106 protein-coding genes and 2 tRNA genes (1 of these 108 running past the window's edge) are annotated in these 112,118 nt (G+C 42.6%); 33 read left to right on the top strand and 75 right to left on the bottom strand.

Annotated elements, in window-relative coordinates:
• Positions 1-900, top strand: the 3' portion of a protein-coding gene (locus C4K46_RS09660; RefSeq protein ID WP_209628967.1) for a G5 domain-containing protein. The gene continues 4,269 nt to the left of window position 1, outside the view; the window shows 900 of its 5,169 coding nt (coding positions 4,270-5,169); the start codon falls outside the window, past its left edge; it ends in the stop codon at positions 898-900.
• A gap of 707 nt (positions 901-1,607) precedes the next feature.
• Here the strand turns inward: C4K46_RS09660 and C4K46_RS09655 are convergent.
• The 3 genes from C4K46_RS09655 to ruvB form a co-directional block, all read right to left on the bottom strand.
• The gene (locus C4K46_RS09655) at positions 1,608-3,041 is read right to left on the bottom strand and encodes an ATP-binding protein (RefSeq protein ID WP_209628965.1); all 1,434 of its coding nucleotides are present in this window, start codon (positions 3,039-3,041) and stop codon (positions 1,608-1,610) included.
• 167 nt (positions 3,042-3,208) lie between these two features.
• Entirely contained in the window at positions 3,209-3,790 is a 582-nt protein-coding gene (locus C4K46_RS09650) for a nucleotidyltransferase family protein (RefSeq protein WP_209628963.1), read from the bottom strand.
• Complete coding sequence (gene ruvB / locus C4K46_RS09645) at positions 3,790-4,788, bottom strand: Holliday junction branch migration DNA helicase RuvB (RefSeq protein ID WP_209628961.1); 999 nt, start codon at positions 4,786-4,788, stop codon at positions 3,790-3,792. The genes C4K46_RS09650 and ruvB overlap by 1 nt, the downstream gene beginning before the upstream one ends.
• Positions 4,789-5,189: 401 nt before the next feature.
• Between ruvB and C4K46_RS09640 the strand changes: the two genes are divergently transcribed.
• Entirely contained in the window at positions 5,190-6,362 is a 1,173-nt protein-coding gene (locus tag C4K46_RS09640; RefSeq protein ID WP_209628959.1) for a CynX/NimT family MFS transporter, read from the top strand.
• A gap of 134 nt (positions 6,363-6,496) precedes the next feature.
• On the opposite strand, the gene C4K46_RS09635 is transcribed toward C4K46_RS09640, so the two are convergent.
• The 19 genes from C4K46_RS09635 to C4K46_RS09545 form a co-directional block, all read right to left on the bottom strand.
• Positions 6,497-7,549 (bottom strand): SepM family pheromone-processing serine protease, encoded by a 1,053-nt coding sequence (locus C4K46_RS09635; RefSeq protein WP_245335193.1) that lies wholly within the window; start codon positions 7,547-7,549, stop codon positions 6,497-6,499.
• An 872-nt stretch (positions 7,550-8,421) separates the two neighbouring features.
• The gene (locus C4K46_RS09630) at positions 8,422-9,342 is read right to left on the bottom strand and encodes a DUF975 family protein (RefSeq protein WP_209628958.1); all 921 of its coding nucleotides are present in this window, start codon (positions 9,340-9,342) and stop codon (positions 8,422-8,424) included.
• Positions 9,343-9,362: 20 nt separating this feature from the next.
• On the bottom strand, positions 9,363-10,223 hold the full coding sequence (locus tag C4K46_RS09625; protein WP_209628956.1) for a hypothetical protein: 861 nt from the start codon (positions 10,221-10,223) through the stop codon (positions 9,363-9,365).
• A 232-nt stretch (positions 10,224-10,455) separates the two neighbouring features.
• Positions 10,456-11,235, bottom strand: a complete 780-nt coding sequence (locus C4K46_RS09620; RefSeq protein ID WP_209628954.1) for a prepilin peptidase — start codon at positions 11,233-11,235, stop codon at positions 10,456-10,458.
• A gap of 14 nt (positions 11,236-11,249) precedes the next feature.
• Positions 11,250-12,293: a VanW family protein gene (locus tag C4K46_RS09615; RefSeq protein ID WP_209628953.1), complete on the bottom strand. Its 1,044-nt coding sequence runs from the start codon at positions 12,291-12,293 to the stop codon at positions 11,250-11,252.
• Position 12,294: 1 nt separating this feature from the next.
• Entirely contained in the window at positions 12,295-13,740 is a 1,446-nt protein-coding gene (locus tag C4K46_RS09610) for a PRC-barrel domain-containing protein (RefSeq protein WP_209628951.1), read from the bottom strand.
• 18 nt (positions 13,741-13,758) lie between these two features.
• Complete coding sequence (locus C4K46_RS09605; RefSeq protein ID WP_420853784.1) at positions 13,759-14,847, bottom strand: SSA_2305 family type IV pilus system protein; 1,089 nt, start codon at positions 14,845-14,847, stop codon at positions 13,759-13,761.
• Between the two features lie 32 nt (positions 14,848-14,879).
• Positions 14,880-16,439, bottom strand: a complete 1,560-nt coding sequence (locus C4K46_RS09600; protein ID WP_209628947.1) for a hypothetical protein — start codon at positions 16,437-16,439, stop codon at positions 14,880-14,882.
• Positions 16,429-17,031, bottom strand: a complete 603-nt coding sequence (locus C4K46_RS09595) for a PilN domain-containing protein (RefSeq protein WP_209628945.1) — start codon at positions 17,029-17,031, stop codon at positions 16,429-16,431. Before C4K46_RS09595 ends, C4K46_RS09600 begins: the two co-directional genes overlap by 11 nt.
• A 2-nt stretch (positions 17,032-17,033) precedes the next feature.
• The gene (gene pilM, locus C4K46_RS09590) at positions 17,034-18,356 is read right to left on the bottom strand and encodes a pilus assembly protein PilM (RefSeq protein WP_209628944.1); all 1,323 of its coding nucleotides are present in this window, start codon (positions 18,354-18,356) and stop codon (positions 17,034-17,036) included.
• A 33-nt stretch (positions 18,357-18,389) separates the two neighbouring features.
• Entirely contained in the window at positions 18,390-19,847 is a 1,458-nt protein-coding gene (locus C4K46_RS09585; RefSeq protein WP_245335192.1) for a type IV pilus modification PilV family protein, read from the bottom strand.
• 23 nt (positions 19,848-19,870) lie between these two features.
• Complete coding sequence (locus tag C4K46_RS09580; RefSeq protein WP_209628940.1) at positions 19,871-21,217, bottom strand: VWA domain-containing protein; 1,347 nt, start codon at positions 21,215-21,217, stop codon at positions 19,871-19,873.
• Between the two features lie 6 nt (positions 21,218-21,223).
• Positions 21,224-21,718, bottom strand: coding sequence for a hypothetical protein (locus C4K46_RS09575; protein WP_209628938.1), 495 nt, complete (start codon positions 21,716-21,718; stop codon positions 21,224-21,226).
• A gap of 116 nt (positions 21,719-21,834) precedes the next feature.
• The gene (locus C4K46_RS09570) at positions 21,835-22,293 is read right to left on the bottom strand and encodes a prepilin-type N-terminal cleavage/methylation domain-containing protein (protein WP_209628936.1); all 459 of its coding nucleotides are present in this window, start codon (positions 22,291-22,293) and stop codon (positions 21,835-21,837) included.
• A gap of 160 nt (positions 22,294-22,453) precedes the next feature.
• Positions 22,454-22,930, bottom strand: coding sequence for a prepilin-type N-terminal cleavage/methylation domain-containing protein (locus C4K46_RS09565; protein ID WP_245335191.1), 477 nt, complete (start codon positions 22,928-22,930; stop codon positions 22,454-22,456).
• 36 nt (positions 22,931-22,966) lie between these two features.
• Positions 22,967-24,193 (bottom strand): type II secretion system F family protein, encoded by a 1,227-nt coding sequence (locus C4K46_RS09560; protein WP_209628934.1) that lies wholly within the window; start codon positions 24,191-24,193, stop codon positions 22,967-22,969.
• A gap of 13 nt (positions 24,194-24,206) precedes the next feature.
• Positions 24,207-25,265 (bottom strand): type IV pilus twitching motility protein PilT, encoded by a 1,059-nt coding sequence (locus C4K46_RS09555; protein ID WP_209628932.1) that lies wholly within the window; start codon positions 25,263-25,265, stop codon positions 24,207-24,209.
• 1 nt (position 25,266) lies between these two features.
• Complete coding sequence (locus C4K46_RS09550; RefSeq protein WP_209629078.1) at positions 25,267-26,940, bottom strand: GspE/PulE family protein; 1,674 nt, start codon at positions 26,938-26,940, stop codon at positions 25,267-25,269.
• 1,124 nt (positions 26,941-28,064) lie between these two features.
• Entirely contained in the window at positions 28,065-28,646 is a 582-nt protein-coding gene (locus C4K46_RS09545) for a DNA-3-methyladenine glycosylase (RefSeq protein ID WP_209628930.1), read from the bottom strand.
• Between the two features lie 208 nt (positions 28,647-28,854).
• On the opposite strand from C4K46_RS09545, the gene C4K46_RS09540 reads away from it, so the two are divergent.
• Complete coding sequence (locus C4K46_RS09540; protein ID WP_209628928.1) at positions 28,855-29,688, top strand: Cof-type HAD-IIB family hydrolase; 834 nt, start codon at positions 28,855-28,857, stop codon at positions 29,686-29,688.
• 16 nt (positions 29,689-29,704) lie between these two features.
• Here the strand turns inward: C4K46_RS09540 and C4K46_RS09535 are convergent, their stop codons facing one another.
• From C4K46_RS09535 to C4K46_RS09505, 7 genes are all read right to left on the bottom strand, one after another.
• Positions 29,705-30,031 carry a type II toxin-antitoxin system RelE/ParE family toxin gene (locus C4K46_RS09535; RefSeq protein ID WP_209628926.1) on the bottom strand — a complete coding sequence of 109 codons (327 nt, stop codon included), beginning with the start codon at positions 30,029-30,031 and terminating at the stop codon, positions 29,705-29,707.
• A complete protein-coding gene (gene relB, locus C4K46_RS09530) occupies positions 30,021-30,314 on the bottom strand; it encodes a type II toxin-antitoxin system RelB/ParD family antitoxin (protein ID WP_209628924.1) in 294 nt (97 codons plus the stop codon). Before relB ends, C4K46_RS09535 begins: the two co-directional genes overlap by 11 nt.
• Positions 30,315-30,442: 128 nt before the next feature.
• Positions 30,443-31,717, bottom strand: coding sequence for a D-alanyl-lipoteichoic acid biosynthesis protein DltD (dltD, locus tag C4K46_RS09525; protein WP_209628922.1), 1,275 nt, complete (start codon positions 31,715-31,717; stop codon positions 30,443-30,445).
• The gene (gene dltC / locus C4K46_RS09520; protein WP_209628920.1) at positions 31,710-31,949 is read right to left on the bottom strand and encodes a D-alanine--poly(phosphoribitol) ligase subunit DltC; all 240 of its coding nucleotides are present in this window, start codon (positions 31,947-31,949) and stop codon (positions 31,710-31,712) included. Before dltC ends, dltD begins: the two co-directional genes overlap by 8 nt.
• 13 nt (positions 31,950-31,962) lie before the next feature.
• Positions 31,963-33,210: a D-alanyl-lipoteichoic acid biosynthesis protein DltB gene (gene dltB, locus C4K46_RS09515; protein ID WP_209628918.1), complete on the bottom strand. Its 1,248-nt coding sequence runs from the start codon at positions 33,208-33,210 to the stop codon at positions 31,963-31,965.
• Positions 33,207-34,757 (bottom strand): D-alanine--poly(phosphoribitol) ligase subunit DltA, encoded by a 1,551-nt coding sequence (gene dltA, locus C4K46_RS09510; RefSeq protein ID WP_209628916.1) that lies wholly within the window; start codon positions 34,755-34,757, stop codon positions 33,207-33,209. Before dltA ends, dltB begins: the two co-directional genes overlap by 4 nt.
• A 9-nt stretch (positions 34,758-34,766) precedes the next feature.
• The gene (locus C4K46_RS09505) at positions 34,767-34,898 is read right to left on the bottom strand and encodes a teichoic acid D-Ala incorporation-associated protein DltX (RefSeq protein ID WP_209629076.1); all 132 of its coding nucleotides are present in this window, start codon (positions 34,896-34,898) and stop codon (positions 34,767-34,769) included.
• Positions 34,899-35,231: 333 nt separating this feature from the next.
• Between C4K46_RS09505 and C4K46_RS09500 the strand changes: the two genes are divergently transcribed.
• The 4 genes from C4K46_RS09500 to C4K46_RS09485 all read left to right on the top strand — a co-directional run bounded on the left by C4K46_RS09500 (position 35,232) and on the right by C4K46_RS09485 (position 38,295).
• The gene (locus C4K46_RS09500; RefSeq protein WP_209628913.1) at positions 35,232-35,558 is read left to right on the top strand and encodes a PadR family transcriptional regulator; all 327 of its coding nucleotides are present in this window, start codon (positions 35,232-35,234) and stop codon (positions 35,556-35,558) included.
• A complete protein-coding gene (locus C4K46_RS09495) occupies positions 35,545-36,135 on the top strand; it encodes a DUF1700 domain-containing protein (protein ID WP_209628911.1) in 591 nt (196 codons plus the stop codon). The genes C4K46_RS09500 and C4K46_RS09495 overlap by 14 nt, the downstream gene beginning before the upstream one ends.
• Positions 36,128-37,087: a DUF4097 family beta strand repeat-containing protein gene (locus tag C4K46_RS09490; protein ID WP_209628909.1), complete on the top strand. Its 960-nt coding sequence runs from the start codon at positions 36,128-36,130 to the stop codon at positions 37,085-37,087. Before C4K46_RS09495 ends, C4K46_RS09490 begins: the two co-directional genes overlap by 8 nt.
• Before the next feature lie 254 nt (positions 37,088-37,341).
• Positions 37,342-38,295: a S66 family peptidase gene (locus tag C4K46_RS09485; RefSeq protein WP_209629074.1), complete on the top strand. Its 954-nt coding sequence runs from the start codon at positions 37,342-37,344 to the stop codon at positions 38,293-38,295.
• 23 nt (positions 38,296-38,318) lie between these two features.
• Here the strand turns inward: C4K46_RS09485 and C4K46_RS09480 are convergent, their stop codons facing one another.
• The 6 genes from C4K46_RS09480 to C4K46_RS09455 all read right to left on the bottom strand — a co-directional run bounded on the left by C4K46_RS09480 (position 38,319) and on the right by C4K46_RS09455 (position 45,771).
• Positions 38,319-39,815 (bottom strand): carbohydrate-binding domain-containing protein, encoded by a 1,497-nt coding sequence (locus C4K46_RS09480; protein WP_209628907.1) that lies wholly within the window; start codon positions 39,813-39,815, stop codon positions 38,319-38,321.
• Positions 39,816-39,829: 14 nt separating this feature from the next.
• A complete protein-coding gene (locus C4K46_RS09475; protein ID WP_209628905.1) occupies positions 39,830-40,510 on the bottom strand; it encodes a DUF4956 domain-containing protein in 681 nt (226 codons plus the stop codon).
• Positions 40,491-41,228: a polyphosphate polymerase domain-containing protein gene (locus C4K46_RS09470; RefSeq protein WP_209628903.1), complete on the bottom strand. Its 738-nt coding sequence runs from the start codon at positions 41,226-41,228 to the stop codon at positions 40,491-40,493. The genes C4K46_RS09475 and C4K46_RS09470 overlap by 20 nt, the downstream gene beginning before the upstream one ends.
• A gap of 196 nt (positions 41,229-41,424) precedes the next feature.
• On the bottom strand, positions 41,425-42,021 hold the full coding sequence (locus tag C4K46_RS09465) for a LemA family protein (RefSeq protein ID WP_209628901.1): 597 nt from the start codon (positions 42,019-42,021) through the stop codon (positions 41,425-41,427).
• 26 nt (positions 42,022-42,047) lie between these two features.
• Positions 42,048-42,890, bottom strand: coding sequence for a TPM domain-containing protein (locus C4K46_RS09460; protein WP_209628899.1), 843 nt, complete (start codon positions 42,888-42,890; stop codon positions 42,048-42,050).
• Between the two features lie 181 nt (positions 42,891-43,071).
• Positions 43,072-45,771: a YhgE/Pip domain-containing protein gene (locus tag C4K46_RS09455; protein ID WP_209628897.1), complete on the bottom strand. Its 2,700-nt coding sequence runs from the start codon at positions 45,769-45,771 to the stop codon at positions 43,072-43,074.
• Positions 45,772-45,898: 127 nt separating this feature from the next.
• Between C4K46_RS09455 and C4K46_RS09450 the strand changes: the two genes are divergently transcribed.
• Positions 45,899-46,447, top strand: coding sequence for a TetR/AcrR family transcriptional regulator (locus C4K46_RS09450; RefSeq protein WP_209628895.1), 549 nt, complete (start codon positions 45,899-45,901; stop codon positions 46,445-46,447).
• Here the strand turns inward: C4K46_RS09450 and C4K46_RS09445 are convergent.
• From C4K46_RS09445 to apf, 24 genes are all read right to left on the bottom strand, one after another.
• Positions 46,444-47,388: a 3-oxoacyl-[acyl-carrier-protein] synthase III C-terminal domain-containing protein gene (locus C4K46_RS09445; protein ID WP_209628893.1), complete on the bottom strand. Its 945-nt coding sequence runs from the start codon at positions 47,386-47,388 to the stop codon at positions 46,444-46,446. The two genes, C4K46_RS09450 and C4K46_RS09445, sit on opposite strands and share 4 nt — an antisense overlap.
• Positions 47,389-47,399: 11 nt before the next feature.
• On the bottom strand, positions 47,400-48,665 hold the full coding sequence (locus tag C4K46_RS09440; RefSeq protein WP_209628891.1) for a F390 synthetase-related protein: 1,266 nt from the start codon (positions 48,663-48,665) through the stop codon (positions 47,400-47,402).
• Positions 48,658-49,461, bottom strand: a complete 804-nt coding sequence (locus C4K46_RS09435; protein ID WP_209628890.1) for an MBL fold metallo-hydrolase — start codon at positions 49,459-49,461, stop codon at positions 48,658-48,660. Before C4K46_RS09435 ends, C4K46_RS09440 begins: the two co-directional genes overlap by 8 nt.
• Positions 49,436-50,416, bottom strand: coding sequence for an NAD-dependent epimerase/dehydratase family protein (locus C4K46_RS09430; RefSeq protein WP_209628888.1), 981 nt, complete (start codon positions 50,414-50,416; stop codon positions 49,436-49,438). The genes C4K46_RS09435 and C4K46_RS09430 overlap by 26 nt, the downstream gene beginning before the upstream one ends.
• Positions 50,413-51,684, bottom strand: a complete 1,272-nt coding sequence (locus C4K46_RS09425) for a glycosyltransferase (RefSeq protein ID WP_209628886.1) — start codon at positions 51,682-51,684, stop codon at positions 50,413-50,415. Before C4K46_RS09425 ends, C4K46_RS09430 begins: the two co-directional genes overlap by 4 nt.
• A gap of 377 nt (positions 51,685-52,061) precedes the next feature.
• Complete coding sequence (locus C4K46_RS09420) at positions 52,062-52,814, bottom strand: response regulator transcription factor (protein WP_209628884.1); 753 nt, start codon at positions 52,812-52,814, stop codon at positions 52,062-52,064.
• Positions 52,815-53,051: a GHKL domain-containing protein gene (locus C4K46_RS09415; protein ID WP_209628882.1), complete on the bottom strand. Its 237-nt coding sequence runs from the start codon at positions 53,049-53,051 to the stop codon at positions 52,815-52,817.
• Positions 53,048-54,136, bottom strand: a complete 1,089-nt coding sequence (locus tag C4K46_RS09410) for a sensor histidine kinase (RefSeq protein WP_209628880.1) — start codon at positions 54,134-54,136, stop codon at positions 53,048-53,050. The genes C4K46_RS09415 and C4K46_RS09410 overlap by 4 nt, the downstream gene beginning before the upstream one ends.
• 6 nt (positions 54,137-54,142) lie before the next feature.
• Positions 54,143-54,277 (bottom strand): hypothetical protein, encoded by a 135-nt coding sequence (locus C4K46_RS10630; RefSeq protein ID WP_275946383.1) that lies wholly within the window; start codon positions 54,275-54,277, stop codon positions 54,143-54,145.
• 12 nt (positions 54,278-54,289) lie between these two features.
• On the bottom strand, positions 54,290-55,648 hold the full coding sequence (locus C4K46_RS09405) for a bacteriocin secretion accessory protein (RefSeq protein ID WP_209628878.1): 1,359 nt from the start codon (positions 55,646-55,648) through the stop codon (positions 54,290-54,292).
• Positions 55,649-55,657: 9 nt separating this feature from the next.
• Positions 55,658-57,811 carry a peptide cleavage/export ABC transporter ComA gene (gene comA, locus C4K46_RS09400; protein WP_209628876.1) on the bottom strand — a complete coding sequence of 718 codons (2,154 nt, stop codon included), beginning with the start codon at positions 57,809-57,811 and terminating at the stop codon, positions 55,658-55,660.
• A gap of 672 nt (positions 57,812-58,483) precedes the next feature.
• Positions 58,484-59,095, bottom strand: a complete 612-nt coding sequence (rpsD, locus tag C4K46_RS09395; protein ID WP_209628874.1) for a 30S ribosomal protein S4 — start codon at positions 59,093-59,095, stop codon at positions 58,484-58,486.
• 193 nt (positions 59,096-59,288) lie between these two features.
• Positions 59,289-59,636 (bottom strand): VOC family protein, encoded by a 348-nt coding sequence (locus C4K46_RS09390; protein WP_209628866.1) that lies wholly within the window; start codon positions 59,634-59,636, stop codon positions 59,289-59,291.
• 69 nt (positions 59,637-59,705) lie between these two features.
• Positions 59,706-60,431 (bottom strand): ABC transporter ATP-binding protein, encoded by a 726-nt coding sequence (locus C4K46_RS09385; RefSeq protein ID WP_209629072.1) that lies wholly within the window; start codon positions 60,429-60,431, stop codon positions 59,706-59,708.
• A complete protein-coding gene (locus C4K46_RS09380) occupies positions 60,412-61,422 on the bottom strand; it encodes an ABC transporter substrate-binding protein (RefSeq protein ID WP_209628865.1) in 1,011 nt (336 codons plus the stop codon). The genes C4K46_RS09385 and C4K46_RS09380 overlap by 20 nt, the downstream gene beginning before the upstream one ends.
• Before the next feature lie 29 nt (positions 61,423-61,451).
• On the bottom strand, positions 61,452-62,210 hold the full coding sequence (locus tag C4K46_RS09375; RefSeq protein WP_209628863.1) for an ABC transporter permease: 759 nt from the start codon (positions 62,208-62,210) through the stop codon (positions 61,452-61,454).
• A gap of 292 nt (positions 62,211-62,502) precedes the next feature.
• Positions 62,503-62,781 carry a Veg family protein gene (locus tag C4K46_RS09370; RefSeq protein ID WP_209628861.1) on the bottom strand — a complete coding sequence of 93 codons (279 nt, stop codon included), beginning with the start codon at positions 62,779-62,781 and terminating at the stop codon, positions 62,503-62,505.
• Between the two features lies 1 nt (position 62,782).
• Positions 62,783-64,135 (bottom strand): replicative DNA helicase, encoded by a 1,353-nt coding sequence (gene dnaB / locus C4K46_RS09365; protein ID WP_209628859.1) that lies wholly within the window; start codon positions 64,133-64,135, stop codon positions 62,783-62,785.
• Between the two features lie 30 nt (positions 64,136-64,165).
• A complete protein-coding gene (rplI, locus tag C4K46_RS09360; RefSeq protein ID WP_209628857.1) occupies positions 64,166-64,618 on the bottom strand; it encodes a 50S ribosomal protein L9 in 453 nt (150 codons plus the stop codon).
• Entirely contained in the window at positions 64,615-66,591 is a 1,977-nt protein-coding gene (locus C4K46_RS09355; protein WP_476756099.1) for a GGDEF domain-containing protein, read from the bottom strand. The genes rplI and C4K46_RS09355 overlap by 4 nt, the downstream gene beginning before the upstream one ends.
• Positions 66,592-66,754: 163 nt before the next feature.
• Complete coding sequence (mnmG, locus tag C4K46_RS09350) at positions 66,755-68,680, bottom strand: tRNA uridine-5-carboxymethylaminomethyl(34) synthesis enzyme MnmG (RefSeq protein WP_209628853.1); 1,926 nt, start codon at positions 68,678-68,680, stop codon at positions 66,755-66,757.
• Positions 68,681-68,733: 53 nt separating this feature from the next.
• Complete coding sequence (locus tag C4K46_RS09345) at positions 68,734-69,186, bottom strand: NUDIX hydrolase (protein ID WP_209628851.1); 453 nt, start codon at positions 69,184-69,186, stop codon at positions 68,734-68,736.
• Between the two features lie 129 nt (positions 69,187-69,315).
• Positions 69,316-70,437 (bottom strand): tRNA 2-thiouridine(34) synthase MnmA, encoded by a 1,122-nt coding sequence (mnmA, locus tag C4K46_RS09340; protein WP_209628849.1) that lies wholly within the window; start codon positions 70,435-70,437, stop codon positions 69,316-69,318.
• 232 nt (positions 70,438-70,669) lie between these two features.
• A complete protein-coding gene (apf, locus tag C4K46_RS09335; RefSeq protein WP_420853785.1) occupies positions 70,670-71,197 on the bottom strand; it encodes an aggregation-promoting factor in 528 nt (175 codons plus the stop codon).
• Between the two features lie 263 nt (positions 71,198-71,460).
• Between apf and sdaAB the strand changes: the two genes are divergently transcribed.
• The 4 genes from sdaAB to C4K46_RS09315 are packed head-to-tail and all read left to right on the top strand — an operon-like array spanning position 71,461 to position 74,219.
• A complete protein-coding gene (gene sdaAB / locus C4K46_RS09330; RefSeq protein WP_209628845.1) occupies positions 71,461-72,132 on the top strand; it encodes an L-serine ammonia-lyase, iron-sulfur-dependent subunit beta in 672 nt (223 codons plus the stop codon).
• A gap of 8 nt (positions 72,133-72,140) precedes the next feature.
• Positions 72,141-73,013, top strand: coding sequence for an L-serine ammonia-lyase, iron-sulfur-dependent, subunit alpha (gene sdaAA / locus C4K46_RS09325; protein ID WP_209628843.1), 873 nt, complete (start codon positions 72,141-72,143; stop codon positions 73,011-73,013).
• Position 73,014: 1 nt separating this feature from the next.
• Complete coding sequence (locus tag C4K46_RS09320; RefSeq protein WP_209628841.1) at positions 73,015-73,590, top strand: histidine phosphatase family protein; 576 nt, start codon at positions 73,015-73,017, stop codon at positions 73,588-73,590.
• Positions 73,587-74,219 carry an HAD hydrolase-like protein gene (locus tag C4K46_RS09315; protein WP_209628839.1) on the top strand — a complete coding sequence of 211 codons (633 nt, stop codon included), beginning with the start codon at positions 73,587-73,589 and terminating at the stop codon, positions 74,217-74,219. The genes C4K46_RS09320 and C4K46_RS09315 overlap by 4 nt, the downstream gene beginning before the upstream one ends.
• Before the next feature lie 40 nt (positions 74,220-74,259).
• Here C4K46_RS09315 and C4K46_RS09310 read toward each other — a convergent pair whose 3' ends face one another.
• The 8 genes from C4K46_RS09310 to yfmF all read right to left on the bottom strand — a co-directional run bounded on the left by C4K46_RS09310 (position 74,260) and on the right by yfmF (position 81,457).
• The gene (locus C4K46_RS09310) at positions 74,260-74,883 is read right to left on the bottom strand and encodes a LysM peptidoglycan-binding domain-containing protein (RefSeq protein WP_209628837.1); all 624 of its coding nucleotides are present in this window, start codon (positions 74,881-74,883) and stop codon (positions 74,260-74,262) included.
• A 173-nt stretch (positions 74,884-75,056) separates the two neighbouring features.
• Positions 75,057-75,851 (bottom strand): energy-coupling factor transporter transmembrane component T family protein, encoded by a 795-nt coding sequence (locus tag C4K46_RS09305; protein WP_209628835.1) that lies wholly within the window; start codon positions 75,849-75,851, stop codon positions 75,057-75,059.
• A complete protein-coding gene (locus tag C4K46_RS09300) occupies positions 75,844-76,683 on the bottom strand; it encodes an energy-coupling factor transporter ATPase (RefSeq protein WP_209628833.1) in 840 nt (279 codons plus the stop codon). The genes C4K46_RS09305 and C4K46_RS09300 overlap by 8 nt, the downstream gene beginning before the upstream one ends.
• The gene (locus C4K46_RS09295; RefSeq protein ID WP_209628831.1) at positions 76,668-77,495 is read right to left on the bottom strand and encodes an energy-coupling factor ABC transporter ATP-binding protein; all 828 of its coding nucleotides are present in this window, start codon (positions 77,493-77,495) and stop codon (positions 76,668-76,670) included. The genes C4K46_RS09300 and C4K46_RS09295 overlap by 16 nt, the downstream gene beginning before the upstream one ends.
• Before the next feature lies 1 nt (position 77,496).
• Positions 77,497-78,033 carry a CDP-diacylglycerol--glycerol-3-phosphate 3-phosphatidyltransferase gene (gene pgsA, locus C4K46_RS09290; protein ID WP_209628829.1) on the bottom strand — a complete coding sequence of 179 codons (537 nt, stop codon included), beginning with the start codon at positions 78,031-78,033 and terminating at the stop codon, positions 77,497-77,499.
• 8 nt (positions 78,034-78,041) lie between these two features.
• Positions 78,042-78,860: a cytoskeleton protein RodZ gene (rodZ, locus tag C4K46_RS09285; protein WP_209628827.1), complete on the bottom strand. Its 819-nt coding sequence runs from the start codon at positions 78,858-78,860 to the stop codon at positions 78,042-78,044.
• A gap of 54 nt (positions 78,861-78,914) precedes the next feature.
• On the bottom strand, positions 78,915-80,210 hold the full coding sequence (gene yfmH, locus C4K46_RS09280; protein ID WP_209628825.1) for an EF-P 5-aminopentanol modification-associated protein YfmH: 1,296 nt from the start codon (positions 80,208-80,210) through the stop codon (positions 78,915-78,917).
• Positions 80,210-81,457 carry an EF-P 5-aminopentanol modification-associated protein YfmF gene (gene yfmF / locus C4K46_RS09275; protein WP_209628823.1) on the bottom strand — a complete coding sequence of 416 codons (1,248 nt, stop codon included), beginning with the start codon at positions 81,455-81,457 and terminating at the stop codon, positions 80,210-80,212. Before yfmF ends, yfmH begins: the two co-directional genes overlap by 1 nt.
• A 174-nt stretch (positions 81,458-81,631) precedes the next feature.
• Between yfmF and C4K46_RS09270 the strand changes: the two genes are divergently transcribed.
• Positions 81,632-82,003, top strand: a complete 372-nt coding sequence (locus C4K46_RS09270) for an RNA-binding S4 domain-containing protein (protein ID WP_209628821.1) — start codon at positions 81,632-81,634, stop codon at positions 82,001-82,003.
• Between the two features lie 2 nt (positions 82,004-82,005).
• Positions 82,006-83,097: a DNA replication/repair protein RecF gene (gene recF / locus C4K46_RS09265; protein WP_209628820.1), complete on the top strand. Its 1,092-nt coding sequence runs from the start codon at positions 82,006-82,008 to the stop codon at positions 83,095-83,097.
• A gap of 250 nt (positions 83,098-83,347) precedes the next feature.
• Here the strand turns inward: recF and guaB are convergent, their stop codons facing one another.
• Positions 83,348-84,829: an IMP dehydrogenase gene (gene guaB, locus C4K46_RS09260; RefSeq protein WP_209628818.1), complete on the bottom strand. Its 1,482-nt coding sequence runs from the start codon at positions 84,827-84,829 to the stop codon at positions 83,348-83,350.
• 105 nt (positions 84,830-84,934) lie between these two features.
• Positions 84,935-85,960: a tryptophan--tRNA ligase gene (gene trpS, locus C4K46_RS09255; RefSeq protein ID WP_209628816.1), complete on the bottom strand. Its 1,026-nt coding sequence runs from the start codon at positions 85,958-85,960 to the stop codon at positions 84,935-84,937.
• 196 nt (positions 85,961-86,156) lie between these two features.
• Here trpS and C4K46_RS09250 point away from each other — a divergent pair, with 196 nt between their 5' ends.
• Entirely contained in the window at positions 86,157-87,779 is a 1,623-nt protein-coding gene (locus tag C4K46_RS09250; RefSeq protein ID WP_209628815.1) for an ATP-binding cassette domain-containing protein, read from the top strand.
• A 147-nt stretch (positions 87,780-87,926) separates the two neighbouring features.
• Positions 87,927-90,500: a YfhO family protein gene (locus C4K46_RS09245; RefSeq protein WP_209628813.1), complete on the top strand. Its 2,574-nt coding sequence runs from the start codon at positions 87,927-87,929 to the stop codon at positions 90,498-90,500.
• 60 nt (positions 90,501-90,560) lie between these two features.
• Here C4K46_RS09245 and comE read toward each other — a convergent pair whose 3' ends face one another.
• The 5 genes from comE to rlmH all read right to left on the bottom strand — a co-directional run bounded on the left by comE (position 90,561) and on the right by rlmH (position 93,567).
• The gene (comE, locus tag C4K46_RS09240) at positions 90,561-91,304 is read right to left on the bottom strand and encodes a competence system response regulator transcription factor ComE (protein ID WP_209628811.1); all 744 of its coding nucleotides are present in this window, start codon (positions 91,302-91,304) and stop codon (positions 90,561-90,563) included.
• A complete protein-coding gene (locus tag C4K46_RS09235) occupies positions 91,301-92,314 on the bottom strand; it encodes a GHKL domain-containing protein (RefSeq protein WP_245335196.1) in 1,014 nt (337 codons plus the stop codon). Before C4K46_RS09235 ends, comE begins: the two co-directional genes overlap by 4 nt.
• 320 nt (positions 92,315-92,634) lie before the next feature.
• The gene (locus C4K46_RS10735) at positions 92,635-92,778 is read right to left on the bottom strand and encodes a ComC/BlpC family leader-containing pheromone/bacteriocin (RefSeq protein WP_209628808.1); all 144 of its coding nucleotides are present in this window, start codon (positions 92,776-92,778) and stop codon (positions 92,635-92,637) included.
• 188 nt (positions 92,779-92,966) lie between these two features.
• Positions 92,967-93,040, bottom strand: a tRNA-Arg gene (locus tag C4K46_RS09225).
• Positions 93,041-93,087: 47 nt separating this feature from the next.
• Entirely contained in the window at positions 93,088-93,567 is a 480-nt protein-coding gene (gene rlmH / locus C4K46_RS09220) for a 23S rRNA (pseudouridine(1915)-N(3))-methyltransferase RlmH (protein ID WP_209628806.1), read from the bottom strand.
• 204 nt (positions 93,568-93,771) lie between these two features.
• Here rlmH and htrA point away from each other — a divergent pair, with 204 nt between their 5' ends.
• The 5 genes from htrA (at position 93,772) to C4K46_RS09195 (ending at position 98,867) form a co-directional block, all read left to right on the top strand.
• The gene (htrA, locus tag C4K46_RS09215) at positions 93,772-94,977 is read left to right on the top strand and encodes a serine protease HtrA (RefSeq protein ID WP_209628804.1); all 1,206 of its coding nucleotides are present in this window, start codon (positions 93,772-93,774) and stop codon (positions 94,975-94,977) included.
• Positions 94,978-95,042: 65 nt separating this feature from the next.
• Positions 95,043-95,804 (top strand): ParB/RepB/Spo0J family partition protein, encoded by a 762-nt coding sequence (locus C4K46_RS09210; protein ID WP_209629069.1) that lies wholly within the window; start codon positions 95,043-95,045, stop codon positions 95,802-95,804.
• A gap of 201 nt (positions 95,805-96,005) precedes the next feature.
• A complete protein-coding gene (gene dnaA / locus C4K46_RS09205; protein WP_209628802.1) occupies positions 96,006-97,361 on the top strand; it encodes a chromosomal replication initiator protein DnaA in 1,356 nt (451 codons plus the stop codon).
• A 155-nt stretch (positions 97,362-97,516) separates the two neighbouring features.
• Positions 97,517-98,659, top strand: a complete 1,143-nt coding sequence (gene dnaN / locus C4K46_RS09200; RefSeq protein ID WP_209628800.1) for a DNA polymerase III subunit beta — start codon at positions 97,517-97,519, stop codon at positions 98,657-98,659.
• Position 98,660: 1 nt separating this feature from the next.
• On the top strand, positions 98,661-98,867 hold the full coding sequence (locus C4K46_RS09195; RefSeq protein ID WP_209628799.1) for a DUF951 domain-containing protein: 207 nt from the start codon (positions 98,661-98,663) through the stop codon (positions 98,865-98,867).
• A 70-nt stretch (positions 98,868-98,937) separates the two neighbouring features.
• On the opposite strand, the gene C4K46_RS09190 is transcribed toward C4K46_RS09195, so the two are convergent.
• The gene (locus tag C4K46_RS09190) at positions 98,938-99,441 is read right to left on the bottom strand and encodes a DUF1307 domain-containing protein (RefSeq protein ID WP_209628797.1); all 504 of its coding nucleotides are present in this window, start codon (positions 99,439-99,441) and stop codon (positions 98,938-98,940) included.
• 142 nt (positions 99,442-99,583) lie between these two features.
• On the opposite strand from C4K46_RS09190, the gene ychF reads away from it, so the two are divergent.
• The 12 genes from ychF to C4K46_RS09135 all read left to right on the top strand — a co-directional run bounded on the left by ychF (position 99,584) and on the right by C4K46_RS09135 (position 111,913).
• A complete protein-coding gene (gene ychF, locus C4K46_RS09185) occupies positions 99,584-100,699 on the top strand; it encodes a redox-regulated ATPase YchF (RefSeq protein ID WP_209628795.1) in 1,116 nt (371 codons plus the stop codon).
• A 273-nt stretch (positions 100,700-100,972) separates the two neighbouring features.
• Positions 100,973-101,542 carry an aminoacyl-tRNA hydrolase gene (gene pth / locus C4K46_RS09180; RefSeq protein ID WP_209628788.1) on the top strand — a complete coding sequence of 190 codons (570 nt, stop codon included), beginning with the start codon at positions 100,973-100,975 and terminating at the stop codon, positions 101,540-101,542.
• A complete protein-coding gene (gene mfd, locus C4K46_RS09175; protein ID WP_209628786.1) occupies positions 101,535-105,041 on the top strand; it encodes a transcription-repair coupling factor in 3,507 nt (1,168 codons plus the stop codon). The genes pth and mfd overlap by 8 nt, the downstream gene beginning before the upstream one ends.
• Positions 105,042-105,126: 85 nt before the next feature.
• Positions 105,127-105,393: an RNA-binding S4 domain-containing protein gene (locus tag C4K46_RS09170; RefSeq protein ID WP_209628784.1), complete on the top strand. Its 267-nt coding sequence runs from the start codon at positions 105,127-105,129 to the stop codon at positions 105,391-105,393.
• Complete coding sequence (locus tag C4K46_RS09165) at positions 105,386-105,754, top strand: septum formation initiator family protein (protein ID WP_209628782.1); 369 nt, start codon at positions 105,386-105,388, stop codon at positions 105,752-105,754. The genes C4K46_RS09170 and C4K46_RS09165 overlap by 8 nt, the downstream gene beginning before the upstream one ends.
• A 2-nt stretch (positions 105,755-105,756) precedes the next feature.
• The gene (locus C4K46_RS10625; RefSeq protein ID WP_275946382.1) at positions 105,757-105,885 is read left to right on the top strand and encodes an SP_0009 family protein; all 129 of its coding nucleotides are present in this window, start codon (positions 105,757-105,759) and stop codon (positions 105,883-105,885) included.
• A complete protein-coding gene (locus tag C4K46_RS09160; RefSeq protein WP_209628780.1) occupies positions 105,878-107,158 on the top strand; it encodes a serine hydrolase in 1,281 nt (426 codons plus the stop codon). The genes C4K46_RS10625 and C4K46_RS09160 overlap by 8 nt, the downstream gene beginning before the upstream one ends.
• A complete protein-coding gene (tilS, locus tag C4K46_RS09155; RefSeq protein ID WP_209628778.1) occupies positions 107,155-108,432 on the top strand; it encodes a tRNA lysidine(34) synthetase TilS in 1,278 nt (425 codons plus the stop codon). The genes C4K46_RS09160 and tilS overlap by 4 nt, the downstream gene beginning before the upstream one ends.
• Positions 108,433-108,436: 4 nt before the next feature.
• Entirely contained in the window at positions 108,437-108,979 is a 543-nt protein-coding gene (gene hpt, locus C4K46_RS09150; protein ID WP_209628776.1) for a hypoxanthine phosphoribosyltransferase, read from the top strand.
• Between the two features lie 17 nt (positions 108,980-108,996).
• On the top strand, positions 108,997-110,979 hold the full coding sequence (ftsH, locus tag C4K46_RS09145) for an ATP-dependent zinc metalloprotease FtsH (RefSeq protein WP_209628774.1): 1,983 nt from the start codon (positions 108,997-108,999) through the stop codon (positions 110,977-110,979).
• 209 nt (positions 110,980-111,188) lie between these two features.
• Positions 111,189-111,260, top strand: a tRNA-Glu gene (locus C4K46_RS09140).
• Between the two features lie 170 nt (positions 111,261-111,430).
• On the top strand, positions 111,431-111,913 hold the full coding sequence (locus tag C4K46_RS09135) for a sigma-70 family RNA polymerase sigma factor (protein WP_209628772.1): 483 nt from the start codon (positions 111,431-111,433) through the stop codon (positions 111,911-111,913).
• Positions 111,914-112,118: the final 205 nt, after the last annotated feature.

The raw sequence follows: 112,118 nt of genomic DNA, 5'->3' as shown, positions 1-112,118 counted from the left end.
TTGGAAAAAGGACGAGAAATCGTCCAAACCCCAGGAAGCAAGGGACTTAAAACCCTGACCTATCTAGATACCCTGGACGCCAATGGCCAGGTCCTGGAAAGCAAGAAAATCTCTGAAAGCATTAGCAGACCGGCCGTAAACCAAGTTATCCGCGTTGGGAATAAAGAAGAAGAAAGGAAGGTCATTCGCCAGGTGACCGTAGAAATTCCTTTTGAGACCCTACGTCTAGAAGACCCTGAACTAGCCCTGGGCAGTCAAAGACTAGAGGAGGAGGGCCAGACTGGTATTCACATCTACATTTATGAGGACAGCCTATCAAGCCAGCAAGAAGTCATCTCTTCCCGTCTTTTGAGCGACCAGATTAGCCGAGAGCCTAAAAATCGAGTTATTCGCATCGGAACTAGAAAGACCACCAGTCCTAGCCAAAAACGGCTAGAAATCAGCCAGCGAACGGAAGCCATCCCCTTTAGCCGTAGCTTGGTCTATAATCCCGATCTAGCGCCAGCAAGCAAGCAAGTAAAAAGAGCGGGCTCACCGGGCCAACTGCTGATTACTGAGGAGATTACCTATCTCGATGGGCTGGAGAGTTCCCGCAGGGAAATCAGTCGGCAAATCCTGATCCCGCCTAGTCCGGAAATTATCGAGTTGGGCCCTTCCCAGCTGGAAGCGGAACCAGAACTCTTGAAGCAGGTAGAGCCCCAATCAGAAAGCCTGACCAGCCCTAAAGCGGAGAACATGGGAGCAAACCAAAGGACCCCTATTTCTAGTCCAACTAGCCAACTGCCCGCAACCGGCCAAGCCAGCGGGCCTAACTCCTTACTACTAGCCGGAGGCCTTCTGGGCCTCGCTAGCCTACTTCAAGTCAAGAAAAAGGAAGAAAATCTTAGCGAGCAGGACTAAGCAGTCCCAGAAAGCAATCAATTATGGGAGCTGGACAAAAGTTCCCAGTTTTTAAAGGACTTAACTTATAGACACAAGACCCGCTTCTCCTCCCAAGCTAGGGAGGGGACCTGACTAAAAGTCTCAGAATAAAGCGGAGCTGGGAAATAAGTCCCAGATAAAGCAAAAAGCAGGAAATTCTAAGTAGAGACAGTGAACTGCGCCACCCAAAGTTAGAGGTGAAACATCTAACCTTGGGGGTTCAGGACATTCCGTCCAAGCTTAATTTCCTGCTTTTTCTTATGCTCACAAACTAGAATAAGAGCCAAATCTGACTGGCCCCTTTCCCTAGTTTCAATCCAGTCACAGGCTCTTAAGCTAAGGCCAAACAAACACAAAAAAAGCCACCCAATTTGGTGACTTTTATAGGGAGATTATTATGAAAAAGAAAAGTTTTTAGGAGTGCAAGTTAAGTCTTTTTCTCTTAACTTGTAACTATATTATAAGGCGGCCAACTTAAACTTTCCTTAAATAAACTTAAGTTTTAAAAAAATTTTTTGCTGCTTAAAAACCAGCTTGATTTAGAGGGCTTTCCGCTTAATCTGGACTGGATTTCTGAGAAATATCAACTACTGTATCCTACTGTATCCTACTGTATCCTACTGTATCCTACTGTATCCTACTGTATCCTACTGTATCCTACTGTATCCTACTTAATAAAGGATAGACTATTTTTTCTTCAAAGTATAGTATTGATTTCTATCATTTTTGTTTGCACCGTACCAATCAACCATACCCAAGTCTTGTAAATTTTTCATAGTTTTTACAATAAATTTACGACTTCTTCCTGTCAGTTCAATCGCCTTTGCTGTTGTCATTTTCTCGCCCGAATTATACATATAGTGAACAATAGTTTGCTCGTCGGCATTTAGATTACTAAAGTCAATAAACTGTTTTTCCAAACTGTCTCGTGTTCGTAGATGACGACTAATGATATTATTTTCCAGGGTCAAAACTACCTTATTACCCGGTTCTGAATACTTAGGCTCCTGAAGGAAGGCAGATTCCATCTCAGAATAGATACGCTTAACCCCCTCATTCATCTCACGAACCCAACCAAATTCGGCTAGAGTCCTCGCAATCCGAGGATTTCTAGAAAAACGTTCATGCTTGATATTCTCAACCGTTACAATATTCGGTAGCTTTCCTGGACTATGAATCTCTAATCGATCATCGAACATCAAAACACGGATATGATCGCCATAGACAGAATAGTCACGGTGAGTTATGGCATTAACAACACCTTCAAACCAAGCAAACTCAGGATACTCAGGCAAAATTTGAAACTGACCATGGTCATCGAGATACTGAAATTCTCTGAGCTGTGTACGGATAAAGTCCCTGACCTTGGTAATTAATACTGGCAAGGCATCATCAAAGGTCTCTTCTTTGATGACATTAAAGCTACTGCCTGTTCCCATATTTGCCCCATCAAATCGTTGAAAACGAACACGCGCTTGAGAGAAGAAAGCTGATGGATGCTTCCCAAAAAGCAAAATCGCTGCTTTAGTCAATTTCCCATTTACTAAAAATCGTCTTGCTCTAAGTATTTCCTCCATGGAGCGCTCGGATAAATCAAAGTGGCTTTTGAAATTCTGTACGATAGTTTCATCAATATCTTCCAATGTTGCATCCAAAACAAGCTCATCTTCAAAAAAACGCTGCCCTTTGTCATAGTTAAGTTGTGTTCTCTGCTCATAACTTAACTTTATCGACTCATCACCTTGACGAAGGTAAACGTCATCATTCGGTGCAGCAATAACGCGATTAGAAGATAATTCAACAGAGATAATCAGGATGAAATCATCTTCCTCCTTGTGATTAACCACAGGAATTTCTTCAAATGATAACTCCAGCGGGGTCTCACGCATCTCACGGTCAATTTTCTTAAAATCTTCAATCGGATAAGCCCTAGCATCCTTGAAACCTGTTATGATATTTCCTTGTTTCTCATCCTCAATACCAATAACCAACTGACCACCGTCAGCATTGGCAAAAGCAATTAAATGCTTGAGCAATTCCTGTGGCTTTTTGCGCGCTGATTTTCTATCTAAATATTGGCTTTCTGGTGAGAATTGGTAGTGGGCTAGAGTTTGATTCATGTAGTTCTCCTAGGTCCTATTCTTTGATATTATAACATATTAGATAATCATTTAAACTCCAGGTATGTGGATTATCTCAACAAAGCTCAGTCACTATTCTAGCTTAATCCCTCTTAAAATTAGGACTTGACCGATTAAAAACTAGCTTGATTTAGAGGGCTTTCCGCTTAATCTGGACTGGCTTTCTCTGGAAAATAAAGCTGCAACTGGGGCCATTTTTGCTGCCAATTTTTTTGTTGCAAGCGGGTCAGATAAAGTTTTCGTCGCTCTTGATCGGCCCAAAAATGTGGTGTCGGACCAATCCGAAAATTTAGAATGTCCTGCCAGCCATAAGGGGCAAAAGCTTCCAGCTGATTATTGGCCAGGAGACGCAAGCCAACAGCTGTGCAGCGTTCAGGATACTTACTCATAGCATCCCTAGAACTCTGATAAGGGGCCGTATGGGGGCTATGCTGGTGCATCAATACCTGATTTCTAACCTCCCATTGGTAGGAGGGGAAATCTCTTTTTAGCCTCTCCTCCACCTGTCTAGTAGCTGCTGCTGAATAGGCCGGGTCAAAGAAAATCACATCTACATCTGTCTGCCAGTCCAAGGCCGGCCGACCTGATAGATAATTCCAGAGAAAATTCCGAACACTACCGGCACAGAGCCAGGAGTCCTTAAGTTTCAAGTCTCGGATAATTCTCAAAAGCTCCATCAAATCTTGGTCTGCCGCAAAGACTGCTAGGATTTCTGCTGGCTTTTCCATCACTTGTCCAGATACTCGTAGCCGAGATGTTGATAAGCCTTGGGCGTAGCCACGCGCCCGGTTCGCGTCCGCATGATGAAGCCCTTTTGAATCAGATAGGGCTCATACATATCCTCGACGGTCTCCCTTTCTTCAGCGATATTGACCGACAAGGTCCCTAGACCGACAGGGCCACCTGCATAGACTTCAATCATGGTCCTTAGAATCTTTTGGTCCACATAGTCCAGGCCTTCCTCATCCACATCCAGCATGGCCAGGGCTTGGTTGGTCATGACCTCATCAATCAGACCATTTCCCTTGATTTGGGCGTAGTCCCGGACCCTTTTGAGGAGACGGTTGGCAATCCGAGGGGTCCCCCGACTCCTTAAGGCCAAATTTGCCGCTGCCTCATGGGCAATTTCCATCTCAAAAATATCCGCAGTTCGCTCGACAATCTCGGTCAAATCGGCTTGCTCATAATACTCCATGTGACCAGTAATCCCAAAGCGAGCCCGCAGGGGGTTGGACAACATGCCAGCTCGGGTGGTCGCCCCAATCAAAGTAAAGGGAGGCAGGTCCAAATGGACACTGCGGCTGGTGTCTCCAGCACCGATCATAATATCGATATAGAAGTCCTCCATGGCGCTATAGAGGACCTCTTCCACTGCCATGGGCAGGCGATGAATTTCATCAATAAAGAGGACATCGCCCGGCTCTAAATCATTTAAAATAGCCACCAAGTCCCCGGCCTTTTCAATAACAGGCCCCGAGGTCTGCTTGAGATTGACTCCTAGCTCATTGGCAATGACAAAGGCCAGGGTGGTCTTTCCTAGACCAGGAGGGCCAAACAAAAGGACATGGTCCAGGGCCTCGTCCCGCAATTTGGCAGCCTCGATAAAAATAGCCAGCTGTTCCTTGACCTTATCCTGACCGATATACTCTCTTAAAAACTGGGGCCTCAAAGTCCGCTCTATCAGCTCCTCGTCGGCCATTTGTTCCTTATCTAAAATTCTACTCATAGAACTATTATAGCAAAAAGCGGACAAAATTGCCCCTCCTATCTCCCTCTTTCTGCTCCCCGAATTCGGTCTTTCCTGGCGGACTTACTCAAAAAAATAAAGAGCATTTAAACTAGAAAATTATACCCATTTTTATAGGCTGAACAAGGCCAAGATTAGCTTGAAAAGCAGGCCAAAGCCCGTCTAAAAGGGGCTAGGACCTGGGTTTCTTGTTTGACATTGCTTGCCCGGTCTTATATAATAAAATACAGCTCAAAGAAAATCAAGCAAGAACACGTCCAGCGGGCTTGAGTTTCAAAAGCAAGAAGAATTGCTTGGCCTACTCCCTAGAGGGGCCGGACTTAGTAAACTAGAAAAGCACCCATTTTTGGGGTGTTTTTTAAGATTTTTAGAGGAGAACTATGAAAAAACAACATTCCATCTTTTTTATACCAGGTATCGTCATGCTGGGAATTGCCCTGCGAACTCCCTTTACGACCATTCCAACGGTCCTAACAGACATTGCCTCTAGTCTCGGGGTCAAGGTCAGCTCGCTAGGCCTCCTAACTACCCTCCCCTTGATTATGTTCGCCCTTTTTTCGGCCCTTTCTCCTGCCCTGGCTCGTAAGCTGGGCCTGGAAAAACTACTGGCAGCTTCGCTTTTGGTCCTGACCCTGGGCTCCTTGATTCGGATTTTTAACCTGCCCCTCCTCTTTTTGGGGACCATTATTATCGGGATTGCCATCGCTATCTTAAATGTCCTCCTCCCTAGCGTTATCCAGGCCAACCAGCCCCAAAAAATCGGTCTTTTGACGACTATCTATACCACTTCCATGGGCTTATCGACCACTCTGGCTGCCGCTCTAGCAGTACCCATTACCAGAGCCAGCTCCTGGCAGGGGCTGGTCCTAAGCTTGACCCTAGTTTGCTTTTTAGCCCTCATCATTTGGCTCCCTAATACAGCCTACAACCACCGCTTGAGTTCCCATGCTGATAAGAAGCAAAGCCAGTCCTCCCTGCTAAAAAATAAGAAGGTCTGGGCCTTGATTATCTTTGGTGGTTTCCAGTCACTCATCTTTTATACCTGTATGACCTGGCTGCCAACCCTGGCCCAGGAAGCCGGCCTTTCCAAGGACGCAGCAGGCATTGTCGCCTCGACCTTTTCTCTGATTAGTCTGCCCTTTTCCATGACTGTTCCTGGCTTGACCACCCGCCTTTCGTCGCTAGGAAGAAAGCTAATGCTAGGCCTGGTCTCACTAGCCGGTCTCAGTGGAATCATCATGCTCTATTTCCCAATCAAGAACTTTAGCTATTGGATTGTCCTGGGGCTCCTCCTAGGAATTATGGTCAGCGCCCTCTTTCCCTATCTGCTGGTGACCTTCTCCCTAAAGACCTCTAGTCCCAGCCAAACGGCCCAGCTCTCGGCCCTGGCCCAAACAGGGGGTTATCTCCTAGCCGCCTTTGGTCCGACCGTCTTTGGTTACAGCCTAGAATTTTTCGGCTCCTGGATCCCAGCCATCAGCCTCCTGCTGGTCGTGGCTCTGATTATGATTTACACCGTCTTTTATGTCGAAAAGCAGGATAAGATTTTATAAATAGGGCTAGAAAGGAGGGCTTGTTCCTCTCCCTTTAAATAAAGCCAAACCACCAGCCCAGCTGGTGGTTTTTTGAAGGATAAAACTTAAAAACTCCCTTTGGCTAAAGGGAGTTTTGTGATTTACTTTCAAGCTTAGGCAGGAGGTAATTTTTGAAGGTAGAGAAGGGCATCATCAAAGGTCTTGACGGGGACAATAGTCATCTGACTCTTAATCTTAATGGCTGCCCGGACCGCCTCATGGTAATTGGTCCTCAACTTAGGATTGAGGCGGACAATGTCGGCATCAATAGTATCATCGGGGACAAAAAAGATGGTAGCCCCTGCCCGATTGGCCGCGATGACCTTCTTTTCGACCCCAGAAATCCGTCCAACATTGCCCTTGTGGTCGATAGTTCCCGTCCCAGCAACGATATGACCCTTGGTAATATCCTTGCTGGATAGTTGATTATAGATTTCTAGGCTAAACATCAGACCACCCGAGGGTCCCTCCACCCCATTTGATTTGAGCGAGATGTGGGGATTGACCAGAAGCGATACCTCGGAGTAGAGCTCCACTCCCAGGCTGGGCTTGCCACTTGATTTATTGACCACCAGGTGACCGCTAGCTGTATGCAGGACCCCCTTGCGGCTGTATTCAATGGTAATCAGGGCCCCAACAGCCTTTTTCTCCAGCTTGTCTAAGAGCTCATAGGGGTTGGAATAGGTCTGGTTATTGACCTTCAAAATCCTGTCCCCCCGCTGTAATTGCTCCCGAAAGGAGGAATTACTATTGACCGAGCTGACATAGATGTTCTTCTGCTGCATTTCAACTGGACGATTAGCCGCCCGATAGGCCACCTGCAAGGCATTGAGCTGGGAAGAAGTCATGGTGTCATTTTCCTGCTCAGAAGCCTTATCGTGCCTTTCATAATAGTCATCTGGGACCACATAGTCCACTTCTGGCTCTAAGGAATAGTCGGGCAAGAGGGCTAGAATAGAAGTAAAGACCCGGGCATTGGAAACCCCAACAGCCGTTATCATCACCTGCCCCTCACCGCCTTCTTTCTTACCAGTCACTTCAACAAAATCACTGGCCTTCTTGGCCGGAACCGAATGCTCCAAAACATAAGGAAGAGGAATAAAACCAATAATCGTCAAAACAACAACCACCGATACCGCCCTCAAAAAAGACTGATAACCCCTCAAAAAAACCTCCTTTCATAAGATACAAAGGGCGTAAAGAAATCCGTATAAAAATAGGGAGCGCGGTGCCGCTTCGATGAAGCAAGGCAAGCGAGTCTTTTTTACTAGGATTTTAGCCCCTGTTCAATTACATAAGATACGATACAAGAGCACTGCGCGAGAGTCCCTCTCGCCAGCATCCATATCCCTAAGCGAGTAAAACTCGCAAGGGCTACGGAAAAAATCAGGAGATTGACGCTGTGTGCAAGCACACAAGGAAATCTATCTTTTTTCCGTAGCTTTTAGCTCGAGTTCAATTATAAGATACAAAGCCCGTTAAGAAAACGAAGAAAAAATAGGAAATACGACAACGGAGCCCCAGCTCCTAGGAGTATTTATCTTTTTTTCAAAGTTTTTAGGGCGTGTTCAATTTCATAAGATACGAGACCGTTCGCAGACTTACTCCTGTCTAGCGCTAGAGCGCTGTCAGGAAACGAAAGCCACTAGCGTGCTCTTTCTAAAGTCTGCACTAATTTTCCAAGCAAAAATTATCGTTTTGCTTGGAAAATGTCGAAAAACGAAGAAAAAATATCAGGCTGAGCAGAAATTCGTTAGAATTTCGTTGCGAAACCTACGCAAGGCTGACTAGATAGGTGGCCAGTCACTTAGTGACGCCGACAACTATCAGTCAGCTACTGCGTCTAGATATTCACTAGTTTCTAGCTAATGGATTTTCCTCGCTGAAGCCCCTGTTCAATTACATAAAATACAAAGCCCGTTGGCAGACTTATTTATAGTCCCTTTTTGGCTGGGACTCTTTTCTAGTCCCTATTTTTTCTGGCAAAAGGTCCTTTATGATTATATCATAATTTACTTTTTTATTTCTCTTTTTTTGGTTAATCACCAAAATTGACGATTTCTCGGTCCCCCACGATTAAATGATTGGCCCAGATTGTCTTGACAGCCCTTAGGAAAGGATTGATAAACAAGAAGCGCAAAAGGCCAAAGAGAAAAATCAGGATAAAAATCAGCTGTAGAGAGGCCGGATCCTGTCCCAAAACCAGATAGTGAACGATGATAAAGGACTGGACAAACTCTAGGCTCAAACGCACTCCATACTCAGCAAGTGAGAGCAGAAAATAGGTCCAAAATTGGCCCTTCATCAGCTGGGAGGACTTTTTCAAGCACTCCATATAAGGCAGGGGGGCCAGCTGGTTGTCAGCCGAGCAAGTATCTGCCACGATATAAGGCAGGAGAAAAAGATGGCTCCTAACCAGGATAACCCCCAGTAGGAGGCAGGCCTGTAAAATCCACTGAAAGAGCCAGAGGCCCTGGGCCAAATCTGGAAAAGAAGTCGGAAAGGTCAGATAGGCCACTGTCAAAATCAATAGAAAGGGAAGATTGGTTAGGATATAAAGAAAAAAATAACCAATCCGATTGTTCAGACCGTCAGTGATACTGTACTGGACTGCTTCTAGAAAATAGCGCTTAACCAAGCGGGGACTTCTAACCAGGGTTAAGAAATACTTGCTGGTGAAAAAATAGCTGGCTGTAAAGAGCAGGATAGCCACCCTTAAAATAGGCTGGTCGGAAAACTCGACCAATTTGGTGGTCATTAGATTTAAGATATAGGCTAGCGAGGCCAACAAGGGCTGACTAGACCTGCTCTCTATCTGCTCATAATTGACATAAATCAGGCTAATCAAGAGGCCGTAAAGCAGACCGATACAGACGGTCGGCCCTGCCCAGGCCAGGTAATTAGCTTTTAACTCCCGTCGTGCCTGGCGAAACAGGGACGACAATCTAAACTTTTTCATAAAATGACTCTCGTCACCTCCTAATCTCCATAATCAACGATTTCAGTATCATTCTGCATTAAACGGTCGGCCCAGAAGGTCTCCATGGCGGCAGAATAAGGGCTCACAAATAAGCTGTTTAGTATAAAAAATAGCATGAGGGATAAGAAAGGGTCTCCTCCTATGAAAAGAATCACATAACTTATTCCTTGGCCGCCCAAACCATTTATAGCCCCTAGAATTAACTGCAAAAGAAGGTAGTACCTTTTTTGTCCCTTCATCAGCTGGATAGACTTCTTGACCGCTTTTAAATAGGAAAGGGCCTTTAGTTGATTATCTTTTGAAGCTGTATCTTGAACAATAAAAGGAAACAAAAAGAAATAGCTAGCAATTAAGATACTCAAAAAACCAAATACAACAGAAAAGAGGAACAAAAACCATATTAAGATGAGAAAACCAGCTAGACCCATATAGGGTAAAAGGGCAGGTAAAATAGTCTCGAAATTCAACCATAGTGGTAAAAAAGGCAGGAATAAAATCAGATAGCTCACAATAAAATAGTAAAATCTTCTACCCAAGCCATCCGTCAAACTATAAAAAATAGCCGCTAATAAATGCTTTTTGACTAGGGCTCCCTGACGAACCAAGATTAGAAAATACTTTTTAAATATCAAGGAGGGACCTAGTCCCGAAAACAAGAGAGCTGTATGGATAATCAGGAAAAACTGAGGTGAAAAAGCTGTCCCATCCTGGATGGATGTCATAAAATACCTAAAGACCACCATACTTATAACCGTCGGTAGCAGACCTGATAGGAAGCTACCAACTACCCACAAACTATAATTTTCCCGAAAAACCTTCCAACTATCATCAAATAAATTTTTAAAAGGGTACTTCTCCATACTTTTCCTCTTCTCAAAAAAAGAGTGGGACAAGCCTTCACCAAGGTTTGTCGGCCACTCTGGAAAGACTGCGCATCCTAGGGTCTAGGGCTGCTAGCAGATAGTTTTCTTGTGTCTTATTGGTTTCTTTCTCAAAATATTGGGCTAGACTCTCCCAAGTCCTAGTCCTTATCTTTTTCTGCTAGTCTCCCAACCTAGTTCTGCGCCTATCTGATCCTGACAGAAACAGCTCTTAGCGCTTCTCTGTCAGAAAATTTCTAATCCGAATCATAATCTTTCCAGCCCAAGACTTGTCTGAGGCATACTTGACGTTGATGGCTGGTCCAAATGGAATTTCTTGTTTTAACTTAAATTTGAATTTCTTAAAGATGGTTGCTAGAAGTAGGATAAATCCAGCAACAAAGAAGGCTCCATAACCGACAATAATGGTATTGTAGACTGTAAACCAGCTACCCAGAGCCGTTAGATAAAAGATATCCCCCATTCCAAAGGCTTCCTTCTTATAGTAGGCCTTGGCCCCGAAGTAAATCAGGGAATAAAGAGCAGCACCTGCTCCCATGGCCCAAAGCATGTCAATATAAGACTCTCCAGTCATGTAGATGACTCCTAAGCGGAGCAGCCAGAAAAAGAAGAGTACCGAATCTGAAATGTACTGGGTATCAAAGTCAATATAGCCAATAATGATACAGAGGGAAACGAGCAAGCAAGCTGAAACAACCATCCAGGGTCCTTGATTGCTAAAGGCTAGGTAAGAAGCCAACCAGCTAAAGCCCGTCAACAACTCAACAATCAAGTAGCGAGGTGAAATCGGCTGCTGGCAGTGCTTACACTTAAAGCCTTGCATAATAATTGACAGAACAGGGATTAACTCCCCAGCAGTCAAGACATGGCCACAAGAGGGACACATGGACCGGCCTTTCATAACGCTTTTTTCTAAGGGGACCCGATAAATCACCACATTGAAAAAGCTTCCAAATACAACTCCTAAAATAAATACTAAACTTGCAATCATCTCTCTATCCTTTATTATTTAGATGCCAAAACAACTGACAGTTTATCGTCTTCTATTGATAAGGAAAAGACCATATCATTTGCTGTATTGTTTTCAATCGTTAATTGAGTCAGGCCCTGAGCCGGATCTCCAATATTAAAGTGCTGTCCTCGGTAGGACTTGACGGACATCTTGGCCTGGGCGAGCTGTTCAATGGCATCTATCATTTGCTCCACTCCAAGTCCGTAGACATCTTTTCCTTTTTTATCCTTAGTAGCCAGATAGCCAGAAGAGGCATCTAGCTTGCCTAGTAAGTCAGAGACCGTCAGGGTCTCACCAGCTGCGATATAGATGTTTTGCATCTTCTGCAAACCAGTCTTTAAATTATGCTGGGGAATGTACTCGCTGGACAGGGGAAATTCGCTCTTTTGCAGAAGATTTGGATACTGGGCCAGGGTCTCAGCCTGACTCTCTGCTGCTAGGGCGCTACTTTCTAGGCTAATCTCATTAAACTTACCGGTCTTTGTGATTTCATTTGCCGCCTTGATGAAGGCTTCCTTGTCAATCTGATAGCCAGGAATGGCATCGGCAATGATTAGATTGCCCTCAGCGTCTACCGTCAGATAGTTGGTCGTAGGCTCTTGCTTGAGCAATTCTGGATGGCTATCCAGGGTCTTGTTAAGCGGAGCGAGCCAAAACATCCGATTAGGATAAATAGAAATCAACTGCTTTTGCTTGGTATCAAAAAATGGCGTAAACTTGCCCCAGAAGGACTTGCTGGAAATGGCGTCTAGGCGTTTGAGCTCATTTTCAGAAAAATAACTCAAGCCCAAAAAACGCATATCCATGGCGAAACTTTCACCTGTTGTTAAATTAAAAGTCGCTTTGTAAGGCAACTCCTTGTAGACTTCAATTTCAGCCTGGCTTCTAGACTCCACCTTGATAACTGGCTGGTCCTTGATACTCATGTCCAAGGTTGGCCGGTAAAAGAGGACCACATAAAGCAAACTACCCAGTAGGAAAACGGATAGTAGTCCTACTGGTAGTATCTTTTGATATTTCTTAAGATTGAACTTCATCTTATACCACACATTCTGCTAAACGAACCAGCAGTTTGCGGTCGATCCGACGCAACAAGTCGATTGTTTCATCGGTCACAGTGTCACCTGAGTAAAGAACAGTATTGCCGTCTGTGCTTACCAAGTCTTTTTGCAATTTCTTGCCTAGCAAGAGACGTTTTTGTTCATTAAGAAAGGTGCTTCCTTCATTGTTCAAGTAAGTGATAGGCACCACTCGCTTAGTGCTAGCTGTTTCTACTTTTTCCGCTGGCTTTTCTGGAGTTTTTGCTGAAAATTCATCCTGCTTGACAGAAGGAATGCTGGCAAAAGCTTCTTCTAGCGACATCTTGCGGCCAGTTTCAGCTGGCTCAGCGACTTCTTGGGCAACAGGTGCCACTGGAGCCACAGGCTCAACCACCGCTTCTGCTACTGGAGCAACTACTTCAGCAACTGGCTCTGCAACGGGTGCTACTGCTTCTACCACTGGCTCGACTACTGCTTGAGCAGCTGGTTCAGCAACTGCCGCTTGTGGAGCAGGACTTGGCTCTAAAGCTGGCTTAGCGTACAGCTCAGCCAACATAGCGTCCAAATCGAAGTTATCATCACCTAGCACCTCTTCAAAGCTAGCTGGCTTGCTGCTTTCTACTTGGGCTGCTGGGCTTGCTGCGACTGGGGCTTCTTGTGGGGTTTCTTGAACAAGAGGCTCAAAGTCAGAACTGTCTTCTACCACTGGCTCAGCGACTGGACTTGGTTCAGCTACTACTTCAGCAACTGGTTCAACTACTTCTACCGCTGGCTCAATAGGAGCTTCTGCAAGGGGCGCTACTGGAGCAGCCTCTGCTAGCAAGCTTTCTTCTTGAACAGGAGCAGAAACTTCCTCAGCCACCACTGGAGCTTCTTCCACTACTGGGCTTGGCTCCACCACTTCTAAAACCGGGCTAGCTGCCTCTTGGCGGACTGGCACTGGGCTTTCAGCCACGACAGACATAGCCTTTTCTTCATTTAGGATAATGTATTCTTTGCCGACCATCAAGATACGTGACTTAGGAATTTGAATATCCGCAGAAGCGTCCTCTGGCTGGACAATCAAGAAACCAATCTCATGCTGGTCATCAATATGGTAGTCCACCACCCGACCGATTTTATTTCCGTCAATGGTGATAACCATTTCATCAAAGACTGCCCCTTGCTTGTCATTCAAGACCTTGAGGGCCGCCTCATCAATATCTTGCAGGGCAGAACTATTTTCCACCATAACCGCAAAGTCACCGATACCATGAATATTGCGACCTGGCAGGAGCGCATAAGGCTGGTCTGGCTGGTTGGACTTGACCACAAAGGTCAAGGGGTGGTTGGACAAGAGCATACCTTCATCAACCAAAACCTGATGAATTTCACCCAAACCGGTTCCTTTTTCGATTTCAATAATCACCGTTCCGATAATTGTCTTACAACTTTTCATAATCATCTAAACCCTTCTATTTTTCTATAAGGCTGATTCTTTCAGCTTTGGTTGGTACAAGGTTGTATAGATTGTCTCTAACAACTCTAAGGCCTGGATACGAAGCTCTCTGTCTTCGCTCTCCACTAAAATTTCCTTGAGGTAGTCTACCGCCTCTTGGTAGTCTCCCATGGCTGCCAATTCCTTGCTCTCATACATCAAGAACTGGAAGTAGAAACCACGTTCTTCCTGGGTATTTTGTGGGTCTTCTTGCTCAGCCAGAGGACTAGGGCTAGTTGGCGCCTTGTCCGCTGTATGCTGATCCAAGATTTCCTCAATCTCCTGACGCAGGGCATCTGGCTCTTCTGCCAGACTTTCTGCCATTGCCTCTTGGACAGGCTCTGCTGAACTCTTGCTTTCAAAGAAGAGGTCCTCCAGAGAAACCTTGGCCAATTCTTCCTCATAAGAAGAAGTTGGCGCTGGGCTTTCCACAGGCTCGACTACTGCTGCCTTAGCTTGAGGCTCAGGCTTAACAGCAGCAACTTCCTGGCTCTCCTTTGAAAAGAGGGCATCAATTTGCTGCAAGGTGTCCTGCACCAGGTGGTCGATTTCCTGGGTCTCTGACTGCCTAGAGGCTTCTAGACGGGCCAAGGTTTCAGACTGGACCGAAACTTCGCTCAAGGTCTCCTCAAAGCTTGGCAAGGTCACCTTTTGCTCCTTGATGGTCAAGACAGGCTCCTGAACCTTAGGCTTAGGAGTAGCTGCTTGAGACTGGGCCCGCTTGGGGCTCTTACTCTCTTCCTTGCTAGCTCTCGCCTTGTCTGAACGGCTCTTTTTCACCGGCTGACTAATCACCATGGTTTGCCCTTGCAGGGAAGAAAACTTCTTTTTCTTCTTACCAAAGGACAATTCGGATGAAAAGAGAACAGTGACATACACACCGAGGGCCACTACACAGGCTAAGCCGAAAAAGAGACCTGGAAAATACTGATAAAAAATTGGAATGTCGAGGACGAAAAGCATCATCCAGCCAGCCAGAAAGAAGCGCTTAGCCAATGAAAGTTTCGTCACAAATAAGATACTGATCGTATGCAGTATAATAAATGCTAATCCAAAAAATAGTAAATATGTCATCTGATCTCCACCATATCTAATTTTTCTTCATCTTAATTTGTTGTAAGATGACTCACTGCTAAATTGTCTAGTTTAATCGTCGTTTCAGGACTGTTACCTGAAGGTGTTTCAAAGTAGAATCCTAAAATAGTCATTGGATAGCTAAAGCCTGGGATATTTGCTGGATTAAAGCCGATTTCCCGCCAGCCAGTCCAATTTGTCGGTTGCAATAAGTGCAGGTAGATTTTCTGACCGCTAGAATTTTTAACAATCATACCGACCTTGCCCTTCCATTCATTAGAGAGGGACATAGAGAAGTTGATGTTTTCTGGCTGGTCATTCAAGGTGACAAATGGTGCTGCAAACTGCATTTCAAAGAGAGTTGTTCCCTTGGTTGCTGGCAGTTTGAGAACATTTGAGCCTGCACCCTCCAAGAAGTCGGTCCGATCAACACCGACATCACCAGCAGGCTTGCTGCTGTCTTGGGTCAATTTCAAATCTGATTCAAAATTATAAATCGTTGATGAGTTAAAGTAAGCCGACAAACCATTATTGCTAGATAGGCTATTTAGCTGTTCTAGGTAAGACGGTGATAGATTGCTATTGGCAGAGCCAAGACCTTCTCCCAGATTATTGGTTGTTGAAGCATTCCCATTTGAGTTGTCCACAACGTCAGAACTTGGCTTATTAGCCAGCCAGACTGGACGAGCAAATGGCGAAACCAAGTTAGCAAATGGAATCGGTGTCTTTTCAATCATGCTGACCGGCTTAGACACATAGCGTTCCACATCTTGCACCTGGTAGAAACGTAGCTTAATCTTTCCGTCCTGAATTGGGTCATTGTCTTCTTTACCAGTATGTTCTGGCTCATTGAGCTCCAATTCACTAGAAACAATAGTTTGTTGGTTTTTATCAATCAAATCAAGCAGGGCCAAGACCTGGGTATAGGTCCCACGAAACTCAATATCCGCAGTCATCTGCGTGATGTTGGTGTTTTCATAAGGCTTGCCCTCTGCCTGTGTGCTAGTTGAGCTGCTGGCAGTCGAACTAGCATTGGTGTCACTAGAGCTAGCTGAAGTCTCTGAACTGCTTGAAGTAGCCGAACTACTTGAGCTGCTGGTGCTTGAGCTAGTTGAAGTCGCGCCAGAGCTAGCTGAGGTAGTCGCGTTCTTAGAGTCAGTCGAAGTCGTATCCTTCTTCTTGGTTTCGCGAGTGTCCTTAGACTCTGGAAACTCTAGCTCAGTTGTTTCATTAAAGTTGACCTTTTTCAGGGTAATCTTACTCTTATTGATAAAGTCATCAATCAGATAGATAAATTCCCCTTGATTGGTATCGCCGTAGTACTTGGAAGCTTGTTTCAGAGCTTCAGAGTTGAGCTTGGTCAACTGCTTGGTCAGGTTGGCCTTTTGGTTAATCTTGGAGGTTTTTCCGTCCAATTCCAATTTAATGGTTTGATATTCCTCTGACAACTGGCTGTTTTTGGTGTACATACCGTTAATCATCAGACCAGCCAGGCCGACCACCACACCAGCTCCCAGTACTGTAATAATTTTTCTTTCCCGTTCGTTTAAGTTTCCTAGAAACCCCTTCTTTTTCTCCGTATTATTTGTCATTGAAATCCACATCCTTCGTTATAATTTTAATATTAAAGTTATAGATGTCCTTGTTTGGATCGTCAGGAGCAACATTGGCTGCCCCACCGTCATCCTTGTTTTCAATGTCACTAACAATAATATGGTTGAACTTATCGGTTTTCCGCAATTCCTCCTCAAACTTAGCGATTGATAGACGTTCTCTCGAACTTCCTTGAATCTCAACAGAGTCATAGTTGACCTTAATATCATTAAAGACCAGGTTACGAGTTACCTTTTTATTCAGGAACTCCAAGAAACTCCTATTGACACGATGAATGCGTTGGAAGTCCCCTTCTAGATTTTTAAAGAGAACTTGGTCATTTTTAACGGTGGCAATTTTATTTTCCGTCTCACTGACCGCTGTCAACTGCTCGGCCATTTCTGGACTCTTGAGCATGTTTTCAGCATCCGCAATTTTCTTTTGATAGTCCATATTGGACAGTTGGAAAAAGATGGCTGCTAAAACAAACAAGGCAGCAGCAGCGCTTCCCCCACCGATTAGCGCCAAACGAAGTGGGCTAGACTTCTTAGGGGGCGTATGATAGCTTGAAAAAAAGTTTAAATCTCTCATGGTTAGGCCCTCCTAATCAGCATAGCGGTCGCTGGGATATAGTCAGACGCAAAGTCTAGACTGGCATCCCAAGTCACATGTTCACAGTCTGCACTGTCGATTGACTCGATTTCCCGGTTCATATCCCGCCGCAAAATCGCAGCCAACTGCCAGCAGATGTCTTCATTTCCATAGACATAGAAAGCATCAATCATCTCGCCCTGGGTAGAGCCCATAAAGAAGTTTTCTGTGTTCAGGATATGACTTCTAGCATCTCCCAACCAAGAATCCAAGGCATGCTTGACCATGCGTTCGTCCACCTCACCAGAAGCGATGGCTGATAGATTTTGGATATTGGACGATGTGGCCATATCCTCTAGCTGCTCATAGCCACTTGGTAGGTAGTTACTAGTTACAAACTTACCCTTAGAGTAGAGATAGACGTCGATAGAGTTCTTGGTCAAGTGAATCATGCCGACATTCTTTTCTGTCAGATACTTGGCCCGATTGTTGATGGCCTCTACCCTGCTCAACCATTTTTCCAAGGTGTTGGACTGGAGGTCAAAGGCATAAGGAACCAACTTGAGCTCATTAGCCAGGTTGAGATACTGCTCAATCAAGCCCCGAGGCACAGCGTAAACCCGCAGGTTGCGCTCATTCTCATCTGCTCCAAGAGCCATGATTTGACCCATATCCTCATATTGAATGGCATAGGCTGTTGGATCAATATCCAAGTACTGTTGCAATTCGTAAGAGAGCAGACCTTCTAGGTCCTCCTCTGCGACAGCAGCCGATACCGGCACCATCCGAGCGATGATATTAGAGTTGTTGATAGAAAAGAAAGCATACTTAGCATTGATGGTATAGTCGTCCATGAGCTGGAGCAGGACATCCTTGAGAGTCATCGGATCCAAGATTTGTCCAGCCTGCACCACACCAGGAGGTAGGGGTGCACTGACAGTCAAGACGATTTCCAAGTCTAGACGCCTTTGCTTAGCCACAGCCACCCGGACACTATCATCAGCCAAGTCAATAGCCATTAGATTGCCCTTAATGGGCTTTCCAAACATGGTATAAGGCTGGCTAGGCACTGCCTTTTTAACCTTCTTCTTAGCCGCTCCCTTGTCCTTAGATAGGAGAGGTTGATTGAGCTTGTCCAGAAAAGAAGTTTTCTTTTCCTCGACCTGCTCGACCTCTTCTTCCTCCAGATAAAAGTCATCTTGGTCCTTCTTATCCTTAGAAAAAAGTGGCTTATTTAACTTTCCTAAAAAACTTTCCTTTTTAACTTTTTCTTCACCCTCAACGGAGTCCTTGCCCCGCTTGGATGAAAACATACTTTTTCCCATAATTCTCCCCTTTTAAATCTTCCTTTCTGCGCTTTATTTAGCTTGATATTTGTTGGCGAAGTAGTCAGCAACTGCCTTGATATTAGTATCAGTCAAGGCGTCCTCGTGAATGGCAAATTCGTTGATGTAGGTGTTCCCGCTAAAGTAGACAATACCCGCATTCACATTATGTGTTACATTCTTATTACCAGCACGTCCCGACAATTTTAAGTTCTGGGTATGAGCTAGTGTACCATTGATAAAAATCTCTAACTTGACATTCGTATTATCCTTAGAACTTCGGACTTGAATGGCATTGTCCTGGTCATAAGAAATATTTGTCGGAACTACGACCTGTCCTTCCGTATTTAAACCAGTAGTGTCAACTGTTTTTAAATTCAGTTTTCCTTCCCGAGTTAAGTCAATACTCCAAGTCATTGTATTGTCCATTTTATAAGTTAAAAGAGAACCCGTTTGAACACGATTGGCAATCAAGACAGAGGTTGTCATACCACTAGCAAAGTTTTGACCACTAAAATGGATAGGTTTATCTCCCAGTTCCATAAGCTGCCTAGTTTGTTTTAGTTTTTCCTCATAGACACTTTCTACAGGGATGCCTCCACCATAGATCTTGTCATGTTTATAATCCATAACCTCTACATTAGTATAGGCTTGATTGTTGGTCGGAATGGCTCCCTTAGTTCCATCATTATTCTTATAAAGAGCCAAGTCCAAATCCGTATGGAGTTTCAGATTTTTAACAACAGGCATACCCATTACCCAAATACGGTGGTCCGCCTCTTGGTAATTACCAACCCGTCCATAAGAGTTAATGGCCCGACCTGCAAAAGTCAAGTAACGTCCCAACATATTATTAGTAACTGTAAAACCTGAATTGCTACTAGATTTCACCGAGAAATCTTTCAAAAGATCTGGTAAGACAAGACGCGAAGTAGCAAAAGGAGTAACAAATCCTTGGCTACCTACGGTAACAATATCCTTACCTTCACTCTCAATGTCGCGGTGACTAAGGAACCAAGTAGATTCAACATCTATCCGCACATTGGACTTATCCTTTTCCTTAAGTTCAGCCAAGCCATCAGGGATTTTGTCCCCTAAATAATAGTAGCGTTTAGAGTTGGGAATTTGTACATCTAATTCCTTAGGAATTTCTAGCACGCTTTCCTTTTGATTAGCAACAAAGAGCCTCATCTTTTTAACGTTATCGTCATAGGAGAAAGTCTCTCCCTTAACATCTACCGAATAGCTACTATTACCTACCTTGTAGTTAAAACGTTCAATCTCGGTCCCCGTTCCTCCATCTTTCTTAATTCTGGCCAAGTCTGTCTCAAATTTTTCCTGAATCTTAAAGTTAATAGCATTTTGCTTTCTCAGTTGAAAAATATTGGAAAAACCGTCAGAGAAGAAGGTCAAGAGTGCCATAACCACTGTTGCAATCAAGATAAGGGAAATAACCACTTCTGTCAGAGAAAAACCTTTTCTTTTTTTCATTCCTTTCATTTTTCTCCTCATTTCTAAGGTCCTGCTACGAACCACTTATCCTGCTCAATTTGCTTTTTAATTCCAGAAAAGACTTCTTGTAGTTTTGCTTCACTAGTCGCCTCTGCATACTCAGCAGCCACACCACTTTTACCAATCTCATCTGTCATATTTTGCCCATAGGCAATTTCATTTTTCAGTGCGGAAAAACCAATTACACTAACCCGACGAATGTCTGAACCAAAGGTAGACATTACTTGGCCCGCATATTTAGAAGCCTCTGGAAGAGCCTGTGTATCACTCTTGTTCCAGTAAAACTCCTTCTTAGCTTTTGAGCCAACCAAGTCAGACAGGTCCGGTTTTGGATCCACATAGTCTGTAACATAGTAACTATGTGTTGTCTTAGACTTATAGCTTCCGACTGAATAAATGTTAGGCAAACCATCGGTAAGGAGAACGACGTATTTTAACTGGGCCTTATTACCCCTCATACTAACTAAACTATAACGCAAGCCATCTCCTGGATTAGTCCCTCCATTAGACTTCAAGCTGTTAATTTTAGTCCGAATTTGATTTACATCTGTATCTAAGTCGACGAAAGACTCTTGTACGTAAGCGCCTAACGTATTAAATTCGACTAGGTTGGTCCGAACATTCCCAATTTTTGCCAAGTCGTCTACTAAAAGGTTGGCCTTTTCTTTCAAAATATTCATCCGACTCTTGCTGCCGTCACTCTTACGACTCATCGTCCAAGCCATAGAGCCCGATGTATCAAAGACAAAGGAAACGGCAATATTAAAGTTTCCCTCAATCGGGTCATTCCGATAGGCGATAGCAATTCCTTTTTTGCCCTTGGCTACCTTAGAAAAGATTTGCTTGGTATTCAAGGCCATAATAGCCGTATCTAAGGACAGTTGGTTGTTGGACTTGGCAAATTGGCCTGACAAATCATACTTCAAGAGACGATTGTCCTGATAGGCACCTTCCGTCTTAAAGGTTAAGTCCATCTTCATATCATAGATAGATTTAACTCCCAATTCTGTAATATCCCAATCATTTTTATTCTTATTCCAGACATGGTTAAGGATTTTCTTACCGTCTGCAGAGAGACCGACATAGCTCCAACCCTTGGTTAGTCCTTCCTTGCTTCCCTTATACTTGCTGTCATCCAAGACAAAGACCGCTGTTGCCTTACCGACCGTATTGTCCACCGTCTGCATGGCGGTCCGCATTTCCGCCTGAATAGCAGCCTCCTTGTCAATCATCCCCTGACCGCGGAAAAATGTATTAAATATAATTCCTAGGAGCACCCCGACCATGGCCATCAGCATGATGGCAATAATCATCTCAACTAGGGTGAATCCCGCTTTTACTTTTTTCATCTTCACCTACCTCTTTGTTCCAGATTCTAGACCGCCACTCTCACTCCGAATACCACTAGTTGCCCAGTTAAAGACCACGGTGTGGACATAGTAATCATTCGAGTTAGCCACCTTGGCCCTAGAAGTGATTGTGATGTAGTAGTCATCTCTGTCTGTTGAGCCATCTAAAAACTCACCCGACATCTCAATCTCAGCCTGGCCACCATACTTAAACTGATGAGCCGCCAAAACCTTATTGCTATTAGAGGTCTTACGTTCAGCCCGCTTAGAAAACTCACTATAAAGGTCTGAGGATTTCCCATTCCCTTCAAAGTAAGCCCCCAAGGCCAGTTGACTTCCCGATACAGCATTATACTTGGCGGTCAAAAAGTTATACATGCGCTGGGTTTGCCCATAGCTAGTATTTAAGACTGAGGCTGTAATCCCAATAGCCGCAGTCAACAAAACAATGGCGATAATCACCATTGGTAGGGTTGCTCCTTTATGTTTTTTGTCCTTCATATCTTCTCCCCCATTTGATATTCCCAAAATAGTTGTCAACTTGGACAACTACTTTGGGAATATCCGACTGCACAAGGCAGTCGGAGTAGAGTTTTAACTTATCCCCCGTTTAAATATTATTGATTTGCTGGGCTGATGTCGTATTCAAAGGTCTCACTCTTAGAATCGTTTCCAGTTTTATTTGCTGGATCAGTATAAGTTGAAGTCAACTTACCACTTGCAATTACATGCGCTGGACCATTGTTCTCACCATCTTTTGCAAGAGAGTTCGCGAGGTCTCCAGAAGCTGACTTGACATTCATATAAGCCTTAACATCTTCAATAGATTTGATTTCTTTCCATTCTTCAGATGGATTTTTTGATTGTGAGATACGTGCTTGAATAGCAGTTACCAATTGACGGTGTTCAGATTGAATCCGTGATTTACGCGCATTTTCTTGGAATGCTGCGATACGTGGCAATGCCACAGCAGCAATGATCGCAATGATGATGATTACGACAATCAACTCAACCAAGGTAAATCCTTTACCTTTTTTCTTAAGATTTTTACGCATAGCTTGTAATTTGTTTAACATGTTTATTTTCCCTTTTATCCTTCTTAAAACTTTTTCTTTTTTATTTGATATGGTGGCCTCTCAGAGACCTTGTGATAGTGGGAGACCCTACAAACTCCCACTTGGAGTGCCTTTTAGCGAACTCGGCAGACACTAGGCCGAGTAGGGCTTGCCCTGTCAACTAGCGACCCGCAGGGGCAAGGACATACTCCCAGCTCTCGCTGCGACTATCTGCAACCTTTCCTCGAGGGTCGGTATAGGTCGAAACCAGCTTGCCATCTGTGATTTGATGGGCGCTCTCTTTGCTGGGACCGTCCTTAGCTAGTCTGCTGGTCAAGGCTTCTGAATCATTAATATTCATATAGCCTTTCAAGCTTTCTAGCGTTTTGATTTTTTCAAACTCTTCTGCAGGCTTCTTGGAGCTAGAGACCCGTGCCTGAATGGCCGTCACCAGTTGGCGATGTTCACTCAAGATTCGGGACTTTCTAGCATTCTCCTGAAAGGCCGCAATCCGAGGAAGGGCGACAGCAGCGATAATGGCAATAATAATGATAACCACTATCAGCTCTACCAAAGTAAAACCCTTCTTTTTCTTTATCTTCTTGCTGATAGCTTTTAAGCTAACTTGCATTCCTAAATTTCCTTTTAACTTTTTCATCTGGTAACCCTCCAGCTACCAATCTCCCTAAAATTTTTACTGGTTCTTATTCGCCCCTGCTTCGACCGCACCTGCCAATTCAAGCAGTGGGAACATGATAGCCGCGACAATTCCCCCGATAACCGTACCCATGACTACAATCAGGGCTGGCTCCATCAAGGATAAGAGTTGCTTGATAGCTGCTTCTAGCTCTTCTTCATAGTAAGCAGAAGTCTTATCTAGCATAGACTCCAAGGACCCAGATTCTTCCCCGATTTTCACCATGGAAATCATCATCGGTGGAAAGAGCTTGGTCTGGCTAATCATATCCGTCAACCGTTCTCCTTTTTGCAAGCCTTCATTAGCCTCGTTGAGCTTTTCAATCACCACCGTATTATTGGTGGTTGAGGCAGCTGCCTCAATGGCATCAACCAAGGGAATCCCAGCACTAGTCAAGGTTGCCAAGGTGCTGGAGAAACGAGCGGTAACAATCTTTTGCATAGGACCCTTGATAACCGGTATAGACAACTTAAGTTGGTCTAGCTGGTAGCGCCCCGCCTCGGTCTTTCGATACTGGAAGAAACCAAAGCCCAAGGCTCCGACAATCAAGAGAACAAAGAACCAATTAGCCTGCAAGAAATTGCTGGCTGCAAGGACAATCCTAGTTGGTAAAGGTAGTGCTACCCCACCACTCTCAAAAATGTCCTTAAAGGATGGAACCACCACATAGAGCAAGACACCAACCGCTCCTACTACCAAGAGGGAGAGGATAATCGGATAAATCATGGCTCCAGTGATTTGGCGGTTGATTTTTAACTCCTTGGTATAGTGGATAGACATCTTTTCCAAGACCTCATCCAATCTACCAGTTTTTTCACCCGCCTGGACCATCCGAACCAGGAGGTCAGGAAACATCTTTCCTTGATCCATCATGGCCTTAGAAAGTTGGTTCCCTTCTTTCAGCTGACTACTCATCTTCTTGAGTGAGGCCTTGAGTTGCTTGGAGGTTGTTTGCTGCTCCAGGATATCCACCGCATTATTGAGGGGAATCCCTGAGTTGAGCATAACCGACATCTGCTTACAGAAGATAGAAATATCTTTAATCTTAATCTTCTTAGCTTCAAATAAGACGATGTCTTTAGAACCAACTATCTTTTCTTCAATATTGATAGGCTTCCCTTGAAGCCTCAGTTGGGCCAAGGCTTCCGCCTTGCTGGCTGCATCAATCTCTGTGCTTTGCACATGCTGATGGGCATCCAGATACTTACATATAAATATTGCCATTTACACCCGCCCCCTATACGATACCTAGGCTCTTTTCGACTTGAGCCCGATCTACTGCATAAGATAGCAAGGTCCTCTGGTCAATGATATTGCGCCTAAAGAGTCCCATCAGCGAGGTATCCATGGTAATCATGCCCTGTTGCGCTCCGGTTTGAATCGGAGTCAAGAGCTGGTGGGTTTTTCCTTCCCGAATCAAGTTACGAATGGCTGGTGTACCAATCATGATTTCAAAGGCGGCCACCCGACCCTTACCATTGACGGTTCGCATCAGTTGCTGCGAAACAACTCCCTCGGTAACAGCTGATAGCTGTACCCGGATTTGCTCCTGCTGCTCTGCTGGGAAAACGTCGATAATCCGGTCCATGGTATTAACAGCTCCAACCGTATGGAGGGTCGAAAGCACCAAGTGACCTGTTTCTGCGGCTCGCAGGGCAATCTCAATCGTTTCCTTATCCCGCATTTCTCCGACTAGGATAATATCCGGGTCCTGACGCAGGGCTCCACGAAGAGCATTTCCAAAACTTTGAGTATCCGCTCCCAGTTCCCGCTGGTTGACCAAGCACTTGTTATGCGTATGCATGTACTCGATCGGATCCTCAATGGTGATGATGTGTTCATCCCGAAAACTATTCATATAGTTAATCATGGTAGCCAAGGTCGTTGACTTTCCGCTACCAGTTGGACCAGTAACCAAGATCAAGCCCCGACGTTTTTCCGCTAATTTACGGATAATCGGTGGCAGACCGAGCGACTCCATGGTTGGAATCTCTCTCGGAATGACCCGCAAGGCAATCCCACAATTATTTTTTTGCTTAAAGATGTTGACCCGCAAGCGGTAACCATTGTCCACCTCGTGGGCACAGTCGACTTCACCGACTTCTAGGAGGTGGCTGACCTGCTTGTCATTCAAAATCTCCTTGGTAAAGCGGACCGTGTCCTCATTGCTTAAAATGGTATCCGTAATCGGCATGAGCTTCCCATGCAGACGCATGGTCGGCTCAGCCCCCACTGTAAAGTGGATATCCGAAGCCCCCGCTTCGATGGCTTGCTTGATTAACTCATCCAAATTCATCCTAAACTTCCCCTTCTAAACTGAAGGCAATCTTCATTGCTTCTTCAATCGTTGTAATCCCCTGCTTGGCAACATCAATCGCCTCTTCAGCCAAGTCTCTCATGCCGTTTTGACGGGCACGTTCCCTAATATCTGCGGTTGTACCGCCTTGGTTGATTAAGGCTTTGATTTCTTTCGTTACTGCCATAATTTCATGGATAGCAATCCGTCCATAGTAGCCTGTTCCGCTACAATAGTTACAGCCCACTCCATGATACAGAGTATCTCCCTTATGAATGCCGACTCCGGCATATTGGTCGCTTGTGACTTCGACAGGCGTCTTACACTTGGGACAAATTCGCTTAATCAGACGTTGAGCGATAATCCCAACAGTCGCAGTCGATACTAGATAAGGCTTGATGCCCATATCGACCAGACGGTTTACTGTACTGGCGGTGTCGTTGGTATGGATTGTTGATAGAACGACGTGTCCAGTAATCGCCGCACGAACCGCGATACTTGCCGTCTCTTCATCACGAATCTCTCCCAAAAGAACGATGTCTGGGTCTTGCCGCAGGATACTCCTAAGTCCGCTGGCAAAGGTCAGGCCGGCTTTGGTGTTCACCTGTACTTGGTTGACACCTTCGAGACGGTACTCTACCGGATCCTCAACGGTAATGATATTCTTACCGACATCATTTAATTCACGAAGCGCTGTATAAAGCGTGGTTGTCTTCCCGCTACCAGTCGGTCCTGTCAGAAGGATAATTCCTTCTGGCGCCTTTAAGATCTCATCAAAAATCTTCTCATTGGCTGGCGAGAAACCAAGCTGTTCCTTGCTCAAAAGCGTCGCGTTCCGATTCAAAATCCGGATAACAATCTTCTCCCCAAAGACTGTCGGAAGCACTGATACCCGCATGTCGACCTCACGACCATCAATGGTCGTTTCGATCCGTCCATCCTGAGGAATCCGTCTTTCCGCGATATCCAAGCCACTCATAATCTTAATCCGCGTTGCAATAGCCGAATGGGCACTGGCCTTGAGTTGCATATTTTCAACCAAGGTTCCGTCAATCCGGAAACGCACGCGCACGACCTTTTCAAATGGCTCGATATGAATATCACTAACCCGGGTCTTGATAGCTTGGCTGACAATCGAGTCAATCAAGCGGACAACCGGCGCATTTTTGATAGCTAGGTCTTCTTCAACTTCTTCGATTTCGGTTTCAAAACCTTCAATCTCAGTTGCTGCCTGTTTAGCAGCATCCTCCTGCGAATAATACTGATCGATATACTTCTCAATATCATCCCGAAAGGTTACATAAGGTACTACACTCATCTTAGAGACGATTTTAACATCATCCAAGGCGATGTAGTTGCTAGGATCCGCCATTGCAACAATCAATTTTGGCTCCTCGTCCTCTGTAAAGGAAATAGGAATCAACGCGTGCTGTCTAGCAACCCTTTCAGAAACCTTTTGAACGGCTTCTGTGTTGATTGTAAATTGTGATAGGTTGACATACTGGGTACGATAGTAATAACTCATAACCTTGAGCATGTCAGTCTCATTCACATAGCCCTTGCTGATTACATATCTTTCTAATGGCAAATCCGACTGTGGCATGTTTTCCAGAATTTCTTCTTTTTGTTCTACCGTTACCAGGCGGGATTGTACCATGATAGCCATTAAATCCATCATTATCTCCCTTCTTAATCTCTCCCAAAGATTTTCCTGTAATTCAAACTTCTAATATGCTAGTAGTAAGATTTAATGCTAGTAAGATTTTACAGCTAGGATATACATTTTGTATTCCCTAAAAATTTTTAAGTTTTCTTTAAGTTAGATTTTCTACACTTAAAGCGCAGGATTTCTACAAACAAGATAGAAATGGATAGTTTTGTTGCTATTATTTCGTCAGCTTGTAAGTAAAATGTTGATTCCTGTGCATTTTTCTTTTCACTTCTTCACTATGAGTTGTGAATCGCCTTGAAACGTATGAGTTACAAGAGCGCAAAAAAGATGTTGTTGAACAGACTAAGTCAACGATTCTTACTTACATGCGATCTAGTTTGAAGCTAAATCCTCATCAAAACCTTATGATACAGTATGAATTTATGTACTGTTTTCGATTTTTTTCTGTATCACAAGGCCCCTGACCATCACAGAACTATGTCCTTCGTTTTGTGGTGGTTTATTTTTTATCGGTATGCATACGATAGTTGGAAAATGTTTATTCCAAACAGTGTCCTAAGCTGTCCAGCCACTTTCCACTATCTAGTATATGTTAAATCTCCCCCCCTGTCAATATAAATGTACTCAAATAAGCCTCTAAAAGCCTCTAAAAATGTTCAATTTTTCCCATGTGTCCATTTTTAACATACTTTTAACAAAAGACGGCCAAAATCCCAGCCCTATAAGAATTGTCAGACTTTTGCCACTATAAAGACTTGTCAGAATAAGGCCCCCATGCCCCCTTGAGCAAGTCCCAGCCCCGCCAAAGCTGGCCAGCCTGTCCTTATCTAGAAGCTAGATGAGGGCGAGCTGGTTTTTCTTCCTATTATATAGGAAGGCAAAAGATCTTTTAAGCCCGTCCGCCGATTAACCGAGCCCGCCCCTTTTGATAAAGTCGGACCAATAGGATAGTTCCTTGAACAGCTTATCAGACTTTACTAAAATAATAGTATATAATAGAAGAAAAGCTCCTAAATCCTGCTCTCTGAAATCCTAGCTGAAACATACTGAGAAAGCAGTATTTAAAAGTGAAAGCAAGCAAAAACTGACCGGAAACTTCCAGTCAGTTTTTCTTTCTGCTAGTCACATCAGACATTTTCCCAAGTGGCTAGGTCGTCAAGCAGCCCTTTTTTGGCAATCTTTGAAACATGACGATTGCCCGCAACATAAAAACAAAGTGGCTCACTCCGCCATTTATCCCTACAGGTCACACCGATACGCGGACGTCTGCTAATCTGCCCAGGTTTCCTCCCCGCCCGTATTTGTAAGCGCGACTTTATCAGCTCATCTCCATTGAAAACCTTGTCTATACCTGCCCAGCGTGTCAGCTTTCCTGGTCCATTGGCTAGGACTTGACCGTTTGGCAACTCTAGGGCGCGAATCAAGACTGCCTCTGCCCTATTTTCAGGCTTGGTGACCAGGTTGAGCATCTGATGTCCGTAGATTTGATAGACATACCAATGCCCCGCCGCCAAGTACATGGCTTCGTTTTTAGGCGTCCTACGACCACTAGCGCTGTGGCAGGCACTGTCTTCCTTACCCAAGTAAGCCTCCGTTTCCACAATCCAACCCAAAAGCTCTCCGTCCAGCCAAAGCTCCATGCCTAGCAGAGCCTCCGCCGTCGCCACCGTATCCGTCATCATCAGACGCTGAAATTCCTTTGTTAGCATAGGATTATTATAACATAAAATTAACTTTTTCTGCTAAGACTCTAAATCTCTAGTCCTGTTCCCATTGATTTACTTCTAATAGTAATGAGGTGAAGTTAAAATCAATTAAAGCAGCACAAAAACTTACAATATCTTGAAAACCCTTACCGTCTTTGTTACAATAAAACTAAAGCCCCTAGGAAAAAAGCCCCAGAAAGGACTACTAGCTATGACAAGACAAGAGATTAAACTGGTTATCAGTGATATTGACGGAACCATTCTCAACGACCAGCACCAGCTTAGCCCGGAGCTAAAGGAGCAGGTCGCCCGCTTACAGGAGAGAAAGATTCCCCTGGTCCTAGCCTCGGCCCGCTCGCCCTTGGGTATGGAGCCTCTAGCCAGAGAGCTAGGTCTAAAGCAAGAGCCCTTGGCCGCCTATAATGGCGCCCTCATCATCAAGGGAGATGCTGAGAATTATCAGGTTCTGGCAGAGCACCCCTTGGATAGGAAGGAACTGCAAAAAATGCTGACCCTCCTGCAGGAAGAATTTCCCGACCTGGCCATCAATCTCTACTCTGGCCTTGACTGGATCAGCAGCCAACTCAACCGCTGGGTCCAGCTAGAGGCCGAGATTACCGGTGAAAGCCCGCAAATCAAGGAGGACCTGCTAGACGGGCTTGACCAGCTGGGAGCCATCCACAAGATGCTCTTGATTGACGAGCCAGAGGTCATCGAAAAGGTCTATTCCTACTTAGAGGAGCAGGACTTTAAGGAGCTAGCCTGCTATCTCTCCAAGGCCAACTATCTGGAAATCACTGCTCGCCAGGTCTCTAAGGAATTAGCCCTGCGGGAAATCGCCAGCTACTATCAGCTGCCCCTGGAAGCTGTCATGGCAATCGGTGACAACTACAATGACCTCCCCATGATAAGGCTAGCCGGGCTGGGCCTGGCCATGGGCAATAGTCCCCAAGCAGTCAAGGAGGCTGCCCAGGCCAGCACCCTCAGCAATAACCAAAACGGTGTCGCCCTGGCCCTAGCCAAATACATCACAAAGAAAAAATAGGTCCTAGAACCTATTTTTATCTTTCTTTAAAAAGTTGAATCCAATCTCTTCTTTGATAGAGAATGCGTAAAACACTGACTACTTGCCCATCAAAAATATAAAAAACAAGATAGTGCCCAGTCGGCAACATCCTTACTCTTTCATTTTTAGGGAACTGTTTCCCAACTCGCTCAGACACATCTAGTCCCAAATCGGGAATAGAGGCTAGTTTTTTCAAAGATTGTTTGATATTGGCTAGCGTATTTTTAGCAGCTTGACTAGATAGAAAACGCCGACTAATATAACGATAAATGGCCGCCAAGTCCTCTTCAGCCTCTAAGGTGACTACTAGCTTATAAGCCATACTTTTCAAAGGCCTCATCAAGTTCTACTACTTGCCCCGTCTCATAGCTAGTATAGGCTGAAAGGATTTCCTCATAGAGGTCATCTACTAGTCGCTCATGCCTAGATTTTCCCTCTTCTAAGAGGACAGTTGGTACTTCTCCTTCAAGGGCAAGATATTCTAGCAAGCGATTAAAGAGGGTGCTCATATCCATTTGCTCGTCTCCCACCACCTTCTTGGCCTGAACCAACAGCTCCTTATTGGTCCGAAAAGTAAATTGAGAGTCTTTAGAAAGCCTAGTCATTTCCCTGCTCCTTTCTGCGTATATACAGTATATACAAAAAATCTATCTCCGTCAAATCCTAATCCCCTTCAACAATCAAAAGAAGGCGAAACCACCCTAACCAAACACAAAAAAATAGGTCCTAGAACCTATTTTTTAAAGTCCTTGATATCGCCACTGTATGTTGCCCAATCCTTGGCAAAGAAGCGATTATCAATCTGATAGGCAGGGGCAGGTCCAGACTTGGCCAGGAAGTTTTGAAGCTCCTGGTCAAAGGCCAGCCAACCATTCCAACCGATATGAATGGTATCGTGCATAAAGTGCTCTCGACCCCCATCCTTGGAGAAGTCAGCAATTTCATGGAAGCCCTGGCTCTCAAGCTGGTACTTAATCTTGGCTACTGCCTTTTGGTAGAGGTCAGCCCTAAGACCCGTATAGGCCATCCATTTTTCATTAACCGGAGGAATCACAAACAAGACCCTGGTTTTGGAGCTAGCAAACTGGTTGAGGACCAGCTGGAAATCGTTATACTCGGGCGATTGGACATAGGAGAGCTTTCTTTGGGCTCCCTTGAGCTTGTCAATCTTGGCCTTGAGACGACTATTATAAAAATGGTTGTCAATGCCTAAATGATTATTGGAAGTGTGCTTCTTGGCTTCCTTGCTAGCCAGCTCCATCAGCGCATCATAAGAGAAGGACTGGGGGAGCTTGTCTAGCTTAGGCGCAATAAAGCGGTCATAATTTTCATTATAACTTCCGGTCAAGCCATTAAAGAGGGCCTCCTCCCGCTGGTTAATCCGGCTGGTCAAGCCCAGATAGGTCTGGTCTAGACTAGAGAAGGGCTGCTTTTGGGCCACCTTCTTGACCAAATCAGCCATGGCTACATTGGGATAGATGTCCAAGAGGCGCCGGGCGGCATACTGGTCGACCTGGCTATAATTTTGCTGGGTCAAAAAGCTGGTCAGCTGGTCGCTATTAAAATACTGCTGGAAGGCGCTGGGATCTGCTCCCCGCTTGGTAAACCACTGGGGCGAGACCACATAGACAGCAGTTTTTTGCTCCAGTTGGGGCAGGATTTGCTGCATACCATAGTACTGGGTCAGAGAGGCCGCCCCCCTTTGCCCTAGAAAATAGGGTCGATAGGGTCTCTGGTAGGCCTCGGCCAAAACCGCCGGGTGCATGCTATCAAAGCGCAGCCATTCACTGGAACCAAAGAAAGGAATAAAGGGGTGGTCGGGGTCTGTCAAGGCCCGCACCTTCTGGGTCCGACTCTTGAAGCTCTCTGCTGTCAAGGTGACCGCGGCCCGCTTTTCCTCCTCAAACTGATGCTTGCCATAGTTGACTGGATAAAAGAGGAGTAGGGCCAAAACCATTAAAAAGGCGCAGAAAACAGGCCCCAAAATCAGCCATAAACGCTTAAGCATTGCGTAACTCCGTTACCCCTTCAACAATCTTATTGGCTGTATTCCAGTCATCACGACCAAACTCAGATACTGGGACATGAATATCAAAGCGAGACTCTAGCTCGACAATGAGCTCAACTGTTCCCATGCTGTCTAAAACGCCAGCATCAAAGAGGTCCTCGTCCATCATGCCTGATACGTCCTCCATAAAGAGGTCATCAATAATTTCTATTACTTCTTGTTTAATATCCATTTTCTATATTCTCCTATTTCTTAAACCATAGTTCATTTAAAAATCCTGAAAAGATTAAAAATGAAAGCATAACTGCATGAAAGGTGATGAAAATGCCCAGGGCCTGGGTCCAACGATTGTCTGCCAGGGCTGGGAGATTCTTGGCCTTTCTCTCCTTATTCAGGGTCTTTTTCTTGCGAAGCCAGGCGTCATTGACGATTAGACCCAGACCATGAAAGAGGCCGTAAGCGACATAGTACCAAGTCACCCCATGCCAAAAGCCCATCAAGAGCATATTGACCAGATAGGCCACAGCCGAGGTCACATTGCGGTTTTTAAAGACTTTATTACGCATAAAGACCATGACAAGCCGCATAAAGACGAAGTCTCTAAACCAGAAGGACAGGCTCATGTGCCAGCGATTCCAAAACTCCTTTAAATCACGAGATAAAAAGGGTTTGTCAAAGTTGACCGGGCTCTTAATTCCCATCAGATAGGACAGGGCCAGGGCAAACATGGAGTAGCCGGCAAAGTCAAAGAAGAGGTCCAGGCCAAAGGCGTACATGACACCCAGGGTTGCCAGGTTAAAGAAGCCTCCGCTTTGTAGGGCTAATTGCTTGAGAGGGGGCAGGAGCATGCTGCCAAAAATGTGGGCCAAGACAAACTTATAGAGAAAGCCCAGCATGATGTAGTGAACGACCTTTTCCAGCATATCCAGGAGCTGGTTGCGGTCAGGAATGTTTTCATAATCCTCATTGAAACGCTTGAAACGGTCAATCGGTCCACTTGAAAAGGTTGGCATAAAGAGCAGGAATCGGTAAAATTCCCAGGCGCTAAAGTCCTTTAAGACGCCATCTCGCATCTCCATAATCATGGCCACCGTCCGAAAGCTTAGATAGGAAATTCCCAAAAAGCCTAGCGGAGACTGGCGGTGAGTCTGGAGGGCCGGGGTCAGCTTGACAATGACCAAGGGTAGGACTGCCAAAAAGACATAGAGGTAGAAGACCCACTTATTGTCCCTGTGGCGGCGGTAAAAGCGGTAGCTAAAGATGAGCAGGCTCTGCCAGACCACATAAAAGATTAGGGCATAGACCTGGGTCAGCTCTGGCCCCGTCAGCATAAAGATGATAAAGGCTAGGCTGATCAGAATCTCATAGAGGGCAAAGCGCTTTTTGAAAAAGAGACCGATATAGATCGGCAAAACCGCCAGAATGATGTAGACAAAATACTGGGGATTGCCGTAGGGCTCTAAGTGAGGGAACTGTTTGAGAAAATCAATCATCGGTTATTAACCTCAGCAATCAAGTGCTTGATGTCAATCTTACCATTAGGAGTTAAGGGTAGGGACTCCCGGTAGATAAACTTGGACGGCATCATATAAGACATCATGATGTCCTCTAAGTCCTGCTTAATGGCCTTGGTCAAGTCGATCTCTCGCTCAAACTGCTCTCTGACGCCCTCTTTCAAGACCAGGTAGGCCAAAAGGTTTTGTACCTTGTGGTCTTTATTGTAGCGGGGTACCGCTACGGCTGACTTGATGTACTGGGACTTATTGAGATTTTGAGAAACATCCTCTAGCTCAATCCGAAAACCATTAAACTTAATCTGGAAGTCCATGCGACCACCATAAAGCAGGAGTCCCTCATCGGTCATAGAGCCAATATCTCCTGTATGGTAGGCCGGTAGACCCTCAAACTCAAAGAAGGCTTCCCGGGTTTTTTCTGGATTGTTCATATAGCCCTTGGAAACCGCTGGACCGGTCACGATAATCTCTCCCTGCTGGCCATGAGGTAGAATCTGTCCTTCCTCATCAATGATAAAGGTCGGTGAATCCTCCTTGGTATAGCCGATAGGAAGGCGGGCCAAATCGGTCAACATCTGCTCGGTAATAGCTACCGCCGAGAGGGCAACGGTGGCCTCGGTCGGACCATAGGCATTGACAATGCGAGCCTCAGGGAAACGCTCCCTTAATTTTTTAGCTGTCTTGACTGTCAACTCTTCCCCATCAAAGTAAAAATGGGTCAACTGGGGCATTTTCTCTGCCGAGAAGTCCTCAGACAGCATGGCCATATCGACAAAAGAGGGGGTCGAGGTCCAGATAGCAATTGGTAGGTCTAAAATAGTGCTAAAGAGCTGCTTGAAGTCCTGGGCCAGACTGCTAGGCAGGGCAAAGAGGGTCCCACCCAAGGCCAGGGTCGGTGCCCAATACATGACCGATAGGTCAAAAGAATAGGGCGGTTGGGCCAACATCTGGGGTCTGGCTGGAGTCGCAAACTCTGGGTCACTAATCATCCAGTTGGTAAAGCTCAGAAGATTCTCGTGTGAAATCTGAACCCCCTTGGGCTGGCCAGTCGTACCTGAGGTAAAGATAATATAGTAGTTATCGTCCCCCTTGACCGAGTGGGTCAGCTCATAAGCACTCTCTTTGGCAAAGGCAGCCTTTAGCGCAGTCAAATCTAGAACAGGACAGGAAAGCTCCAGCTCTGGCAGGGGTTGGATAGCGATAATCAGACTGGGCTGGGCTACTTGAATAATAGCTGACACGCGCTCCAGGGCTGAATGGCTATCAATAGGAATATAGGCATGGCCAGACTTGGTCAAGGCGACAAAGGTCGCTAGCATCTCATACTCCTGACCACCAAAGACGACAACTGGCGACTTGGCTGCTATAGCTAGACTGTCTAGCTGGGCTGCTAGGGAGTCGGAATCCCGCTTGAGCTGGCCGTAGCTGTGGACTTCTCCTAGGATATTATAAGCTGGATAATCCGGCTGGACCTGGGCGAAGTGCTCCAGGCTTTCAATCATATCGTTAATTTTTTTATTTGTCACATGAAGCTCCTAAAACTCATTGTAGATAAAGCCACCCTGGCCTTGACCAAGATAACTGAAGAAATAAAGTAAGGCCAAAAAGATGACAAAGTAAAGAAGGGTTTGCCATATAAATTTATAGAGTGTTTGATGTTTCTTCATCATTAATCCCATACCTCTTGAAAATATTCTACACTTTATTTCAAAAAAAATGAACTAAAAATCGTTTTCTGCCTAGCAAAAACTGTTTTAGTAGATTTTTTATAGATTTATCTCCCTCGAAAATGGAAAATAAATATACTCTATTCTACCATTTTATTAGCCTTTATTTCAATATAATAGGCAAAGAAAATCAAAACTAGGCCCAGTAAAAAGGGAGGAGAAGAATCATTGGGACCTTTTCCTTCCTTTTTTATTTCCTTGACAAAAAGTAAATATAGATTTATAATATATATAAATAAAACATATATAATTTTTTTTAGAAGAGGTAAGACCATGCACTTCCCCGTATCTGCGGTCTTGACTGAATTTTTAATCCTAGCCATCTTGGAAAGCAATGACTCCTATGGCTACGAAATCAGTCAGACCATTAAACTCCTTGCCAACATCAAGGAATCAACCCTATATCCCATTCTTAAGCGACTAGTACAAAGCGACTACTTGACCACCTATGACCAGGACTATAACGGCCGTAGGCGGAGGTACTACTCCCTAACAGCCAGTGGTCATAAGCAACTAGCCCTCCTTAAGGAAGAATGGAAACTCTATCAACAGACGATTGACGGCATCATAGAAGGGAGCATACGTCATGACAAGAACTGAATACCTAGCCCAATTAAATAAATACTTAAAACGCCTACCTGAAAAAGACTATCAGGAGGCCATGGACTACTTCAACGAATACTTTGAAGAAGCAGGTCCAGAAGGAGAAGCTGCGGTGATGGCCGATTTGGGCAGTCCCAAGGAAGCAGCCCATGAACTTCTGACCAATCTCCTCAACCGACGAATTGAGGAAGAAGGTCAGGAAGCCAAGAAGAACAGCGATACCCTAAAAATCGTTCTACTGACAATCTTTGCGGCCCCTATAGCGGCTCCCCTGGCTCTTGTCGCTATCGTCCTCCTCTTTGTTTTCTTTCTCCTCCTCTGCCTCTTACTAGCCACCCTCGCAGTTGGTTCTCTGGCCTTCTTGGTAACCGGCATCGGTACGATTTGGTCTAGCCTGACAACAGCCCTGGGCATTTCCCTCTCTACCTTCCTCATGGTCTTGGGGGTTGGAATTTTCTTCCTGGGCCTTGCTGGACTAATGTTTTTGGCAATCAAGCCAGCAGCCAACTTTATCAAATTTCTATTTCTCAGCCTAAGCTTGAAATTGACAAAGAGAGGTAACCAATATGACTAATTCAAAAAAAACTTGGGTTAAAAGCGCCCTTATCACCTGCCTTGTAGGCGTCGGTCTCTTTGCTGTCGGCGATTTGACCGGTGGTGTCGATCAGCTCAGAAATGCTGCCAACAAGATAGATGTCCAAAAGAAAGAAGAAACTTACGACCAGATCAACGATCTAGACGTCGACCTCAATAATCGTGATTTGATTATTGAAGATTCTGACGACCAAAAGGTCCACCTGACCTACTACGTTCAAAAGAAGAAAGAGAACAAAGTCTCAACCAGCCAAGAAGATGGCAAACTGACCATCAGGGAAAGGGGAGCAAATCAGCCACGCATAATCACTGGCTTTCACCTTGATCTTTTAAATCTTTTTCGGGACAATGCCCATGCAGAAAGAGCGGTCACCCTCCGTCTCCCCAAGGGAACTAGCCTGAAAAATCTGACAGTCTATAGTGATAACGGACCAGTGAGACTGGCAACCAGCGATAAGCTCCTGACACAAAAGCTGGACCTAAGTTTGGGCAATGGTGAGTTGACCCTTGATAATCTGGAGGCCCAAGAGTTCACTATTGATAATGACAATGGGGCTATTAGGGTTAAAAATAGCCAACTGCTGGCTGGTAATTTGGAATCCGATAATGGCGAAGTAGAGTTTAGGCAGACTAAAGTCGCCAACAGCAAGATAAGCCAGAGCAATGGAGCCCTCCGCACTAGCCAGCTGGAGCTAGACGGTAGCACCACCTTTGAAAATGACAATGGAAACATGGAGTTCAACCTGACTGCTGCTAGCTACCAGGACCTAGGCTTTAATCTTCGGTCCGATTTAGGTGGTATTAGCGTTCCTTCTGGGATTCAGGTCACAGAGGACTCATTAAAACAGACCGCCTTGCGGCAGACTGGCACTTCGGGCAAGACCCTCAATGCCTCCGCCAACAATGGTCACATCAGTCTAGTCCATGACTGATAGCTTATCATTAGAGGCCGAAAAGATTTCGGCCTCTAATTTTTTGGGGATAACTTCTAAATAGACTGACCTTGAGCTTTTTCTGCCACTTTTTGAGCCTCGCCTTTTGCTAGAAGTTCACCTTCTTTTGTCCGATCCTTGAGACCTGAGGGCTTTTAAGATTCTGAACTCAAAGCCTTTCTTGCCCTAAAAACTTGCTTTTAGAGCTAGTCTATATTATAATAAGGCAACTAAAGACAAGGAGGTCACTTATGGTGAAAACATTAAGCAAGGGCGACCATATTCGGGTATTGAGCCCTTCAAATTCCATTACTTCTATCGGTGGTTTCGAGGCCAATAGCGCTGCCAAGGAGCGCTTGGAAGAGCTAGGTTTCAGGTTATCTTTTTCTAAGAACTATGAGGAGAATGACTTGCTGGGTTCGGCCTCCATTTCAAGTCGGGTTGAGGATTTACATGAGGCCTTTTTGGACGATTCGGTCGATGCTATTCTCACCACTATCGGTGGCTTTAACTGCAATGAACTCCTGCCCTATCTGGACTACGATTTGATAAAGGCTCACCCCAAGATTTTATGTGGCTATTCCGATACAACGGCCCTGCTCAATGCCATTTATGCCAAAACAGGACTGCAAACCTATATGGGGCCTGCTTATTCTAGCTTTAAAATGGAAGCCTTACAGGATTACCAGACCCAAAGTTGGCTGCGGGCCGTAACCCAGACCAGCTATGACTTGGAGCCTAGTCAGAAATGGGGTTCCAATCCTTGGTATCTGCCAGATGCGGAGCTAACTTTCCAGGAGACCAAGTGGCAGGTCTACAATCACGGCCGAGCTTCTGCCACTGCCCTAGGCGGCAATCTCTCGACTTTCTCGCTCCTGCATGGCACGCCATTCGCTCCGCAGGATAAGAACTATATCCTTTTTGTAGAAAGTGCCGAAGAAGATGACTATATGGAATTTGACCGCAATCTTGCTGCCCTCTTACAGGCCTACCCTCAGCCCCAGGCTCTCCTTCTCGGCCGCTTTCCCAAGGAATGCCAGATGACCCAGGAAATCTTGCTCTATATTTTAGACAAGCACCCGCTACTCAAGCAAATTCCTGTTCTCTACGACTTGGACTTTGCCCACACGCAGCCACTTTTTACCATTACGATTGGAGCCCGAGTGAGCGTGGATACAGAAAGTCTAGCCATTCATTTTGAAGAATAAAAAACTCCCTTCGGGAGTTTTTCTTATTGTCTGCCGCCAGGACCACCGTTTCCGCCACCAGCTGGGCCTCCGCCCGGGCCGCCATTGCCGTTTTGAGTCGAGAGGCTAGCGGTCGCAGTAGTGGATTGGCCATCTACCTTAATCGTATAAGTCTCGCCATCTTTCAAATCAGCCGAACTAGCTAGGACAGACTGGAAGTTTTTAAGGGCTGTATAGCTAAGGACTTCTTTGCCTGATGAGTCTGTAATGCTAATCTTGGAACCTGCATTACCAGAGACATTGGCCAGGACAGAGGCCTGGGTCGAGCTAGAGCCAAAGCCCATGGCCATACCGCTACTACCGATAATCATGACCTGACCACCTGTAATACTTCCATTACCGTCATAGTCCAAGGCCCCATTGCCATTGTCGGTCGGACCGTCCACATAGACCTCACCGCCAGAAATCGTCAAGTCACCATTGGAGTCTAGTCCGTCTCCTTGGGCATTGACCTTGACTTTCCCACCGCTAATGGTGAGGCTGACACCAGCAGTGGCTTGGCCTGGCCCCTTGTCCTCACTACTAGAGCCATCGCTAGCATTGATACCGTCATCAGTAGAGGTCAAGTCCAGCTCTCCTCCGTTGATGGTAACAGTCTTACCTTCTAAAGCTTCTTGGCTCTTTTCAACCTTAATCGTTCCGCCATCAATCAGGGCTGCATTGGAAGCGTGCATACCGTCATCATCGGCCTTAATGGTAATCGTTCCAGACTGGATATATAAATTCCCAAGATTGGTATCATCATCATTGTCAGCATGGAGGGCATCCTCAGTCGCTGTCAAATCAAGACTGGCATCCTTGATATTGAGGGCATCATTAGCTGCTAGGGCATTCTTATAGCCCTTAATGGTGTAGGTTCCACCTGTAATCCGCAGGTCATCATTGGACTCAATGGCATTGCCATAATTGCCTTCAACCGTCAAGCTACCAGAGCCATTGAGGGTCAAGTCGTCCTTGGAATAAATAGCCGCATCATAGTCGGTATTCTTATGCTTGGCCGAGTCAGAAATGCTGTTTTTGCTGCCTTCAGCCAGGGTCAGGAAGGTCTTATCGGCAGACTCAACGACAATGCCTGCATCTGTCCCAGTCATGGTAACACCATTTAGTACGATTTGGACCTTATCTTGGTCGCCAGCCTTGACAAGGATTTGGACATTCTCGCTCTTCCCTGAAATAATATAGGTTCCTGCTGTGCTAATGGTCACTGTTGATCCATCGACACTGGCCCCATTACCAGAAGAAGTGGCGCTATTGTCCTTGAGTTCAATCTTGGTCGCCTTGCTCTCTTCATAGGAGGGATCGCTATCCCGATCGGTAAAATACTGGCTGGTGTCGGTCTTGGTCGCCGTCTGACTACTTTGACTCTTACTGCTACTACTAGTAGACTGCTTGCTAGTCTGACTACAAGCAGCCAGGGTCAGCGATAGAAGCGCCAAGGGAACTAGGAGTCTTACTTTGTTAAATTTCTTGCTTTCTTTCATGGAAAACCTCTTTCTTACAGTTCATTTTCTTTATTGATATAGCGACCCAGAGCAATTTCTAGATTGCCATTGCGCGTGCGTAGGGCGTCAATCAGCTCTTTTTCTGTCATACTACCGTTCATTTGAATGATATATTTAAGCTTAAATAGGCTCCCCATATCAGATGTTTTAACACTGGCCAATTCCTGATGCTGGGTGGCCTTTTGGAAAATATCATCAAAGAGATGCTCATAGTCCAGGCTCTCAGGGATGACAATAGTCAACTGACGCATGGACTGCTTCATCTGACCAAAATTTATCTTTTCTAGGATAAGCATAACCCCACACATAAGCAGGGCAAAAACTGTCGCAAAGACGAGATAGCCCATCCCAATAGCAATTCCGATAGTCATGGAGAGGAAAATAGCAATCAGCTCCTTGGCTCCACCCGGTGCCGATCGAAAGCGAATCAGGCTAAAGGCCCCCATCACAGCTACCCCAGCTCCTAGACTACCATTAACCAGGAAAATCACAATGGCAATCAGGCTAGGCAGGAGGGTCAGGCTCATGACAAATGATTGACTATAAACGGTCTTATACTGGTAGGCCTTGGCCAGGACCAGCCCCAAAACTAGGGCCACTCCGATAGCCGCTAGTAGCATGAGGGGTTCGACATCGGTCGAGGTAAAGACATCTTTAAATAGCTGATTGAACATGATTTACAACTCCTTTGTAAGCAGTGGTCTTCTTGTAGGCCACTCCGTATTTTGAAAATGATTTTGAAAATACCTGATGACGGTCTAAAATCCCCGTCAACCATAAGGGATAGGCCCCAGGAACCTTGATTTCCATAATGACATGATTGTCCGGCAGCAGGTTGTCGCCAAACCGTCCCTCTAAAAGACTGAGCTTATGGCTCCGATAGGTCACATCATGGTCAATGGTAATCCGAATATCTGCGTCCTCTCGCCCCTTCATGGAATAGCGATTGTAGTAGATATACATCTTGGGCTCAACCCCACGATAGCGCTTGGTCAGCCAGTCGATTTCCGAGCGAATCTGCGAGTCCGCAACTAGATCCTCGGCCCCAGCCAGATAGGCCTCGGCAGTCACCAAGTCTGTCGCAATCCGGCGCTTGTAGACAATCTTTCTGACCTTCTTTTTGATTTCCAAAAAGACCTGACTATTTTCAGCTGGAGTCGCATCATAGGTCCGCACCCGCAACTTCTCCTTGAAATAAGGCTTCTCCAAGGACTCCCGAATCATTTGAAAGTTAGGTGTATCGTAATAGAGATTACTAATGGTCGAATAAGCATGCTCATCTTCCACCATATAATCCTCAAATTCTGCTAGTAAAGCTGCTAATTTTTCCTTAGAAATCACATACTTGGTTTCAAATCGTTGAAATTTATCTTTAAAGGTTTTTTTGCCCATAATCTAGCTTCCTCTCTGACTTCTTCTTTATTTGCTATGTTATTTTACGGACCAAAGCTTAAAGGAAGGCTAAAAAAAACTTAAAGAAAACAAAATGCCCCTGTAATAAAGAGACATTCCATAGATAAAACTTAGAATTGCTGACTCTCCCCTTGGGCTAGAATGGCAAATCAAGGAAGAAAATCAGCCTTAAATATTAGTTTTGTCCAGCAGCAGAGCTACTAAAGCTAACCTTAGGTGCCTGATGAGCTCCCGAATCAGCCTTAAAGGTCTCAGCCTCCTTAAAACCGAATAAGTTGGCCACAAAGACCGTCGGGAAAGAGCGAATCTTCCGGTTATAAGTAGCTGCCTCCTTATTGTAGTCCTTCCGAGCAATTAAGATGCGATTTTCACTACCAGCAAGTTCAATCATCAACTGTTTGACATTTTCATCACTCTTTAGCTGAGGGTAATTTTCTGTCAATACCAAGAGTCGAGTAAGAGCAGAGCTCAATTCAGCTTGGGCTTCTTGACTTTCTTTAGAGGTGACTGAGCTAGACCCAATCTTGGTCCTAGCCTCAGAGATTTTGGTAAAAACCTCGGTCTCGTGATTCATCTGCCCCTTGACAGATTCCACCAAATTTCCAATCAAGTCTGACCGACGCTGTAAAGTTGTTTCCACATCAGCTTGAGCCTTTTCAAGCTGACTTTGCTCAGCAACCAAACCATTATAAGAAACCGTCACAGAACAAGCTCCCAAAAGCAAGAGAGCTCCTACTGCTACTAAGATGCTAATCATTAACTTATTTTTCATTTTTTCTCCTAGAATTTATTATCTTTCTACCAACTATCTGAGGAACCTCCGCCACCAAAGCCTCCTCCTGACCAGCCCTTTGAGCTCCAACCACTTGAACTTGATCTAGAGCGCGAGCTCGATGAACTGCTAGACCAGGAAGAACTTCTCCAAGAACTGCCTCCAGAATGATGATCATCATCATCTGACCCTTTACTTTTAACACCTAAAAGAAAGAGAAAGAAGAGAAACAAGATACCTAGACCAGGTGCAAGTTTCGAGAATTCTTCACTTAAGTCAGACTCACTAGAATGAGAGCTGCTGTGTTCTTCATAGATAGCGCGACTCATTGCAATGTCATCCAAATCTAAACTAGTTGAAACTTGACTTAATTCCCCATAAAATTGGTGATTAAGATTATTAGCAATGGACAGGACTCCGCCACTATAATCTCCCCGTCTAAAGAAGGGTCTAGCTGTCTGTAAAAATTGATAAGTTTCGTAGTCAGTAATCTTAGCGGCTACTGAATCAGAAGTTTCAATGCGAGACTTCCTGTCCTGGATAGAGACAGCTATCAAAACTCCGTTATTGTCCTCTGCATAACCAATATTCCAGGCTCTAGCTGTTTCATTAGCAACATTCTCAATCGTCTCACCTTTCAGGCTATCTACCACATAAACCCCGATTTGGAGCTTGCTTTCCTTGTTGCTATTAGCCTCATTCAGGATTTTAATCTGGTCAACAAGTTCTGTTGATAGATGGTTATCAGGGTCGTAAACTCCATTTGCTGGACGTTCAGGAGCCGTAAAAGCCGATAAGACCAGATAGATAAAAAATAGAATGCCAAATTTCAGCCAGATTTGAAAGCTAGGCAAATACTTCTTTTTCATCGCTACCTCCTTTATTCTGTCTAATTATAGCATGTTTTATACAAAAAAAATAGACTGAGTTTGAGATAAAATTTCCAAATTCAGTCTATTTATAGTGAAAGATAGCTAGTAAACTCTATCAAAGAGGAAAGGCAAAATCAACTTCTAGTAAATCTCAACTCTCCCCCTCTCATCTCCTAGCTTAAAGGGCCGAGCTTTCTTTCTCTGGTCGATAAGCCAGGGTCCCAAAGACGGTACAGAAGAGGAGGATAGTCAGCATAAAGACCACTTGACTGGTGATTTGTCCATTCATAGAGATGGTCTGGCGCAGGGCCGAAACCGAATAGCTCATCGGTAGCCAAGGATTGATTTTCTGGAAGATTGAGTCGGTCAGCTGGAGCGGATAAGTTCCCGCACTAGAAGCCAACTGCAAGAGTAAGAGGATTAGGGCCAGAAAGGCTCCAATCTTATTATCCAGGGTCACCAAGGCCGTAACCAAAGCCATAAAGGTCAGACTGGCCAAGACAATCAGACCCAGGGTGGCTAGCTCATGGTTGGCAGTCAGGCCAATCAGATGGACCGCTCCATAGACCAAGAGACCTGCCAAAAGGGCGATTAGACCATTGACCTGCAGGCGGGCCCGGAGCCAATCCTTGCGGGTTTGAGGTTTGCGACCAGACGGCAAACCCGCAAAGATGACATTGGTCGAGATGGCAGCCACAAAGAGGGCCACAGAAATCATATAAGGAGCCATGGCAATTCCATTTGCCCCTACATGGTCATTGTCTGTCTTGCTGAGGGCCAAGGGATCAGATAGGGCTAGGGCATTGCTATTATCTGTATTTAAGAGGGAGAGTTGGCCATTGGCATTGGTCAAACCACTGGTTAAACTATCCGCCCCATTGGTCAGGCTGGCTAGGTTGCCAGTTAGACTGAGGCCTCCATCAGCCAGCTGGCCAGAACCATCAGCGATTTGTCCTGCTCCACTGGCTAATTTATTAGCTCCTGCCAAGAGTTCAGGTGATTTGCTAGTGAGTTGACCGCTACCGTCTACTAACTTGCTAGCGCCAGATGTCAACTGGGCATTCTTGGCAGCCAAAGTATTACCACCGGCTTCAAGCTGGCCTAGAGCCGCTAGTAGGGTGGAATTTTTAGAAGCTAGGCTGGCTGCCGCTGCGTCTAGTTGGCTCATTCCTGTATTGAGGGGGTCCTTGGCTGTTGCTAGCTGGGCTGCACCCCGGTTAATTGTAGCTAGACCTTCTGTATAGTTAGTTAGGCCGCTTGCTAATTGGTTATTGCCGTTAGCTAGCTGACCTTGGAAGGCTGCTAGATTGGCTGCAAATTGACCCGCACTGACCGTTAGGGTCTGTAAATTGCTGGTTAAATCACTCGTCTGACCCTGAGCTTCTGTCAGCGAAGTTCCTAAAGCTACACTCGCCTGGTCCAAGACCGACAAATCTGCTTGGGCTGGACTGACGCCTGCAGCTGGCGCTGCTAGACTAGCTAGTTGATTTTTCATAGCCTGGACTTGTTCCAGTAAACTTTGGGCAGCAGCCTCAGACTGGCTGGGACTTTGGCTAATAGCCGCACTAATTTCTGCTTGCTTGTCTGGCGCTAGCTCTTGATAGGCTGCCGTCGCTGCTACGCTGCTCTGAATAGTTGCCTTATCGCTAGCTGCACTGTTGGCTAGGCTACTAGCTGCGCTTTCCATGGTAGCCAGACTAGCCTCAAGACCGGTCACATCGGGCTGACCCGCTGGCGCTTGAGGGCTAGTTTCTAGGCTGGCCTTGAGGTTGGTCAAAGCAGTCTGCAAGGTTTGGATTTCCTGCACCTTTTCAGGACTAGGTCCGGACTGGCTCACGGTAGCAGCTAAATCACCCAAGCTCGAAGCCAGTTGATTGCTAGCTGTATTTAACTGTTGTAGGCCACTATCACTAGCACTGGCTAGTTGCCTGCTACCAGCCAAGAGATTGGAGGACTGGTTATTGAGGCTAGTCAGTCCATCTGAAAGGCTTCCTACCTTTTGACCGTAATTGGCTAACTGGCTAGAAAAAGTCGTCGTCCCAGCCGATAACTTGTCAACCCCTTGAGTATAGAGAGTCAGCCCTGGTGAAAATTGGTTGAGTCCCCCTGAAAGCTGGCTAACGCCTCCCGTATAGGCAGTTAAACCAAGATTCAAGCTATTGATACCTTCGTGCAGTTTGGCCACTCCATTTACATAGCTAGAAAGGCCGACATTCAGACTATCTGCCCCGCTAGCAAAGGTCAGACTGGACTTGGACAGGGTCTGGAGGTTATTGGTCAAATTCTGACTACCAGAGGTTAATTTTTGCCCTCCAGCTGCAATTTTTTGACTCCCATCAGCCGCTGTCGATAGACCGCTCTTTAAACTATCCATATTTTTAAAGAGAGCACTGGTATAGGTTGCTGTGATATTTCGAGCAACATTTTGCTTGAGACTGGCCATGGCCGAGTCGCTCATCTTGCTAGCAATGAAGCTATGCCCACTTGAGGTTTGGTAGTCAATGGTCGTCTGCTGGGGCTGGTCGGTCAAAATGCTGGCCGCCTTTTCTGACAGATCGCTAGGCAGGGTGACTACCATATAATAGGTTCCCTTATCAAGGCCTTCCTTGGCCTCGTTTTCACTTACAAAGTGAAAGTCCAACTGGTCATTCTTTTCTAGGCTCTTTACTAGATCCTTACCGATTGATAGGGTCTTGCCATTAAAGCTGGCCTGCTGGTCCTTGTTGACCACAGCCACTGGCAGATTAGAAACCTTTTCATAGGGGTTCCACATGGAACTCAAAAAGATGACATTATAAAGGGCTGGAATCAATGAAACTCCCAATATGACAATGATAAAAGCAGGTTTTTTTAAAATTGCCTTCCATTCTTTAAACATTTTTTCTCCTTTTTTGAACATTTGCCAAAATATTTGTTATAATAGATTATATAATTATGAAAAAATTTTGCAAGACAAATGTACTGAATTTGGACAAGCTGTCCAAATTTGTACAAAAGGGGAGATTATGTCTGAAAGTAATAAACGTCGTAAGACCAAGAAGCTCATCGAGCAGGCTATGGTCAATTTGTTGATGCAAGAATCATTCGATCACATCACCACTGTCAAATTAGCTGAAACAGCTAATATCAGCCGTAGTAGTTTCTACACTCACTACAAGGACAAGTATGATATGATTGAACGCTACCAGCAGAGCCTTTTTAATCAGTTGGAATTCGTCTTTGAAAAGCATTCCGAAGATAAACGTCAGGCCATTCTGGAAGTTTTTGATTTTCTTGAGCAAGAGCCACTCTTATCGGCCCTGCTATCCGACAATGGGACGCGGGAAATTAGGATGTTTCTGCGCCACAAGTTCCAAAATATGTTAGGAGAAGATTTACAGGAACGTTTTGGCAATCGAGCTTACACTAGCGGTGAGTTCAACATAACCGAGAGAGAATACAGCACAGTCTACTTGACCAATGCCTTTTTTGGTGTATTCCAAATGTGGATTTCTCGCGGTAAAAAAGAAAGCCCGGAACAGATGACGGACTTTCTCTTGAAGATGTTAGACTAGAGTTTTAGGGCTAGCATATTAACAGTCATGCCGGCAGCCGTCCCCATCAGGGCTATGGTCTGCCCTTCCTTGACTAGACCCTGGTCCAAGGCATAGGCCAGACCAAAGGGAACCGATACGGAAACCATATTGCCGTAGTCAGCGACAAGATTGAGGTACTTAGACTTGGGAATACCTAGTTTTCCCATGATTAAGTCCAGGGCTCGGCTGGCCTGATGAGGGATAATGTAGTCCAAATCATCCAGGCTGGCTTCTAGCTGATCTTGAAATTCTTGAAACATAGCCGGAATTTTACCAGCAGATAAAAGCAGGATTTTCTTGCCCTTCATGTCAAACATGAAATCTGCCTTGGTTTTTTCGTTGTACTCTCTAGGATGGTAGGCGGTCAAGCCTGCCCGAATTTCTGTATCATGGGCCCCTTCTGACCAGGTATGCTGGAGGCTATCAATCAAGCCTTGCTCGGTCTGGGTCCGCTCAAAGATAAAAGCAGCTGCGCCATCGCTAAAAAGCTCGTAGCTTTCTTTTTGTTGCGGATTTAAGCCTAGACTGCCCACCTCGCTGGAAACGATGAGGAGGCGTTGATAGGCTCCAGCTTCCAAGAGGTAGGACATGGTGGACAGGGCCGAGATAAAGCTAGTACAGGTCGTATTGATGTCCATGGCTGGGATACTTAAACCCTTGGCTACTCGTTCATGAATCAAGGCTGCTGTACAAGGAATAGGCTGGACGCCAACCGCACTAGCTGAGATGAGACAGTCGATATCAGCCATTTTCAAGCCTGCTTTTTGCAAGGCTTTTTCTATGGCCTTTTGAGCCAAATCAAGCTGCCCCTCCTCTCCTTCCAAGACCCGATAGCGGGTTTGATTTTTAAATTTTATAGTATGCTGGGGCAGGTAAGTCCCATAGCCTAGGATTTTAAAGTGATTTTTAACGGTTTTCATAAGCTTCTCCTTTACTTGATTCTCTCCACTCGCTTCAGCTTAACCTTGCGATTGCGGACATAGTCTGAAAATGTTAGACGGGGTTTGACAAAGGCCTTTTCTTGGGCCAGTAAGGCAAACTGCTCTTCAATGGCAGCCTCATAGGCTGGATTTCTAGGAGCCAGACAGACCTCTAAGTGGCTTTCAGAATGCTGCCTGACCTGATAATCAGTGATACCCTCAACAAAGAGCAGGCAGCGTCTGATAAAGTCAGGAAAGATAGGCACCGGCTGCTGATCCAAGCCCTGAAAATAAAAGATATCATCCGAGCGCCCCTCAATTTTGTCAATCCGAGTAAAGAGCGAACCACAGGGGCAGGGTTCCTTATTTTCTACTAAAATATCATTAAGTTCATAGCGAAAAATAGGCTGGGAGGTCCGTTTAAAATCCGTAATAATCGGATAGAAACGGTGCTGGTCCAGATAGTGCTTGTCAACAAAGATAATGTCTTCATTGAGATGGAGCTGGCCATAGGCGCAGCTAGTGGCTAAAAAGCCCTCGGTGGCCTGATAGACCTGATCAACATGGTCTAGCCCAAAGGCCTGGGCAATCTTTTTACCATCTGCCTCTTCCAAGATTTCAGCTACTGCCACCAGCTTTTGGGGCTTGAGCTGTAACTCCCGACTTAAAATCCTTCGGCTCAGGTCCAAAAGGATTGAGGCTGGCGCAACAATGATGCTGGGCTGGTAGCGATTCAGCTCCTCGATATGGGCCTCCATATCCTGAAAAATATCAAAATACTTGAGCTGGATAAAAAAAGAGTTGATGGTCTGGTAGAGCTCATTGTCCGCCCGTAGGAAAAAAGCAATTTTATGACCCAGCAAGTGTCCCTTGGGCAACATCTTAGCCAAGATAGCCGCTGCCCACATGGACCTCTCCTTCTCGCTCGTGATAAAGAGGCCTCGATGGCCGGAGGTCCCGGAGGATAGGCCGACAGCAACCTGGCCTTGCAGGACCGAAAAATCCCTGGTCCTTTCACTCTCTAGGGCGAGATTTAGGGCCTGGTCACGATCCACTCCCAGGGTATTGAGCTGGTTGAAGTTTTCCATCATAAAGGCCTTATTCATGGTCTTAAAATCTGCTGGAATCCCCTGCCTAAAATAGGGAGAGTGACTCTCTAGAAACTGCTGATATTTGGCCAACTCTCGCTGCTGATAGGCTTCTAGGCCCTGACGGCTCTTAAATTTATGAAACCACCTGGTGGCTATAAAGTTTTTTAGAAAGACCCCTTTATTCATATAAAATCCTCTCTATTCTCTCCACCGGATCATGACTAACCACCACTTGAATCTGGTCGGATAGGACCCGACGCAGGAGCTTGATTGAGCTAAAATAACTGGCCTGATTCTCCTGAATGAGTCTGGGCAGCAGACGCATCTGTTCACTATAGGCTAAAAGATCCATTCCCCAGGTTAGGTCCGCTGCAATCATGAGCTTGTGCTCGGGTAGAAAGAGGCAGGCCTGGCCCCTGGCATGCCCATCTAGGGAAGCCAGATAAATACTGCCATCACCAAACAAATCTAAGCTAGGACAGTAGGGAAAGACTGGCTCTTCCTGCTCCGCTTGGACCAGCCAGAGACGGTCCTCAAAATCAGCCGGCAAAAATTCCTTAAAGACCAAATCCCTAAAACGCGGAGCCCGATAGGTCTCATAGGCCTCTTGGGTCAGGATAAAGCGAGCCTTAGGAAAAAGACTGGATCCTCCAATGTGATCGGGATGAAGATGAGACAAGATTAGATAGGAGATCTGCTCAGGTTTAATTCCCTTAGCTTCTAGCAAGTGGTCAATCTGGTCCTCTTCTTCAAGCTCAATCGGTGTAGCTAAACGATAGAAAAAATACTTGAGACTGGTTTTTTTAATAGCCAGCGAATAACCCGTATCGTATAGGATATAGCCCAAGTCTCTATGCTTGATCAGGAAAACACCGGCCGGAAAGGTAAGCTCCTGCCTGGCTTGCCCTTTAAAAAGGCTGGCCAACTGGCCCTTGCAGTAGCCAGCAGGAAAATAATCAAGACTCTCGATAATGTTTGACATAGTTTTCAATCCCTTCACTTAGGCTCATCCGAGGTTCATAGCCCAAATCCTCCTGGGCCTTGCTGATGTCCAAGGTCTGGCTGTAGCGGAGTAGGTAATAGCTATAGCGAGTCAGAGGGGGCTCTTTTTTCAGCTGAAAAAGCCGATAAAAACCTTCAAGACTACTAGCAAAAAAGCCGATTAAACCAGCGGGTAGCCTCAAATAGCGTTTTTCTTGGCCTAGGCCGTCTAAAAGCTCATCAAGTAAGGACTTAAAGGTCCTGGGCTCTCCATTGGTGATATTGTAAATCTGACCGACCGCCTCGTCCTTGGCCTCCAAGGCCAGGGCAATCGCTAGGGCTACATTTTCAACGCAGGTCATATCCATCAGCTGCTGACCCCCTTTTAATAGGGGCAGACCCAGCCTTTGACTCATGGCCAAGACCCGAGGCAGAATACTGTTATCTCCGATTCCAAAGAGGCCCCGAGGTCGGAGAACAATGCTGGGAATTTGGGGGCAATTTTTTATCAGGCGCTCAGCCATTAGTTTACTCTTGATGTAATTATTAAGATTATTTTCCTGGGGAGCATCTGTCTCCTTAATCCCTAGTTGGTCCTTGGCTGCTGCATAAATACTAGGAGAGGAGATATAGACCAGACGCTTTATCCCATGCTCCATACAGGCCTTAAGTACCAGCTGGGTCCCATAGACATTGGCCTGATAAAAGTCTGACCAGGGGCCCCAGATAGTAGACAGGGCTCCTGCATGGACCACTGCATCCATGCCCTGGCAGGCTGCCATGATTTCAGCCTCCTTGGTAAAGTCCCCTGAAACAAAGTCCACTCCCTCTTTGATGAGGGCCTGGCCAAGCTCCTGATTGCGGCCAAAAGCCCTAACCTCATATCCTCTCCCTAGCAACTCTTTGATGACATAGCCCCCCAAAAAACCGGTTGCTCCTGTTACTAATACCTTCATCTCGTCCTCCCTTCTCCTAGGATTCTTTCAATTTCCTCCAGCAAAATCTGGCTGGCCTGGTAGGTCTGATAGGTCTGGCTCAGCTCTTCTAGCTGGCTCCAGTCCCTTCTTTCAATCAGTCGCTTAAACTGACTTTCAATCTGACTGGGCCGATCCTTGGAAGCCACATAAGCTATCTGGGCTTCCTGACCCCGGACCGCATAGTCAGCCTGATCATAGTCATGGGGCAAAATCAAGGCTGGCTTACAAGCCTCGATACAATTATAAAAGACCCCTGCTCCCCCATGGTGAATCACATAATCAAACTTAGCTAGATAAAAACTATAGGGCAGATAGGCTACTACCGTCAGATTGGGCCTGACCTCCTCTGGCGGCATCCCCCTCCTTTCACTATTTCCTAGGGTCACAACAAAATGATAGTCTGGAAACTTGTCAGCTAAATTCTGGGCCAGGGCCACTAGATTGTCCTTGCCCCAGAGCAACTGGGTCCCACAGGACACCAGGACCTTTTTCTTGGAAATCCGCTCCAAATCCAGATGGAAGTCCACTGGATTTTCAAAGGAGGCACAGCAGGGACCAGCCCAGCGATAGTGGGCTGGAAAGCCTGATTTTAGCTCCACCTCCTCCATACCCAAGCCTAAAATCGAATAGGGAGAGTAAATATTCTCTTCTCCTCGCTCATTATAGAGCTTGATTTGATAGCGTTTAAGCTTGGAGTAAAGGCCCCAAAAGACCAATCTCTTGGTCCCACGAGTTAACTTTCGGCCCAAGGCATTCCTAAGCCGAATCCAGAAACTAGGCCGGTCAGTCCAGCCCCCAAAAAAGCAGGGAGGTCCATCCTTGCTCTCCAGGGCAAACTGGGTTGCCATACTGGTTATCCAGGGAATGCCCAATTGCCTACAAACCAGGGCTGGTGATAGGGTGATGAAGTCCGCAATAACCAAATCCGGCCGATTGACTTGCCATTCCTGTAAGAGATCATCAGACAGCTCATTGATTAGGTCAAAGCTAGCTGATAACTGCTGGAAGGCCGTCCAAGGATTTAGCTGGGCTGGATTGTTAGCCACCCGCTCTACCCGTTCTGGGTCATCTGGAAAGATGGTTACCGTTTCAAAACCTACCGCCTGGGCCAGGGGAATCTTTTTGACCCCTGTAAAAAGTCGAATCTGAAAGCGGGGATCCTTTAACAGAGGGGCTACCAAATCCATCAAGGGATATAGGTGGCCACTCAAGGGAACCGCCAAAACATCAATTTTTATTTTTTCCATAGGTCACCTCTTTCTCCCATTATACAATATTTCCAGACCAAATCTTGAAAAAAAGGGGTGACATCCCCTGGTCAAATGTCTCAGCCGATTTACCCCTCTCTTAGACTTTAAAATGAACTAGGCCAGCTATCTAGCCTAAATCAAGCAATTTGAAGCCAACTCCTACTCAATTTCTGTTCCTTTTATTTCTCCCAAATGACCTATTTGCCAGCCCTAGTTTGGTTGTTCCAGAAAAAAAAGAGAAGCACTAAGTGCTTCTCTTTTTTTTTAACTGATACAGCTTGTCTCAAGCTCCTTAATCTCCTTTTCCTTCCAAAATGAAGAGAAAGTTGTATAAGACAGGCTAGCCTTTGACCTTCTAGCTTAAAGATTTATCCTTATTCTGCTGTTTGTCTCGCCTTTAGGTAGGCCCGCAGGGCCTTGGCATAACGAGAAGACAAGGGATAGGTTGTCCCATCATAAAAGATAATTTCCCCCTTGCGCGAATCATATTCTCGGATATTTTTAAAGTTGACCACCGCTGAGCGGTTGACCTTGGTCAAATGATCCTCCTGGTCACACTTGACCAGCTCAGACAGACTACCATAAAATTCATTGCGACAATGGCGGCCTTGAACCAGTAACTTATGAGAAATTGGAGTGGTCTCAATATAAAAAATATCATCGTAGGGAATCTTCAACTCCATCCGGCCCCGGTGAACATATTGGAGCAGGTCTGGATGCTGGCCTTCAGCAATCTGCAGCTGGCTGACCGCATGCTTGAGGCAGGAGGCCACCTTCTCCTCATAATCCTCCCCATCTTTTGCAATAAAGTCTAGGGCAGACACATGATAGCGATAGGTTAAGGGGGCATACTCGGACATGGTTGTCACAAAGACAATCAGGGCATAGGGATTATTCTTACGAATCAGTTGGGCCATTTCCAAGCCCTTTTCCTTCTCTCCATGCAGGTCCAAATCCAGAAAATACAGGTGATGGGAGCGGTCCCCACTAAGGGATTCCTCAAACTCCGAAATCTTTCCTGTGGTCCGAAAACGCAAAGGAATTCTCATTTCCTTACCCAGCTTTTGCAACAAGCTCTCTAACCGAACCTGATGCTCTAAGGTATCTTCTAAAATTGTGATATTCATCTAGTAAGCTCCCTTCGGTTTAAAAATAAGTGTCTGACTAAAGCTGTCTGGTCCGACCTCTGTATTGAGGCTAACATTGTCAAATTCGTGGACAAGCTCCAACAAATTAGACAGACCTAGACCACGATTACGTCCCTTGCTAGAATAACCCCGTTCCCAGATTTTCCGCTGGTCTAGCTCCAGGGCTGGACGATTATTTCTCACGATAAAGAGAACCTCATCCTTACTAGCAATCAAGGCCACATCCACCACCGGATGGGGGTCTCTCTAGCAGCCTCCAAGGCATTGTTCAAAATGATATTGGTCATCCGAATGACTTCGAGCATAGAAACTTCCAAGGTCGGAATGGTATTGGTAATCTCCAGCCGCAAGTCAATATGCTCCCGCTCGGCCTTGAGGATATGGTTGGCCAAAGCCCCCCGAACAGCCAGATCTTCCACATTTTTCAAATCAAAGAAGCGATAGTCTTCCTTTTGAAGCTCTAGATTGGTCTTGACCAAGGCCTTGTCATAGATTTTTTCGATACCTGCCAGGTCCCTTTCTTGAATAGCTGGACCCAGACTGGACACAATCCCCGCAAAGTCATGACGAAAACCACGAATCTCATCATAGAGATGGCCTAGCTTATCAACATACTGATTGAGATTGCGAATTTCTGATTTCTTCTCCTCCATGTCCTTGCGCGCAAAATAACGCTCCTGCTCGCTCTTGATGTAAAGAAGGGTCCCGACATAGCCGACCAAGATTAAAAGTGACAAGGTCGTATCGAACTGAGCCTCAAAGGAAACCTTGAAAAAGCCCAGAATAGAGACAATCGTCTTAAAGAGAAAGAGGGTCCCAAAGACCAGGTTAGAATTGCGCAAAACCTTGGCAAACTCATCTGTCTCCAGTAAGGGAAAATCAAGCCTGATGTAACGGAACATGAGATTATTCAGCAGGATAATGAGCAGACAAAGAGTCATAAAGTAGATTTGTGCGCTAAAAAGATTTAAATCAGTGACATTAAATACCCGAAAGGTGATACTATTTAAAAAATAGCGAAAGGTTTCATAGGTAAGTGAAATATAAAGGGCGAAAAAGAGAGAACTAGCCCTCTTTTTCTTTAGTATAAAATAAAAGACGATAAAGTAAAAAATAGAAAAAATAGTACTGTAAAAACCATTGGAAATACTTCCGATTATAAGGGCCAAAACAAGTGACCAAAACAGATAGATTTTCTTTTGAAACTCATCGTCTAATTGGCAGCTAATAAAGAGGTAGGGCAAGACATTGCTCACAATACCAACTAGCACCATAGCCAGAGCTAATAAATGATTCAGCACTGGTTTTTACCATCTAGTCATACGGCAGTATCTGTAAATCATATCAGATGCCCATTTTGGATAAGTGAAGCCACCTTTGACTTCTTTCAAGTCTTTAACGGTTTGGTATTTGTCAAGTGCTGCAAAGTTTGTTTTTTTCATAAAGCTTTCTCCTTAATTTAGGTTAAAAATTTTATCGCGATAGTAGCTAAAGTAGGTCTTTTGCCCCGTAATCATGATAAATTTTCCCTCTAGTCCATATTTTAACACATTTGCTTGGTCTTGTGTGAGATTTGTAACACATTCGACCCTAAAATAATTTCCTGACTCTGTTTCAGTCGCCTTTGTATCAATATTACTGATTTCTGAGTGAAGAGTGATTTGCTTGTTGGCATCGTCTTGAGTGATAAAACGAACCTTGTCCCCCTTTTTAATAGTGGAGACGTCCTTGGAAGAAACCAGAGCCACAATCTTGACCTGCTTTTCCTTAGAAATAGCTGGGTAAAGTTGAGCTAGAACGGTTCCTTCTGGAACCAAGGTAGAGCCGAGCACTTGAGAATTCAGGTGCAACAAGCCATCACTTTCAGCAGTAATTTGTCCCTTCTGGGTAATTCCCTCTTGGAGCTTGAGATTATTTTCAGCCTCCAAGATTTGCTGGGTCAAACCCGTCAACTCCTGACTGACCTTGGCTAATTGTTGGGCCTTGAGCGAGGCCAACTGACTGGCTAAAGAACCCGTATAGGCTTGCTGGGTTCCTGAGCCCGCATATTGGATGCGGTAGTTTGAAATAGTCCCTTCCAACTGGCTGATTTGAGCCTCGATTTGGGAGAGAATTTCCTCCTTTACTGCCTGCCGCCCTTCTGCTTGCTCTAACTGCTTGGCATAGGTCTGATAAAGACTATAGAGCGAGCTAGTGCTAGAGAGGGCCTTGTCCGTTTGAATGGCCGTTTTCAAATTGCGGTAGTCTGCTAGCTTATTTTCTGCCTCTGTCAATAAGGCCCCTAATTCCGCCTGTGAATTAGTAGAAGCCGCATTCTGGGCAGCAATATTGCTATTTTGCTGGTTGACTGAGTCGGTCAGACTACTAATCTGGCTTTGATAGTCCTTGAAACTCTGTTCATAACCATAGCTATCCGCTTGTGAAAACTGATTTTGGCCAGCTTCAATGCTAGACTTGAGCAACTCCAGTTGGGTCTTTTGATTCCTTAAAGAATTTAACTGGCTAGCCAGTGTATTCTGCTGGGTCTCTTCATTATCCGTCTGATACTGGATGAGCAAGTCACCCTTTTTGACTTCCTTGTTTTCCGCCAAATGATTGCTAATAATCGGATTACTGCTGGTCGATTGAATGTTGGCTAGCACCCGACTCGCCTCAATCGAAGCCTTGCTTGAAATAGTAATCTCCTTTTTAGCTAGAAAAGCAAAGCCTAGGACAAATAAGAAGAGCAAACAGCTAGGTAGGATTAGCATACTTGAAAAATTATGATAGCGTTTCTGATAAAACTCAGCGCTCTCTAAAAATCGTTCATCCATGACTGCCTCCTAACTATTGACCAACTGGTAGTAAAAGCCTTGAGCCGCCATCAGCTCAGCATGAGAACCTTCTTCGATTACTCGGCCTTGATCCAGCACAATGATGCTGTCTGTCCGCTCTGCAATCGTCAAACGGTGGGCAATAAAGATAATGGTCTTGTCCAATTCTAGCAGGTTGTCAATGATCTTTTTCTCGGTTAAAACATCCAGGCTACTGGTGGCTTCATCCAAGATTAAAACCGAAGCATCGGTCAAGAGAGCACGCGCCAAAGCCAAGCGCTGCTTCTGACCACCTGAGATTCCTAGACCGTCCGCTGTTAACTCCGTCTGATAAGCCAGAGGGAGCTGCTCAATCTCTGAGCGCAGACCGGCTAGCTCAAGCGCCCGCAAAACCTCCTCATGACTTGTCCCTTCCTTAGCCCCCAGGAGCAGATTATCTAAAATCGTTCCGTTAAAGACATAGGGTTGCTGGGGCAAGTAATTGACGGAGTCCCGCAGAACTTCCTTATCAATCTGATCCAAGTCCAGATTTCCCAAGCGGATTTCTCCTTGATTAGGGTCATAGAACTTGACCATCATTTTAGCCAGAGTGGTCTTGCCAGAGCCAGAAACTCCGACAATACTGACCTTACTGCCCTCCTTGATGGTGAGATTGACTCCCTTTAAGACCTCCCTTTCATAGCCATAGGTATAAGATACATCCCTAAAGCTAATCTCCCTCGATACCAATCCTAAATCCTTGATTGGTTTTTCTTCTACAAACTCTGATTCCACCAGATAAACCTCGTTCAAACGACTATTGGCCACTCGGGCCGCCTGGAGTTTGGTTTGGAGATTGATGATATTCTCCAAGGGGTTGGTGAAATAAACAAGCAAAGTGTTGTAGGTAATCAACTGTCCCAAAGTCATCTTATTGTCCATGACCAGGCTTGCTCCCAACCAAAGGATAAAGACATTGAGCAAGACCTGGGCTCCATGCTTTAAAACCTTTTGTAGGCTTTCAGCCTTGGCACTGGCAAAAGCTTTCTTCAGATAGTTGACAAATTCCTTATCCAACTTTTGATAACGCTGCTTCTCGCTGGTCAAAGACTTGATGGTTTCAATGCCATTGATATCTTCAATGATAGAAGAAGATAGAACCGCATTGGCCTCCATCAACTCATAGTTCATCTTTTCAAAAGGCTTCATAAAGGCCAAAATGATGACACTATAAACCGGAATAGCCAGCAGAGTTAGCAAAAAGAGATTGCTATTTTGAGAAAAAAGGACCAGAGAAATAATCACAACGATTGAGAGGTCCAAAAAGATTGACAAGACTGTGCTAGCCAGGGCATCGATAATCTTATTCGCATCTGTAAAACGAGAAACAATCTCTCCAGCCCGCCTAGTTGAAAAAAAGGACATGGGCAAACGGAAGATATGCCTGATGTAAGACAGAATCACATCGATTGCCAGCCTCTGTCCCAAAACGATTAAGAGATACTCCTGGGCATAACTAAGGATTTGCTGGAGACTATAAACAATCACCAATCCCAAGGAAATAACCCCTAGAGTCGTCTTCATCTGATCTGGCACATAGGTATCAATAATCGACTGCAAATAATAAGAACCGATAATGTTGATAATCGTTACCAACAAGCTAGCCAAGACAATATGGGCAATGAGTCCCTTTTGCTTAGACAAAAGGGACAGCAAGGACCAGAGCCCCTTTTTTTCTTCCCGACTCGGTTGGTAGTTCGGAGTCGGAGCCAGAAAAATAGCAATGCCCGTCCATTCTTTAGCAAACTGCTCACGCGATAGTTTGCTGATTTTGACAGCAGGGTCTGGATCCGCAATGTAGATAAAATGCTTATCCTGCCCAGTCACCACATAGTAGTGAAGAAATCTTTCATCCTTGGCTACATGGGCGATAAAAGGGTAGGTCAAGTCCTTGATATCAAAGATAGATAAGTCAGCTTCGATGGTGCGAGTCTCAAAGCCTAAATCCTCAGCTACCTTGACTAAACCAAAGGCTGTCGTACCCTCATCTGTCGTCTTAGCCATTTCCCGCAGGCTAGCCAAAGAAAGGCTGGAACCATAGACAGAAAAAACCATAGCCAGAGCTGCCACACCGCAATCCCGACTGTCCATCTGCGCCCGATAATGGCGTTTTGAAAATTTCATAATCTCCCTTTCTAAATTCTTGATATATCTATACTAATATAAATCCTTAGAAAATAGAATATTTTTTTAAAATTTTTCAGGTTTTCTTAGAAATAAACCAGGCTTTTTCTTTTTTAGGTGAATAAAAATCAAAAACACTAGTCAAACTTATCAAAAAAACCAAAAATCTCTCCATCAGGAGTTTATGTTCAAACAGTCAAGGCTTGCTGCGCATCAGCTCAAGCAAGTATCGGAAATAAGAGAAAAATGTTTTCTCCTCTATGTTCAAAGCCCCTATCCTCAAGCCAAGTTCCTGTCAAGAATGGGATTGATTCAGTTTTAAGCTTCTTGCTCTTCCAAAAAGAAAATCAAGAAACCAAACCTCATCACAACTCATGTAACAGAGCCTAGTCAAAAATTTTTAAAGTATCAAAAAAATCAGCCTTAAAAAATTTTCAAACACCAATCAAAAAGTCTAGTGTTCCTAAAATATTTTAAGAAGATTCTCTCCATACTTTACAACCCCATTATACACCCTTTTCTAGAGCTTGTAAGCTTGCGTTCCTAAACTGTCGTTTTTTGTTCCTAAAAAGACTAAAATAATCTTGTTTTTATCAAAACATAGACAAAGCATAGCTAACCGGCCTAGCAAGCACAAAAAAAGACTGGTCAAACCAGCCTTTTTGATAAAGATTAAAGTTGCTTGTTGTAGTATTCAACGATTAGTGCTTCGTTGATTTCTGGGTTGATTTCATCGCGCTCTGGCAAGCGAGTGAGTGATCCTTCCAATTTTTCAGCATCGAATGATACGAAAGCTGGACGGCCAAGAGTTGCTTCCACAGCTTCAAGAATAGCTGGGACCTTAACAGACTTTTCACGAACAGAAATCACTTGACCAACTTCCACCCGGTAAGATGGGATGTCCACACGTTTTCCATCAACCAAGATGTGACCGTGGTTAACAAACTGACGAGCTTGGCGACGAGTAGTTGCCAAACCAAGACGGTAAACAACATTGTCCAAACGACGCTCAAGAAGAAGCATAAAGTTGAAACCAAGGATTCCACCTTTGATTTTAGTAGCTTGTACAAACAAGTTACGGAATTGCTTTTCACCTACACCGTAAGTAAAACGAAGTTTTTGCTTTTCAGCCAATTGCAAACCGTATTCTGACAATTTAGAACGGTTGTTTGGTCCGTGTTGACCAGGTACATAGTTGCGGCGAGCAAGTTCCTTACCAGTTCCAGTAAGTGAAAGGCCCAGACGACGAGCTTGTTTCCAAGATGGTCCAGTATAACGTGACATATCATGTCCTCCTAGTATAGATTATTTTAGGAAATAATCTTGAGCAAACCTAATTCGTGCAGATGCCCTTCGCCTAAACAGCCAAGGTTACTGGTCTTTCAAGACACCTGTTGACGAGCTTTATTTTGCCCCGCTATTATTTCACACAGAGGCTATTATAACAAAAAAAAGGGGCTCTGTAAAGCCCGATTTCTTAAGATTGCGACCAAATTGCTAGTTCTGTCCCTGCTGGGTCAGTGAAATGAAACCGCCGTCCGCCCGGAAATTCAAAAATACCCTGCGTAATCTGACCGCCAGCTTGTTTGACTTGTGAAAGAGCGGCTTCCAAATCTTCCCTATAAATGACCACTAAAGGAGCTTTCTTTGGCTCAATCGTAATACCGCTTGATAAGCCGCTATCATCGGTGTCAATATATTCATCGCCCCAAGCCTGATAGTTCCAACCAAAGACTTTTTGATAAAAATCCTGACTGGCTTTGAAACTCGCTTTATCAGGAGCAGAAAACTCAATATAATCAATTTGATTAGGAATATTATTCATCTTTAGACCCTTTCTGAAAATAATTGCTAACTCGATTGTATATCTTTCGTCAAATTTCTGCCACCACACTCAATCCAACCCCAAAATCCGTAAAATCTCCTGCTTGTAGGCTAGTTTTTGAATTTCTTTGTCTTCGTTGTCTGTCCAAGTCAAGTCTAGCTCTGCCACAATTTGGCCAGGCCGATTTTTCAAAATATAAATTCGATTACTCAAAGTCAGGGCTTCTTCGATACTGTGGGTAATGATGAGGGTCGTCAGCCCCAGCCGCTCGTGAATATCCAGATACCAGCGATGCAAATCTAGCTTGGTCAATTCGTCCAAGGCCGAAAAAGCCTCGTCCAGCAAGAAGAGCTTGTGCCCAAAGAGATAGGTTCGCAGCAGGGCCACGCGCTGCCTCATGCCACCTGACAGCTCCTGCGGATACTTATCAGCCACGCTATCCAGCTGAAAGGTTCGTAAAATCTCATTTGCCCGCGCAAAGGCTTCTTTTTTTGCTACTTTTTGAATCAGCAAGGGCAGGGCAACATTGCCAAGAACTGTCTTGTGGTCTAAAAGCAGGTCCTTTTGCAACATATAGCTGACCCGCCCTTTAGGATTTTCTTGACTATCAAGGATAATTTTACCCGTCTGGGGCTGCAAAATTCCCGCAATCAAGTTAAAGAGGGTAGTCTTCCCCACACCACTAGGCCCCAAAATAGAGACAATTTCTCCCTCGGCCACTTGCAGTTTGATATCCTTTAAAATTTCCTCATGGTCGTAAGCATAGCCTAGCTCTTCAATTTTTATCTTTGTCATCATTCACAAATTCGTTAGTAAATCCTTTGTTTGTCAGGTCTTTTTCGATTAGGCCATTAGCTTTTGCCCACTTGTAGAAAGCATTCCAGCGGTTAGAGTCAAATTGTCCCCAATTTTCTTTCTTTTCAGCGTATTGCTTGGAAAGATATTGTTGCGATTCGACCACAAAATCACGCTTACTTTTGAGTTCGGGAGCATTTTTGATCAGCATATCAGCCGCCTCTTCTGGGTGGTCCATGGCATACTGATAGCCCTTTTTAATCGCTTGAAGCAACTTTTTGGCTTCCTCTTTGTGCTGTTTCAGATAGTCGTTATTCGCGATAATAACTGGCGAATAGTAGTCAAATTCCGGCACATAGTCGCGCATGTAGAAGAAATTGGTCTCCATTTTTTGCGATTGAGCCATGAGCCCGTCCCAACCGTAGTAAATCCAAGCTGCATCAAAAAGCCCATTTTCAATCGGCGTTGTTGAATTGGAATCGTTGTTAGGAACCTTTTCCACTTGGTCAAAAGCAGCGCCTTGGGACTCAAGCAAGGTCTTAATCATACCCAGCTCGATCGGGTCGTTCCAAGTCCCGTATTTCTTACCAGCCAGGTCCTTGGGACCCTTGATATTGGCAGATGTTTTAGAAATAATACCTGAGGTATTATGCTCGACCAGAGCAGCTACCGCTGTAATCTCCGCCCCCTTTTCCAACTTTTTCGCCATGGAGTCTTGAAAATAAATACCAAAAGGCGCTTTACCGTTGATAATCAGGTCTGATGTGCTGTCTTCGGGTGGCAACTTGATGTCTACATCCAGTCCCGCTTCCTTGAAATAGCCCTTTTCCTTGGCAACATAAAGGCCGGTATGGTTGGTATTGGGTGACCAATCGAGGATAAAATCAATTTTCTGCCCAGCAGCAGACTGCCCGCCCTTTTGTCCACAAGCAGCTAGCAAAACAAGCAAGGCTAAACCAAGACTGACCCATAAAAATCGACATTTTTTCATGATGTTCTCCTTTTATTTTGTGGAAGAAACTAGATTCTTTTCCACTTAATGACGTAGCTTTCACTGACATCGACTAACTTCATGCCTAGGAGGCTAATTAGCGAAATCAGGATAATAATGGCAAACATGGTATCGTACTGAAAGAGCTTTTTAGACTGAATCATATAGACCCCCAGGCCCTCAAAGCCGCCCAGCCACTCTGATACCAGGGTGGTGATAAAGGCGTAGGAGACACTGACCCTTAGACCTGCATAAAAATAAGGGAGACTGGTTGGAATCTTAAAATGCCAGAGAATCTGACCGGTCCTGGCCCTCATCAGCTGAAAGAGTAGGAGGGTATCCTGATCACAATGACGAAAACCATCTAAGATACTAACCATGATTGGAAAGGTCGTGGTCAGGACAAGTAGGACAAGTTTAGGTAAGATACCATAACCCAGCCACAAGACCAAAATCGGGGCCAGAGCGATGGTCGGAATGGTCTGTGTTACCACCATGAGGGGATAGAGTAAATCCTTTAGCCAGGACAAACTATCCATGAACACAGCTAGGAGCCAGGCAAGCACAACTCCCAGAAAAAGACCCAGAAGGGCTACCTTCAAGGTCGCCCAGGCATGAAAGGCCAGAAGCTCCCTATCCCGACCCAAGGCCAGCAAAATCTCCCAGGGAGTCGGCAAGATAAATTTGGGAAGGAGACCAAAGAGACCCAGACCCTGCCAGAGCAGGACTAGGCCAAGCAAGCCCAAGAGACCAAGCTGCTTGCGTCCTATCTGTTTTAACTTTTTCATCAATTACTAAACCTTTTCCTCCTTAGTCTTTAACCAGCTACCATCATGTATTGGTTGATTTAGGTCCCATTTTTACAAAAAAACACGACTTTCACTATGAAAATCGTGCAACATGATTACCTCACTAAAATAGATGACACTAGATTTAGCATCAAATCTTTTATTTCCCTCCGCTGGCATTACCCAGATCAGGTGTGGTCGAAGCTTACACTTCCTCTCAGACTGTACACAGACTCCCATATATTAAGTTTATGATAGCGCAAACACTGCAAAAATGCAAGCCTTTTGCCTTTTAATCTTGGTCAAAATAACGAATCAAATTTTTCTCAGTCAAAATATCTGAGTAGGTATAGGATTCGACATAGCTACTAGTTCCCTCAGCTGATGAGCCATTGTCACTAGAGTATTCGACAATAAATAGGGAAGAATAGACTTCAATCAGACGGCCCTGTTTGTTTTTCTGGCGTTTCCGACCATTTTCCAGGGTCATCTCCACAATCTGACCCTCGTGGGCCTTGATTTCTTCCTTGATTTTTTTCATTTTTGCAACATCTGCAAAGGCATCACTCATTTTATGCTTCCTCTCTTTTGGAAATACTTGAAAATTTATTATATTCTTTCTGGAAAATTAACTCTACTGTACCACGCGCTCCACTACGGTTCTTTTCAATAATCACTTCTACCTTATTATTAGGGAGGGTGTTTTCTTCCTCGCCTCTTTCATAATAGTCATCCCGATAGAGGAAGGCCACAATATCCGCATCCTGCTCGATTGATCCAGACTCCCGAATATCTGAAAGAACAGGCCGCTTATCCTGCCTTTGCTCTACTCCCCGAGAAAGCTGACTGAGGGCAATAACGGGCACTTTTAATTCCTTGGCCAAAATCTTTAATTGCCGGGAAATCTCTGAAACCTCCTGCTGGCGATTTTCCCGTCCCGTTCCGGTAATCAACTGCAAGTAGTCGATCAAAATCAGACCCAGATTTCCTGTTTCTTGAGCTAGCTTACGGGAGCGCGAGCGTATTTCGGTAATCCGAATCCCCGGTGTATCATCGATATAGATGCTAGCCTGGGCTAGATTGGCCTGGGCAATGGTCACCTTCTGCCATTCCTCATCGGTCAACTGCCCCGTCCGAATAGAGTGGGAGTTGATGACTCCTTCTGAAGCCAACATCCGATCCACTAGACTTTCAGCCCCCATTTCCAGAGAAAAAATTGCCACTGTCTTATCTAGTTTGGTCCCGATATTTTGGGCAATATTAAGGGCAAAGGCCGTCTTACCAACGGCCGGCCGAGCCGCCAAGATAATCAACTCCTCCTCATGGAGGCCGGTCGTCATCCGATCCAACTCTGGATAGCCCGTAGCAATCCCTGTAATATGGGAGGTTTGCTGGGAACGAACTTCCAGGTTTTCAAAGTTGAGATTTAGAATATCTCGGATATTTTTAAAGCCACTACGATTAGCATTTTCACTGACATCAATCAGTGATTTTTCAGCACCAGCAATGATTTCATCTGCTGGCTGGGCCCCTTCGTAAGCCTGATTGATTGAATCGGTCAAGCGACCAATCAAACGACGTAAAACAGCCTTTTCAGCAACAATTTTAGCATAGTATTCTGCATTGGCACTGGTTGGAACCGAGTTAACAACCTCAACCAGATAGCTCAGTCCGCCAATATTCTGCAAGTCATCTTGGCTGTCTAAAATATTGCGAACAGTCGTTGCATCAATCGCATCTCCTCGATCGGCCAAGTCAATCATGGCCTTAAAAATCAAGCGATTGGCATATTTAAAGAAGTCAGCTGGCTCGATATATTCACGGACAAAGACGAGCTTACTTTCATCAATGAAAATAGCCCCCAAAACCGACTGTTCCGCTAAAATATCTTGGGGCTGAGCTCGTAATTCATCAATCTCTGCCATAAGTCATCCTACCTTTTAAATAAAACTTTCCTAACCTTCCTTAACCCTTAGGTTAATCACACTGGTCACATCCTGATAAATTTTTACAGGCACATCAATCAAGCCGATTGCCCGAATAGGCGAGTCTACCTTAATTTGGCGCTTATCCAACTTAATACCGAACTGTTTGTCCAGCTCTTCAGCTATCTTCTTGCTAGTGATTGAGCCGAAAGTACGACCATCTGGTCCCACTTTTTCCGTAAATTCTACCAGGGTGGCTTCCTCTTCCAGCTTGGCCTTGATGGCTTGTGCCTCGGCAACAAGCTCAGCATGAGCTTTTTCTTGCGATTTTTGCTGACCTCTTAGCTCAGCAACTGCCTGGTTGGTCGCTTCCTTGGCCAGCTTTTTCTTAATCAAAAAGTTCTGGGCATAGCCAGTGGGAACTTCCTTGATTTCCCCCTTTTTTCCCTTGCCTTTTACATCAGCTAAAAAGATTACTTTCATAGTTTTCTCTCCTCGTTTTTAATCACTTCATCAATAATGTATTGATTCAAACTAGTTGTTGCCTCGGCTACATTTACATCCTGTAACTGGGCCGCTGCTAGATTAAAGTGGCCGCCGCCACCCATCTGCTCCATAATCCGCTGAACATTGATTTTACTGCGACTACGGGCAGAGATAGAAACATAGCCCTTGACATTGCGGCTAACCACAAAGGTAGCTTCAATGCCAGACATGGCAAGCATAGTATCGGCAGCCTTACTGATAACAACCGTATCATAGCTTGTCTCTTCAGGCCCGCTAGCCACAATGACATTGGGCAGGAGTTTTCGTCCCCGTAAAATCAATTCATTGACCGACCGGTATTCATCAAAGTCGGTCGCCGAAATATCTTGAATGGCTACACTGTCACTTCCCCTTGTTCTCAAGTAACTAGCAACATCAAAGGTCCGACTAGTCACCCGAGCCGTAAAGTTCTTGGTATCCAGCATCATACCGGCCATCAGGATACTAGCCTGTATCTTGCACAAACGATTTTTCTTAGAATTTTGGAACTGAATCAATTCCGTCACCAGCTCACTAGCACTGCTAGCCCCACTTTCAATGTAGCTAATCACCGCATTGTCTGGGAAATCATCGTCCCTCCGGTGATGGTCAACTACGATAATCTGGTTAAACTGGTCATAGAAATCTCTAGAAAGGGTTAAACTAAGCTTGGAATGGTCTACCATAATTAGCAAGGAACGACTAGTTACCATGGTAATAGCTTCCGCTACCGTTACCATCTTGGTCATATCCTCTGCCTGCAACTTGCCAATAGCCCGCTCAATATCAATAGACAATTGGTGATTGTCGTAGACAACATAGGCCTTGTCAATCAAATTACTTGCGAAAACCTGCATACCGACAGCTGCCCCCAGGGCATCCATATCCATATTCTTATGGCCGACAATAAAGACCTGATCCACCGTCTTAATCTTGTCTGATATGGCGGTCATCATGGCCCGAGTCCGGGTGCGAGTCCGCTTGACAGAGGAAGCTGTTCCCCCACCAAAATAAATGGGGTTTTTGTGTTCATCATTTTCCTTGACAACGGCCTGATCGCCCCCTCTTACCTCAGCCAGGTTGAGGTTTAGTAAGGCCACCTTCCCAATTTGACCATGGTTTCCATCTCCATAAGAGAAGCCCATGCTCAAGGTCAAGGGTAGCTCGCGCTCCTTGGCCCTATTTCGGAAAATATCAATTACTTGAAACTTATTCTGCATTAACTGGTCTAAGACCGTGTAATCTGTAAACAAGTAAAAACGATCTGTCCCGACCCGCCGATAGAACATACGATATTCCTCAGCAAATTCAGCAATGAAATTAGCCACAAAGCTATTGACATGACTAATATCAGAATCGGAGACCTCGTCCTCTAAATCATCATAATTATCGACCGAAATGATACCAATAACTGGTCGAGTGGTAATCAGCTCTGCCGCCACCTCATATTCGGTAGAAACATCAAAAAAGTAAAAGACATTGGCAGCCCGGTCCAAATAGATAGAATACTTGTTCTCACCCACTGTCACATAGTGACTGCTACCCTCCAGCGTCGCCTTAATAATCTTCTGAATGGAGTCTGTATCAAACTCCCCTTCTTCCGTTGTAAAAAGTAGCTCGGCATAGGGGTTAAACCATTCAACGTCCCCTGTTTCTTCGTCCAGTTTAATAACCCCCACCGGCATCTTGTCCAGTAAGGAAGTCAAACTGTTCTCTGCTTGATGATTGATATAATGGATTTGCTCAATCTCGTCCATCTCATAGATTCTCTGCTGGTAGATAAACAAATACACCAAGAGAGCAATGACGACAAATAGAGCTAATAGCATAATGGTTCCCTTGCCGTAGAGTCGCAAGAGAATGGCTAAAATCCCAAAAGAAATAACGCCCAACATGATAAAATGAATCGGGGCCAAACGAAATTTTTGCATTAGAAACCTCTTATTCCGCCATTTTACCATATTTTCAAGGAAAAAGCGAGTTTTGGCCCCTGGTTCTAAAAACTTCTAGCAGCAGGAAGGACTTTTAGCTTGACAGCAATAAGCCTATTATTAAGCTTTTTCAATGGCTATCTTTACAGGTTTGTAAAGGAGACTAAAGTGAAGTTTCCTTGGCTTTTTCTAAATTTTTAGAAATACTTCTAGATTTACCTTCCAGATAGACCATTAGAATTGAAATATCTGCAGGATTGACTCCAGAAATACGGCTGGCCTGGCCAATGGTTTCTGGATTGATTTTCTTGAACTTTTGCCGGGCCTCAGTCGCGATAGAATCAATATCATCCCAGTCAATATTGGCTGGAATCCGCTTTTCTTCCATCCGTTTCATCTTCTCAACCTGGTCTAAAGCCTTGGCAATATAGCCCTCATATTTGATTTCAGTTTCAATCAAATCAATGATTTTATCATCCAATTCTTCTGCTGCTGGACCAATAAATTGAACCACATCCGCATAGCGGACTTCTGGACGGCGCATAAATTCCTTGGCAGTTACTGCATCTGTCAAAGGCTTAAAGCCCAATTCAACAACCCTGGCATTGGTCTCCTTGATAGGTTTTAGCTTGATGGACTCTAGGCGGGCCATTTCAGCCTCAAACTGCTGTTTCTTAGCTTCAAAGCGAGCCCAGCGCTGATCATCTACCAGACCAATAGCCCGTCCCATTTCGGTCAAGCGCATGTCTGCATTATCATGCCGGAGAATTAGGCGATACTCCGCCCTAGAAGTCAAGAGACGATAAGGCTCCACTGTTCCTTTTGTAACCAAATCATCAATCATGACCCCGATGTAGCCATCACTACGTTTCAAGATTAGCTCAGGTTTTCCTTGCAATTTCAGGGCTGCATTGATACCTGCAATAATCCCTTGACCAGCAGCCTCTTCATAGCCAGAAGTTCCATTGGTTTGACCAGCAGTAAATAAGCCTGCTATTTTCTTGGTTTCAAGAGTGGCCCGTAATTGATGGGGCAGAACCATATCATACTCAATGGCATAACCGGTCCGCATCATCTCTGCCTTTTCCAAGCCCTTAATAGAGTGGACCAATTCCTTCTGGACATCTTCTGGCAGACTAGTGGATAGGCCCTGCACATAAACCTCTTCTGTGTCACGTCCCTCAGGCTCTAGGAAGAGTTGGTGCCTTTCCTTATCTGCAAAGCGAACAATCTTATCCTCAATCGAAGGACAGTAACGGGGGCCAACCCCCTTAACCACTCCCGAAAACATAGGTGCTCGATGCAGATTGTTTTGAATGATTTCATGACTATTTTCATTGGTATAGGTCAACCAGCAAGGAACCTGGTCCTTGACATAGTCCTCATCACGTGATGTATAGGAGAAATGATTGGCCACCTCATCTCCAGGCTGAATTTCTGTTTGTTCATAATTGATAGAGGAAGCCTTGACCCGAGGCGGAGTCCCCGTCTTAAAGCGGCCAATCTCCAAGCCCAAATCTCGCAAATTATCCGCCAGAGGAATGGAGGCTAAACTATGATTAGGACCTGATGAATATTTGAGGTCACCGATAATAATTTCTCCACGAAGGGCTGTCCCTGTCGTTACAATAACTACCTTGGCCCCATATTTTTGTTGAGTAGCCGTTCTAACACCAATCACTCGATTATCTTCAACCAAAATTTCATCAATCATGGTCTGGCGCAGGGTCAGATTCTCTTGATTTTCAACCGTTTTACGCATTTCCTTGGAATAAACTTCCTTATCAGCCTGAGCTCTAAGAGCTCGAACGGCAGGCCCCTTACCAGTATTGAGCATCTTCATCTGGATGTAGCTCTTGTCAATATTTTTAGCCATCTCTCCACCCAGAGCGTCAACTTCACGCACAACAATACCTTTGGCTGACCCTCCAATAGAGGGATTACAAGGCATAAAGGCCAGCATTTCTATGTTAATAGTTGCAAGCAATACTTTACAGCCCATGCGGCTAGCAGCCAGAGAGGCCTCAACCCCAGCATGCCCTGCTCCAATAACGATAATATCATATTCTTCCGTAAACTGATGTGTCATTTTTCTTCCTTTTTCTTTTATTTTTTGTCAATTTAATTTACATAGTTGTCAACTTATCTACAACTTATGTGTAGCAATTCTCCTGAGTATCTGGGCAACTCCTCTTTCAAAAAAGCAGGAACAATAGAGTATTCTGTCAACTTATCCAAGTCTAACCACTCGCAAATCTGCTCTTTCCCAGCTTCATTCATTAGCAAAGGAGGCTCAGCTAGAGGGCTTACCAGATAGTGAAATTCAATATTATGAAAATTGACACCAGCTTGACAGAAACTATTTTCAACGATAAAAGCCAGTTGTTTGATTTCGATTTCAATCCCCAAATCTTCTCTGACTTCACGTTTAACTGCCTGGTCTGTCCCTTCGTCTACTTGAATAGCTCCACCAATAGTAAGGTAGTTGTTTTGATGATTCTTGGTTAGCAAAATCTGATTATTTCTCACTATCAAAGCGGTCGCTCTGACACCAAAGACCTGATTAGTTAGCTTTGTCCGAAAATCTTGGACCATCTTCACCTCCATGCCACAAAAAAAGTCAAACCTCCAGAAGTGCAGGACAAAAAACCTGCAACTCCCATGAGCTTTGACCATCACGAGTTTCGCTAATGTTATTGTAGCAAAATCAAAAAATTTGTCAATTTAAATGTACTGTAAAACTTTATCGCCCTTATAGGCTCGATCAATCAAGCCACCACCAAGACACTCTTGGCCCTGATAGAAGACCACTGCTTGACCAGGAGTAATAGCTCTTTGAGCTTCTGCAAACTGGACAATTGCCTTGTCACCCTTTACAGTCACTGTAACCTTAGCATCAGGCTGACGATAACGAAACTTTGCTGTACATTCCATCGTAAATTCCTCTGGAACTTGTTGCGTAAAATGAACCTGACTAGCGTCAAGGCTAGTTGACATGAGATTGTCATGATAGAAACCTTGACCAACATACAAAATATTTTTACTTAGGTCTTTGCCAACAACAAACCAAGGTTCATTGTCTCCACCATGTTGACCACCAATACCTAAGCCACCACGTTGGCCAATCGTATAGTACATTAAGCCAGCATGTTGGCCCATATCTCTTCCTTCAAAGGTCATCATCCGACCTGGTTGAGCTGGTAAATAGGTTCCTAGAAATTCCTTAAAATTCTTCTCACCGATAAAGCAAATACCGGTCGAATCTTTTTTCTTTGCTGTTGCTAGACCTGCTTTTTCAGCAATTTTCCTTACCTCTGGTTTTTCTAAATGCCCCAGCGGAAACATCACTTTTTGTAGCTGGTCTTGCGACAATTGACTCAAGAAATAGGTCTGGTCTTTATTGTTGTCAAGGCCGCGAAGCATGTGCACAATGCCGTTCTCATCGCGTTCAACTTGGGCATAATGACCAGTCGCCACATATTCCGCTCCCAGGGTCATAGCATAATCAAGGAAGGCCTTAAATTTTATTTCCTTGTTGCACATGACATCAGGATTGGGGGTACGCCCAGCCCGATACTCGGCCAAAAAGTACTCAAAAACTCGGTCCCAGTACTCTTTTTCAAAGTTGACAGAGTAGTAAGGAATGCCGATTTGGTCAGCCACTGCTGCCACATCCTTATAATCTTCGGTCGCTGTACAAACGCCGAATTCATCTGTATCGTCCCAGTTTTTCATGAAAATACCGATTACATCGTAACCCTGCTCTTTTAATAATAGAGCTGTTACAGATGAATCAACACCGCCACTCATCCCAACAACGACACGCGTTTTAGAGTGTTCACTCATCGTGTTCTCCCATCTTTTCGTTATTCACGATTGAAGGTCGTGTTTTTTGCTTTCAACGATTGAAGGTCGGCTCAAGCAAGCTCTATTATAGCACGATTAGGCAGGAAGGACAAATCAGAATACTTTTTAAAATCTCCTGTAAATTATCTTGACAAGTTTGTAAAGATAGTTTATAAAAAAAATCTCGATTAAATCGAGATTCTTTGTCTTATTGGAAATTTTCCTTTCTATTTTAATACCAGCCCTTAGCCAACCAAAAACTTTTTGCTGCTGACCAAGAACCATAACGACCCGCTACATAAGAATCGGCAACCCTCTCTTGATTTTCTGCCGATAAGTCTCCGTTCAGATAAGAGATAGTTAACTGATAACGACCATAATATTGACCATTTTGGGCAGTATAGCTACCACCCGATTCCTTTTGGGCAATCCATTCTTTAGCAGCCGCATCCTCACTAGACAAGGTATTTGATTGAGGTTGACTTGTCTCTGTGCTCTGAGATTTGACTTGATTATTAGCAGCGCCTGGCTGAGCTAACTCTAAAACCTGGCCAACTTGAATCAAATGGATATTGCTGATCTGATTTAATTTGGAAATTTCATCCACTGTTTGATTGTGGGATTTTGCGATACTTGACAAGGTATCCCCTGACTTGACAGTGTAGCTTTCTGCTTGAACGAGTTTAGGCAAGAAGAGAGCCAGGGCTGTAGCCATACCAGCTAGACCTAGCTTGACAGGACTCTTCTTAGTAAAAGTCATTTTATTAAACATAGTGTTCCCCTTTTTCTTTTAATAGGTCTCTATCTTACACCATCTTTATTACCAACCTATATAAAATGAGTAAATTTTATTACAGGAAGATTGAAATTGGGCTAAAAACCAGCCTAAATATCAACTTGTAAACTAGCTGTAAACTTAATTAAATATTGTTCTCACAAGCTAAAATAGAAAAAGTAAAGTTCCTACTGAGCAGAAGCCTGGTAGATTTGATATAATAAAATAAAGAAAAACAAGGAGTTGCCATGAAGTCTTTAAGGTTTCAATCCGTATTTGATATTATTGGGCCAGTCATGATCGGGCCCTCAAGTAGCCACACGGCTGGTGCTGTTCGTATTGGTAAAATTGTCTCTTCCATCTTTGCAGAAGAACCAACTGAGGTAGAGTTTCAACTCTTTAATTCCTTTGCCAAGACCTATCGTGGTCATGGGACTGATTTGGCCCTAGTAGCAGGTATTTTGGGAATGGATACAGACGATCCCAATATTCCCAATAGCTTGGAAATCGCCCATCAAAGAGGGATTAAGATTGTTTGGACAATCCACAAGGGCAGCAATGCTCCCCATCCCAATACGACTAAAATAACAGTAAGAAATGACCATAAAACGATTAGCGTTACAGGTGTCTCCATCGGCGGAGGAAATATTCAGGTCACTGAATTAAACGGCTTTGCGGTCTCCCTCAGTATGAATACCCCTACCATCATTATCGTCCATCAAGATGTGCCGGGTATGATTGCCCATGTCACAGACGCTCTTTCCCGGTATGGAATCAATATCGCCCAAATGAATGTGACCAGAGAAAAAGCGGGTGAAAAGGCCATTATGATTATCGAGGTTGACTCTAGAGAATGTGAGCCTGCCATTGAGGAAATCGGTCAGATTCCACATCTTCATAATGTGAATTTCTTTAAATAGGAGGAAGCATGTTTTATTCAATTAAAGAGTTAGTAGAGCAAGCTAGTCTCGATTATCAAGGAAATGTAGCAGAGCTCATGATTGCTACCGAACATGAGTTGACCGGCCGAGAGCGCGATGAGGTACTACGGCTAATGAAACGAAACTTGGAAGTTATGAAGGCCTCTGTTGAGCTGGGGCTGGATGAAAGTAAGTCTCGTAGTGTCTTGACTGGGGGGGATGCAGCCAAACTAGATGCCTATCTAAAAACGGGCCAGACCCTATCTGATTACACAGTCCTAACTGCCGCTAAAAATGCCATTGCCGTCAATGAACATAATGCTAAAATGGGCCTGGTCTGTGCCACACCAACAGCTGGGAGTGCAGGCTGTCTACCAGCTGTCCTGACCTCAGCCATTGAAAAACTTGGTTTATCAGAAAGTCAACAATTAAACTTTCTCCTGGCTGCCGGAGCTTTTGGCCTAGTCATTGCCAATAATGCTTCTATCTCTGGAGCCGAAGGAGGTTGTCAAGCAGAGGTTGGCTCTGCTTCAGCTATGAGCTCAGCAGCCCTAGTCCTAGCAGCAGGAGGAAGCCCTTACCAGGCTAGCCAAGCTATCTGCTTTGTTATCAAAAATATGCTGGGACTGATTTGTGACCCCGTGGCAGGCTTAGTTGAGGTGCCTTGCGTCAAACGCAATGCCATGGGTGCTAGTTATGCTTTTATCGCAGCTGATATGGCCCTTGCAGGGATTGAGTCAAAAATACCTGTTGACGAGGTCATTGACGCCATGTACCAAGTCGGCTCCAGTCTCCCTACCGCCTTTCGTGAAACAGCTGAGGGAGGACTTGCCACGACTCCTACTGGTCGTCGTTTGCAAGCAGAAATTTTTGGAGAATAAAATGGGAACAACCGTTTATTTTGTTCGTCACGCAGAGCCAAACTATAATAACCATGATGATGCCAGCCGCGAGCTGTCAAGAAGAGGTTTACAAGATGCACAAAAACTTGTAAACTTCTTTTCAAATATTATCATTGATAATTTTTACTCTAGTCCTTATAAAAGAGCCATAGATACTATTCAACCTCTAGCCCAAGCCCGTCAGAAAAAGATTGCCCTAGTTGACAACTTTTGTGAACGTAAAATTGATGATGTCTGGATTGAAGATTTTGAATCTTTTTCAGAAAGGCAATGGGCAGATTTTTCCTACAAACTAGAAAATGGGGAATCGCTAGCTCAAGTTCAAAAAAGAAATATCGAAGCCCTGGAGCACTTGCTAGGGCAAAATAAGCAAACGATACTGATTGCCTCACATGGAACAGCTCTGTCAACCATTGTCAACTACTATCAACCTAGTTTTGGCTATGAGAATTTTCAAGAAATCAAGTCTATCTTTCCTTGGATAGTCAAAATAAAATTTGATGGATTGACAAACTTGTCAATCACTTCTTACACAGAAATAGGAGTCCCTTTATGAAATACATTTTTTTCGATTTAGATGGTACCCTTGTTGATAGCTCAAAAGGAATCAAAGCCTCCTTTGCTCATACTTTCCAAAGGCTTGGCCAGAAGATACCTGGGGAAAGTGTCATTGATAGTTTTATTGGTCCACCACTTGAAGTTAGCTTTGCAAGGGTTGTCAAGCCAGAAAAAGTCTCAAATGCGATTGATTATTATAGACAATACTATAAAGAAGAAGGCATTTACGGTGTCAAGTTGTATACAGGCATTTTGGAACTTCTAGAAGGGCTAAAACAAAGGGGACATAGTCTTTATATCACTACCAGTAAAAACGAAGCAACTGCTCTGCAAATGGCAGAAAATCTAAAGATAAACAGCTATTTTACAGGCATTTTTGGTTCGCTACCAGATTCTTACCACAAGGCTGATGTCATCAAGCGGGCCCTTAAAGACAGCCAAGCCGACTTGAGCCAGGTTGTCATTATCGGTGACACTAAGTTCGATATGATTGGCGGTAAAGAAGTCGGAATTAAAGCTATGGGAGCCCTCTGGGGCTTTGGAAAGAAAGAAGACCTGCTAGCTAATGGAGCTGATTGCCTTGCTGAAAGGCCTCAAGCAGTCCTCCCCCTCCTATCAAAATTTTAAATAAAAAAACGACCCCTTAAAAGGTCGTTTTATTTCTATCTTAGTAGCCCCAAGCTGAAAGGCCTTGGGCGTTATAAGCACGTTGTGCTGCCGCGATTTGGTCATCAACTGTTGCAGTTGAACCCCAACCTGGCATTGTTTGGAAGAGTCCGCTAGCACCTGAAGGGTTGTAGGCATTGACTTGTCCATTCGATTCACGCGCAATGATATTTTCCCATGTTGAAGCAGGAACGCCTGTTAATTCAGCCATACGAGCTGCTGCATAAGAACCTGTAGCTCCAGCAGTATTGCCGTTTGCAAGGGTTACGCTTGAAGAGTAAGCAGAGTAGTCAGCCGCAGGTGCTGAGTAAGTTTCTGCTGTTACAGGAGCAACTTCAACCTGTGAAGCTACTGCTGTTTGACTAGCTGAATCTTGTGCAGGTGCTGCTTGAGCTTCTGCATTTTCATCAAGTTCTAAAACTTGTCCAACCGTAATCATGTCGGGATTGTCCAACTTGTTCAATTGAGCAAGCTTTTCAACTGTTGTATTTTTTTCTTTCGCAATCCCTGATAAAGTATCGCCTGACTTTACAGTATAGCTATCTGCACTAGCTACAACACCTGTAGCAAAAGCTGTCGCTGCTGCAAGTCCTGTGAAAGTCCATTTCATCGATTTTGAATTCATGTATATTAAAGTCTCCTTTCGATACTATCACTATCATACACATAAATTATTACTATTCCTTTTAAATAAGATTACAAAGATTACAGAAATATTTAATTTTAGAGGAAAAAGGCATAAAATCAGCTTTTTCACTGTTTTTGCATATATTATTGTGTTTTTCAGGTAAAAAGAGACTAACTTTTCAGGATAAAAAGGACTAGACCTAGTAAAAATAAAATTAGCAAGGCTAGACTGTCCCACCACTTCCAACTAAGTTGCCGATAGCGACTGCGGGCCACTTTTCCCTGATAGCCCCTGGCTTCCATAGCTGTAGCTAGGGCGTCTGCCCTCTTAAAACTGGAGGCAAATAAGGGAATAAGAAGGGGAATAAAGGCCCTTACCTTGTCAAGCAAGCTTCCTTGGTCAAAATCAACTCCCCGAGCTCTTTGAGCATTCATAATCCTGCTAGTATCATCAGCCAAGGTTGGTACAAAACGTAGGCTCATAGACAACATCAAGCCTAGCTCGCGCACAGGAAAGTTGAAAATAGTCAGGGGTTTTAGCAAGGACTCAACAGCATCAGCCAAGCTCAGGGGCATGGTTGTTAAGGTTAATAGGGTCGAAAAGATAATAATCAAGACAAAACGACAAAAGATAATTCCCGCCTGAGACAGGCCACCTTCTGTAATTTTTAAAAATGAAAACTGGACAAGAACCGCTCCACTATTAGTGAAGAATAGTTGAAATAAGGTTGTAAAGGCAATTAAAAACAACATAGATTTCAGACCTTTGAAAAAGAAGGTCCAGGGGAGCTTGGATAAAAAAAGCAAGCTAAAAGTGAAAACAAATAAAAGAAGGTTAGTGAGCGGGTTGTTGGCCCAAAAGATAATCAAGATAAATAAAAACAGGGCCAGTAATTTACTCCGAGGATCTAAACGATGGAGAATTGAATCACCTGGTAAATAGCGACCTAAAATCATTTTATCCATGTATTAACTCCTTAAACTCCTCAAGACTTATGGGTAGATGAGGTAAATTCAAGCCCCTTTTCTGCAAATTCTGAGCAAATTTGGTGATTTTAGGTACTCCTAGCTGGATAGCCTCCATAAAGTCAACATCTTGAAAAACCTGATAGGGACTGCCGCTCTTGACCAATCGACCCTTTTCCATCACGTAGACCTGATCAGCAAAATTAGCCACATCATCCATCAAATGAGTCACTAGAACAATGGTCATTCCTTGCGCATGAAGAGTTGAAAAAATATCCATCAATTCACGTCGACCAGCAGGATCCAAGCCTGCTGTCGGCTCATCTAGCACTAAAACCTTGGGCTCCATGGCCAAAATACCAGCAATTGCTACCCGCCTCATTTGTCCCCCCGATAGTTCAAAGGGACTGCGCTCATACAAATCTTCTGAAATCCCAACTAGGGCCAACTTTTCACGCGCTATTTTCTCGGCCTCTGATTTAGAAACACCAAAGTTTTGAGGACCAAAGGCCACATCTTGCAAGACTGTTTCGGCAAAAAGTTGACTTTCAGCAAATTGAAAGACCAGGCCTACCTCTTTTCGAAGCTTTTTAATATTCTTATTGCTTGATTTGGCACTAATTTCAAATTGATCGACCAAGACCCTCCCTTCAGAAGGAATCAAAAGGCCATTTAGTAGTTGTAAAATTGTTGACTTGCCACTACCAGTATGACCAATCAAGGCTGTATAGCTCCCTTTCTTGATTTCTAAATTAACGCCAAAAAGGGCCGGCCCTTCAAAGGGACTACCAGCCTGGTAACTATAACTAACATCATCTAGAGTAATTCCCATAGGTAATCTTGCAATTCCTTTTCTGTTAAATAGTGCTGGGGTAGGTGAAAGCCTAGCTCTAGCAAGGAGTCTTTCAGTTGATTGGTAAAAGGTTGGTCCAGGCCCAAATCCTGCAGGTCTGGCCTTGAAAACAAGTCTCTCGGTGTGGTGCTGGTTTCCACCTGCCCCGCTTTCATTACTAGGACTCGATCGCTAAGCAGGACCTCGTCTAAATCATGAGTGATAGAAATAACGGTTAATTGATGTCTGTCCTTAATCTTTTTCACTGTTTGAATCAGTTCAAATCGCCCTTCAGGGTCCAGCATACTAGTCGCCTCATCTAAAATAATTAGGTCTGGTCGTAAGGCGATAATCCCAGCAATGGCAACACGCTGTTTCTGACCACCTGATAAGCGGGCAGGTTCTCGAGTTTTGAACTCCTGCATATCCACAAGTTCCAAGGCCTCTCGGACACGTTTCAGCATCTCTTGACGTTCGATTCCCTGATTTTCCAAGCCAAAAGCAACATCGTCCTCAACCGTAGCCCCAACAAATTGGTTGTCAGGATTTTGGAAAACCATACCTATCTGACGTCGTTTCTCCCAGACATTATCAGCTCTTAATTTATCACCAGAGATAAAAATATCTCCACTGTCAGCCTCTAAGAGACCATTTAAGAGTCTAACTGTCGTTGATTTACCACTACCATTGTGGCCGATAATCGACAGCCACTCCCCTCGTTTCACGTGAAACGATAGATTTTTCAATACTGGAGTTTCCTCTTGGGAGTCATAGCGATAAGTAAGATTCTGAACTTCAATGATATTTGTCATATTATTTAAATGTATCTTTAAAGAGAAAGGCGCTACCCTTAAAATAGTCATAACCAGAGTAAATAGTAAAGACTAAGGAAATATAAAGGAAAATCTGACCCAGTAAGGAAAGGTGGAAAAGCAGAAAGGCAATGGCCAACATCTGGGTGAAGGTCTTAATTTTCCCGGGCATAGCCGCTGCTAAAACAGTACCACCTTGCTCTACCAATAAGAGACGCAAGCCAGTCACAGCTAGCTCTCGACAGATAATGATACTTACTAACCAAGCCGGTGCAAAACCTAGACCAACTAATAAAATCAAGGCAGACATAACCAAAAGTTTATCCGCCATCGGATCTGCAAATTTTCCAAAATTAGTCACAACCTGCCACTTACGCGCCAAATAACCATCTAAATAGTCTGTCAAACTAGCAAAGACAAAGATGAGACCCGCCCAAAAGTGTAGGCTATCCTTATTTAGCGACAGAAGAAGGATAAAGATGGGAATAAGAGCGATTCTAAGCAAGGTTAATAGATTAGGGATATTTTCTTTTTTCATGGTATTCCTTAACTTTCAATAGTAAGATTGATGATGCCGGTTTGACCAGTTAATTTTGAAGTATCTAGGACCTGATCGTTGATGGTCACTGTCACCCCTTCAACTTGACCCAAGTTAATCACTGATGATGAACCGACTGCTAGCTCTGTTGAAGCCGTCGTCTGCTCTGGAGACAAGGTGATTCCTCCGGCCAAGTCTGTTTCTGTCACACTTAGCCAATTACTTGTCTTTGATACCGAAAATTTCAGTTTCGCAGGCCTTTTCGCCCCCTTTAGTATCACTGTTAGACTAGCTCCACCGCCAGAAACAACTAGTTCCTCCTGGGAGCTTGTAGCCTCACTGCTGCTAGAGGAGCTGGTTTTCTCTTCTTTACTACTAGAGCTGGTTTCCTTGACTAGGCTATACCTAGCTGAGGATAATTTATTGACTTGATTTTGCCTCAAATAACCCCAAACATAGTAGGTCACAAAAGCTAAAATAGCCAGGGAAACCATCAGAAAATAAAAAAGAGGTAAATAAGAAGTATGTCCCTTACGATTTTTCCGACTACGCTGATCATTGATGTCCACATCAATTTCATCATAAGTGACCATACTTCCTGCCTCATAGGCTTCTAGAACAAGCTTTTCTTCTAAATCAACTGCCCAGGCATACTTTCGCAAAAAGGAACGAGCATAGAAAGGGCTCGGCAGTTTATCAAAGCGGTCTTCTTCCAAAGCCTGAAGTAGTTCAAGCTTTATATCAGTCTTTTTTTCCAATTGCTGTAAGCTCATACCCTGATTGATACGGGCTAAACGCAAAACTTCTCCTATCGTTTTTTTTCTCATACTTTCAATCCTCTTTCAAAACTATTTTACCAAATTTTCCTAGACCCACTCTTGCTATTTAGGAAAAATAGTAAAATCTGTCATATCACAATGTTCTATAAAATCACGTCCAATTGCTAGCACATCTTCCAAATGAATATCTTGTAAAATCTTAGGCAAGTCAAAGAGATTCTCTCCTTCCAGATGCGTCTCATACTGGGTTGCCATATACTCCAGAGAGTTTAAACCATGAAGGAAATCGCCATACATTTCGCTCTTTACGGTATCTAAGTGTTCCTCGCTAATATCTGCATCGGTAGCAAACTGTTTAATGGCTGAGCGAAATTGATGGGAGAGATGAACCGGCTCCTGGGTATCCATCAAGAGAATGACATAGTGGAAATGCTCCTCCACCTCGACCTCCAAGGTCAAAGAATGATCCATCTTTCCTGCCTCATAGAGGTCTTGGTAGCGTTTAGAGGTCCAGCCAAACATCATAGTAAAAAGTAATTTTAAAATAATCTTATAGCGGAAGAGGTCTCTTGAGTCAAGTGTCCTCACTCCCCTTAGACCAATAGCCAGTTTTGGACTAGCCACCTCCATCCTCATACTAGAAGTCGGAATAACCGGCTTTAATTCTAAAGGTAGGCGTTCAATTCTTTTATTTTCAGATGGCGCATCGTACAAGGCCTGTTGTTTTTGAATTTCATTAAAAATCTTTTCCAGCTCGAAATTACCAATCACAAATAAGCTCATATTTGAAGGATGGTAGAAGGTTTCAAAATTCTCATCCAAGTCCTCCACCGTAATTTCAGAGATGGACTCTTTACTACCTGCTATATCCTGAGCCAGAGGGCTTCCCGGGTAGAGATTAGATAAGGTTTCAAAAAACAAGCGATAATCTGGATCATCCTGATACATTTCGATTTCTTGATTGATGATTGCTTGCTCTTTCTGAATGGACTCCTCCGTAAAATAAGCCTCTCCTATCAAGTCTTGCAAAAGACTCAAATTTTCAGAAATATTGTTCGTAGTTGAAAAAAGATAACTCGTTTTGGTAAAACTAGTGAAGGCATTGCTCTCCGCTCCTAATTTGACAAAGTCTTGCAGCAGGTCCTTCCCCTCTTGGTTTTCGAATAATTTATGTTCTAAAAAATGAGCGATACCAGCTGGATAGCTAATAGCCTGCTTGGTCCCTCGAGGCACAAAATGAGTATCAATTGAACCAAAATTAGTGGTGATAATTCCATAACTTTCATTAAAATCTTTTTTTGGTAACAAAAAAAGTCGTAAACCATTAGGAAGAATCGTCCGATAAAGACTCTCCCCAATGGCTGAATAATCAATTTTTTCCAGACTTATTTCCTGCATTATTTCCCTTCCATAAAATAGATAGCCTGTAATTTTAAGCGACTAGCCGCAAGGATAACATCCTTTGTCGTGACCTTCTCTAGCTTGGCCAACCAAAGATCTAGCGGCAATAATTTTTTTCCTAAAACCGACTGCAGATAGGCCCTTTCCAGCAAGGTATTCTGTTTATCCTGGGCCAGAAGAGCTGAGTTTTTCAGCATTAGTTTGGTTTGGTTAAGCTCCTCTAGGGTGAAATTACCCTTTTTCAAGTCAGCTATCTGACGATTGATTAAGCTCATGGCCTTATTTCGATTTTTTCGGTCAATCCCCGCATAGACTCGCATCATTCCTGAAAAAATATCAAAACGACTGGAAACGGTATAGGCGATTCCCTCAGCTTCTCTGACCTTAACAAATAGTTTTGAGTGGGCATAGGTCCCCAAGAGGCCATTTAAAACGATTAAGGGGAGATGGCCCTCTTCCCCATATTGAATGTCGAAATGATAGGCCATCTCTAAAATGGACTGATTGACATCTTTTTGTTCCAAGCCCTCTTTTAAAACCTTAGAAAAATCTTGTTGGTAGGTTAATTCCAACTCCATCTCTCGAGGCCCAAAACCAAAGGATTCAAAACTTTCTTTCATGGCAACTTCATTGAAATCACCAATAAAGAAAATATCAATCCTATCCTCTTTCAGCATATTTTGAAAGACTGAAAAGCTGGTTTCAGCTGTTTCTTTTTTTATCAAATCAATCGTTGAAACCCTGGGAATTTTCATCTCTTCCTCAAGATAAAACAACTTGTTTAATTCTTGATGGGCATGATAAAAATGATTTTCAATTTCCGCTTCCAGGGCAGTGATGACATTTTTCTTCTCAACTTCAAAAGTGCTTAAATCAAAAGCAGTCTCATCAGCCAGGGGGGCTAAAAGACTAGCTTTTAAAAAGTCAATCATCTCATTGGTCAGGGTGTTCTTACGACTAAGAAAAGAATCTCTGACAAAGGATAGGTTGATATCAACATAATGGACCAAGCCTCTTTTAGAAAGACTCGTTGTATAATTAGCTCCATAAAGATTGGCTAATTTCTCCCTAAAAATTTGCGAAGTCGGGTATAGGCGATTGGCAGTTTCCAACATACTAGCAGCCAAAACACGACCAGCCACCGTCTCTTGCCTCATGGGTGCAGAGAAGCGAAACTTTATCTTATTGGTTTTAAATTTTTGTGATTTTATAAAATGAAGATTGACTCCTGTGACTATTTCCATAAGACCCTCGCACTTAGTAATATAGACTTCTATTATACCACGAAATCAGGCAAATTTCTTCTTTCCCACCATACTTTTTAATAAATGCAAATCTCAAGCGCTTCCTTATTTTCCTTTCAAAATAAAAGTTTTTTACCCCAGAATATGGTATAATAACTGAGATTGAGGTGTTTTATGGAATATAAATTATTTGATGATTACATCAGCTTGCAGGCCCTTTTAAAAGAGGTAGGAATTATCCCTACTGGTGGGGCTGTAAAGCTCTTTTTACAGGAAGAAACTGTTCTCTTAAATGGTCAAGAGGAAAAACGGCGAGGTAAAAAAATCTATCCTGGAGACTGCCTTAGCCTTCCTTCTAAGAATTTAGAAATCAAGCTAAGAACTCCTGACAAGGAAGAAAGAGAGCAATATCAAGCCCAGCAGGAAGAAAAGCAGAGACTTGCTAAACTTGTCAAGGAAATGAACAAAAATCTTAAGACTAAGACCAAGCCAAATAAGGGTCCAGCCAAAGACAGGCAGAAACCTGTTCGCTTTCCGGGGACCTAAAAATGTGGTTAAAAGAACTAGAAATCAAAAACTTCCGCAACTATGAGACAGCCAAAATAGATTTTAGCCCTGCCTTAAATATCTTTCTTGGACAAAATGCCCAAGGGAAAACAAATATCTTGGAAGCCATCTATTTTTTAGCCTTAACACGCAGTCATCGGACTCGTTCTGACAAGGATTTGATTCAATTTAGTAAAGAAACTTTACAAGTATCTGGTTTAGTTGTCAAGTCAACTAGTTCTATTCCAGTTGACATTGAATTGACAAGTAAAGGGCGGACAAGCAAAATCAATCATTTAAAGCAAGGCAAACTGTCTGATTATATAGGAACTGTAAATGTTGTTTTATTTGCACCTGAAGATTTACAACTTGTAAAGGGAGCTCCTAGCCTCCGTCGTAAATTCATTGACATAGAGCTTGGGCAGATTAAACCCATTTATTTATCAGACTTATCTCATTACAATCATTTTCTCAAACAAAGAAATGCTTATCTGAAAGCCAATGACCGAATAGATGAGGCCTTTCTTTCTGTTTTAGATGAGCAACTCATTGATTACGGCTGTCGAGTCATCAAGCAACGCCTAGATTTTTTAGAAAAATTAGAGCAACTAGCCCAGGAAAAACACTGGGATATCTCCCAAAATACTGAAAAATTAACCCTTAAATACCTATCTACTGTTCCTTTCGAAGATTTAAACGATTTGGAAGCTTCTTTTCGCTCTGCCTTGGAAAAAAGTCGTAAGAGGGACTTATTTAAAAAAAATACGGGTCTAGGACCCCATCGAGACGATCTTGGCTTTTTCATCAATCAAATGGATCTTAATTTTGGTAGTCAGGGACAACAAAGGAGCTTGGTTTTATCTCTCAAGCTAGCTGAAATAAAACTCATTGAATCCATAACCAAAGAGAGTCCTATCCTTTTATTAGACGATGTTATGAGCGAACTTGACAATAGACGTCAACTAAAACTCTTAGAAACCATTACCGACAATATTCAGACCTTTATCACAACAACCAGCTTAGAACATTTGAAAAACTTACCCAAAAACATTAGTATTTTCAATATAAAGCAGGGAGTAATCAATAAAGACTAATAAACTAATTTACAACGATGTAAACTTAATCTTTTAGACTAAATGTCTCAAGGACTAGTTGCTATCCATCAGCCAGATACACTTTCCAACCCTGTCAATATTTAGTCAATAAAATTTACAATTAGTTGACAGTTGTCAATCTATATAACTGATAAATAAGTCTATTGTTGTAAATAATCTGTAAATCTATACTTTACTAAAAAGCAAAAACCCCAGCCATAGATAATAGCTGGGGTTTTTGCTTTTTAGATTATTGAACTGAATAGTTTGGAGCTTCATTTGTGATTTGAACGTCATGGGGATGACTTTCTTTCAAACCAGCCCCACTCATTTCTACAAACTGGGCATTTTCATGTAGTTCTTGAAGGTTAGCAGCTCCAACATAACCCATACCTGAGCGAATACCACCTAGCATTTGGAAAACAATGTCAGCAGCAGCTCCCTTATAGGCCACACGACCCTCAATTCCTTCTGGGACTAGTTTATTGGCTTCATTAACAGAACCTTGGAAATAGCGATCACTGGAGCCTTTTTTCATGGCTGCAATCGAGCCCATACCACGATAGGTCTTAAATTTACGACCTTGGAAAATTTCGGTTTCTCCAGGTGCCTCATCGGTCCCTGCAAACATTGAACCTAGCATAACAGCATTTCCTCCTGCTGCTAGGGCCTTGACAATATCGCCTGAGTACTTGATTCCGCCATCAGCAATAATTGTCTTACCATATTCACGAGCTACCCCAGCTGCATCATAGATAGCTGTAATTTGAGGAACACCAACCCCAGCAATCACTCGAGTTGTACAGATAGATCCTGGGCCTATTCCCACCTTAACAACATCAACTCCTGCTTCATAAAGAGCACGAGCTCCTTCTGCAGTGGCTATATTTCCTGCAATTAAGGTCCGATTTGGAAAATGCTGACGAATTTCTGCAATTTTTCGTAGGACACCAGCTGAATGACCATGTGCCGTATCAATAACAATGGCATCTGCTCCTGCTTCAAAGAGGGCCTCAGCCCGCTCAAAGGTATCAGAGGTTACTCCGACTGCACCTGCAACTAGAAGACGACCAAATTCATCCTTGGCTGCATTAGGAAATTCAATCACTTTTTCAATATCTTTAATCGTGATTAAGCCGGATAAGCGACCATTTTCATCCACCAAGGGCAACTTCTCAATCCGATGTTCTTGTAGGATGCGTTCTGCTGTTTCCAAATCTGTTCCCACAGGTGCGGTAACTAGATTTTGGCTAGTCATGTGGGCACTAATTGGCTGCTCAAAGTCGGTGATAAAGCGCATATCGCGGTTGGTTAAAATCCCGACCAATTTGCGACTTTCCATAGTCTCTACAATCGGAACACCGCTAATTCGGTAGCGTCCCATCAATTCATCTGCTTCAGCGATGGTATGATTAGGAGTTAAGAAGAAGGGATCAATAATTACACCGTTTTCAGAACGTTTTACCTTACGAACTTCGTCTGCTTGTTCGGCAATTGACATATTTTTGTGAATGACACCCAGTCCACCTGCACGCGCCATGGCAATCGCCATCTTGCTTTCTGTCACGGTATCCATGGCTGCTGTGATAATTGGGATATTTAAGGTCAGATTTTCAGCAAGCTTGGTCCTTAAATCGGCATCGTTTGGCAAAACATGGCTCTCTGCTGGAATCAGTAAAACATCGTCAAATGTAAAGCCCTTTTTTAAAAATTTTGTGTCCCAGTTTGACATCCACAAGTTCCTCTTTTCTATTTGATTAAAACTAGCTCATTAAAGCTAAAGCAAGGTAATTGATAATATAATACCATTCTAAAACAATTTGTCAACAAATTGTTACTATTTAAAGTAATCAAGCCCCATGGCAGACTTCACTTCGGCCAGGGTTTGTCCTGCAACCTCTCTAGCTCTTTCGCTCCCTTTTTGGAGCATCTCATAAACCTGCCCCATATCCTTGGCAAATTCTAGCCGCCTTTCCCGGATGGGACCCAGTTCACGTTCAAGGATATCAAGGAGATAGCGTTTGGTTTTTACGTCTCCCAAGCCCCCTCTTTGATAGTGCTCCTTCATCTCAGCAATCTCTTTCAAATCTTCAGGCCGAGCAAATACATCTAGGTAATGGAAAACCATATTCCCCTCAAGCTGGCCAGGATCTTCTACCTTGATATGATTAGGATCAGTATACATGCTCATGACCTTCTTTTTCAAGGTGTCCGCATCATCAGCCAAATAGATACCATTATTCAAAGACTTGGACATCTTGGCATTACCATCCAAGCCCGGTAAGCGACCAGCAGCCTCATTATCTGGATAGATTCCCTCAGGTTCAACAAGAACATCAGTCTGATAGGTATGATTAAAGCTACGAACAATTTCTCTTGTTTGCTCTATCATCGGCTTTTGGTCTGTTCCTCCGGGCACATAGTTGGCCTTAAAGGCTGTAATATCAGCAGCTTGAGAAATTGGATAAACCAAAAATCCGGTAGGGATACTTTCTCCAAATCCTTTTTGGGAAATTTCTGTCTTTACAGTAGGATTGCGCTCTAAACGTGCTAATGACACCAAATTCATATAGTACATTGTCAGCTCTGACAACTCTGGAATTTGACTTTGAATAAAGATGGTCACTTTTTCAGGGTCTAGTCCAGCTGCCAGATAGTCAAGGGCAACATTCCCAATCGACTCTACAACCGTTTCTGGATCCTTGGCATGGTCGGTCAAGGCTTGCTGATCCGCCAAGAAAATAAATAGTTCATGTTCTCCCTTATTTTGCAATAATACACGATTTCGCAAACTCCCCACATAATGACCAATATGTAATTTTCCTGTTGGACGATCTCCTGTTAAAATAATCGGTTTAGTCATTTTACCCTCCTCAATTTGTGCTGACCTCATTATATCATTTTCAAGTAAAATGAGAAAGAAAGGTTTGTAAAATAATTCAATTTCTAAGCCCAAAAACTCCCTAGGTAAAAAATAGGTCCCAAGAATTTTTTAGAATTTGAAAAAAGTTGAATTTTCTAGTAAAATGAAGCTAGTTATAGAAGAGGAGAATTTTAAATTGCTTACTGTATCCGATGTATCACTGCGTTTTAGTGATCGAAAATTATTTGATGAAGTAAATATTAAGTTTACAGCTGGAAATACATACGGCCTTATTGGTGCCAATGGTGCCGGTAAATCAACCTTTCTGAAGATTTTGGCTGGAGATATTGAGCCGACTACTGGTCATATCGCCCTTGGCCCAGATGAACGTCTTTCAGTCCTTCGACAAAATCATTTTGACTATGAGGATGAACGAGCAATTGATGTCGTCATCATGGGAAATGAGCAGCTCTACAACATTATGAAGGAAAAGGATGCTATCTACATGAAGGCTGACTTTTCTGACGAAGATGGGGTAAGGGCCGCTGAATTGGAAGGGATTTTTGCAGAATTGGGAGGTTGGGAAGCTGAAAGCGAAGCTGCTCAACTACTACAAAACCTTAATATTCCTGAAGATTTACACTATCAAAATATGAGTGAGTTAGCTAACGGAGATAAGGTTAAGGTTCTTTTAGCCAAGGCCCTATTTGGTAAACCAGATGTTCTTCTCTTGGACGAACCTACCAATGGTCTGGATATCCAGTCTATTACTTGGCTAGAGGACTTCCTAATCGACTTTGAAAACACCGTCATTGTTGTTTCCCACGACCGCCACTTCCTAAATAAGGTCTGCACCCACATGGCTGATCTTGATTTTGGTAAAATCAAACTTTATGTTGGAAACTACGATTTCTGGAAGGAATCTAGCGAATTAGCTGCCAAGTTACAAGCAGATCGAAATGCCAAGGCTGAAGAAAAAATCAAAGAACTCCAAGATTTCGTTGCTCGTTTTTCTGCCAATGCCTCTAAATCCAAACAAGCAACTTCTCGTAAAAAGATGCTTGACAAGATAGTCTTAGAAGAGATTATCCCATCTAGCCGAAAATACCCATTTATCAACTTTAAGGCTGAGCGTGAAATCGGAAATGACTTGTTGACAGTTGAAAACTTGACTGTCAAGATTGATGGTGAAACTATCCTTGACAATATCAATTTTATCTTGCGTCCAGGGGATAAGACGGCCTTGATTGGTCAAAACGATATTCAAACCACAGCTTTAATCCGCGCTTTAATGGGGGATATTGACTACGAGGGAACGATTAAGTGGGGTGTAACAACCAGTCAATCCTACCTGCCCAAGGATAATTCTCGAGACTTTGCCGGTGGTGAAAGCATTCTTGATTGGCTACGTCAATTTGCAAGCAAGGAAGAAGATGACAATACCTTCCTAAGAGGCTTCCTAGGTAGAATGCTCTTTTCTGGTGACGAGGTTAACAAGTCTGTCAACGTCTTGTCAGGGGGAGAAAAAGTCAGAGTGATGCTTTCAAAACTGATGTTGCTCAAATCCAATGTCCTTGTTTTAGATGACCCAACCAACCACCTTGATTTGGAATCTATTTCAAGTTTAAATGACGGTTTGAAAAACTTTAAAGAATCCATTATTTTCGCTAGTCATGACCACGAATTTATTCAAACCTTGGCAAATCATATTATCGTCCTCTCTAAAAAGGGAGTTATCGATAGAATCGATGAAAGTTATGATGAATTTTTAGCCAATGCCCAAGTACAAGAAAAAGTAAAAGAACTTTGGAAAGATTGAAAAATCTAAAAAATTCCTAACCTCAGTAAATCTTGTATATAACAAGGTATTCTTTAGCTTTACTTGATGAGCTCCATGTGGGGGTGGGACCATGAACAATTCTCTTTAGAATCTGTTCCGTCCCTCCCCTTTTTAAGCCTATTGCCTATGAAAAAAATAAAACACTTTTTTAAAAATTATTGGTCCCATCTCCTTGCCTTTCTCCTGCCCTTTGCTATTATGTTGTCGGTCTATTTTACTCAAGGGATTTATTGGAATAGTGAGACCTCGCCCTTGCTGGGAGATGGTTTCCACCAGTATGTAATCTTTGATATCAATCTAAGAAATATCCTCCATGGAAACGATAGTCTCTTTTACACTTTCACTAGCGGCCTGGGACTTAATTTCTATGCCCTATCTAGCTACTATTTGGGCAGTTTTCTATCTCCTTTGGTCTATTTTTTTAATCTTGAAAATATGCCAGATGCGGTCTATCTTTTTACCTTGATTAAATTCGGCTTGATAGGACTTTCTTCCTTTGTTAGCATCAAGGGGATTTTTAAAAAAATTCCTCCCTTGCTCATTTTAGTTCTTTCAACATCTTATGCACTAATGAGCTTTGCAACCAGTCAAATTGAAATAAAAACCTGGTTGGATGTTTTTATTTTGGTACCACTTATTCTTTATGGTTTACACCAACTTGTCTTACAAAAAGGAAGAGTTCTCTACTTTACAAGTTTGACAATCCTTTTCATTCAAAATTATTACTTTGGCTACATGGTGGCTATCTTCCTGGTTTTCTGGTATCTAACAGAAATTTCTTGGGACATTAAAAAGAGAATAAAAAGTTTACTTGACTTTACAATTGTGTCAATCTTGGCTGGTCTAACTAGTCTGGTGATGATTCTACCAACCTTCCTTGATTTAAAGACGCATGGGGAAAAATTAACAAGTATCACTAGGATCCTGACTGAGAAGAGTAATAACTTAGACCTATTTGCAAAAAATTTTATCGGTAGTTTTGACACAACCAAGTACGGATCAATTCCCATGATTTATGTTGGCTTGCTACCGCTGGTCCTTGCCCTAGTCTTTTTCACCCTGAAATCAATTAAGTTTCACGTGAAACTTTCCTACCTCTTTCTTATTACCCTTCTCATCGCTAGCTTCCGTTTACAAGCCCTTGACTTATTCTGGCAAGGAATGCATGCTCCAAATATGTTCTTACATCGCTATTCCTGGCTCTTTTCTATCCTAGTTATCTTTTTAGCCGCCCATACTCTCAATCGTTTTGAAGAGATTAAATGGAGAAATCTCCTAGCTGCTTTTTCTTTTTTAGCTCTGGGCTACCTACTCACTTTTATCAATCGAAAAAGTTATCCATTTTTAACAGCTGTCAACTTTGTCTTGACACTAGAGTTTTTCCTAGCCTACTTGCTAATCTTTTCCATTTCCATAAAATCTTTTATTCCCAAGAAGATTTTTCTTGTGTCAACCTTATTTTTTGTCTGTTTTGAACTTTCTCTTAACACCTATTATCAAATCAACGGAATTGCCAAAGAATGGGTCTTTGCTAGCCGTAAGTCTTATGCAAAAAACTTGACTGAGATTGACAAGCTTGTAAAGGAGGCTAAGGACCAGAATAAAGACTTTTATCGAACAGAGGAATTGGAAACTCAGACCGGTAATGATAGTATGAAGTACAATTACAATGGAATTTCACAATTTTCATCGGTACGTAATACCTCAACTAGTTCAACCTTAGACAAGCTAGGTTTCAAATCTGATGGAACCAATCTTAACCTAAGATACCAGAATAATACGATTTTAATGGATAGTCTCTTTGGACTAAGCTACAATCTCTCTGAGCAAGATCCCTTAAAATACGGATTCAGTCCCTTTAAAACTGAAAATAGCTTGAGTCTCTATCAAAATCAAAATGCCAGCTCCTTGGCTTTCTTAACAGATTCGATTTACAAAGATGTCAAGTTCAATAACCTAACCCTTGACAATCAAACTAAATTCCTAAATCAAGTAACCGGTCTAGATTTACAGTATTTCTACCGTAGGAGTCCCATTTTTTCTTATAATGTTCATCAATTAGATAAACGAATCATTGCAAAAGTTGACCAGGCCAATCACTCTAGCTTTGCCAGCGTGGCCTATACCTTAGAAATTCCTGCTGCTAGTCAAGCTTATGTAAATATTCCTAATCTTCACTTTACCAACGATGACCAAAAGCTTGTTGATGTGACTATTGGAGATCGAACTCTTCGTTATGGAACCAACAATGTATTCTCCTTTTTCAATCTTGGTTATTTCCAGGAAAAACAAACAGTCACTGTTCGATTTACTTTCCCAGATAACTCCCAAGTATCATTTGATCAACCAGAATTTTATACAGTTGATGTCAACAACTACCAGGCAGCCTTCGATAAGCTCAATAGTCAAGAGGTTAAGGTAAGAAACAAGAATAACCAGGTCATTGCCCAGTATCAAGCCAAAAAAGATACCTCACTCTTCTTTACTCTACCTTATGACAAAGGGTGGACTGCCAGTCAGGATGGTAAGACTTTAAAAATCGAGCGTGCACAAAAAGGATTTATGAAGGTAGATGTAAAGAAAGGAAAAGGAACAATCAAGCTAAGCTTTGTCCCTCAAGGATTCAAGGAAGGCCTTATCTGCTTTATTTTAGGCATCACCTGTTTTATCCTCTACAATCGTAAAAAATCTTTAAAATAAAGCAAGCTAAAAACTCCTTTTTCCGCAGAAAAAGGAGTTTTTATAGTTGATTCAAGATAGTCACTGTTTCCCCAAGAGGCTTTTTAACTGATTAACCTTGATGCGGGAAATAGGACACCGATACCTCTCATAAAAAATGATTTCCCTTTTCTTTTTGTCATAGTCCTGAATGTTTTGAATATTAGCTAAAAAAGATTTGTGGGGGAGAAAGAACTTTCCCTTTTCCTTATCTTGGGCCTCAATGTCTTTGATTGTTCCATAAAATTCCTTATAAAAATTTTTGCCAACTATTCTTAGTTTATGTGAACTTCCAGTTGTCTCAATATAAAGAATATCGTTATAGGGCAAACGGACATCGTGACCACCATAGCTATACTCAAAATAATCCAGCATCTTATCATTTTCTAATAGCTGCTCCTTGGTATAAAGGATGCAGTCTTTTAATTTTTCTTTAAAGGTTGTATCATCGCTGTCTTTGCCAATAAAATCCAAAGCTGAGACCTTATACTTAAAAGTCATAGTAGCAAATTCTGAATGAGTGGTAACAAAAACCAAGATAGCATAGGGATTATAGTTCCTGATAAACTGGGCGATTTCCAAGCCTTTTTGCGAATCTCCCTTAATATCTAGATCCAGAAAATACAGTTGATTGATTTGACCAGACTCAATGTAATGCTTAAATTCATTGACCTTTCCTGTGACTCTTACATCTAACTCAATGGCTAGTTCTTGAGCTATCTGACTTAGGGCTCTTTCAATCCGAATCTGGTGTTCCATTAAATCTTCCAAAATTAAAATTTTCATAGACAGTCTCCTCGTCTAAATGTGACTACCTGAGTAAAATACTCTGGTTCAATCGTCGTATCTAAAATAATATCATCATAGTGGGCAATGATTTCTTTCATATTGATGAGACCGATGCCTCTCTTCTCCCCCTTGGTTGAAAAGCCTACCTGGTAGACTTTTTCCAGGTCTAAATCCATCTTTTTCCTCGAATTGCGAACAACAAAGACAACCTCTTTCTCCAATTTTATCAGAGAAATATGGACAGTCTTTTTCAGACTCTCATAAGCCCCCTCAATCGCATTATTCAATAAAATACTTGTGATTCTAATCAAGTCTAGTAGTTCTATGGGTAAACGATCGATATAATCCTTAATCTCAAAAATAAGCTGGAGCTCCTTATCATGGGCTCGAAATAACATTTCTGTCATCAGACTACGCCAGGCAGAATCACCGATATTATTTAAATCAAAATAGCTGTACCTATTGGAACTAAGCTGAATATTGATATTTTCTAAAACTTCCTCATAAATTCGCTTAACTTCGTCAATATCCCCCTTATTGATACTGGATCTCATGCTGGTCAAAATTCCTCCGTAGTCATGTCGAAAACCACGAACCTCACTATAGAGAAAGAAAATTTCATCCGCATACTTTTGCAGCTGCAAGTGTTCCTTTTCTTTTTCCTTTAATTCTCTATCCTTTTCCTGCTTGCGGTGACTGAGTTGTAAATATAATAAGGTAGATAAAAAAATCAAAAAACAAATGGTCGCTAACATACTAGAAAAGCTATTAAAATTTTCGACAGAATTAGTGAAATCCGAAATCTTTAAGGTTACATGAATAGCCAACAAGAGCAAGGAAAGGAAGATGACCCTGTTTTTAGCTAGTTGATCCTTGATGTAGGAAAAATCAAAGGAAAAACTCCTTAGGATTAGCAACATATTTAAGGTTGTTAACAGACTTAAAATCGGGAAAAAGATAAGTAAATTCTGTAAAAAAATTTTATCACTAACGATTGATGAAATCATCACCAGAAAGAAAGTTTCTGAAGTCTTGACAGCCAAGCAAATAAAAATTGCTATAAAAATATTTAAATATTCTTTGTAAACCCTGAAAAACCTGAAATAGAGATAGATAAACAAGGGTTGTGAAAAGGATAAAATAGCATAGAACCAATCATCAACTATTGCTATAATATTGTTCAAGGAAAAGAATAAAAAACAATAGAGGGCAAAACGAAAGTCTATTTTTGCCTTTACCGCCCTACTATAAATGAGAGTGATAGATAGGGCTTGAAGACCAGCAATTAAGATAAATGCTAAAAATAAGAGGAACATAGACCACTCCTTTACTTACGACCAAACTGAGAATTTACCAGATACTTGATGATATCGTCCATTCTAATTGTTCTATACCCATTCCCACCCTTTACTAACCTCAATTCCTTCTTCTTCAAGGTTCTAAATTGATTTAAGTAAGAAAATTTATCCATTCTTTACCTCCTTAAATATTTTTATAAAGCATACTGAAGAATTTGCCTAGTAATATTATACCTAATTTTTCTAAAAAATATTCACTTTTGCTTAATATGTCTATTTTTATGCCTCAAATGTCATTTTTCCAGCAAAAAAGCTAAAAATGAATCTAAATTATTCTTAGATTCATTTTTAGCTTTTTAGATGATCCCAGCAAGATTCGAACTTGCGACCGTTCGCTTAGAAGGCGAATGCTCTATCCAGCTGAGCTATGGGACCTTATATACCCTACTATTTTATCAGAAAGAAGGGGGAGCGTCAAGGACTTACTTATGATAAGGACTGCCCTGCTGAATCATAAAAGCTCGATAAATCTGCTCAATAAGAACCAGCCTCATCAGTTGATGTGGAAGGGTAAGAAGCCCGAAGCTAATCAAAATATTCCCTCTTTCTTTGACCCTCTGATCCAAGCCTAAACTTCCTCCTATTACAAAGGTAAAATCAGAAAAGCCTCTAAGGGTTGCCTCCTCCATCATGCGACTAAAGTCCTCTGACGGAAGCTGCTTTCCCTCAATTGCTAGAACCACAACAAACTCTCCCTTATTTATCTTAGCTAGGATTTTCTCTCCTTCTCTAGCTAAAATTTGTTGATTTTCTAGAAGACTGGCCTTATCAGGTGTCTTTTCATCAGCAACTTCGATTAGTTCAAGTTTTGTAAAGCGGCCTAAACGCTTGCTGTATTCCGCTATACCATCCTTTAGATATTTTTCCTTTAATTTTCCTACAGTTACGATTTTTATTTTCATAGCTATATTCTATCATATTCACAAAGAGTTCACACTTTATCAACAAAGAAAAAATGAAAAAGAAAGTCCAAATCTATCTATTTTCTAATGAAGATTAACATTTTTTATAAGTTTTCCACAAACTGTGGAAAACTTATAAAATTTAAGTTATAATTAAGTTAATCTGCTTATACTTACACCAATTGAAAATACCAGGAGGAAAAAATGAAAAATTCTTCAGATTTATTCAGAAAAATTCTATTATTTGTTCTCATCTTTGTTGTGGGTCTAGTAGGGGGCTCCTTTGGTGCCTTTGCTACCCTAAAATTCTCTCAAATGCAGACCAATTCTAAAAATGGTCTGACTACTACAAAGGTTGCTAATTCTTATAAAAATACAACATCAACAACAGAAGCTGTGGATAAAATAAAAAATGCAGTTGTTTCTGTTATCATTTATTCTGATAAGGCATCTGGTGATACTATCTTTGGTAATGAAGGCTCCTCAGATAGTGGCTCAGAAAATAAGGAAGACCGGATTGCTGGTGAAGGATCTGGTGTTATCTATAAAAAAGAGGGGAAATATGCCTACCTAGTAACCAATACCCACGTTATTCATGGTGCTAGCAGTGTTGATATCCGCTTGGCAGATGGAAGTACTGTCCCAGGAGAAATCGTCGGTTCCGATACCTATTCTGATATTTCAGTGGTTAAAATAAGCTCTGACAAGGTTAAAAGTGTTGCCGACTTCGGTAATTCTGATAAGTTAACTGTAGGAGAAACAGCTATTGCAATCGGTAGTCCTTTGGGATCTGATTACGCAAACTCTGTTACTCAGGGGATTGTTTCTAGTCTTAGTCGGACAGTATCTCTTCAATCAGAAGACGGTCAAGCTGTTTCAACTCAAGCCATCCAAACAGATGCTGCCATTAACCCTGGTAACTCAGGAGGACCATTGGTTAACATTGAAGGACAAGTTATCGGAATCACCTCAAGTAAAATCACCAACAACGGACAAACTTCTGTTGAAGGGATGGGATTTGCTATCCCTTCAAACGATGTTGTCAATATCATCAAGCAGTTAGAAAAAGATGGATCCGTTACCCGACCTGCCCTGGGAATCCAAATGGTTAACCTTAGAAATCTCTCGTCAGCTGATATCGGTCGTCTCAACCTTCCAGATAAGGTTACCAATGGAGTAGTCGTTCGCTCAACACAAGCTGGTATGCCGGCAGAAGGAAAATTAGAAAAGTACGATACCATTACTAAGATCGATGGCAAAGAGGTCGAAACAACTCATGATTTACAATCTGCTCTTTACAATCATGCTATCGGTGATGAAATCAAGGTAACCTATTATCGAGATGGAAAAGAAGCTACAACAACCATCAAATTAACTAAATCAACACAAGATTTAAAATCTGAGAACTAATCTTATTTACAGTTTTGTCAACACACCTTTACAGGAAAGTAAAGGTGTGTTATGCTATAGATGCTATGGAAAATTTTCAATATCTCAAGCTCAAGGATATTCATACCAATCCTTACCAACCCAGAAAAACTTTTTCACAAGAAAAATTACTTGAATTAGCAAATTCTATCAAGGAAAATGGCATTATTCAACCAATCATTGTTCGAAAATCCCCTGTTATTGGGTATGAACTTTTAGCTGGAGAAAGAAGGTATCGCGCTGCCAAATTAGCTGAGTTAGAATCGGTCCCTGCCCTCATTAAGAACCTAACAGATCAAGATATGATGAGACAAGCCATCATTGAGAACCTTCAAAGGGAGGATTTGAATCCCATAGAAGAAGCTGAGTCTTATCAGTCCTTGATTGACAAGGGACTAACCCATGAAGAATTGGCTAAAATTATGGGAAAATCCCGCCCTTACATTAGTAACTTAGTTCGCCTTTTAAACTTGTCCCAAACGCTGATTGAGGCTGTAAAAAAGCAAGATATTTCCCAGGCCCATGCCCGCCTTCTGGTTCCTCTAACAGAACAGAAACAAGTGGAATGGCTGGAAAAAATTACTAAAGAAGATATTTCTGTCAGAGATTTAGAAAAAAAATTATCTGCTAAAAAGCCTGCTAAAAAAAGACAAGAAAAAGAAATTTTTATCAGAGAAGAAGAGGCCAGGTTAAAACAGCAGTTAGGGACAGAAGTGACAATTCAACTCGCTAAAAATCAGGCTGGAAAAATCACTATCTCTTTTGCAGACCCCGAAGAATATCAAAGAATTATTAACAGCTTTAAATAAGGCTGTTATTTTTCTTTTTTGGTCCCACATCTTTTTACACAGGAAGAAGGGGAAGAAACCCTTTAAAATCAGGATATGAAATAATTATTAACAATTTGTGGAAAACTTTCGTAAACAATGTGAATTCTTATTTTCTTTTGTGGAAAACTCCCTCTATTTATGGTAAAATAAGAGAAAATCTATCTAGAAAAGGAGGGAAATATGACGAAAGAAGATACTTTTTGGGCGAGAATTCTAGAATTATCCCAAGAGCAACTCAAACAAACAACTTATGATTTCTTTGTTTCTGAAGCAAGATTAATTAGCGTAGAAAACCAAGAAGCAACCATCCTCCTAGACAGTCCTGTAAAGCAATTATTTTGGGAACAAAACTTAGCTAATATTGTCTTAACTGCTGGCTTTGAAATCTATTATAATCAAATTTCCATCCGCTATATCTTTGAAGAAAGTGAGAATACAAAAAGCTCAAGAGCTAAAACAAGTTCTCCAATTAGCCCTGAAAGTCCCAAGCCAAGTTTGCCCCAGATAGAAACAGGTCTCAAGGCCAAATATACCTTTGATAACTTTGTCCAAGGAGACGGGAATATTTGGGCCAAGGCTGCTGCTCTAGCCGTTTCAGAAAATCTGGCTACAACCTATAATCCGCTGTTTATTTATGGAGGACCAGGTTTAGGAAAAACTCATTTATTAAACGCTATTGGAAATCAAATTTTAGAGCATATTCCAGATGCGCGTGTCAAGTATATACCTGCCGAAACCTTTATTAACGACTTTCTAGAACATCTGCGTTTAGGAGAGATGGATAGTTTTAAAAAGACCTATCGTAGTCTGGACTTGCTCCTGATTGATGATATTCAATCTCTAGGAGGGAAAAAAGTCTCTACTCAGGAAGAATTTTTTAATACTTTTAATGCTCTCCACGGGGACAATAAACAGATTGTTCTAACTAGTGATCGTAGTCCAGACCATTTAGAAAATCTAGAAGAACGTCTGGTTACCCGCTTTAAATGGGGACTGACTCAAAATATTACTCCTCCAGACTTTGAAACCAGGATAGCAATCTTACGAAACAAGATTGAAGGCTTGAATTACTCTTTCTCCAATGATACCTTAGAATATCTAGCTGGCCAATTTGATTCAAATGTGCGAGATTTAGAGGGAGCTTTAAATGATATTAGCTTGATTGCAAATGTCAGAAATCTCAAGGAAATCACCATTGATATTGCTGCTGAAGCCATTCGAGCACGCAAGCAAGATAGCAGCCAGGTTACCGTTATTCCCATTGAGAAAATTCAAAATGAGGTCGGAAAATTTTACGGAGTAAGTACTAAGGAAATGAAGGGCAGTCGGAGGGTACAAAATATTGTTTTAGCTCGACAAGTAGCTATGTATCTGGCCCGGGAACTGACTGACAATAGTCTTCCTAAAATTGGTCGAGAATTCGGTGGCAAGGATCATACAACCGTTATTCACGCGCATAGTAAAATAAAAACCATGCTTGAAACGGATGATAATCTGCGTTTAGAGATAAAGAGTATCAAAAATAAGATTCGCTAATTGTGGATAAGTAAAATTTTATCAGCTTCTTTTTCCACAGTTTGTGAACAAGTATCAATCCTTGGAAAAACATTGTCGGTGAGAGTTTTCCACATCATTCACACAAACTACTATTACTATTAACCTTATAATCATAAATAATTAAAGGAGTTTCCATGATTCATTTTTCAATCAATAAAAACTTATTTTTACAAACCTTGAATGTAACGAAAAGGGCCATTAGTCATAAAAATGCGATTCCAATCTTATCCACTGTTAAAATTACAGTTGAAGAAGAAGGGATTACCCTAATCGGTTCTAATGGTCAAATTTCTATTGAAAATTTCATTTCTATTAAAGATGAAAATGCCGGTCTTTTGGTTAGTTCTTCTGGTTCCATCCTCCTAGAGGCCACTTTCTTTATCAATGTTGTCTCTAGCCTACCAGATATTACTTTAGAATTTAAAGAAATAGAACAAAACCAAATCGTCTTAACAAGTGGTAAATCAGAGATTACCCTAAAAGGAAAAGATGCTGATCAATATCCCCGTATCCAGGAGGTTCCAACCAGCAATCCCCTCATTCTTGAAACTAGTATTCTAAAAAACTTAATCAACCAAACAGCTTTTGCGGCTAGTAGCCAAGAGAGTCGTCCGATTTTGACTGGTGTTCATTTTGTCCTGACAAATCACAAAGAGCTAAAAACAGTGGCTACCGACTCTCATCGGATGAGTCAAAAGAAAATCACCCTGGACAAGAATGGGGATAATTTTGATGTAGTTATTCCTAGCCGTTCTTTAAGAGAATTTAGCTCAGTATTTACAGATGATATAGAAACAGTTGAGATTTTCTTTGCCAACAATCAAATCCTATTTAGAAGTGAAAACATTAACTTCTACACTCGCTTACTAGAAGGATCCTATCCAGATACGGATAGGCTAATTCCAAGTGAATTTACTAATGTAGTCACCTTTAATACCAGTGATTTACGTTTTGCTATGGAGCGTGCTAGACTCTTATCAAATGCGACTCAAAATGGAACGGTGAAGTTAGAAATCGAAAAGGGCTTGGTCAGTGCCCATGTAAATTCACCTGAAGTTGGACGGGTTAATGAAGAAATTGAGACTGAGAGTGTATCTGGTGAAGATTTGACTATCAGTTTCAATCCGACCTACTTGATTGAAGCTTTAAAAGCGATTACTAGTGAGCAAGTAAGGATTAGTTTTATTTCTGCCGTCCGTCCCTTTACCCTTGTACCTGCTGAAGGACAAGAGGGAGAGGACTTTATCCAGTTGATTACTCCAGTGAGAACCAATTAAAATGAAGTATGATTTAGGAAATTTTATTGAGATGAAGAAACCCCATGCCTGTACGATTAAATCGACTGGCAAAAAAGCCAATCGCTGGGAAATTGTACGCATGGGAGCTGATATTAAAATTCGTTGCACCAATTGTGAACATGTTGTGATGATGAGTCGCTATGACTTTGAGAGAAAATTAAAAAAAGTATTAGGAGAAAATTCCTAATACTTTTTACTTATTGCGATTAGAGCTACTTGCTTATTTTTTTGATGTGATTCGAACGCTAAAATTTCAATTATTTGAGCGATTCAAATTTTCCATCCTTAACTTCTTTGAAGTTATTGTTTTCTAATAGTTTTGCACTGGCTTTCATGCTTACTTTTTTAGCATCGGCACCGCCAGAACTAGCAAAGGCTGAATCAACTTCCGCTAATTTTTTGAAATCAACTTTTTCGTAGTCAATTTCAAGGCTCTCTTTAATACCATCTTTCTCATAAGTGATGGATTCCTTAACACCTGCTAAAGTTTGGTATTGTTTTGACTTAGGTTCAACAATAGTTCTAGCACTGGCTTCATCAGTAGCATTGATTCTAGAGTAAGGGATTTGGCTTTCTGTTGTTTGCTTAGTAACTGTATCGCCCTTGTAATAATAAGTCATTCGGATATCAATTTTAGAGCTTTGATCGATCTGTTGGAAATAGCGTACTTGCTCTTTTCCAGAACCACAGGCAGCAAGAACTGTTAGTAGGGTGAGGGTTACAAGTCCTAGTAACCATTTGACAAAATGTTTATTTTTCATCTGTTATTCCTCCTAAGGTAAGGATAATATATTTTGCTTTAAAAAGCAAATATTTTTCAAAAATTACTCGGAAATCAACTACTGACATTTATTGATTTTATGGTATAATAGTTTGAGTTGAAAAGAGGAAAGGAAGAGTTCAATGGCCTTAACAGCAGGAATTGTCGGCTTACCTAATGTCGGCAAATCAACTTTATTTAATGCAATTACTAAAGCAGGAGCAGAAGCAGCTAATTATCCATTTGCTACAATCGATCCCAATGTAGGGCGGGTAGAAGTACCAGACAGTCGTTTGGATAAATTAACCCAGCTAATCAAACCACAAAAGAAAATCCCTACAACCTTTGAGTTTACAGATATAGCAGGGATTGTCAAGGGGGCTTCCAAAGGAGAAGGTTTAGGAAATAAATTTCTAGCTAACATTCGTGAAGTGGATGCCATTGTCCATGTCGTTCGTGCTTTCGACGATGAGAATGTCATGCGTGAACAAGGGCGTGAATCCGATTTTGTTGACCCTATGGCAGATATTGAGACCATCAATCTAGAATTGATTTTAGCTGACCTAGAAAGTATTAACAAGCGCTATGCGCGTGTGGAAAAAATGGCTCGAACCCAAAAGGACAAAGATTCTGTTGCCGAGTTTAATATTTTGCAAAAGATTAAACCTGTTTTAGAAGACGGTCTATCTGCTAGAACGATTGAATTTACAGAAGATGAACAAAAAATCGTTAAGGGCCTCTTTCTTTTAACAGCCAAACCTGTCCTCTATGTCGCTAATGTCAGTGAAGATGAGGTTGCAGATCCTGAAAATATCGATTATGTTAAGCAGATAAGAGATTTTGCAGCAACTGAAAAGGCTGAAGTTGTCGTTATTTCAGCGCGTGCTGAAGAAGAAATTTCAGAGCTCGATGACGAGGATAAGCTTGAATTTTTAGAAGCCATGGGACTAGATGAGTCAGGTGTAGATAAATTGACTAGGGCAGCCTATCATTTATTAGGTCTTGCGACCTACTTCACAGCCGGAGAAAAAGAAGTTCGGGCTTGGACCTTTAAGAGGGGGATGAAGGCCCCACAAGCAGCTGGAATTATCCATTCTGATTTTGAAAAAGGCTTCATACGGGCTGTAACTATGTCTTATGATGATTTAGTTCACTATGGTAGCGAGAAGGCTGTCAAAGAGGCTGGTCGCTTGCGTGAAGAAGGAAAAGAATATTTGGTTCAGGATGGCGACATCATGGAATTCAGGTTTAACGTTTAATTTTAAGGTGAAAAATAAATAAGAGGCAGAGACAAAATTATCGAGTGTCTAAAATATTTTAGTGAAGTGCAAGACCTAGTATCCTTTCAGGTCCTAATGTTGTCTTTTTAGACTCCATATTTTGACACAAACTTTGCTTATTTTATCCGCAAGCTTCAACAGCTCAGTAGGCTGTTGAAGCTTAACAGGCCTCGCGGGGGTGGGACTAGCAACTATTTCATTTCAGGAATCAGTTCTGTCCCACTCCCCTTTTGGCATTTGAAAAGGAGTAGTATGACAAAATTGATTGTTGGATTGGGAAATCCAGGAGACAAATACTTTGAAACCAAGCACAATGTAGGCTTTATGTTGATTGACAAAATATGTAAAGAACTTGACTTAAAGTTTACAGTAGATAAAATCTTTCAGGCGGAAATTGCCTCTGGCTTTTTTAATGGAGAAAAGGTCTATTTTGTCAAACCCTTAACCTTTATGAATGAGAGTGGACGAGCAGTCCAAGCTCTCTTAGCTTACTATGGCTTGGATAAGGAAGATTTACTAGTTATTTACGATGACCTAGATATGGAAGTAGGTAAGATTCGTCTTAGAAAAAAGGGTTCGGCTGGGGGACATAATGGAATCAAATCGATTATCAAACACTTAGATAGTCAGGATTTTCAAAGGATAAAGATTGGGATTGGTCGACCTAAACCAAATCAAACAGTTGTGGCCCATGTTTTAAGTAAATTTACTCAAGAAGATTATATTAAGATTTTGACCAGTCTAGATAAGGTTGACAGGTCTGTAAAGGATTATTTAGAAAAGCAAGATTTTGATAAAATCATGCAGGCCTATAATGGGTAGAATCATGAAGATACTAGATTTATTTAAGCAAAATAAGAAGATTTCGGATTGGAATCAACAGTCTCAAAAATTAGAACGCCAACTGGTTCTAGGTTTATCATCGTCCACTAAGGCCTCTGTTATGGCAACTAGCTTGACAGAAAATGATGGTCCTATTCTCATTTTGACTAGCAGTCAAAATGCCGCAGAAAAATTGGCAAGTGACTTGATTAGTTTGGTCGGTGAGAACAAGGTTTACACATTTTTGGCAGATGACAATCCCCTGGCTGAATTTATCTTTTCTTCTAAAGAAAAAATACAGGCACGTCTGGAGACACTAAATTCTTTACTAGATACTAAAAAGCCCAGTTTTATTGTTAGCAATCTAGCAGCTAGTCGTCTACTCTTACCTAGTCCGGATACTTTTAGGAAACATCAAATCAGATTAGAAGTCTCTAAAGAATACCCGCTTGACAGACTTGTAAATGTGCTAGTTCATGCGGGTTATGAAAAAGTATCTCAGGTTTTGAGTCAGGGAGAGTTCAGTATTCGAGGAGATATTTTGGATATCTATGAAATTGGCCAAGAACTCCCTTATCGAATTGAATTCTTTGCTGATGAAATAGATGGAATCAGGGTTTTTAATCCAGAAAATCAATTATCAGTGGCTAATCTTCAAACAGTTTTAATCAATCCGGCTAGCGATTTACTTTTTACAGAAACCGATTTTCAAAGAGGAATTGGACATTTTCAAAAGTTAATTGACAAGACTGTAAACCCATCTCTAGTCTCCTACCTAGAAGAAATTCTAGCTGCTAGTAGAGAAAATAGCAAGCATTCAGATAGTCGAAAGTTCCTCTCCTTTTTTTATGAGAAGGAACAGACTATCTTAGACTATCTTCCCAAAGGAAGTAAAGTCTTTTTGGATGATTATCAAAAAATTATGGATCAAAATAGTCAATTTGAAATAGAATTGACTAATATCTTGACAGAAGATTTACAAAATAGTAAAGCAATTTCAGGTCAAAATTATTTTGCGGATAGTTTAAAAAAGTATAGAACTTATAAGCCTGCTAGCTTTTTCTCAAATTTTCAAAAAGGTCTGGGAAACTTAAGATTTAACCATATTTTTCAATTTCAACAATATCCCATGCAGGATTTCTTTAGTCAATTTTCGCTTTTAAAAGAGGAAATTTTGCGCTATCATAAAACTGGCTACACCCTTATTTTACAGGCAAGTTCTCCTTCTAATTTACAAAGTTTACAGAAAAATTTAGAGGACTATGCTATCCCACTGGACTATGTGGGAGCAGATTCGATTCATAGTGGAGCTGTGCAAGTCATTGAGGGAAATTTAAGTCAAGGTTTTAACTTTGTTGATGAAAAGATTGTCCTAATCACTGAGTATGAAATTTATCAAAAGAAAGCTAAGCGCCGCCTACGCCGGCAGCATCTTTCAAATGCTGAGCGCCTCAAGGATTACAATGAATTAGAAAAGGGAGATTATGTTGTTCATAATGTCCATGGTATTGGTCGTTATTTGGGGATTGAAACCATTCAGGTATCTGGTTTACACCGAGATTATCTAACCATTCAATATCAAAATGCTGATAAGATTTCGATTCCTGTTGACCAGATAAATCTTCTGTCTAAGTATGTTGCTAGTGATGGTAAGACTCCCAAAATAAATAAATTAAATGATGGACGCTTCCAAAGTACCAAAAATAAGGTCCAACACCAGGTTCAAGATATTGCAGATGATTTAATTCGTCTCTATGCAGAACGCAGTCAGCTTAAAGGTTTTGAGTTTTCTAAAGATGATCAGCACCAGCTGGAATTTGATAACAATTTTCCTTATGTGGAAACAGAGGACCAGCTAAGAAGTATCCAGGAAGTCAAAAGGGATATGGAGAGTAGTCAACCTATGGACAGGCTTCTGGTCGGTGATGTGGGCTTTGGTAAGACAGAGGTAGCGATGAGGGCTGCTTTTAAGGCTGTAAAAGACCATAAGCAGGTAGCAATTTTAGTACCGACGACTGTTCTAGCCCAACAACACTTTACAAATTTTCAAGCAAGATTTAGTAATTTTGCTGTTAATATTGATGTTTTGAGCCGCTTTAGAAGTAAGTCAGAGCAAAATGAAATTCTAAAAAAGGTCAAAAAAGGTCAAATTGATATCATTATTGGCACCCATCGTCTCCTGTCTAAAGATATTGAATTTGCTGATTTGGGTTTGATTGTCATTGATGAAGAACAAAGGTTCGGTGTCAAGCATAAGGAGAAGTTAAAAGAATTAAAAACCAAGGTTGATGTCTTAACCTTGACAGCAACCCCTATTCCTCGGACCCTGCACATGTCTATGTTGGGCATCAGAGATTTATCGGTTATTGAAACTCCTCCGACCAATCGTTATCCAGTCCAGACTTATGTTTTAGAAAATAATGATTCTGTCATTAGAGATGCAATTTTGAGAGAAATGGAACGTGATGGGCAGGTTTACTACCTTTACAATAAGGTTGACACCATAGAACAGAAAGTAGCAGAACTAAGAGAGCTTGTGCCAGAGGCTTCTATTGGCTATGTTCATGGTCAAATGAGTGAGGTTCGGTTAGAAAATACTCTGCTAGATTTTATTGATCAGACTTATGATGTCCTGGTAACTACAACCATTATTGAAACTGGAGTTGACATCCCTAATGCTAACACCCTTTTTATTGAAAATGCGGATTATATGGGCTTATCTACCCTTTATCAACTGAGAGGCCGAGTGGGCCGAAGTAATAGGATTGCCTATGCTTACCTCATGTATCGACCAGATAAATCCCTAACAGAAGTATCAGAAAAACGCTTAGAGGCAATTAAGGGATTTACAGAGCTAGGTTCAGGATTTAAAATCGCTATGCGGGATTTATCGATTCGAGGAGCAGGTGACATTCTAGGAAGCTCACAATCCGGTTTCATTGACTCGGTTGGTTTTGAAATGTATTCTCAACTTTTAGAAGAAGCGATAGCCCAAAAGCAAGGAAGGAAACAAGTTAGGAAAAAAGGGAATGTGGAAATTCTTCTGCAGATTGATGCCTACCTACCGTCTACTTATATTGCAGATGAAAGGCAAAAAATCGAAATTTATAAGCGAATTCGTGAGATTGACAGTCGTGTAAACTATCAGGACCTACAAGATGAACTGATTGATCGTTTTGGTGAGTATCCAGATTCTGTGGCCTATCTCTTAGAAATTGGCCTGCTAAAATCTTTTATGGATCAAGCCTTTGCTGAAACTATTGAAAGAAAAGGTAATCTAACAAGGGTTCGTTTTGAAAAGGCCTCTCAACAAATCTTTTTAACTCAAGATTATTTCGAGGCCCTATCAAGTACAGAATTGAAGGCTCGAATTGGAGAGGAAAATCAGCAATTGATCCTTGTCTTTGATGTAAAGAATAAAAAAGATTATCAGATTCTAGAAGCTTTGATTCAATTTGCTGATAAGCTAGTTGAAATAAAAAAGAGAAAACAAGACTAAAGTTTACAATTATGTAAAGTTTCACTTTTTATGCTATATTTTACAAGAAAAGTGGTAGAATATTAAACAGAAAATGAGGTAGAAGATGAGATTAGATAAGTATTTAAAGGTTTCCAGGATTATTAAAAGGAGGCCAGTGGCCAAAGAAGTGGCTGACAAGGGTCGGATTAAGGTCAATGGAATTTTGGCCAAAAGTTCAACTGACTTAAAGTTGGGCGATCAGATTGAAATAAGATTTGGCAATAAACTCTTGACAGTAAGAGTATTGGAAATGAAGGATAGCACCAAAAAAGAAGATGCTATTAAGATGTATGAAATCATTAGTGAAACAAGGATAGAAGCGGATGCCTAAAAATATTGTCCAATTAAATAACCAGTATATTCAAGATGAAAATCAGCGTCGTCGTTATTTAGAGGAAGAAAGACGAAAGAAAAATCGGTTTATGGGCTGGGTTTTGATTTTAGTCATTCTTTTGTTTATTCTCCCTACTTATAATCTGGTTCAGACCTATCAGACGCTTCTAGAGCGTCGTCAACAACTGACCCAGTTGCAGGAGAAGTATGATCAGTTAAGTAAGGCTAAAAATGATGAGAAAGATTTGGCCGAAAAATTGAAGAATGACGACTATGCAGCCAAGTATGCACGCGCCAAGTATTTTTACTCCAAAGAAGGGGAATATATCTATAATATCCCTGATTTATTACCACAATAGCTATGGAAAATTTAATTGAAACTGTTGCTGAATTTCTAGAGTTTTCTGATGAAAAACTAGCTCAACTATCTGAAAAAAATCAAGCCTTGAAATTACAAAAAAATCAAAAGGAAAGGAAGGAAGATGCGTAAATTTTTATGTCTGTTATTGTTGCCAGCTTTTCTTAGTGCAAATCCGATTATCAGTACAGAACAGGATTTTAAACTAACTGAAGAACAAAAGTACCAACTAACCAATACGGATTATAGTAATTTTTATAATGCACTTCCTACCAATCCTAATGCCAAGGAAATTGTGAGCGTTTTTGCAACTGCTAAGTTAGATAAGGTAGTGGGCCAGATTAAACCAGATACTCCGATAAAAATTAAGGAGCTTCAAATCAATGAAGATGGAATTCCAGTTTTTAAATTAAACAACAATCAGTTTCTTGTTGCCGATAAAAGGTGGATTTATGATGATCAAGTTTTAACTGTTGAGAATGTTGAAAAAATCATGTGGATTAAGCCAGACTTTAGTCTTTATGAACAAGCTTATGTCAATGGGGTTAAAAAAATCACTAGCAACCTCTCTCCTTATACTCCTGTAAAAATCAGTCAAATTAGCCAAACTTCTAGCAATAAATATGCCAAGGTTGATGGCAAGGGCTGGATTTCCTTAGATGACTTATCTGAAAGTGATAATCGGATAGAGAAGGTTCAGGATTTATTGAAGAGCCGTTACCAGAAGGCAAACTATTCTATCTACATCAAGCAAATCAATACTGGTAAGACGGCAGAAATCAATGCCGATAATCAGATGTATGCTGCTAGCATTGCCAAACTTCCTATTCTTTACTATGCTCAAGAGCAATTAAATCAAGGAAATTATCAGCTATCCTCTAGTTTGAAATATATCCCTGAGGTCAATGATTATGCTGGTGCCTATGATACCGAGGGCAGTGGAAGTTTAGCCAAGGAATCTGACAACAAATCCTATGGTATTCAAGACCTAATCAATCGCATTGCCAAGGAATCTGACAATGCTGCCACTAATATTTTAGGGTATTATGTCACCAATAAATCCGATAAAAAATACCAGGAAACGATTGAGAAAATTGCTGGTAAGAAATGGGATGTGGAAGAAAGAAATGCTTCAGCTAGAATGGCTGGGAATATGATGGAAGCCATCTATAAGCAAAAGGGAGCAGTCCTTGAAGCCCTATCCCAGACCAACTTTGACAATCAACGAATTCCCAAGGATCTTACTGTAAAAGTAGCCCATAAGATTGGGGATGCCTATGATTTTAAACATGATGTGGCCCTAGTTTATACAGATTCTCCCTTTATCATCTCGATTTTTACAAATCACTCAGACTATGAAACCATTTCACAGATTGCCAATGATGTTTATGGAGTTCTGAAATGATTGAAGAACAATGTTTAAAACACTGGCAAAAAGAGAACTATTTCAAGGAGCATAAAAGAGTCTTGGTCGCTGTTTCGGGCGGTTTAGACTCCATGTTTTTGCTACATTTACTCTACCGCTATCGGAAGGAGTTGGACCTGCAAATCTTTATCGCCCATGTCAATCATAAACAGAGGCCCGAATCGGATCAAGAAGAGGAGGCTTTAAAAAAACTGGCTGCTGACTGGAATCTGCAAATTTTCACTGTTCATTATTCGGGAAAATTTTCGGAAAAGGCAGCTCGAGATTTTAGGTATGATTTTTTTAAAAAGATGATGATGAAAGAGTCTTGTACGGCCTTAGTTACAGCCCATCATGCTGATGATCAGGCAGAGACGATTTTTATGAGAATTTTGAGAGGGACTAGGCTTAGATACTTGTCTGCTATCAAGGATAGACAAGACTTTGGTCCAGGCGAATTGATTCGCCCCCTACTAGTCTTTCGTAAGGCTGATTTTCCTAATCTGCCCCACTTTGAAGATTCGTCAAATCAGGAAAATCTTTATTTAAGGAATCGAGTTAGAAATCAATATCTACCAGTTTTACAAGAGGAAAATCCGCAATTTCAGCAGGCCTTAATTGATTTGGCTGGGGAGGTAGACCAGCTCCATCAAGCCTTGGACCAGTTAACAAGGGATATCAGAATAACTGACTTAGCTACATTTAAAAAGCAAGATAAAGCTGTTCAGACCTATCTACTCCAAGGCTATTTAACTCAATTTTCTGATTTGCAAATAAGTAAGGCTCAATTTTTAGAAATTCTAGAAATTTTAAGGACCAAGGCCAATTATCGTCATCATCTAAAGGGACCTTATGAATTAGTAAAAGATTATAATAGTTTTCAGATTAGAAAAATCAGTCCCCAGCCCGATTTAAGAAGGGACAGTATTCTGTTAAAATTTGACAGTACTCTTAACTTTGAGGGTTACCGTTTTTCTTTTGGACCAGCTTTATTAGGAGAAAATGTCCAAGTCTTGCAGCTAGCAGATAGGAGCGATTTACTACTTCGTCACAGACAGGCAGGAGATAAAATCTTATTACAAGGCCATCATCGAAAACTCCGCCGCTTTTTTATTGACAAAAAAATCTCTCAAAAAGATAGACAGGATGCTATTGTCGTTGAACAAAATAAAAAAGTAGTAGCAATTGTTGAAATGGCTGTCAGTGATTTGAGTAAGCCTTTAAAAAGTGATATAATAAAAAGTAATCTTTATATTCAAAAAATAGATAGGTAAAAATATGTTAGAGCAAGATATTAAAAAAGTACTGATTTCACATGAGGAAATTGTCGCAGCCGCTCAAAAACTAGGAGCTACATTAACAGAGGACTATCAGGGAAAAAATCCTATCTTAGTCGGTGTCTTAAAGGGATCTGTTCCTTTTATGGCAGAGTTAATCAAGCATATTGATACGCATATTGAAATGGACTTTATGGTTGTTTCTAGCTACCATGGAGGAACAACTAGCAGTGGTGTAATCAAGATTATGAAGGATTTGGATCAGGACATTAAGGACCGCCATATTCTCTTTATTGAAGATATCATTGATACTGGTCAAACCTTGAAGAACTTGCGTGATTTATTTAAAGAAAGACAGGCTGCTTCTGTCAAAATTGCTACACTTGTTGACAAGCCAGAAGGACGTCTAGTTGAGATTGAAGCAGACTATACTTGTTTTGAAGTTCCTAATGAATTTTTAGTAGGTTATGGTCTTGATTATGAGGAGCATTATCGCAATCTTCCTTATATCGGTGTTTTAAAAGAAGAAGTGTATAAAAATTAAAGGGTTACTATAATTAAATGAAAAATAAACAGAACAATGGTTTTATAAAAAATCCATTTCTTTATCTATTGATGATTGTCGCTTTAGTGACAGGTTTCCAGTATTTTTTTGCTGGAGATGCCGCTGGACGTAGCCAATCTATTAACTATACAGAATTGGTAAAAGAACTAAATGATGATAACGTAGAAGAGCTAAGCTACCAACCGAACGGAAATGTAATTGAAGTTTCAGGAACCTATAAAAAAGCTCGAAAAATGAAGGACACGACAGGAATTCAATTTTTCACTCCTGCATCTACAAGCGTCAATAAGTTTACTAGTATCATTCTTCCGGCTGATTCCACTATTGCTGACCTACAAAAAATGGCAGCAGACAAGGGAACTAAAATCAGTGTCAAACGCGAAAGTTCAAGCGGTGTTTGGATTACCGTCCTCACCTCTGTAGTTCCTTTTGTTATTCTGATGTTCTTCCTTTTTTCTATGATGAATCAAGGAGGGGGCGGTGGTGCTCGTGGTGCCATGAACTTTGGCCGCAATAAGGCGCGTGCTACCAATAAAGAGGATATAAAAGTTCGATTCTCAGATGTTGCAGGAGCAGAGGAAGAGAAGCAAGAACTGGTAGAAGTTGTTGAGTTTTTAAAGGATCCTAAACGCTATACAAAATTAGGAGCGCGAATTCCAGCAGGTGTTCTTTTGGAAGGCCCTCCAGGTACTGGTAAAACCTTGCTAGCAAAGGCAGTCGCTGGTGAAGCAGGTGTCCCTTTCTTTAGTATTTCAGGTTCAGACTTTGTTGAGATGTTCGTCGGTGTCGGTGCTAGTCGGGTCCGCTCTTTATTTGAGGATGCAAAAAAATCTGCACCAGCCATCATCTTTATTGATGAAATCGATGCTGTTGGGCGTCAACGTGGTGTCGGCCTTGGTGGTGGAAATGATGAGCGGGAGCAAACCCTCAATCAGCTCTTGATTGAGATGGATGGTTTTGAAGGAAACGAAGGAATCATTGTTATTGCTGCCACAAACCGCAGCGATGTTTTGGACCCTGCCCTTCTTCGTCCGGGACGTTTTGACCGTAAAGTTTTGGTCGGTCGTCCAGATGTTAAAGGACGGGAAGCGATTCTTAGGGTGCACGCCAAAAATAAGCCTTTGGCTAAAGATGTTGATTTAAAACTGGTGGCCCAACAAACTCCTGGTTTTGTCGGAGCTGATTTAGAAAATGTACTAAACGAAGCGGCTCTGGTGGCAGCTCGCCGGAATAAGAAAATCATTGACGCAACTGATATTGATGAAGCAGAAGACCGTGTTATCGCTGGGCCTTCCAAGAAAGATAAGACTGTTTCAGAGCGTGACCGTCAAATTGTTGCCTATCATGAGGCTGGACACACTATTGTCGGTTTGGTCTTGTCAAATGCGCGAGTTGTCCATAAGGTAACCATTGTTCCACGTGGTCGGGCAGGTGGCTACATGATTGCCCTCCCTAAAGAAGATCAAATGCTTCTTTCAAAAGAGGATATGAAGGAACAGTTGGCAGGTCTAATGGGTGGTCGAGTGGCTGAGGAAATTATCTTTAATGTCCAAACGACAGGTGCTTCAAACGACTTTGAACAAGCAACTCAAATGGCACGGAGCATGGTAACGGAGTACGGAATGAGTGAAAAACTTGGACCTGTTCAATACGAAGGAAATCATGCCATGACACCGGGAGCTTACAGTCCGCAAAAAGCAATTTCTGAGCAGACAGCTTATGAAATTGATGAAGAAGTTCGTGGTCTCTTAAATGAAGCACGTAACAAAGCGGCTGACATTATCCAGGCTAATCGTGAAACCCACAAATTGATTGCAGAAGCGCTCTTGAAATATGAAACCCTTGATAGCCATCAAATTAAGTCTCTTTACGAAACAGGTAAGATGCCGACGGATAGCGAGGATGACAACCAGGAAGCCCACGCTCTTTCTTACGACGAAGTAAAGTCAAAGATGGAAGATGAAAAAGATAAGAATTAATTCTTTAAACTTTTGTATTTCAGTGCTTAGAAGAACATAACCGAGTACAGTTTTATAGGAAAAGAGGCTGGGACTAGGAAGAATCCTTTTCAAGGACTAATCCTAGCTCCCTCCCTTTTGCTTATATAATGATTTTTTTACTTCAGTGGATAGATTTATATTGACAAAGTTTATTAAGTTGGTATAATGGACTATGTGCTTGATAAAATGGTCCGTTGGTCAAGGGGTTAAGACACCGCCTTTTCACGGCGGTAACACGGGTTCGAATCCCGTACGGACTATCTATTATTTCACTTAAAGCTGCTTTTCCTTAACTTGAGGAAGGCAGTTTTTCTTTACCTATAAATATTTATATACTGTTCAGGCAGAAAAAATGACATTTCAGGATTTTTCTCCCTATTTTCTTTTTAGTATTTTATAATGATAGTAAGAAAGCAAGGAGGAAAGGTCTATGGATTTTAAAGAAGTATATGCTAAGGTCAGATGTATTGTTTTGAAAGCTTATAAGGATTACTACCTTCATTTGTGGGAGCTTGGAGATTGGGAACAAGAAGGGATGATGGTTTTATATCAATTGATAGGTCATCATCCAGAATTATTGCAGGATGATTCAAAATTATACCGTTATTATAAGACCAAGTTTCGTAATCACATTCATGATTTAATTAGAAAACAAGAAAGCCAAAAACGCCGACTAAATAGACAGCCTTATGAAGAAGTAAGTGAAATCGGCCATAAGTTAGCTATAAAAGAACTGTATCTGGATGAGTTAGTTTTACTAAGGAGTGCTCTAGCAGACTATAAAGCGAGTTTATCGGCAGAGAAACAGGAATTATACGAACGTCTACTAGCTAATGAGCGATTCAATGGCCGGCAAGCCCTGCTAAATGATTTGAAATCAAAATTGGCAGATTTCAATCCTCGGGACTCTTGAGTCTTTATATAGTTGAGTAAAAGAAAAAAACTGGATATTAAATTGTTAAAAGAGGAAATCTTGAAAAGCAAACTGGGCCAGAATACAATTAAAAGAAAGACTTCTTCAAAAAAAGTAAAAAAAGGTTCTAAAAAGTATTGACAAGGCATTAAGTAGGTGATATACTGATATAGTTGTCTCAAGGGGACAAGGACCATTGAAAACT

The sequence above is a fragment of the Streptococcus oricebi genome, from assembly GCF_017883985.1.
Lineage (GTDB): Bacteria > Bacillota > Bacilli > Lactobacillales > Streptococcaceae > Streptococcus > Streptococcus oricebi.
This window is presented reverse-complemented; position numbering and strand designations above follow the sequence as displayed.

Bases quoted from the DNA above. Each gene is read 5' to 3' on its own strand.
- C4K46_RS09465 (WP_209628901.1), bottom strand. From the start codon at position 42,021: ATGAAAAATAAGTTAATGATTAGCATCTTAGTAGCAGTAGGAGCTCTC.
- ychF (WP_209628795.1), top strand. From the start codon at position 99,584: ATGGCCTTAACAGCAGGAATTGTCGGCTTACCTAATGTCGGCAAATCA.
- guaB (WP_209628818.1), bottom strand. From the start codon at position 84,829: ATGTCAAACTGGGACACAAAATTTTTAAAAAAGGGCTTTACATTTGAC.
- C4K46_RS09460 (WP_209628899.1), bottom strand. From the start codon at position 42,890: ATGAAAAAGAAGTATTTGCCTAGCTTTCAAATCTGGCTGAAATTTGGC.
- C4K46_RS10625 (WP_275946382.1), top strand. From the start codon at position 105,757: ATGGAAAATTTAATTGAAACTGTTGCTGAATTTCTAGAGTTTTCTGAT.
- C4K46_RS09310 (WP_209628837.1), bottom strand. From the start codon at position 74,883: ATGAATTCAAAATCGATGAAATGGACTTTCACAGGACTTGCAGCAGCG.
- C4K46_RS09135 (WP_209628772.1), top strand. From the start codon at position 111,431: ATGGATTTTAAAGAAGTATATGCTAAGGTCAGATGTATTGTTTTGAAA.
- pilM (WP_209628944.1), bottom strand. From the start codon at position 18,356: ATGGGAAAAAGTATGTTTTCATCCAAGCGGGGCAAGGACTCCGTTGAG.
- mnmG (WP_209628853.1), bottom strand. From the start codon at position 68,680: ATGACACATCAGTTTACGGAAGAATATGATATTATCGTTATTGGAGCA.
- C4K46_RS09555 (WP_209628932.1), bottom strand. From the start codon at position 25,265: ATGAATTTGGATGAGTTAATCAAGCAAGCCATCGAAGCGGGGGCTTCG.
- dnaN (WP_209628800.1), top strand. From the start codon at position 97,517: ATGATTCATTTTTCAATCAATAAAAACTTATTTTTACAAACCTTGAAT.
- rlmH (WP_209628806.1), bottom strand. From the start codon at position 93,567: ATGAAAATAAAAATCGTAACTGTAGGAAAATTAAAGGAAAAATATCTA.
- ftsH (WP_209628774.1), top strand. From the start codon at position 108,997: ATGAAAAATAAACAGAACAATGGTTTTATAAAAAATCCATTTCTTTAT.
- C4K46_RS09300 (WP_209628833.1), bottom strand. From the start codon at position 76,683: ATGGGAATTACTCTAGATGATGTTAGTTATAGTTACCAGGCTGGTAGT.
- C4K46_RS09455 (WP_209628897.1), bottom strand. From the start codon at position 45,771: ATGTTTAAAGAATGGAAGGCAATTTTAAAAAAACCTGCTTTTATCATT.
- mfd (WP_209628786.1), top strand. From the start codon at position 101,535: ATGGGTAGAATCATGAAGATACTAGATTTATTTAAGCAAAATAAGAAG.
- ruvB (WP_209628961.1), bottom strand. From the start codon at position 4,788: ATGAGTAGAATTTTAGATAAGGAACAAATGGCCGACGAGGAGCTGATA.
- rpsD (WP_209628874.1), bottom strand. From the start codon at position 59,095: ATGTCACGTTATACTGGACCATCTTGGAAACAAGCTCGTCGTCTGGGC.
- C4K46_RS09295 (WP_209628831.1), bottom strand. From the start codon at position 77,495: ATGACAAATATCATTGAAGTTCAGAATCTTACTTATCGCTATGACTCC.
- dltD (WP_209628922.1), bottom strand. From the start codon at position 31,717: ATGCTTAAGCGTTTATGGCTGATTTTGGGGCCTGTTTTCTGCGCCTTT.
- sdaAA (WP_209628843.1), top strand. From the start codon at position 72,141: ATGTTTTATTCAATTAAAGAGTTAGTAGAGCAAGCTAGTCTCGATTAT.
- C4K46_RS09490 (WP_209628909.1), top strand. From the start codon at position 36,128: ATGACTAATTCAAAAAAAACTTGGGTTAAAAGCGCCCTTATCACCTGC.
- dltC (WP_209628920.1), bottom strand. From the start codon at position 31,949: ATGGATATTAAACAAGAAGTAATAGAAATTATTGATGACCTCTTTATG.
- C4K46_RS09405 (WP_209628878.1), bottom strand. From the start codon at position 55,648: ATGGATGAACGATTTTTAGAGAGCGCTGAGTTTTATCAGAAACGCTAT.
- C4K46_RS09540 (WP_209628928.1), top strand. From the start codon at position 28,855: ATGACAAGACAAGAGATTAAACTGGTTATCAGTGATATTGACGGAACC.
- C4K46_RS09370 (WP_209628861.1), bottom strand. From the start codon at position 62,781: ATGAGTGATGCCTTTGCAGATGTTGCAAAAATGAAAAAAATCAAGGAA.
- C4K46_RS09560 (WP_209628934.1), bottom strand. From the start codon at position 24,193: ATGGCAATATTTATATGTAAGTATCTGGATGCCCATCAGCATGTGCAA.
- C4K46_RS09430 (WP_209628888.1), bottom strand. From the start codon at position 50,416: ATGAAGGTATTAGTAACAGGAGCAACCGGTTTTTTGGGGGGCTATGTC.
- C4K46_RS09425 (WP_209628886.1), bottom strand. From the start codon at position 51,684: ATGGAAAAAATAAAAATTGATGTTTTGGCGGTTCCCTTGAGTGGCCAC.
- C4K46_RS09565 (WP_245335191.1), bottom strand. From the start codon at position 22,930: ATGAAAAAGTTAAAAGGAAATTTAGGAATGCAAGTTAGCTTAAAAGCT.
- C4K46_RS09170 (WP_209628784.1), top strand. From the start codon at position 105,127: ATGAGATTAGATAAGTATTTAAAGGTTTCCAGGATTATTAAAAGGAGG.
- C4K46_RS09630 (WP_209628958.1), bottom strand. From the start codon at position 9,342: ATGAAAAAGTTTAGATTGTCGTCCCTGTTTCGCCAGGCACGACGGGAG.
- C4K46_RS09390 (WP_209628866.1), bottom strand. From the start codon at position 59,636: ATGAATAATATTCCTAATCAAATTGATTATATTGAGTTTTCTGCTCCT.
- dnaB (WP_209628859.1), bottom strand. From the start codon at position 64,135: ATGGCAGAGATTGATGAATTACGAGCTCAGCCCCAAGATATTTTAGCG.
- C4K46_RS09190 (WP_209628797.1), bottom strand. From the start codon at position 99,441: ATGAAAAATAAACATTTTGTCAAATGGTTACTAGGACTTGTAACCCTC.
- C4K46_RS09420 (WP_209628884.1), bottom strand. From the start codon at position 52,814: ATGAATATCACAATTTTAGAAGATACCTTAGAGCATCAGGTTCGGTTA.
- C4K46_RS09440 (WP_209628891.1), bottom strand. From the start codon at position 48,665: ATGAATAAAGGGGTCTTTCTAAAAAACTTTATAGCCACCAGGTGGTTT.
- C4K46_RS09270 (WP_209628821.1), top strand. From the start codon at position 81,632: ATGGAATATAAATTATTTGATGATTACATCAGCTTGCAGGCCCTTTTA.
- tilS (WP_209628778.1), top strand. From the start codon at position 107,155: ATGATTGAAGAACAATGTTTAAAACACTGGCAAAAAGAGAACTATTTC.
- pth (WP_209628788.1), top strand. From the start codon at position 100,973: ATGACAAAATTGATTGTTGGATTGGGAAATCCAGGAGACAAATACTTT.
- mnmA (WP_209628849.1), bottom strand. From the start codon at position 70,437: ATGAGTGAACACTCTAAAACGCGTGTCGTTGTTGGGATGAGTGGCGGT.
- C4K46_RS09570 (WP_209628936.1), bottom strand. From the start codon at position 22,293: ATGTTAAACAAATTACAAGCTATGCGTAAAAATCTTAAGAAAAAAGGT.
- rodZ (WP_209628827.1), bottom strand. From the start codon at position 78,860: ATGAGAAAAAAAACGATAGGAGAAGTTTTGCGTTTAGCCCGTATCAAT.
- comA (WP_209628876.1), bottom strand. From the start codon at position 57,811: ATGAAATTTTCAAAACGCCATTATCGGGCGCAGATGGACAGTCGGGAT.
- C4K46_RS09605 (WP_420853784.1), bottom strand. From the start codon at position 14,847: ATGACATATTTACTATTTTTTGGATTAGCATTTATTATACTGCATACG.
- comE (WP_209628811.1), bottom strand. From the start codon at position 91,304: ATGAAAATTTTAATTTTGGAAGATTTAATGGAACACCAGATTCGGATT.
- C4K46_RS09480 (WP_209628907.1), bottom strand. From the start codon at position 39,815: ATGAAAGAAAGCAAGAAATTTAACAAAGTAAGACTCCTAGTTCCCTTG.
- C4K46_RS10630 (WP_275946383.1), bottom strand. From the start codon at position 54,277: ATGAAAAAAACAAACTTTGCAGCACTTGACAAATACCAAACCGTTAAA.
- C4K46_RS10735 (WP_209628808.1), bottom strand. From the start codon at position 92,778: ATGGATAAATTTTCTTACTTAAATCAATTTAGAACCTTGAAGAAGAAG.
- C4K46_RS09380 (WP_209628865.1), bottom strand. From the start codon at position 61,422: ATGAAAAAATGTCGATTTTTATGGGTCAGTCTTGGTTTAGCCTTGCTT.
- C4K46_RS09355 (WP_476756099.1), bottom strand. From the start codon at position 66,591: ATGCAAAAATTTCGTTTGGCCCCGATTCATTTTATCATGTTGGGCGTT.
- C4K46_RS09640 (WP_209628959.1), top strand. From the start codon at position 5,190: ATGAAAAAACAACATTCCATCTTTTTTATACCAGGTATCGTCATGCTG.
- dltB (WP_209628918.1), bottom strand. From the start codon at position 33,210: ATGATTGATTTTCTCAAACAGTTCCCTCACTTAGAGCCCTACGGCAAT.
- recF (WP_209628820.1), top strand. From the start codon at position 82,006: ATGTGGTTAAAAGAACTAGAAATCAAAAACTTCCGCAACTATGAGACA.
- dnaA (WP_209628802.1), top strand. From the start codon at position 96,006: ATGACGAAAGAAGATACTTTTTGGGCGAGAATTCTAGAATTATCCCAA.
- C4K46_RS09475 (WP_209628905.1), bottom strand. From the start codon at position 40,510: ATGTTCAATCAGCTATTTAAAGATGTCTTTACCTCGACCGATGTCGAA.
- C4K46_RS09600 (WP_209628947.1), bottom strand. From the start codon at position 16,439: ATGACAAATAATACGGAGAAAAAGAAGGGGTTTCTAGGAAACTTAAAC.
- htrA (WP_209628804.1), top strand. From the start codon at position 93,772: ATGAAAAATTCTTCAGATTTATTCAGAAAAATTCTATTATTTGTTCTC.
- C4K46_RS09650 (WP_209628963.1), bottom strand. From the start codon at position 3,790: ATGGAAAAGCCAGCAGAAATCCTAGCAGTCTTTGCGGCAGACCAAGAT.
- C4K46_RS09585 (WP_245335192.1), bottom strand. From the start codon at position 19,847: ATGAAAAAAAGAAAAGGTTTTTCTCTGACAGAAGTGGTTATTTCCCTT.
- C4K46_RS09345 (WP_209628851.1), bottom strand. From the start codon at position 69,186: ATGGTCCAAGATTTTCGGACAAAGCTAACTAATCAGGTCTTTGGTGTC.
- rplI (WP_209628857.1), bottom strand. From the start codon at position 64,618: ATGAAAGTAATCTTTTTAGCTGATGTAAAAGGCAAGGGAAAAAAGGGG.
- C4K46_RS09375 (WP_209628863.1), bottom strand. From the start codon at position 62,210: ATGAAAAAGTTAAAACAGATAGGACGCAAGCAGCTTGGTCTCTTGGGC.
- C4K46_RS09550 (WP_209629078.1), bottom strand. From the start codon at position 26,940: ATGGATTTAATGGCTATCATGGTACAATCCCGCCTGGTAACGGTAGAA.
- yfmF (WP_209628823.1), bottom strand. From the start codon at position 81,457: ATGGAAATAGTCACAGGAGTCAATCTTCATTTTATAAAATCACAAAAA.
- relB (WP_209628924.1), bottom strand. From the start codon at position 30,314: ATGACTAGGCTTTCTAAAGACTCTCAATTTACTTTTCGGACCAATAAG.
- C4K46_RS09320 (WP_209628841.1), top strand. From the start codon at position 73,015: ATGGGAACAACCGTTTATTTTGTTCGTCACGCAGAGCCAAACTATAAT.
- pgsA (WP_209628829.1), bottom strand. From the start codon at position 78,033: ATGAAAAAAGAAAATATCCCTAATCTATTAACCTTGCTTAGAATCGCT.
- sdaAB (WP_209628845.1), top strand. From the start codon at position 71,461: ATGAAGTCTTTAAGGTTTCAATCCGTATTTGATATTATTGGGCCAGTC.
- C4K46_RS09545 (WP_209628930.1), bottom strand. From the start codon at position 28,646: ATGCTAACAAAGGAATTTCAGCGTCTGATGATGACGGATACGGTGGCG.
- C4K46_RS09610 (WP_209628951.1), bottom strand. From the start codon at position 13,740: ATGATTATGAAAAGTTGTAAGACAATTATCGGAACGGTGATTATTGAA.
- C4K46_RS09505 (WP_209629076.1), bottom strand. From the start codon at position 34,898: ATGAAGAAACATCAAACACTCTATAAATTTATATGGCAAACCCTTCTT.
- C4K46_RS09620 (WP_209628954.1), bottom strand. From the start codon at position 11,235: ATGATTGCAAGTTTAGTATTTATTTTAGGAGTTGTATTTGGAAGCTTT.
- C4K46_RS09575 (WP_209628938.1), bottom strand. From the start codon at position 21,718: ATGAAGGACAAAAAACATAAAGGAGCAACCCTACCAATGGTGATTATC.
- C4K46_RS09305 (WP_209628835.1), bottom strand. From the start codon at position 75,851: ATGGATAAAATGATTTTAGGTCGCTATTTACCAGGTGATTCAATTCTC.
- C4K46_RS09195 (WP_209628799.1), top strand. From the start codon at position 98,661: ATGAAGTATGATTTAGGAAATTTTATTGAGATGAAGAAACCCCATGCC.
- apf (WP_420853785.1), bottom strand. From the start codon at position 71,197: ATGACTTTTACTAAGAAGAGTCCTGTCAAGCTAGGTCTAGCTGGTATG.
- C4K46_RS09245 (WP_209628813.1), top strand. From the start codon at position 87,927: ATGAAAAAAATAAAACACTTTTTTAAAAATTATTGGTCCCATCTCCTT.
- C4K46_RS09235 (WP_245335196.1), bottom strand. From the start codon at position 92,314: ATGATTTCATCAATCGTTAGTGATAAAATTTTTTTACAGAATTTACTT.
- C4K46_RS09655 (WP_209628965.1), bottom strand. From the start codon at position 3,041: ATGAATCAAACTCTAGCCCACTACCAATTCTCACCAGAAAGCCAATAT.
- C4K46_RS09315 (WP_209628839.1), top strand. From the start codon at position 73,587: ATGAAATACATTTTTTTCGATTTAGATGGTACCCTTGTTGATAGCTCA.
- C4K46_RS09165 (WP_209628782.1), top strand. From the start codon at position 105,386: ATGCCTAAAAATATTGTCCAATTAAATAACCAGTATATTCAAGATGAA.
- C4K46_RS09160 (WP_209628780.1), top strand. From the start codon at position 105,878: ATGCGTAAATTTTTATGTCTGTTATTGTTGCCAGCTTTTCTTAGTGCA.
- C4K46_RS09435 (WP_209628890.1), bottom strand. From the start codon at position 49,461: ATGTCAAACATTATCGAGAGTCTTGATTATTTTCCTGCTGGCTACTGC.
- C4K46_RS09595 (WP_209628945.1), bottom strand. From the start codon at position 17,031: ATGAGAGATTTAAACTTTTTTTCAAGCTATCATACGCCCCCTAAGAAG.
- hpt (WP_209628776.1), top strand. From the start codon at position 108,437: ATGTTAGAGCAAGATATTAAAAAAGTACTGATTTCACATGAGGAAATT.
- C4K46_RS09495 (WP_209628911.1), top strand. From the start codon at position 35,545: ATGACAAGAACTGAATACCTAGCCCAATTAAATAAATACTTAAAACGC.
- C4K46_RS09535 (WP_209628926.1), bottom strand. From the start codon at position 30,031: ATGGCTTATAAGCTAGTAGTCACCTTAGAGGCTGAAGAGGACTTGGCG.
- C4K46_RS09445 (WP_209628893.1), bottom strand. From the start codon at position 47,388: ATGAAAACCGTTAAAAATCACTTTAAAATCCTAGGCTATGGGACTTAC.
- C4K46_RS09500 (WP_209628913.1), top strand. From the start codon at position 35,232: ATGCACTTCCCCGTATCTGCGGTCTTGACTGAATTTTTAATCCTAGCC.
- C4K46_RS09615 (WP_209628953.1), bottom strand. From the start codon at position 12,293: ATGAAGTTCAATCTTAAGAAATATCAAAAGATACTACCAGTAGGACTA.
- C4K46_RS09385 (WP_209629072.1), bottom strand. From the start codon at position 60,431: ATGACAAAGATAAAAATTGAAGAGCTAGGCTATGCTTACGACCATGAG.
- yfmH (WP_209628825.1), bottom strand. From the start codon at position 80,210: ATGCAGGAAATAAGTCTGGAAAAAATTGATTATTCAGCCATTGGGGAG.
- C4K46_RS09625 (WP_209628956.1), bottom strand. From the start codon at position 10,223: ATGGAGAAGTACCCTTTTAAAAATTTATTTGATGATAGTTGGAAGGTT.
- C4K46_RS09210 (WP_209629069.1), top strand. From the start codon at position 95,043: ATGGAAAATTTTCAATATCTCAAGCTCAAGGATATTCATACCAATCCT.
- C4K46_RS09470 (WP_209628903.1), bottom strand. From the start codon at position 41,228: ATGGGCAAAAAAACCTTTAAAGATAAATTTCAACGATTTGAAACCAAG.
- C4K46_RS09580 (WP_209628940.1), bottom strand. From the start codon at position 21,217: ATGAAAAAAGTAAAAGCGGGATTCACCCTAGTTGAGATGATTATTGCC.
- trpS (WP_209628816.1), bottom strand. From the start codon at position 85,960: ATGACTAAACCGATTATTTTAACAGGAGATCGTCCAACAGGAAAATTA.
- C4K46_RS09450 (WP_209628895.1), top strand. From the start codon at position 45,899: ATGTCTGAAAGTAATAAACGTCGTAAGACCAAGAAGCTCATCGAGCAG.